The 115,343-nt window shown below is 34.3% G+C and carries 101 protein-coding genes and 2 tRNA genes (2 of these 103 cut by a window edge); 63 read left to right on the plus strand and 40 right to left on the minus strand.

Features of this window, described 5'->3' with window-relative positions; all coding sequences use genetic code 11:
• Window positions 1–221 carry the 3' end of a T9SS type A sorting domain-containing protein gene (locus O6P34_RS05630; RefSeq protein WP_269686349.1) on the plus strand. It extends 3,220 nt beyond the left edge of the window, so the window shows 221 of its 3,441 coding nt (coding positions 3,221–3,441); the start codon falls outside the window, past its left edge; its stop codon occupies window positions 219–221.
• Window positions 222–300: 79 nt separating this feature from the next.
• Here the strand turns inward: O6P34_RS05630 and O6P34_RS05635 are convergent, their stop codons facing one another.
• Window positions 301–741 (minus strand): retropepsin-like aspartic protease, encoded by a 441-nt coding sequence (locus tag O6P34_RS05635; RefSeq protein ID WP_269686350.1) that lies wholly within the window; start codon window positions 739–741, stop codon window positions 301–303.
• Between the two features lie 130 nt (window positions 742–871).
• Between O6P34_RS05635 and O6P34_RS05640 the strand changes: the two genes are divergently transcribed.
• The 9 genes from O6P34_RS05640 to O6P34_RS05680 all read left to right on the plus strand — a co-directional run bounded on the left by O6P34_RS05640 (window position 872) and on the right by O6P34_RS05680 (window position 8,620).
• A complete protein-coding gene (locus O6P34_RS05640; RefSeq protein ID WP_269686351.1) occupies window positions 872–1,651 on the plus strand; it encodes a TatD family hydrolase in 780 nt (259 codons plus the stop codon).
• A gap of 65 nt (window positions 1,652–1,716) precedes the next feature.
• Window positions 1,717–2,853 (plus strand): 1-acyl-sn-glycerol-3-phosphate acyltransferase, encoded by a 1,137-nt coding sequence (locus O6P34_RS05645; RefSeq protein ID WP_269686352.1) that lies wholly within the window; start codon window positions 1,717–1,719, stop codon window positions 2,851–2,853.
• Window positions 2,843–3,871: an asparaginase gene (locus tag O6P34_RS05650; RefSeq protein ID WP_269686353.1), complete on the plus strand. Its 1,029-nt coding sequence runs from the start codon at window positions 2,843–2,845 to the stop codon at window positions 3,869–3,871. The genes O6P34_RS05645 and O6P34_RS05650 overlap by 11 nt, the downstream gene beginning before the upstream one ends.
• A gap of 56 nt (window positions 3,872–3,927) precedes the next feature.
• Window positions 3,928–4,012, plus strand: a tRNA-Ser gene (locus O6P34_RS05655).
• 250 nt (window positions 4,013–4,262) lie between these two features.
• Window positions 4,263–5,507 (plus strand): site-specific integrase, encoded by a 1,245-nt coding sequence (locus tag O6P34_RS05660; RefSeq protein WP_269686354.1) that lies wholly within the window; start codon window positions 4,263–4,265, stop codon window positions 5,505–5,507.
• A gap of 103 nt (window positions 5,508–5,610) precedes the next feature.
• Window positions 5,611–6,447, plus strand: a complete 837-nt coding sequence (locus O6P34_RS05665; RefSeq protein WP_269686355.1) for an RteC domain-containing protein — start codon at window positions 5,611–5,613, stop codon at window positions 6,445–6,447.
• Between the two features lie 281 nt (window positions 6,448–6,728).
• Complete coding sequence (locus O6P34_RS05670; RefSeq protein ID WP_269686356.1) at window positions 6,729–7,031, plus strand: helix-turn-helix domain-containing protein; 303 nt, start codon at window positions 6,729–6,731, stop codon at window positions 7,029–7,031.
• Window positions 7,032–7,125: 94 nt separating this feature from the next.
• Entirely contained in the window at window positions 7,126–7,977 is an 852-nt protein-coding gene (locus tag O6P34_RS05675; RefSeq protein ID WP_269686357.1) for a transcriptional regulator, read from the plus strand.
• Window positions 7,961–8,620, plus strand: a complete 660-nt coding sequence (locus O6P34_RS05680) for a P-loop NTPase family protein (RefSeq protein ID WP_269686358.1) — start codon at window positions 7,961–7,963, stop codon at window positions 8,618–8,620. Before O6P34_RS05675 ends, O6P34_RS05680 begins: the two co-directional genes overlap by 17 nt.
• A 196-nt stretch (window positions 8,621–8,816) precedes the next feature.
• On the opposite strand, the gene O6P34_RS05685 is transcribed toward O6P34_RS05680, so the two are convergent.
• Window positions 8,817–9,503, minus strand: coding sequence for a hypothetical protein (locus O6P34_RS05685; protein ID WP_269686359.1), 687 nt, complete (start codon window positions 9,501–9,503; stop codon window positions 8,817–8,819).
• A 309-nt stretch (window positions 9,504–9,812) separates the two neighbouring features.
• Between O6P34_RS05685 and O6P34_RS05690 the strand changes: the two genes are divergently transcribed.
• From O6P34_RS05690 to O6P34_RS05780, 19 genes are all read left to right on the plus strand, one after another.
• Window positions 9,813–12,731, plus strand: a complete 2,919-nt coding sequence (locus tag O6P34_RS05690; RefSeq protein WP_269686360.1) for a TonB-dependent receptor — start codon at window positions 9,813–9,815, stop codon at window positions 12,729–12,731.
• Between the two features lie 21 nt (window positions 12,732–12,752).
• Window positions 12,753–13,979 carry a glycoside hydrolase family 1 protein gene (locus tag O6P34_RS05695; RefSeq protein WP_269686361.1) on the plus strand — a complete coding sequence of 409 codons (1,227 nt, stop codon included), beginning with the start codon at window positions 12,753–12,755 and terminating at the stop codon, window positions 13,977–13,979.
• Window positions 13,980–14,567: 588 nt separating this feature from the next.
• Window positions 14,568–19,511, plus strand: a complete 4,944-nt coding sequence (locus tag O6P34_RS05700; protein WP_269686362.1) for a T9SS type A sorting domain-containing protein — start codon at window positions 14,568–14,570, stop codon at window positions 19,509–19,511.
• Window positions 19,512–19,970: 459 nt separating this feature from the next.
• Entirely contained in the window at window positions 19,971–21,221 is a 1,251-nt protein-coding gene (locus O6P34_RS05705; protein ID WP_269686363.1) for a DegT/DnrJ/EryC1/StrS family aminotransferase, read from the plus strand.
• Between the two features lie 160 nt (window positions 21,222–21,381).
• Window positions 21,382–22,836 (plus strand): lipopolysaccharide biosynthesis protein, encoded by a 1,455-nt coding sequence (locus O6P34_RS05710; protein ID WP_269686364.1) that lies wholly within the window; start codon window positions 21,382–21,384, stop codon window positions 22,834–22,836.
• Window positions 22,826–24,037: a glycosyltransferase gene (locus tag O6P34_RS05715; protein WP_269686365.1), complete on the plus strand. Its 1,212-nt coding sequence runs from the start codon at window positions 22,826–22,828 to the stop codon at window positions 24,035–24,037. The genes O6P34_RS05710 and O6P34_RS05715 overlap by 11 nt, the downstream gene beginning before the upstream one ends.
• On the plus strand, window positions 24,034–24,681 hold the full coding sequence (locus tag O6P34_RS05720; RefSeq protein WP_269686366.1) for an acyltransferase: 648 nt from the start codon (window positions 24,034–24,036) through the stop codon (window positions 24,679–24,681). Before O6P34_RS05715 ends, O6P34_RS05720 begins: the two co-directional genes overlap by 4 nt.
• 20 nt (window positions 24,682–24,701) lie before the next feature.
• Entirely contained in the window at window positions 24,702–25,643 is a 942-nt protein-coding gene (locus tag O6P34_RS05725; RefSeq protein WP_269686367.1) for a glycosyltransferase family 2 protein, read from the plus strand.
• A 1-nt stretch (window position 25,644) separates the two neighbouring features.
• The gene (locus O6P34_RS05730) at window positions 25,645–26,703 is read left to right on the plus strand and encodes a glycosyltransferase family 4 protein (RefSeq protein WP_269686368.1); all 1,059 of its coding nucleotides are present in this window, start codon (window positions 25,645–25,647) and stop codon (window positions 26,701–26,703) included.
• Window positions 26,704–26,705: 2 nt separating this feature from the next.
• Window positions 26,706–27,839, plus strand: coding sequence for a glycosyltransferase (locus O6P34_RS05735; protein ID WP_269686369.1), 1,134 nt, complete (start codon window positions 26,706–26,708; stop codon window positions 27,837–27,839).
• 8 nt (window positions 27,840–27,847) lie between these two features.
• On the plus strand, window positions 27,848–28,957 hold the full coding sequence (locus O6P34_RS05740; RefSeq protein ID WP_269686370.1) for an acyltransferase family protein: 1,110 nt from the start codon (window positions 27,848–27,850) through the stop codon (window positions 28,955–28,957).
• Entirely contained in the window at window positions 28,957–30,063 is a 1,107-nt protein-coding gene (locus O6P34_RS05745) for an acyltransferase family protein (RefSeq protein WP_269686371.1), read from the plus strand. Before O6P34_RS05740 ends, O6P34_RS05745 begins: the two co-directional genes overlap by 1 nt.
• Window positions 30,060–31,250, plus strand: a complete 1,191-nt coding sequence (locus tag O6P34_RS05750; RefSeq protein WP_269686372.1) for a glycosyltransferase family protein — start codon at window positions 30,060–30,062, stop codon at window positions 31,248–31,250. Before O6P34_RS05745 ends, O6P34_RS05750 begins: the two co-directional genes overlap by 4 nt.
• Window positions 31,247–32,302: a glycosyltransferase family 4 protein gene (locus O6P34_RS05755; protein WP_269686373.1), complete on the plus strand. Its 1,056-nt coding sequence runs from the start codon at window positions 31,247–31,249 to the stop codon at window positions 32,300–32,302. Before O6P34_RS05750 ends, O6P34_RS05755 begins: the two co-directional genes overlap by 4 nt.
• The gene (locus O6P34_RS05760; RefSeq protein WP_269686374.1) at window positions 32,295–33,341 is read left to right on the plus strand and encodes an acyltransferase family protein; all 1,047 of its coding nucleotides are present in this window, start codon (window positions 32,295–32,297) and stop codon (window positions 33,339–33,341) included. Before O6P34_RS05755 ends, O6P34_RS05760 begins: the two co-directional genes overlap by 8 nt.
• A 2-nt stretch (window positions 33,342–33,343) precedes the next feature.
• Window positions 33,344–34,489 (plus strand): hypothetical protein, encoded by a 1,146-nt coding sequence (locus O6P34_RS05765; protein WP_269686375.1) that lies wholly within the window; start codon window positions 33,344–33,346, stop codon window positions 34,487–34,489.
• Between the two features lie 184 nt (window positions 34,490–34,673).
• Window positions 34,674–35,861, plus strand: a complete 1,188-nt coding sequence (locus O6P34_RS05770) for a glycosyltransferase family 4 protein (RefSeq protein ID WP_269686376.1) — start codon at window positions 34,674–34,676, stop codon at window positions 35,859–35,861.
• Window positions 35,854–36,456, plus strand: coding sequence for a sugar transferase (locus tag O6P34_RS05775; RefSeq protein WP_269686377.1), 603 nt, complete (start codon window positions 35,854–35,856; stop codon window positions 36,454–36,456). The genes O6P34_RS05770 and O6P34_RS05775 overlap by 8 nt, the downstream gene beginning before the upstream one ends.
• Window positions 36,446–37,129 (plus strand): acetyltransferase, encoded by a 684-nt coding sequence (locus O6P34_RS05780; protein WP_269686378.1) that lies wholly within the window; start codon window positions 36,446–36,448, stop codon window positions 37,127–37,129. The genes O6P34_RS05775 and O6P34_RS05780 overlap by 11 nt, the downstream gene beginning before the upstream one ends.
• Before the next feature lie 93 nt (window positions 37,130–37,222).
• On the opposite strand, the gene O6P34_RS05785 is transcribed toward O6P34_RS05780, so the two are convergent.
• The 4 genes from O6P34_RS05785 to O6P34_RS05800 all read right to left on the minus strand — a co-directional run bounded on the left by O6P34_RS05785 (window position 37,223) and on the right by O6P34_RS05800 (window position 43,948).
• Window positions 37,223–39,598 (minus strand): GumC family protein, encoded by a 2,376-nt coding sequence (locus O6P34_RS05785; RefSeq protein ID WP_269686379.1) that lies wholly within the window; start codon window positions 39,596–39,598, stop codon window positions 37,223–37,225.
• A gap of 13 nt (window positions 39,599–39,611) precedes the next feature.
• A complete protein-coding gene (locus O6P34_RS05790; RefSeq protein ID WP_269686380.1) occupies window positions 39,612–40,361 on the minus strand; it encodes a polysaccharide biosynthesis/export family protein in 750 nt (249 codons plus the stop codon).
• 210 nt (window positions 40,362–40,571) lie between these two features.
• Complete coding sequence (locus tag O6P34_RS05795) at window positions 40,572–41,018, minus strand: DUF547 domain-containing protein (RefSeq protein WP_269686381.1); 447 nt, start codon at window positions 41,016–41,018, stop codon at window positions 40,572–40,574.
• Window positions 41,019–41,374: 356 nt separating this feature from the next.
• A complete protein-coding gene (locus O6P34_RS05800; RefSeq protein ID WP_269686382.1) occupies window positions 41,375–43,948 on the minus strand; it encodes a DUF7619 domain-containing protein in 2,574 nt (857 codons plus the stop codon).
• A gap of 624 nt (window positions 43,949–44,572) precedes the next feature.
• Between O6P34_RS05800 and O6P34_RS05805 the strand changes: the two genes are divergently transcribed.
• The 4 genes from O6P34_RS05805 (at window position 44,573) to O6P34_RS05820 (ending at window position 48,328) form a co-directional block, all read left to right on the plus strand.
• Complete coding sequence (locus O6P34_RS05805) at window positions 44,573–45,325, plus strand: DUF6577 family protein (protein ID WP_269686383.1); 753 nt, start codon at window positions 44,573–44,575, stop codon at window positions 45,323–45,325.
• Window positions 45,322–46,434 carry a nucleotidyl transferase AbiEii/AbiGii toxin family protein gene (locus tag O6P34_RS05810; protein WP_269686384.1) on the plus strand — a complete coding sequence of 371 codons (1,113 nt, stop codon included), beginning with the start codon at window positions 45,322–45,324 and terminating at the stop codon, window positions 46,432–46,434. The genes O6P34_RS05805 and O6P34_RS05810 overlap by 4 nt, the downstream gene beginning before the upstream one ends.
• Before the next feature lie 170 nt (window positions 46,435–46,604).
• A complete protein-coding gene (locus O6P34_RS05815; protein WP_269686385.1) occupies window positions 46,605–46,907 on the plus strand; it encodes a hypothetical protein in 303 nt (100 codons plus the stop codon).
• 998 nt (window positions 46,908–47,905) lie between these two features.
• Window positions 47,906–48,328 (plus strand): DUF6943 family protein, encoded by a 423-nt coding sequence (locus O6P34_RS05820; RefSeq protein ID WP_269686386.1) that lies wholly within the window; start codon window positions 47,906–47,908, stop codon window positions 48,326–48,328.
• Window positions 48,329–48,434: 106 nt separating this feature from the next.
• Here the strand turns inward: O6P34_RS05820 and O6P34_RS05825 are convergent, their stop codons facing one another.
• From O6P34_RS05825 to O6P34_RS05840, 4 genes are read right to left on the minus strand one after another with little or no spacing between them, the layout of a single operon-like run.
• Complete coding sequence (locus O6P34_RS05825; RefSeq protein WP_269686387.1) at window positions 48,435–48,611, minus strand: hypothetical protein; 177 nt, start codon at window positions 48,609–48,611, stop codon at window positions 48,435–48,437.
• On the minus strand, window positions 48,598–48,876 hold the full coding sequence (locus tag O6P34_RS05830) for a hypothetical protein (RefSeq protein WP_269686388.1): 279 nt from the start codon (window positions 48,874–48,876) through the stop codon (window positions 48,598–48,600). The genes O6P34_RS05825 and O6P34_RS05830 overlap by 14 nt, the downstream gene beginning before the upstream one ends.
• 15 nt (window positions 48,877–48,891) lie before the next feature.
• Window positions 48,892–49,320 (minus strand): DUF5675 family protein, encoded by a 429-nt coding sequence (locus O6P34_RS05835; RefSeq protein WP_269686389.1) that lies wholly within the window; start codon window positions 49,318–49,320, stop codon window positions 48,892–48,894.
• Window position 49,321: 1 nt separating this feature from the next.
• Complete coding sequence (locus O6P34_RS05840; RefSeq protein WP_269686390.1) at window positions 49,322–50,077, minus strand: hypothetical protein; 756 nt, start codon at window positions 50,075–50,077, stop codon at window positions 49,322–49,324.
• A gap of 270 nt (window positions 50,078–50,347) precedes the next feature.
• Between O6P34_RS05840 and O6P34_RS05845 the strand changes: the two genes are divergently transcribed.
• Window positions 50,348–50,551: a hypothetical protein gene (locus tag O6P34_RS05845; protein ID WP_269686391.1), complete on the plus strand. Its 204-nt coding sequence runs from the start codon at window positions 50,348–50,350 to the stop codon at window positions 50,549–50,551.
• A gap of 620 nt (window positions 50,552–51,171) precedes the next feature.
• A complete protein-coding gene (locus O6P34_RS05850; protein WP_269686392.1) occupies window positions 51,172–55,980 on the plus strand; it encodes a glycosyl hydrolase in 4,809 nt (1,602 codons plus the stop codon).
• 191 nt (window positions 55,981–56,171) lie between these two features.
• Here the strand turns inward: O6P34_RS05850 and O6P34_RS05855 are convergent, their stop codons facing one another.
• From O6P34_RS05855 to O6P34_RS05895, 9 genes are all read right to left on the minus strand, one after another.
• Window positions 56,172–56,456, minus strand: coding sequence for a hypothetical protein (locus O6P34_RS05855; protein WP_269686393.1), 285 nt, complete (start codon window positions 56,454–56,456; stop codon window positions 56,172–56,174).
• A gap of 179 nt (window positions 56,457–56,635) precedes the next feature.
• Window positions 56,636–57,310: a hypothetical protein gene (locus O6P34_RS05860; RefSeq protein WP_236364599.1), complete on the minus strand. Its 675-nt coding sequence runs from the start codon at window positions 57,308–57,310 to the stop codon at window positions 56,636–56,638.
• A 148-nt stretch (window positions 57,311–57,458) separates the two neighbouring features.
• On the minus strand, window positions 57,459–58,052 hold the full coding sequence (locus O6P34_RS05865; RefSeq protein WP_269686395.1) for a hypothetical protein: 594 nt from the start codon (window positions 58,050–58,052) through the stop codon (window positions 57,459–57,461).
• 107 nt (window positions 58,053–58,159) lie between these two features.
• Window positions 58,160–59,731 carry an Eco57I restriction-modification methylase domain-containing protein gene (locus tag O6P34_RS05870; RefSeq protein WP_269686396.1) on the minus strand — a complete coding sequence of 524 codons (1,572 nt, stop codon included), beginning with the start codon at window positions 59,729–59,731 and terminating at the stop codon, window positions 58,160–58,162.
• A gap of 5 nt (window positions 59,732–59,736) precedes the next feature.
• Complete coding sequence (locus tag O6P34_RS05875; RefSeq protein WP_269686397.1) at window positions 59,737–60,456, minus strand: PaeR7I family type II restriction endonuclease; 720 nt, start codon at window positions 60,454–60,456, stop codon at window positions 59,737–59,739.
• Between the two features lie 206 nt (window positions 60,457–60,662).
• Complete coding sequence (locus O6P34_RS05880) at window positions 60,663–62,042, minus strand: hypothetical protein (RefSeq protein WP_269686398.1); 1,380 nt, start codon at window positions 62,040–62,042, stop codon at window positions 60,663–60,665.
• A gap of 161 nt (window positions 62,043–62,203) precedes the next feature.
• The gene (locus tag O6P34_RS05885; protein ID WP_269686399.1) at window positions 62,204–62,725 is read right to left on the minus strand and encodes a GNAT family N-acetyltransferase; all 522 of its coding nucleotides are present in this window, start codon (window positions 62,723–62,725) and stop codon (window positions 62,204–62,206) included.
• Between the two features lie 11 nt (window positions 62,726–62,736).
• The gene (locus O6P34_RS05890) at window positions 62,737–63,204 is read right to left on the minus strand and encodes a GNAT family N-acetyltransferase (protein ID WP_269686400.1); all 468 of its coding nucleotides are present in this window, start codon (window positions 63,202–63,204) and stop codon (window positions 62,737–62,739) included.
• Between the two features lie 71 nt (window positions 63,205–63,275).
• On the minus strand, window positions 63,276–63,839 hold the full coding sequence (locus O6P34_RS05895; protein ID WP_269686401.1) for a Crp/Fnr family transcriptional regulator: 564 nt from the start codon (window positions 63,837–63,839) through the stop codon (window positions 63,276–63,278).
• Window positions 63,840–64,038: 199 nt separating this feature from the next.
• On the opposite strand from O6P34_RS05895, the gene O6P34_RS05900 reads away from it, so the two are divergent.
• Window positions 64,039–64,272, plus strand: coding sequence for a hypothetical protein (locus O6P34_RS05900; protein ID WP_269686402.1), 234 nt, complete (start codon window positions 64,039–64,041; stop codon window positions 64,270–64,272).
• Between the two features lie 189 nt (window positions 64,273–64,461).
• Window positions 64,462–64,818, plus strand: a complete 357-nt coding sequence (locus O6P34_RS05905) for a hypothetical protein (protein WP_281324532.1) — start codon at window positions 64,462–64,464, stop codon at window positions 64,816–64,818.
• On the opposite strand, the gene O6P34_RS05910 is transcribed toward O6P34_RS05905, so the two are convergent.
• From O6P34_RS05910 to gnd, 3 genes are all read right to left on the minus strand, one after another.
• Entirely contained in the window at window positions 64,788–66,212 is a 1,425-nt protein-coding gene (locus O6P34_RS05910; RefSeq protein ID WP_269686404.1) for a gluconokinase, read from the minus strand. The two genes, O6P34_RS05905 and O6P34_RS05910, sit on opposite strands and share 31 nt — an antisense overlap.
• A gap of 3 nt (window positions 66,213–66,215) precedes the next feature.
• Window positions 66,216–67,535 (minus strand): gluconate:H+ symporter, encoded by a 1,320-nt coding sequence (locus O6P34_RS05915; RefSeq protein WP_269686405.1) that lies wholly within the window; start codon window positions 67,533–67,535, stop codon window positions 66,216–66,218.
• A gap of 91 nt (window positions 67,536–67,626) precedes the next feature.
• Entirely contained in the window at window positions 67,627–68,526 is a 900-nt protein-coding gene (gene gnd / locus O6P34_RS05920; RefSeq protein WP_269686406.1) for a phosphogluconate dehydrogenase (NAD(+)-dependent, decarboxylating), read from the minus strand.
• 304 nt (window positions 68,527–68,830) lie between these two features.
• Here gnd and O6P34_RS05925 point away from each other — a divergent pair, with 304 nt between their 5' ends.
• On the plus strand, window positions 68,831–69,538 hold the full coding sequence (locus tag O6P34_RS05925) for a porin family protein (protein WP_269686407.1): 708 nt from the start codon (window positions 68,831–68,833) through the stop codon (window positions 69,536–69,538).
• On the opposite strand, the gene O6P34_RS05930 is transcribed toward O6P34_RS05925, so the two are convergent.
• Entirely contained in the window at window positions 69,533–70,138 is a 606-nt protein-coding gene (locus O6P34_RS05930) for a hypothetical protein (RefSeq protein ID WP_269686408.1), read from the minus strand. The two genes, O6P34_RS05925 and O6P34_RS05930, sit on opposite strands and share 6 nt — an antisense overlap.
• A gap of 219 nt (window positions 70,139–70,357) precedes the next feature.
• Here O6P34_RS05930 and O6P34_RS05935 point away from each other — a divergent pair, with 219 nt between their 5' ends.
• From O6P34_RS05935 to O6P34_RS05985, 11 genes are all read left to right on the plus strand, one after another.
• Entirely contained in the window at window positions 70,358–72,799 is a 2,442-nt protein-coding gene (locus O6P34_RS05935) for a bifunctional UDP-N-acetylmuramoyl-tripeptide:D-alanyl-D-alanine ligase/alanine racemase (protein WP_269686734.1), read from the plus strand.
• A 76-nt stretch (window positions 72,800–72,875) separates the two neighbouring features.
• Window positions 72,876–73,298 carry a large conductance mechanosensitive channel protein MscL gene (gene mscL / locus O6P34_RS05940; RefSeq protein WP_269686409.1) on the plus strand — a complete coding sequence of 141 codons (423 nt, stop codon included), beginning with the start codon at window positions 72,876–72,878 and terminating at the stop codon, window positions 73,296–73,298.
• A gap of 214 nt (window positions 73,299–73,512) precedes the next feature.
• Window positions 73,513–74,502: an aspartate-semialdehyde dehydrogenase gene (locus O6P34_RS05945; protein ID WP_269686410.1), complete on the plus strand. Its 990-nt coding sequence runs from the start codon at window positions 73,513–73,515 to the stop codon at window positions 74,500–74,502.
• A gap of 207 nt (window positions 74,503–74,709) precedes the next feature.
• Complete coding sequence (locus O6P34_RS05950) at window positions 74,710–75,063, plus strand: hypothetical protein (RefSeq protein WP_281324533.1); 354 nt, start codon at window positions 74,710–74,712, stop codon at window positions 75,061–75,063.
• Between the two features lie 106 nt (window positions 75,064–75,169).
• The gene (locus tag O6P34_RS05955) at window positions 75,170–77,377 is read left to right on the plus strand and encodes a TonB-dependent receptor (RefSeq protein ID WP_269686412.1); all 2,208 of its coding nucleotides are present in this window, start codon (window positions 75,170–75,172) and stop codon (window positions 77,375–77,377) included.
• 289 nt (window positions 77,378–77,666) lie between these two features.
• The gene (locus O6P34_RS05960; RefSeq protein WP_269686413.1) at window positions 77,667–78,464 is read left to right on the plus strand and encodes a threonine/serine exporter family protein; all 798 of its coding nucleotides are present in this window, start codon (window positions 77,667–77,669) and stop codon (window positions 78,462–78,464) included.
• Window positions 78,465–78,467: 3 nt separating this feature from the next.
• Window positions 78,468–78,974: a threonine/serine exporter family protein gene (locus O6P34_RS05965; protein ID WP_269686414.1), complete on the plus strand. Its 507-nt coding sequence runs from the start codon at window positions 78,468–78,470 to the stop codon at window positions 78,972–78,974.
• A gap of 166 nt (window positions 78,975–79,140) precedes the next feature.
• Window positions 79,141–79,362 (plus strand): helix-turn-helix domain-containing protein, encoded by a 222-nt coding sequence (locus tag O6P34_RS05970; protein ID WP_269686415.1) that lies wholly within the window; start codon window positions 79,141–79,143, stop codon window positions 79,360–79,362.
• Window positions 79,363–79,364: 2 nt separating this feature from the next.
• The gene (locus tag O6P34_RS05975; protein ID WP_269686416.1) at window positions 79,365–80,633 is read left to right on the plus strand and encodes a DNA cytosine methyltransferase; all 1,269 of its coding nucleotides are present in this window, start codon (window positions 79,365–79,367) and stop codon (window positions 80,631–80,633) included.
• Window positions 80,620–81,774 carry an HpaII family restriction endonuclease gene (locus tag O6P34_RS05980; protein ID WP_269686417.1) on the plus strand — a complete coding sequence of 385 codons (1,155 nt, stop codon included), beginning with the start codon at window positions 80,620–80,622 and terminating at the stop codon, window positions 81,772–81,774. The genes O6P34_RS05975 and O6P34_RS05980 overlap by 14 nt, the downstream gene beginning before the upstream one ends.
• A gap of 8 nt (window positions 81,775–81,782) precedes the next feature.
• Window positions 81,783–82,211 carry a very short patch repair endonuclease gene (locus O6P34_RS05985; protein ID WP_269686418.1) on the plus strand — a complete coding sequence of 143 codons (429 nt, stop codon included), beginning with the start codon at window positions 81,783–81,785 and terminating at the stop codon, window positions 82,209–82,211.
• Here the strand turns inward: O6P34_RS05985 and O6P34_RS05990 are convergent, their stop codons facing one another.
• Window positions 82,212–83,813, minus strand: a complete 1,602-nt coding sequence (locus tag O6P34_RS05990; RefSeq protein ID WP_269686419.1) for a L,D-transpeptidase family protein — start codon at window positions 83,811–83,813, stop codon at window positions 82,212–82,214.
• Between the two features lie 195 nt (window positions 83,814–84,008).
• On the opposite strand from O6P34_RS05990, the gene O6P34_RS05995 reads away from it, so the two are divergent.
• Window positions 84,009–84,512, plus strand: coding sequence for a nuclear transport factor 2 family protein (locus O6P34_RS05995; RefSeq protein ID WP_269686420.1), 504 nt, complete (start codon window positions 84,009–84,011; stop codon window positions 84,510–84,512).
• Window positions 84,513–84,517: 5 nt separating this feature from the next.
• Here the strand turns inward: O6P34_RS05995 and O6P34_RS06000 are convergent, their stop codons facing one another.
• Window positions 84,518–86,134 carry a L,D-transpeptidase family protein gene (locus tag O6P34_RS06000; protein ID WP_269686421.1) on the minus strand — a complete coding sequence of 539 codons (1,617 nt, stop codon included), beginning with the start codon at window positions 86,132–86,134 and terminating at the stop codon, window positions 84,518–84,520.
• 155 nt (window positions 86,135–86,289) lie between these two features.
• Here O6P34_RS06000 and trmB point away from each other — a divergent pair, with 155 nt between their 5' ends.
• The 7 genes from trmB (at window position 86,290) to O6P34_RS06035 (ending at window position 90,764) form a co-directional block, all read left to right on the plus strand.
• The gene (gene trmB / locus O6P34_RS06005; RefSeq protein WP_269686735.1) at window positions 86,290–86,967 is read left to right on the plus strand and encodes a tRNA (guanosine(46)-N7)-methyltransferase TrmB; all 678 of its coding nucleotides are present in this window, start codon (window positions 86,290–86,292) and stop codon (window positions 86,965–86,967) included.
• Window positions 86,968–87,024: 57 nt separating this feature from the next.
• On the plus strand, window positions 87,025–87,660 hold the full coding sequence (locus O6P34_RS06010; protein ID WP_269686422.1) for a LysE family transporter: 636 nt from the start codon (window positions 87,025–87,027) through the stop codon (window positions 87,658–87,660).
• A 32-nt stretch (window positions 87,661–87,692) separates the two neighbouring features.
• Window positions 87,693–88,022: an MGMT family protein gene (locus O6P34_RS06015; protein ID WP_269686423.1), complete on the plus strand. Its 330-nt coding sequence runs from the start codon at window positions 87,693–87,695 to the stop codon at window positions 88,020–88,022.
• Between the two features lie 184 nt (window positions 88,023–88,206).
• Window positions 88,207–89,334 carry an Mrp/NBP35 family ATP-binding protein gene (locus tag O6P34_RS06020; RefSeq protein ID WP_269686424.1) on the plus strand — a complete coding sequence of 376 codons (1,128 nt, stop codon included), beginning with the start codon at window positions 88,207–88,209 and terminating at the stop codon, window positions 89,332–89,334.
• A 67-nt stretch (window positions 89,335–89,401) separates the two neighbouring features.
• Window positions 89,402–89,641, plus strand: a complete 240-nt coding sequence (locus O6P34_RS06025) for a NifU family protein (RefSeq protein WP_269686425.1) — start codon at window positions 89,402–89,404, stop codon at window positions 89,639–89,641.
• A gap of 202 nt (window positions 89,642–89,843) precedes the next feature.
• A complete protein-coding gene (locus O6P34_RS06030) occupies window positions 89,844–90,161 on the plus strand; it encodes a 2Fe-2S iron-sulfur cluster-binding protein (RefSeq protein WP_269686426.1) in 318 nt (105 codons plus the stop codon).
• Between the two features lie 270 nt (window positions 90,162–90,431).
• Window positions 90,432–90,764 (plus strand): 2Fe-2S iron-sulfur cluster-binding family protein, encoded by a 333-nt coding sequence (locus O6P34_RS06035; protein WP_269686427.1) that lies wholly within the window; start codon window positions 90,432–90,434, stop codon window positions 90,762–90,764.
• Between the two features lie 61 nt (window positions 90,765–90,825).
• Here O6P34_RS06035 and O6P34_RS06040 read toward each other — a convergent pair whose 3' ends face one another.
• The 5 genes from O6P34_RS06040 to O6P34_RS06060 form a co-directional block, all read right to left on the minus strand.
• Window positions 90,826–91,608: a DUF3050 domain-containing protein gene (locus O6P34_RS06040; RefSeq protein ID WP_269686428.1), complete on the minus strand. Its 783-nt coding sequence runs from the start codon at window positions 91,606–91,608 to the stop codon at window positions 90,826–90,828.
• Window positions 91,609–91,698: 90 nt separating this feature from the next.
• Entirely contained in the window at window positions 91,699–92,877 is a 1,179-nt protein-coding gene (locus O6P34_RS06045) for an acyl-CoA dehydrogenase family protein (RefSeq protein ID WP_269686429.1), read from the minus strand.
• 239 nt (window positions 92,878–93,116) lie between these two features.
• The gene (locus O6P34_RS06050) at window positions 93,117–93,830 is read right to left on the minus strand and encodes a tRNA1(Val) (adenine(37)-N6)-methyltransferase (protein ID WP_269686430.1); all 714 of its coding nucleotides are present in this window, start codon (window positions 93,828–93,830) and stop codon (window positions 93,117–93,119) included.
• A gap of 54 nt (window positions 93,831–93,884) precedes the next feature.
• On the minus strand, window positions 93,885–94,409 hold the full coding sequence (rimM, locus tag O6P34_RS06055) for a ribosome maturation factor RimM (RefSeq protein WP_269686431.1): 525 nt from the start codon (window positions 94,407–94,409) through the stop codon (window positions 93,885–93,887).
• 14 nt (window positions 94,410–94,423) lie between these two features.
• Window positions 94,424–94,987, minus strand: a complete 564-nt coding sequence (locus O6P34_RS06060) for a 30S ribosomal protein S16 (RefSeq protein ID WP_269686432.1) — start codon at window positions 94,985–94,987, stop codon at window positions 94,424–94,426.
• Window positions 94,988–95,187: 200 nt separating this feature from the next.
• Between O6P34_RS06060 and O6P34_RS06065 the strand changes: the two genes are divergently transcribed.
• A complete protein-coding gene (locus tag O6P34_RS06065) occupies window positions 95,188–95,661 on the plus strand; it encodes a DUF6252 domain-containing protein (protein ID WP_269686433.1) in 474 nt (157 codons plus the stop codon).
• A 162-nt stretch (window positions 95,662–95,823) separates the two neighbouring features.
• Window positions 95,824–96,186 (plus strand): RNA-binding regulator, encoded by a 363-nt coding sequence (rbp, locus tag O6P34_RS06070; protein ID WP_099713722.1) that lies wholly within the window; start codon window positions 95,824–95,826, stop codon window positions 96,184–96,186.
• A 107-nt stretch (window positions 96,187–96,293) separates the two neighbouring features.
• Here the strand turns inward: rbp and leuB are convergent, their stop codons facing one another.
• From leuB to O6P34_RS06100, 6 genes are all read right to left on the minus strand, one after another.
• On the minus strand, window positions 96,294–97,355 hold the full coding sequence (gene leuB / locus O6P34_RS06075; RefSeq protein WP_269686434.1) for a 3-isopropylmalate dehydrogenase: 1,062 nt from the start codon (window positions 97,353–97,355) through the stop codon (window positions 96,294–96,296).
• 34 nt (window positions 97,356–97,389) lie between these two features.
• The gene (locus O6P34_RS06080; protein ID WP_269686435.1) at window positions 97,390–98,913 is read right to left on the minus strand and encodes an alpha-isopropylmalate synthase regulatory domain-containing protein; all 1,524 of its coding nucleotides are present in this window, start codon (window positions 98,911–98,913) and stop codon (window positions 97,390–97,392) included.
• A gap of 135 nt (window positions 98,914–99,048) precedes the next feature.
• Window positions 99,049–99,645 carry a 3-isopropylmalate dehydratase small subunit gene (gene leuD / locus O6P34_RS06085; RefSeq protein ID WP_269686436.1) on the minus strand — a complete coding sequence of 199 codons (597 nt, stop codon included), beginning with the start codon at window positions 99,643–99,645 and terminating at the stop codon, window positions 99,049–99,051.
• Between the two features lie 109 nt (window positions 99,646–99,754).
• A complete protein-coding gene (leuC, locus tag O6P34_RS06090) occupies window positions 99,755–101,149 on the minus strand; it encodes a 3-isopropylmalate dehydratase large subunit (protein ID WP_269686437.1) in 1,395 nt (464 codons plus the stop codon).
• A gap of 565 nt (window positions 101,150–101,714) precedes the next feature.
• Window positions 101,715–104,336, minus strand: coding sequence for a peptidase associated/transthyretin-like domain-containing protein (locus tag O6P34_RS06095; RefSeq protein WP_269686438.1), 2,622 nt, complete (start codon window positions 104,334–104,336; stop codon window positions 101,715–101,717).
• Entirely contained in the window at window positions 104,337–105,119 is a 783-nt protein-coding gene (locus O6P34_RS06100) for a GLPGLI family protein (RefSeq protein WP_269686439.1), read from the minus strand.
• Window positions 105,120–105,707: 588 nt separating this feature from the next.
• On the opposite strand from O6P34_RS06100, the gene dnaE reads away from it, so the two are divergent.
• The 4 genes from dnaE (at window position 105,708) to O6P34_RS06120 (ending at window position 112,052) form a co-directional block, all read left to right on the plus strand.
• Window positions 105,708–110,252 (plus strand): DNA polymerase III subunit alpha, encoded by a 4,545-nt coding sequence (gene dnaE, locus O6P34_RS06105; protein WP_269686440.1) that lies wholly within the window; start codon window positions 105,708–105,710, stop codon window positions 110,250–110,252.
• Window positions 110,253–110,483: 231 nt separating this feature from the next.
• Window positions 110,484–110,801 carry a thioredoxin gene (trxA, locus tag O6P34_RS06110; protein ID WP_269686441.1) on the plus strand — a complete coding sequence of 106 codons (318 nt, stop codon included), beginning with the start codon at window positions 110,484–110,486 and terminating at the stop codon, window positions 110,799–110,801.
• A 152-nt stretch (window positions 110,802–110,953) separates the two neighbouring features.
• A complete protein-coding gene (locus O6P34_RS06115) occupies window positions 110,954–111,892 on the plus strand; it encodes a DUF58 domain-containing protein (protein ID WP_269686442.1) in 939 nt (312 codons plus the stop codon).
• Window positions 111,893–111,978: 86 nt separating this feature from the next.
• Window positions 111,979–112,052 (plus strand) — tRNA-Asp (locus tag O6P34_RS06120).
• Window positions 112,053–112,582: 530 nt separating this feature from the next.
• Here the strand turns inward: O6P34_RS06120 and O6P34_RS06125 are convergent.
• The 4 genes in view from O6P34_RS06125 to O6P34_RS06140 are tightly spaced (at most 41 nt apart) and all read right to left on the minus strand, a layout consistent with a single transcriptional unit that may run on beyond the window.
• Window positions 112,583–113,419, minus strand: a complete 837-nt coding sequence (locus O6P34_RS06125; RefSeq protein ID WP_269686443.1) for a phage tail-like protein — start codon at window positions 113,417–113,419, stop codon at window positions 112,583–112,585.
• A gap of 41 nt (window positions 113,420–113,460) precedes the next feature.
• Window positions 113,461–114,351: a phage tail-like protein gene (locus O6P34_RS06130; protein WP_269686444.1), complete on the minus strand. Its 891-nt coding sequence runs from the start codon at window positions 114,349–114,351 to the stop codon at window positions 113,461–113,463.
• Between the two features lie 24 nt (window positions 114,352–114,375).
• Window positions 114,376–114,582, minus strand: coding sequence for a hypothetical protein (locus O6P34_RS06135; RefSeq protein ID WP_269686445.1), 207 nt, complete (start codon window positions 114,580–114,582; stop codon window positions 114,376–114,378).
• A 2-nt stretch (window positions 114,583–114,584) separates the two neighbouring features.
• Window positions 114,585–115,343, minus strand: partial view of a T9SS type A sorting domain-containing protein gene (locus O6P34_RS06140; RefSeq protein ID WP_269686446.1) — the 3' end only. Its footprint extends 1,185 nt past the window's final position; 759 of the gene's 1,944 nt are visible here — the last part of the coding sequence; its start codon lies off the right edge, out of view; the stop codon is at window positions 114,585–114,587.

A 115,343-nucleotide genomic window follows, 5' to 3' on the forward strand; every position in this document is an offset into this window, starting at 1 on the left:
TTAAGATGTATCCAAATCCAGTTAAAAGCACATTGACAATTGATGCTAACAGCACTATTGAAAAAGTAGCAGTTTATAATCTTTTAGGTCAGGAAGTTTTAGTAAGAAATCCAAAAAGCAATTCTACAACGTTACAAACGGGTGAACTTCAAAAAGGAGTGTATATCGTTAGAACAAATGTTGACGGAAATGTGACGACTTCTAAAATTATTAAGGATTAAATTTGTTTAAGTTAGTGTAGTGTAAAAAGAGCTTCGGATATTTCGAAGCTCTTTTTTTATAGGCTGTTGCCAAAAGGGTTTATTTCAGTAAATACAAATAGTGGTTGTAATAATCTACAATGGCTTTCCCTTTCATCAAGATATCAGCGCCTATTATTCCGTGAACCGGTTTTGCTTTATGTTGTGTCAATGCTTCATTTACATGTGATAAGTCGAAAATAACGAGCTCAAAATCAGAATCTTTCCAAGAGCCTAATTGCAATTGATTTTTGAAAGCAATTTGGGTAAACATACCATTGGCGCCAGCACCGGAAGCTTTAGTTTTAGATTTTTTAGCTTCCAATAAAAAGAAATCGACACTTTCAAAACCCACACAACTGCTGGAAGCTCCTGTATCTAAAATAAAATTTCCTGTGACACCGTTGATTTTTGCTTTTATCAAAAGATGTTGCGTTTTGGTAATCTTAAATTTTATTTTCTTGTATTTTTCTTTTTTAAGAATATCTTGAAGGTCTTTCATGTTTAATTTGGCAAAGATTCACACTATTTTTTTACAAAGATAGTCGAAGGATTTCGGGTATATTAAACTTTATGAAACCATTTTTTTGACAAGTTTTATTCCAGTAAATTTGTACGCTTAAACTTTAGACTTGGAAACAAAAACAATAATCACAGATACCCACACGCATTTATATTCAGAAGAATTTGATCAGGACCGAAACGAAATGATTCAACGTGCAATTGATGCCGGTGTTTCGCGGTTTTTTATTCCGGCGATCGATTCCAGTTGTACAGCATCTATGTATGATTTAGAACGCAATCATCCCGAAAATGTATTCTTAATGATGGGTTTGCATCCAACGTATGTGAAGGATAATTATCTCGAAGAATTGCAACATGTGGAACAGGAATTAGCCAAAAGAAAATTCTATGCGGTAGGTGAAATTGGAATCGATTTGTATTGGGATAAAACCCATTTAAAAGAACAACAAATCGCTTTCAAAAGACAAATACAATTAGCCAAACACTACAAATTGCCTATTGTGATTCATTGCCGGGAAGCTTTTGATGAAATTTTTGAAATTTTAGAAGAAGAAAAATCACCGGAATTATTTGGTATTTTTCATTGTTTCTCAGGAACATATGAGCAGGCTTTACAAGCAATTTCGTATAACATGAAACTGGGAATAGGGGGAGTTGTTACGTTCAAAAACGGAAAAATTGATCAGTTTTTGAGCCAAATCAATTTGAAACATATTGTTCTTGAAACCGATTCGCCATATTTAGCGCCAATTCCTTTTAGAGGCAAAAGAAATGAAAGCAGTTATTTAGTAAATGTTGTTGCCAAGCTGTCACAAATTTATAGTGTTTCCGAAAACGAAATTGCAGCAATAACAACCGAAAATTCGAAAGATATATTCGGGATTTAAAGCAGAATTCACGGTATTTTAATATTTTTTTTGTTCTTTTGTCGTTACTAAAATTGAAAACCAAAATGCAGAAATTTGACGCTATTCGTCCATTTTACGATTCAGAAGTAAACGAGGCACTTCAAAACGTGATCCATCATCCTATGATGAAGGCATTGATGAATTTTTCTTTCCCTGAGGTTGAAGATGAGGTTTGGAAAGAACAACTCAAAAAAACGCACTCTATCCGCGATTTTCAATGTAATTTTATTTACCAATCCGTTCAAAAAATACTTGAAAAAAGTTCTGAAGGCTTGACGACTTCCGGCTTTGAACATTTAGAAAAAAACACCTCTTATTTGTTTATTTCAAATCACAGAGATATTCTTTTGGATACCACATTATTAAATGCAGCTTTGTTTGAGCATGGATTTGTAATGACAGCTTCGGCGATTGGCGATAATTTAGTCAAAAAAACGTTTTTGAGCATATTGGCTAAATTAAACCGAAACTTTTTGGTATTAAGAGGCTTGACGCCAAGGGAGATGTTGCAAAGTTCTAAATTATTATCCGAGTATATTAGGCAGTTATTGTTGCACGAAAACCGCTCTGTTTGGATCGCACAACGAGAAGGAAGAACTAAAGACGGGAACGACGCGACAAATCCTGGGGTTTTAAAAATGCTTGGAATGGCATCGGATGAAACCAATCTGATGAATTATTTTAAGAAAATTAAAATTGTACCCGTTTCCATTTCATACGAATACGATCCGACGGATGTTTTGAAAATGCCTCAATTGATGGCAGAAGCCAATAATGAAATTTACATCAAAGAAAAAAATGAAGATTTCATGACTATTCTGAGTGGAGTGATGGGGCAAAAGAAACGAATTCACATTCATGTAGGTAAAGTTTTAGATTCGGAAATTGATACCATTGCAGCAGAAAATGATAATGGAAATAAGCAAATACAAGCTTTGGCACAAGTTATAGATGATGCAATATTGACTAATTACAAGCTTTGGCCAACGAATTATATTGCTTACGATATTGTAAACAAGACTAACGCCTATTCTCATTTATATACTGAAAACGAAAAATCACTTTTTGAACGCAGATTAGAGATGCGAATTGATCACGACAATCCAATTGCTTTAGAAGGATTTTTGGCGATGTATGCCAATCCTGTCGTGAATAAATTAAAATATACTCATGCCAATTAAGGCAAAAATCCTTTTGATTTATACCGGTGGAACCATTGGTATGAAAAAAGATTTTGAAACCGGTGCGCTTAAGGCTTTCAATTTTAGTAAATTATTGCAAAGAATTCCGGAGTTAAAACTCTTGGATTGCGAAATTGAAACAATTTCTTTTGAAAAGCCAATCGATTCATCGAACATGAATCCCGAAAAATGGGCGGATATTGCGACTATCATCGAGGATAATTATAATTCTTATGATGGATTTGTGGTGCTTCATGGTTCGGATACCATGTCTTATTCAGCATCAGCATTGAGTTTTATGCTCGAAAATTTATCGAAACCGGTAATATTCACCGGCTCTCAATTGCCTATTGGCGATTTGCGGACAGATGCCAAAGAAAATTTAATTACTGCGATTCAAATTGCTTCTTTGCGAGAAAACGGGAATCCGGTTATCAGTGAAGTCTGTCTCTATTTTGAATATAAATTGTATAGAGGCAATAGAACTACAAAGACAAATGCAGAGCATTTCAGAGCCTTTATTTCTCCGAATTATCCACATTTAATTGAGTCCGGCGTACATTTAAAAATGAACAAAGACTTATTCCTGCCTTTAAAAAAGGATTTGAAACTCAAAGTACATAAAACCTTAGATACCAATGTTGTTATTGTTAAAATGTTTCCCGGAATGAGCGAAACCGTTTTGGCGGCCATACTCAATATTTCTAATCTGAAAGGAATAGTTTTAGAAACTTACGGAGCAGGAAATGCGCCTACTGAGGACTGGTTTATTCGTCTTTTGACCCAAGCAATTCAAAACGGAATTCAAGTCGTAAATGTCACGCAATGTTCCGCAGGAAGTGTGAACATGGGACAATATGAAACGAGTTCGGCAATGAAAAAAATTGGAGTGATTTCGGGAAAAGATATTACGACTGAAGCAGCAATTACAAAATTGATGTATTTGTTAGGGCATACTATTGTTCAAAACGACTTCAAAACAGTATTTGAAACTCCTTTGCGTGGAGAAATAGGATAATAATTGGATTTTACTTTTCTAACTCGTTTTTTTTTAAGTTATTTGCAAACCAAAATAGAGAGGTGGCCGAGTGGCTGAAGGCGCACGCTTGGAAAGCGTGTATATGGCAACATATCGAGGGTTCGAATCCCTTCCTCTCTGCTGAATCTCATTCAAAACACTTCAAAACCCCTAAACGCGTATGTTTTTAGGGGTTTTTTAATAAATACTCCTTCAGAACATTCATTAATTCGCAACCCTTAGGGGTACAATTCGGGGCACATTATTTAAGTTGATATTTGTGCCCCGAATAGTATGGAAACCCTAGTAAAATAAGGCAGTTCAGGAAATGAACATCTTGTTGTACTTTGATATTTTAATTAAATTATACTATCAAAAAGGTTACCACAAAATGAAAACAACAATCTCAATTCTCTTTTACTTAAAGAGAGCCAAAGTAAATCCAAAAGGGTTAGTTCCCATTTTTCAAAGAATCACTGTTAATGGGAAACGAATTGACAAAAGTACAGGTAAATATATTGATCCACTTAAATGGTCAGTTGAGGGAGCTAAAATGAAAGGGACTTCGGAAGAAGCAAGAACAGTAAATAGTCACCTAGATATTTTAAAAGCTAAAGTTTTAGATGCTGAAAAGGAATTGCAGCGATATGGTGAAAATGTAGTTGCAGAAAATATCAAAAACAAAATCAATGGTATTGAAGAAAGAGAAAGAATGTTGCTTCAAATATTTCAAGAGCATAATGATAAAATGGAAGTTTTAGTTGGTCAGGAATATGCTGCAGGAACATTAGAACGCTACAAGACCTCATTAAGTCATACTAAGGATTTTATCAAATGGAAATATAGTCTTCAGGATATTAATATTCTTAAAATTGACCATGTATTTGTTACCGAATATGATTTTTATTTAAGAAGTGTTCGTAAATGTGCTAACAATACGACAGTAAAGTATATTAAAAATTTCATGAAAGTTATTAGGATATGTTTGTCCAATGGGTGGATTGATAAAGACCCGTTTATCAACTACAAAGCAAAGACTAAGGAAGTAGATCGATTTTTCCTAACAGAAGAACAGATTCACGCTATCGAAAATAAAGAACTGCACACAACAAGATTGAATCAAGTGAGAGATATTTTCTTGTTTAGTTGTTACACGGGATTGGCTTATGTCGATGTAAAGAATCTGACTAATGAAAATATCAGTTTAGGGATTGATGGTGTAAAATGGATATTTACCAACAGGCAAAAAACAAAAATCCAGTCGAATATTCCGTTGTTACCATTAGCAGAAGAAATGATAAAAAAATATGCAAATAATCCTAAATGTATCAATGAAGGGAAATTAATGCCAGTGTTAAGTAATCAGAGAATGAACAGTTATTTAAAGGAAATAGCCGATTTATGTGGTATCGAGAAAGAACTCACGTTTCATATCGCCAGACATACTTTTGCAACTACCATTTTATTGAGTAATGGCGTCGCCATGGAGAGTGTAAGCAAAATGCTTGGCCATACTAACATAAAAACAACGCAGCACTATGCAAAGATTTTGAACAAGAAAGTGAGTGAGGATATGATGTCTTTAAGAACCAAATTAAGCCAAAAGGAGGCTGAAAAAAACCGTGAAATCTCATAATCCCTCTATTTGAGAATAAAGTAGCTTTTTTTGTATTAAAAATAGAGTTTAAAATCATAATATTTATATTTTTGTAGGAAATAACCAAATATATAGCCCCCGAATGATTTCATTTCAAAACTTATTTCAGGAAGAGTTCTTACAAAAAGCCAACCAATTGCATAATCACAGAAAAGACAGAATCAACAATTCTAAAGAATTTATATTATGGGCAGAACCAAAAATTAAAGAATTGCATTTATGGTTAAAGATGCATGACTTTAAAGATGATCAGGAAGAAATATGTTTTTTTAAAGAGATTAAACCGGATATATTTTCAAAATTAATTTTCCAAAAAGAGGTTTTACGAATTGAAACCAATACTCCAACCGGAAAGCAGCATAGTCGAAAATTTTATGAAGAGGAGTTAAAAAAACTTTCCCAATATCCTCAAAAAGACATTAAATTTTACCACTACTACCGTTCGAATTCCAAAGAATTTGACCGTTTATATTTCACCAGGAAAACTAAAAAAAACATATTAGAAACAGAATGTTTTCAAATCAATTCTGATACAAGACTCTCTACATGTTACGATTACAAGGTCGCCAAAATTATAGCAAATGATAATTTGGTTACATACATAGAAAGCCAAATAAACAGGTTAAAAATGAAAAATAAAGAATCCCAAGAGCCTTATATATCAAAGTTACAATGGTCAGGAACTAAAACAGATTTGGCTGAATTAGTTTATGTCCTACATGCAGGAAAAATAATTGATAATGGCAAAACGGATATAAAAGAAATTGCTACACAATTAGGCAGAACTTTCAATATAGATCTCAACGAAACCATTTACAGAAGTTATATTGATATTAAAAACAGAAAGAATTCCAAAACAAAATTCATTGATACGCTATCCGAAAATTTCAACAAAAAGATTTTTGAGGAAGAATATTAAAAACGCGTAATTCCAATTACAAACAAATGCCACCCGTTTTTTAACAAAAAACACAAAATTCCCAGCTGGGAACGTATTGGTAAAACGCCAATTTCGGACCAAAAAAGGACAAATCCTTGGAATGCAAAAAATGGGTTTTTTACAAAACCATTTTTTTTTGCCCAAAAACAAAGGGTTTACACGGTTTTGATAGAAAAATAATTCCCAGCTGGGAACACCTTGGAAGTTTATTCCAATCATTTGATATTATTTTGTCCATGTAATCAAAACAAAATAAAACAATGAAAGTAAATCCCAAAAAACTGTTTCCGGAAGTAGATAATATTGAACTACTCAGCCACCAACCCATCACCAAAAGAGACCTGCTTAACTTTAGTAATTTGATCCTGGATGAAATCAAAGAAATGGTAGGCGCACAAGACAAACCGGCACAATGGCTCAAATCTTCCGAAGTACGAAAACTACTCAAAATCTCCCCAGGCACATTGCAAAATCTACGCATCAATGGCACCCTAAACTTCACCCGTATTGGCAGCATCATTTACTACAAATACGAAGACATTCTAAAAGTACTCACCCCCTAAATCAAATAATGTCATCTCTAGCGCAGCCGAGAGATACCATTAACATTTCACAACTCACGCTTCACCATTCACGACTCACTTTTCACTAAAAAAAATGAACTACATCAAACACCTTACTGGTTTTTTCGAAAAAGTCTCAACTGATTTTGAACTAAACCCAACACACATAAGTCTGTACATGGCAATTTTTCAGTTCTGGAACCTCAACCGTTTTCAGAATCCAATAAGCATTACCCGGGATGAAGTCATGCGAATCAGTAAAATTTGTTCTAAGGCAACATATCACAAATGCATGAGAGAAATGCACAACAAAGGATACTTAAAATATGAGCCTTCATACAACCCTTTTCGGGGAAGTATGGTGCATTTAATTAACTATTCAGAAGACTTAAAACCACCTCAAAAAAAAGACCGAAAAAAGACAATAAACAAACAAGTTATTGAACAAGTAGGCATGCAGGCTAATAATCAGGCTAATGAACAAGCGGTAAACAAGCATCAAACTAGTAATGGGACAGGCACTGAACAAGCGCTGGTATCTTCTATAAACAATATAAACATTACAAACAAATCAAACATTTTAAACTTGGAGCAAGCACAAAATTTAAAAACTAAAAATGAAGAATTTTTCGAAGAAAAAGAAAAAAAGAAAAAAAAGTTGCGCGAAAAAAAAGAACCTTTTTTGAAGGAAAAAATCCCTCCCGAATGGCAAGAAGTCACAACATTTTTCAAAGAGAAAAATGCAACCGAAATCGAAGCCGAAAAATTCTTCAACCATTTTCAAAGTAACGGTTGGCTCGTGGGAGGAAAATCCAAAATGAAAGACTGGAAAGCAGCAGCAAGAAACTGGATCATGAACCAGAACAAATTCCAGCCAAAATCAAACCTACCCCAGCCGAACCATTTACAAATTTCAAATAATAAAAATTATGCCGAACCATTGTAAATTAATCACCGATACTTTCGAAATTCAAAACAATCAGAAAATCTATGATTTCAACAAATGCCTAGAATTTATCGAATACCAGGGAACAGCACATTATGGATCATCCTTTCAAATAAATATCCTGGACATCCCAATAATTTATAAATTGATAATCTACATGATCAAAGACAATAAAGCGGCTTTAAAAGAACAAATTGACCTCAGCAAAGGTATTTTGTTATCAGGCCCAATTGGATGCGGAAAAACCTCTATAATGAGCCTTATTAAGCCTTTTACAAGTCCTTTGTCAGAGTATAAAATAAAAACCTGTCGAGAACTATCGTTTGAATTTGCTAAAAAGGGGTTTGAAACCATCAACTATTATACGCTAAAGCAAGCAAATCAATCCAAATTAACGGGCTATTGCTTTGATGATTTAGGTGCCGAACAACAAATCAAACACTTCGGTAACGATTGTAATGTAATGGCTGAGGTATTGTTGGGTCGGTACGAGCAGTTTGTAGAAAATAAATGTATCACGCACATCACCTCTAATCTTTCAGCCTCCGAAATCGAAAGGATTTACGGTAACCGGATTCGTTCTAGGATGAGGTCAATGTTCAATCTTGTTGCCTTTGATAAGGAGGCAAAGGATAAACGTTAAAAGCAATTTTTCTAATTGTACACCCATTAAATAAAGGACCAAAGTTTAGCTTTAATCACTATGCAGTCAAACTATAGTTTAACAAAAAAACTAATATTCTACTATTTTATATCGAAGAAGCAAAAAAATAAAAAAAACAGAATGAAATTTTTTAACAAGTACTTAAATCTGTCCACTTACTTTATGCCGAGATTTACTATTTACTTTTGTCCAAAGCAAAAGACAAACCAAAAATACCACAAACCATATGACCGTTTGAGTTATTACTCACTGCTGAGTGCTTACCGTTCCAAGTTAAATTTTGTCCATAGTTACTAAATGAGCTAAAGTCGAAAAACAAAGATGTTTTTTTTGAAATCATTATCATTGGCGTGATACCTAGAACAATTCCACCATAATTATCTCCGTTACTAACTTTTGGATTGTAATTTGAAGAGATTGGTTGCAAAATAGCAAGATGTAAGCCAGCATGAAACAGTAAGTTAAATCTAGAAAAATCTTTTTTCGATTTAATAAGACCATTGACGTTAAATACTCCTTGTACAGAAGTCCTAAATTGAGCTACTTCAAAAGGATTACTGCGATCGACTTTGTTATTTGAGAATCGGTCAAAGGCAAGATCCATCTTTAGACCCATAATTTTAGAAAAATCATACCTAGCTCCAACAGTATAAGCATTTAATTTAAAATCATTAAACAATTGATTATTAGTATTAGTAAAATAACCATCTGTATAAGGTCGGGTACCATAGCTAATTCCTGTTCCTATTTCAATTGACCATTTATTTGTGTGGGCTTTTACGAGTGTTGAATCTATTTTGTCTTGAGAAAAAACAGTATTTAGTACAAATAATAATAAGATAATAAGTTTGTTATTTTTCATAAAAAAAAGATATCGATTGAAACTATTTCGCAAATGTATTTAATTAATTTCTTAATAAAAAAAGTACACCGTACATATAACAATTTCAAAACATTCTGAAAAATTTCGGTTAGTTTTTTACGTTTTTTCAAGAATTTTAAATTAATAATAAGCTTTTTTTTAAATTTAAATATCTTTAAATCAATTAGTTATTGTGTTTTTTCGTTGGTCTGATTACTATGAAATTATAAATCATAAATTGTTAATTTTTAGTTAACCTTCATTCTGGGTTTTTGCATTTATTTTGCGATTATAATTAAAAATTCAAACATGAAGTTTTTTTACACCCTAATTATTTCAATGATTTCCTATTGTTTTTTTGGACAGAATGGTACTATAAGTGGATCGGTTTTAGATGATTCTAATGGAAGAACTTTACCGGGAGTGAGTGTTGTTATCAAAGATTTAAAATTAAGTGCTTCTACAGACTCTGAAGGAAAATTTATTTTTAGAAATGTTACTCCTGGAAATTATGATGTTGAACTTTCTTATATAGGATATAAGTTAAAAATTATTTCGGAGGTAATTATTTCGGCGAATGAAATTACTTATTTAAATACAACTATTACAGAAAGTAAAAACGAACTTAACGAGGTTGTTATTACTAAAACAAGAGCTAAAACAGAATCCGTAAAATCACTATTGGTGATGCAGAAAAATAGTGTTAGTGTATCAGATGGTATTTCTGCAGAAACTATTAAAAGAACACCAGACAAAACTACTTCGGATGTTTTGAAGAGGATAAGTGGAGCCAGTATACAAGATAACAAATTTGTTATTATTAGAGGTCTTAATGATAGATATAATGCGGCATTCTTGAACGGTGCTCCTTTACCAAGTTCAGAACCAGACAGAAAAGCATTTTCTTTTGATGTATTTCCTTCTAATATGTTGGATAATTTAATTATTACTAAAACGGCATCTCCAGATTTGCCGGGAGATTTTGCTGGTGGAGTTATTCAAATTAATACAAAAGCAGTACCTGATAAAAATTTTCAAAGTCTTTCTATAGGAACGGGTTACAATACTATAACTACTTTTAAAGATAAAAAAAATTATGAAGGCGGTAAAACAGATTGGTTAGGAATTGATGACGGTACAAGAGCTATGGCATCAACGATTCCTAGTATGGAGGATTTTAATGCTTTAACTCCCCAAGAAAAAGCAAGAGTAGCTCAAACTTTTGAGACAGATTGGAAGATTAATGATGAAAAGTTTTTGCCTAATTTGAATTTTCAATACACGATAGGGCATCATTTTGATTTTGATGAAAAAGTATTAGGAATGTTATTTTCGATTTCTAATAATCAAACCTTTAATTATACGCAAACCACTAGGAATGATTGGGATAATCCAGACCCAAATGTTCCTTCTGTATTGACTGCAAAATTTTCTGATGAAAATTACTCTCAGCAAATGTTAACATCAACATTAGCAAATTTTTCATTTAAGTTTAATGATAATCATGCTGTAACTTTTAAAAATATTTTTAGTATCAATTCAACCGATTTGGTTGTAGATAGATATGGACAAAAAGATGTCAATGATACAAGGTACTTAAGTGCTAACGTTAGGTGGTTCACTAGCAATAAAATTTATTCAGGACAATTAAATGGAGAGCATTATTTTTCTAAACCTAAAATTAAATTGAATTGGACTGGATTTTATAGCAATATAAATAGATCTATTCCAAACTTAAGAAGAAATATTTACTCTATTACAGACCCAAGCAGTTCTGTTTCTAGTGAAACAATTCCTGTTGCGGAGATTGCTAATGGTAATGGAGGTGCGGATTATGGTGGAGGAATGTTTTTTTCTGAAAATAAAGAATCTATTTCTGGAAGTAAATTTGATCTAGCAAAGAAATTTAATATTGGGGAAGAATTGATAAATGAAATAAAAATAGGAGGTTTTTATCAAAGGAGAGATAGAGATTTTTTTGCTCGTCAATTGCAATATAATACCTATACATTAGGAGGTAATTTTAATTATTCTTTATTAGAACTTCCTGATGCCACTATTTTTAATCAAGCTAACATGGGCGTTATTTCTCCGTCCGGAGTAACACCTGTCGTAAACGGATTTACATTATATGATGCTTCAAAGTATACAGATGCTTATCAAGCTGGTTCCGATTTGAGTGCCGCATATTTGATGCTAGATAATAGATATAAGAGTTTTCGATTGGTCTGGGGAGTTAGGGTAGAGGATTATAATCAGACTCTATATTTTAAAGATAACAATGGTAATGCTACTAATGCAAATAACAAGCAAAAAGATTTTTTACCTTCTGCTAATTTGATTTACTCTATTGATAAAAAACAAAATCTTAGATTAAGCTATTCTAAAACATTGAACCGACCAGAATTTAGGGAATTGGCTCCGTTTGGTTTTTATGATTTTACGAGTCAATTTTTTACTCAGGGTGATTCTTTGAGAATTGCAAAAATACAAAATATAGATTTTAGATATGAACTGTATCCGGGAAAAGGACAAGTACTTTCATTCTCCTACTTCAATAAAAAATTTAAAAATCCAATAGAAATTATTCAAGGTGTAAACAATAAAACTATTACGTATAAAAATGCATCAAGTGCTAAAAATAGCGGAATAGAGCTTGAATTTAGGTTTTTATTGAGTTCAATTTTTAAATCTGAAAACACAACTGTTTTCGATGATATTACTATGTTCTCGAATGTTGCAATCATAAAATCAGAAGCAGATGTTTCTAATATTGCTTCTGGAAACACAGAAAAATCAAGACCCTTACAAGGACAATCGCCCTACATTTTTAATGCGGGACTACAATATTTAAATGTAGAAAATGGCTGGGCTTTATCTACAAATATCAATAGAGCGGGAAATAGGATTGCTTATGCATCCAGTGAAATAAAACCAGCAATATGGGAAAAAGGAAGAACATTTTTAGACGTTCAAATTGCAAAATCGTTTTTGAAAAACAAATTAGAATTAAAGTTTAACATACAAAATATATTAGCTCAGGATTTGATTTTTTATCAAAATAATTATAGAAACAGTGTTGATTATGGTTCGCTCGAAACATTAGCTAATCAAGTCTTTACAGGAGATTATCATTATGAGGATGGTTATAATGCTGCAGATGATGATGTTATTTGGAAAACTATATTTGGAAGAAGTTTTTCATTATCGGCTACTTACAATTTTTAATTGTTCATGAATTAAATGATTTTGAATAATTTAAATAAGGATGCATTACTTCGTACCTATGATTTTGGCGACAATTTTCTTTGGGGTATGTCATCCAGTGAACATTTATCACCTAAAAGTAGAGATGAAACTTTTTTTTTAAATTCGAAACATCAATTTTCAACCATTGATGTTTCTTTTTTTAAGACGGAATTAGATAAATACAAACAAGATATTGATTTAATAAAACAATTAGGTATTCCTAATTTTAAGTTTTCTCTATCTTGGTCCAAAATACTTCCCGATGGAACAGGTAAAATAAGTACTGAGGCTATTAATTTTTATCATGATGTACTCGATATTTGTATAGAGAATAAAATAGAACCTTTTGTAACGCTGTATGATTCTTGTTTACCCTCAGTATTAGAGGAAAAAGGTGGATGGTCTAATCGTGAAATCTTATCTTGGTTTGAGAACTATGTTGCTATTTGTGTTAATTCGTTCAAAGAAAAAGTTTCCTATTGGATTGTTTTAAACGATCCATCCTTTTTTACCGGAGCTGGTCATTTTTTAGGAATTGATTCTTTAGGAAAGAAAGGGGCTAATAAATTTTTACCCGCTTTACATCATGCCGTACTTTGTCAATCTATTGGTTTTAGGATAATAAAACAAATAAAAATCAATGCTCAAGTGGGGACTTTTTTTTCATGTCATTATATTATTTCAAATACATATAATGATAAAGACATAAAAGCTACTGAGCGAATAGATGCATTGTTGAATAGAACTTTTATTGAGCCTTTATTAGGGTTAGGATATCCAACACAAGTCTTACCTTTTTTGAAAAATGTTTCTAAATATAGTAGCATTGGTGATGATGATTTGATTAAAGTAGATTTTGATTTTATAGGGTTGCAAAATTGTACAAGAGAAATAGCATCCCACGATTCATTAGTTCCTTATTTGAATGCTAAACTTATAAAAAATGATAAAATTAGAGTTAAAAAAACACATTTAAATTATCATATTTACCATGAGCTAATTTACCTTATTATTAAAAAATATAGTAAATATGAGTGTGTAAAAAAAATATTTATAGTTGAAAATATTGCGCACCCCCTAGAAGAAATTGATTTTGATATTACTATTGGTTTACAAAAAGCAAATGGGATACAGTCTTTTTTAAGTCAAATGTTAAATGCAAAACAAAGTGGAGGCAAAGTCAACGGTTATTTTGTTTCAATGCTAAAAGAATTTAAACCTGATTAGCATAAGTCCATTTATTCTTTTAGAAGCGATTGATTATATTTCGTTCCTTAAATCGCCTATGGGTTAATTACTACTTGATTTGCATTGAATTGCGAAATAAAACTTCCAATAACCTAAACTTTTACGGCAAAGAACCTAAAATTTTACGCTACTGTACTTAAAATATTAGGTCTTTGTTGTATTTTTTTACGTATTTGTACTTATTTAAAAATTTAAAATAATAAAAATTGTTGGTTGAGCATTACTATTTTAAATCTTTGATGCGCCAATAAGTATTAGGTTAAAATTTTAAAAAAAGGGATACAGGTCATATCGTGTTGAAAATTTGAAATTAAGCGTATTGATGTTGTCAAGCAAAATAATAGTTGTGTCTCGTTTTTAGTAGTTTAGCGTGTGGACTAGTATTCTATTTTACGATTTTTTAGATAAATATATAGAGATTTAATTTTGGTTTTAAATAAGTTCTTAACGATTTGTTAAATTTAGTAACAATCAATTTGCTTAAATGTTTTATTTATTTAATTTTTAGTTGGCATTCAGTTTTGTACTTAAATATAGATTTGTCCTGTTTAACAAAAAACAGAAAAAATGAAAAAAAACTATTTAATCGCAATTTTGTTCCTTATCGTGAATATGGTAAGTGCTCAAATTGAACAAACTTCGTACAGAGGTGCTTTTGCTCCAGCCCCCACAGCAATGTGGACAGATAGTTGGACAAATTATGATCCGCAGAATACCGTTTATGGGGCTGCAACAGTAACTGTTAGTGCTGATATAACGGCTAACACCACATGGACCACTGGTAAAGTCTATTCTTTGTCAGGTCTTATTAATGTTAGAAACAATGCTGTTTTAACGATTCAACCAGGTGTTATCGTTAGAGGTGCCGGTGCGGGTGCTGCTTTAGTTATTACTAAGGGAGCTAAAATTAATGCTGTTGGTACTGCTGCTAGTCCGATTGTATTTACTTCAAATAATGCACCTGGCTCTAGAAGTAAAGGGGATTGGGGAGGAATTATCCTTTTAGGTAAAGGGGCTTTCAACTTAAATAACGGTGTAAATAATATCGAAGGTCTTACGGCTTCTGTTTATACAGAATACGGTGGAGGTTTGACTCCGGATAATGCGGATAGTTCGGGTACTTTAAAATATGTTCGTATCGAATTTGGTGGATATGTGTATGCTCCAAACAGTGAAATCAATGGTTTGACTATGGGTGCTGTTGGTAGTGGTACTACCATAGACTACGTTCAAGTGTCTTTTGCTAACGATGATGCTTTTGAGTGGTTTGGTGGATCAGTAAATTGTAAACACTTGGTTTCTTACAGAAACTTGGATGACGATTTTGATACTGATAATGGATATAGTGGATCAGTTCAATATGCTTTGGCTATTAGAGATCCACAGATTGCTGATGCTCCTGCAGTTTCAACTTCAGAAGGTTTTGAATCTGATAACAATGCTGCTGGTTCTACTGTGACTCCTGCTACAAGTGCTATTTTTACTAACTGTACTTTAATAGGGCCATCCTACCGTGTTACTTTAACTAATGGTGGAACTTTAGCTTCTGGTTACAAGAAAACTGCTCGTATCAGAAGAGCTTCTCAATTGAAAATTTTCAACTCTTTGTTTATGGACTTTCAAGAAGGTCTTCACATTGATGGTGTAGCTGCTGAAAATAATGCAGTTGCTGGAACATTGAAATTCAAAAACAACATTCAAGCCGGGATATTGACTAAATCTATACAAGTAACATCTCCGGGTACAATTACAGCAGGTGTTAATCCTGCGTTTAACATGACTAACTGGTATACTGCTAATGGTAATTCAACTGTTGCTTCAAACTCAGGTTTGTTGACAGCTGCTTATGATTCTGACGCTACTACTTATACAGGACTAGATTATAGACCAGCATCAGGATCAATTGTTGAGACAGGTTCTGATTTTACTGATAGTGCTTTTGCAGGAAAATTAGTAGCTACTCCGGTATTAGCAGAAGCTATTGAATTTACTTCTTACAGAGGTGCTTTTGCTCCAGCTCCTACAGCAATGTGGACAAACAACTGGACAAACTATGATCCACAAAATACGGTTTACTCTTCAACAGGAATTACTGTAAGTGGAGATATCACTGCAAACACTACTTGGACTACAGGTAACACTTACCTTTTACAAGGTTTAACTTATGTTAAAAACGGTGCTACTTTAACAATTCAACCAGGGGTTACTATTAGAGGTGCTGGTGCTGGTTCAGCTTTAATCATCACTAAAGGATCTAAAATCAATGCTGTTGGTACTGCTACAAGTCCAATTGTATTTACTTCAAACAACGCAGCAGGTTCAAGACAAAAAGGAGACTGGGGAGGAATTATCCTTTTGGGTAAAGGTTCTTTTAACTTGAATAATGGTATAAATAATGTTGAAGGGATTACTGCTTCTGCAGATACAGAATATGGTGGAGGTTTAACTCCAGATGATACTGACAACTCAGGAACATTGAAATATGTTAGAATTGAATTTGGTGGATATGTTTATGCTCCAAACAGTGAAATCAATGGTTTGACTATGGGTGCTGTAGGTAGTGGAACTACTATCGATTATGTTCAAGTATCTTTCGCTAACGATGATGCTTTCGAATGGTTTGGTGGTGCAGTAAACTGTAAACACTTAGTTTCTTACAGAAACTTAGATGACGATTTTGATACAGACAACGGATATAGCGGTAAAGTTCAATATGCTTTAGCTATTAGAGATCCACAAATTTCAGATAACCCAACTGTTTCTACTTCAGAAGGTTTTGAGTCTGATAACAATGCTACAGGTACTGCTGCTACTCCATATACAAGTGCTATTTTTACCAACTGTACTTTGATAGGACCATCTTACAGAGTTTCTTTACCTAATGGTGGAACTTTAGCTACTGGTTTCAAAAGAGGTGCTAGAATTAGAAGAGCTTCTAAATTGAGTATCTATAACTCAATCTTTATGGATTTCCAAGAAGGTCTTCATATTGATGGTTTGGCTACTGAGACTAATGCTTTGAATGATGAATTGAAATTCAAAAACAACATTTTAGCTGGTATTGTTACTACTGCAAAAACTTTACAAGTAAATGCTTCTGGTAATAACGCTTCATTTAATATCGCAACTTGGTATGCTGCTAATGGAAACACTACTCAAGCTGCAAGCGCAGGTTTGTTGACATTGCCTTACAATACTTCTGATGCTACTGTTTACACAGGATTAGATTATAGACCAGCAACTGGTTCTCCAGCACTTTCAAATTCAAACTTTACTGGTTTGGTTGCTAAAGTAGCTCCAATTGTTGTGACTCCACTTAACATCTGTAAAGGAACTACTGCTACTGCTTTAACTGCTACTTTAAATGGTGGTGTGTCTTTGAAATGGTATTCTACTGCAACTATTGCTACAGTTTTAACTGCTGCTCCAGTACCTGCTACTACAACAGCACCTTCTACAAAATCTTATTTTGTATCACAAGTGTATGCTGATGGAACAGAAGGACCAAGAGCTGAAATTGTTGTTAATATAAATCCTATATTGGCTACTCCAGGTACAATCACTGGTATTGCTGCTCAAGGAGCTTTAGTAGGAACTACAACTACTGCAACTTATTCTATCTCAGAAGTTGTTGATGCTGTTTCTTATCTTTGGACTGCACCATTAGGAGTTAATATCGTTTCTGGTCAAGGTTCTAATACTATTACAGTTAATTTTAAAAATGTTCCTGCTGGTGCTGGTGCTATTGGTAACCTTGCTGTAGCTGCTGTAAATGCTGCAGGTTGTAATAGTCTTGCTAAAACTTTAGCACTTACAAAAGTTTTACCTGCTGCACCTACTACTGTAAAAATGACTGATGCTTTATTGCCGTTGCCTATTACAGGAATACCTAATGCAGTAACTTCATTTGCTAAATACATGGGTACATCTACTGTGTTGACACTAACAGCGGCTCCAGTTGCTACTGCAACTTCTTATGTTTGGGAATTGCCTACAGGTGTTACTCTTTTATCGGGAGCTACTACAACATCAGGAGTTACCTCTGGTACTTCAAATGTAATCACTATTGATTTCGCTGGTGTAACTAAGGAAAATACTTTTAATTATTCTACAACAGCTACTGTTCCAGTATCAACCAATGTATTACGAATTGGTGTAAAAGCTAAAAATGGAACAGGTTCTTCTGTAACTGCTAATGCAACTGCTGTTAACCCTACTACCACATCTACAGCTAAATTGTTAACATTAACAGCTGTTTTACCTGCTGCTCCTGCTGCAATAAAAGTAACTAATGATGCAGTTAGTACTACTACAGCGGTAACTGTTATCAGTAAATTTATTGGTACAAATACGGTATTCACATTGACAGCTACTCCTTCTGTATTAGCTACTTCTTACGCATGGGAATTGCCAACAGGCGTTACTCAATTATCTGGCGGTACTTCAAATGTAATTACTGTTAATTTTGCGGATGTTGCTGCTGGTACAACTTCTTTATACTTAGGTGTAAAAGCGGTAAATGGTATTGGATCTTCTGTAATAAGTACAAATGGTACATTAGTTCCTTCAACTTCATCTACAGCTAAATTGTTGAAATTAACTGCAACTGTTCCTGCCGCTGTAGCTACAGTTGTGGGACAAATTGCTGGTGTATGTGGTAGCAGTTCTTATGATTACACAATTACTCCTTCTCTTTTAGCTAATTCTTATGTTATTACTGCCCCAACAGGTTCAGTAGTTACTTCAGCTAACAATGCATCTAATACTTCTAATGTATTAGCAACTTCTGACTTGACATTTACAGTTACTTACCCTTCTGGGTTTACCGTAACAACTGCTACTGTTACTGCTCAAAAATCTATTGTTATTGCAGCTGTAAACGGAGTAGGTACTAGTCTTACAAATAAAACAGTTGCTTTAACTACGGCTATGCCTGCAATAGGGGTTGCTACAGGATCTGCTGGTATTACATCATTTACTAGATGTGCTACTCAAACATTCTCAGTTCCTGCGGTTGTCGGAGCTACAGATTATGTTTGGACTGTTGTTGATGGTGCGGTAATTGTTTCTGGTCAAGGAACAAACTCTGTTGAAATTGATTTCGCTGCAGTTTCTGCCTTGAAAACGACTAACAAATTAACAGTTGTTGCTAAAAACACTTGTGGTATTTCTAGTGCTGTTAAATCAATTACTTTATCTAGTACTGCTTGTCCTGCTCCTGCAAGATTAGCTGCTCCTGAAGTTGTTGCAGTAAGTGCTACAGAGGTTTATCCAAATCCTACATCAGGAAATTTCAATATTGATATAACAGCTTCAAAAGTTGGTGTTGTTGAAATGGCCATATATTCATTTGAAGGTCAAATGGTAGTAAGCCCTAAAACAGTACAATTGCAAGAAGGACTAAATACAATTAACGAAGATATTTCTTCTTTGAAAAATGGTATTTATTTTGTTCAAATTGCAAATTCTACTACTAATGAAGTGATCGTTAAAAAAGTGATCAAACAATAATTCTAGGTTTTATTTTAAGGCCGTCATTTATGGCGGCCTTTTTATTTTATTTTTCGCAATTGTAATTGTGATTCTTTTTAAATTTAAAAGGGTTTAAATACAATATGAAGAATGAATAGCAGTATTCTAAATACATATATTGCTCTTGATGTAAAAGCATCTTACGCAAATAGGAAAAGTAGAGATTATATGTTTCTATTTGCTTGAGAAATTTTTATTAATTATGTAAATCAGGTTTGGAACACTAAGTTAATTCATTTTTAATTATAAGAAGAAGTGTTCATTTGAATTCTTTTTTTAACAGTTATAAAGTATAAAATAAAAAAATCTGTCTTGCAAAAGTTGGAAATAAATTAACTCTAAATGAATGAATAGAATTCAAAAAACCGAGCACAAACGAATTGTAGATTTTATTCACTCTAGTAACATGAAAATTTTTTTAAATACCATAATTTTTACATGTTGAAAAACAATACTAAAATATATTTGTCTTCACCTCATATGCGGGGCACTGAAAAGAAGTATGTTAATGAAGCTTTTGATTCAAATTGGATAGCTCCTTTGGGTAAAAACGTAGATTATTTTGAAAGTGATCTTAAAACATACTTGAATAGAAATGTTTTTGTTACTGCCTTATCTTCCGGAACTGCAGCAATTCATTTGGGCTTAATACTCTTAGGTGTCAAAGCAGATGATGAAGTCATCTGTCAATCATTAACATTTACCGCCTCAGCTAATCCAATTTTATATTTGCAAGCTACTCCTATATTCGTAGATAGCGAACTAGATACATGGAATCTCTGTCCAATCGCTTTAGAAGCTGCAATAATTGACAGGATTAAATTAGGCAAAAAACCCAAAGCTATAATAACGGTGCATTTGTATGGGAATCCTTATAAAATTGATGCTGTTCGAGCAATTGCAGACCGTTTTCAAATACCCATTCTTGAAGATGCTGCCGAAGCTTTAGGAAGTACTTTTAAAGGGCAAAAATGCGGAACTTTTGGTGATTTAAGTGTTTTATCCTTCAATGGAAATAAAATTATTACCACATCTGGCGGTGGAGCACTTGTTAGTTATTCTGAAAATATTAAGGCAAAAGCAATTTTTTTAGCAACACAATCTAAAGATAATGCTATTCATTATGAACACTCCGAAATTGGATACAATTACAGATTGAGTAATATATGTGCTTCTATTGGTCGCGGCCAAATGGAAGTTCTAGATGAGCATGTATCCTTGCGGAGAGGAATGCATCAATTTTACAAAAAACTATTTCACAATGTTCCAGGTGTTAGTGTTTTTGATGTGCCAAATAGAGATTATTTTTCAAATCATTGGTTGACTGTAATAACAATTGATCCAGAAGAAAGTTCTGGGGTAGATTGTACTATATTGCGTTTAGCATTTGAAGCAGAGAATATTGAGTCGAGATTGATTTGGAAACCATTGCATCTTCAACCATTATATGAAAAATTTCCATATTATGGAACTACTATTGCCGAAGGTTTATTTGGCAAAGGACTTTGTCTGCCGTCAGGGTCAAACTTAACTCAAAGTGAAAAAATGAGAATCCAAAATGTGATTCAACGTACTTTTAAAATAAAAAAAGCCTTACCTATTGAAGTTGCAGTTTCACGAAAAAACAGACTGCTAAATTATAATTTGGTAATGAAATTTTTTCTTGAAAATATTTTTAAAACAACATAATTAACTGTAAATTAATTATGTGTTAGTTCATAAAATGGGACTGGCATCAGCGAAGCTTTATATAAAGATTGATGAAAAATTATTTAAAAAGTAATACTAATCTTTTCAAAAGCACTAAACAGGGGCTTAATTTTTTGCACCACTTTATAAATTAAAATTAATGTCTTTAAAACAACAAATAATTTCTGGATTTTTCTGGACCTATTTGCAACAATTTAGTTCTCAAATTATTAACTTTTCGATTTCGTTAGTTTTAGCTCGACTTTTACTTCCTGAAGATTTCGGAACTATGGGGTTGATTTATATTTTTATAACTATTGGTCATGTTTTAATCGATGGAGGGCTAAGTCTTTCTCTGATTAGAAATTTAGATACAGATGATGAAGATTTCTCAACAGTATTCTATGCTAATATTGGGGTGAGTGTTTTGGTGTATTCCTTAGTTTTTATTGCAGCGCCATTTATTGCAGATTTTTATAAATTAGAGATTCTAACAAATATCATCAGGGTTTTTGCAGTAACCTTTATTATTTCTGCATTTTCATCTGTACAAAGTGCATTTCTTTCCAAAAATATGCAGTTCAAAACTCAGATGATGATTGCAATTCCATCGATTATTGCAAGTGGTATTGTGGGAATAACATTGGCCTTTTTTAATTTTGGAGTATGGAGTTTGGTTTGGGCAAGTATCACTCAAAACGGAATTGGAACACTTCAATTATGGTTTTATAATAATTGGAGACCCAAAAGAGTTTTTAACAAAATTAAGTTTTTGAAACACTTACATTTTGGATACAAATTAATTATTACTGGAATTTTTGATGCTGTTTTTGTAAATATATACCCGATTTTTATTGGAAAAACATTTAGCATCAAACAAGTAGGTTTTTATACTCAAGCCGAGGGATTAAAACAATTGCCTGTTTCTAATGTTGGAGGTGCTTTGTCAAAAGTAACTTTGCCCTTGTTTTCAAAAATACAAAACGATTCACAAAAACTAAAAGAGGCGTATGATAGAATTACACAGCTTGTACTTTTTGTTATTACACCAATTTTGATATTTATGTCTGTTTTAGCAAACCCATTGTTGTTATTTCTGTATTCTGCTAAATGGGTCGCTGCTGCACCATATTTAAAAATATTGTGTTTTGCAGGGATTCTACCAACTATAAATGGGTATAACATTAACATATTAAACGCTAAAGGGAAAAGTAATTACATCCTTAAAATCGAGATTTTGAATAAAATATTTTTAGTCCTAATGATTTTGTTTTTTTATCGCTACGGAATTTACGCATTGGTTTGGACTAAATTATTAAGTAGTATCTTCTCATATTTGTTAAATTCTTATTATTGCGGCAAAGAATTAAATTATAGTCTTTTTGATCAGATAATGAATATAACTCCTGTTTTGTTACTCTCCTTTTTATCTGGTTTTGTTGTTCAAACTATTTATGTTACTTTAAATAGTTCTCAAATTCCTTTGCTTTTAAAGTTGCTAATTCCATGTTTTATTGGAATTATATTCTATTGTAGTTTAATTTTTATTTTTAAACGAAAATTAATCGAAGAGTTAAAATGGATTCTTAATACTAAATTCCAACATGGAAAATAATACTAAAATAAAAATATTAGTCTTTGTAAATAACTATTCAAAAGTGATGGAGACTTTTGTTTATAATCATCTGTCAATGGTAGCGGCAGATGCTCGATTTGAGGTTACGGTTTTGTGTCAAAATCATCCCGATAGCTGTTTTTCAATTGATGGAATTGATGTGGTATTAGAGACTGGTATTTCTTCTGTTTTGAATCGAGTTAAGCATGTTTTTTTATTGTTTTATAAAAATCCAGTCTTGTTTTTTAAACTGTTTAAATATGGTAGAAATACCCTTAATATGAGTTTGTTTGTCTTAGCAAATCAATTGAAAAATACCAATTTTGATATTATTCACGCTCATTTTGGGCAGAATGGAAAATTAATTGCGGAACTAATGGATGCTGGTGTAGTTCAAGGGAAATTAGTGTCACAATTCTATGGGCTGGATATTACTAGTAAAAAATGTGCAAAAAAGGGATATTATGCAACCCTCATAAAAAAGATAGATGTCATTTTAACTCACACCCAATATTCCTTAAATATATTGGTGAAATTAGGATTTCCGAAAGAAGAAATTATCGCAATTCCGGTGGGTACAGATGGAAGCCTTTTTACCAGAAAACAACCTGTTAAAGAAACTGGAATTATAAAAATAGTTTTTATAGGTCGATTAATCGAGTTAAAAGGACCTCAGTTTATTCCTGATATTACAGAAAAAATGCTTGAATTGGGATTTTCAAATTTTGAATTTTGGATCATCGGAGAAGGAAATTTAAAAAGTGAGATTATCAAAAAATCAAAAGGCCTTGAAGATAAAATAAAAATAGTAGGTTATAAATCCCCCGAGCAGGTTCGAAATATAGTTGAAGATTGTCATCTATTAATTTATCCTGGAATTGCTGATAATGAAGGTAGAGAAGAAACGCAAGGATTAATTATTCAAGAAGCAATGTTTATGCAACTACCTGTAATTGTTAGTAAAATAGGAGGTGTTCCTGAAGCTGTTATAGATGGAGAAACGGGATTTGTTTGTCAACCAGGAGATATTATCGAGTTTGCAAATAAAACTGTTTTACTTTGTAAAAATGCTGATGTAAGAAAGGCAATGGGAGAAAAAGGATATTTTTTGGCACAAAAGAATTATGAAATTTCAAATTCGAATGAGAAAATAAAAACTATTTATTTGGATTTATTTCATCAAAACCAAACGGTAAAATGATTTTAAAACTTCAAAAAATATATGTGGCAAATATTCATTTATTTAAGTTTAAAACACTTTGGATAAATGTTAGAACCAAAGGAATTCGGAACAATATGAGCCGTATTTTACTATTTGGTAACTGTGGTTTTTCGATTCATAAAAAGGCAAAAATTAATTTGAATAATGGACATTTGGCACTCAACAGATATATTACCAAGAAGGACCCCTTTGTGGGTAATATTGAATTGTACGAATATGCTGAAGTGACGGTACAAAATACCTTTTTCTTTCATAGTGGTTGCGATATTATGGTTTTTAAAAATGCAAAACTCAATTTAGGAAGTGGTTATATCAACCGATATGCTAAAATAAGATGTTATAGCACCATTACGATTGGTCATGATGTGGCAATTTCCGAAAACGTTACCATTTGGGATAGTGATACACACGCCATTGTTGGTAAAGAAGACCAAATGACACAACCGGTTACAATAGGAAATCAAGTTTGGATAGGTGCCAATGTCACCATTCTTAAAGGGGTAACTATTGGAGACGGAGCTGTTATAGCTGCTGGAACGGTAGTTACAAAATCGATTCCGGCTCATTGTTTAGCAGCGGGAATTCCGGCAAAAGTGATTAAAGAAAATGTGAATTGGAAATAAATTGAAATAAATAAAAATAGATGTTTTCAGTAGTTATTCCTTATTACAACAAATCAAAATACATCCAGCGTTGTTTGGATAGTGTTTTGAATCAAACTTTTCAAGAATTTGAAATTATTTTAGTCAATGATGGCTCAACCGATGATGGTTTAGGCTTTATTTCGGGCAATTATTCGAATAAAATAACAGTAATCAATCAAGATAACAATGGGGTTTCTGTAGCTAGAAATACAGGAATTAAAAACGCAAAATATCCTTTTGTAGCTTTCTTAGATGCCGATGATTGCTGGCATAATCAGTTCCTACAAAAAGTAAAAGAAGTAATAGATTCCGAAAAAGACATCAAAATAATTGGCGCACATTACTCTAGAAATAAAGAGTTTCTAGTTACAGATTCTGGTGCTTTGAATTATTTTAAATTTGAAAATTATTTTAAATCGGCACTCAAAAACACCTATTTCTCATCCTCTTCTACTATTATTACCGCCGACTTTTTTACAAAAAATGAAGGGTTTAATAGCAATTTAAAAAAAGGAGAAGATATTGATGTTTGGCTGCGAGCAGTTCAGAGTGGAGGCAATGCTTTTTATATCAGAAATACTTTGGTTTATTATTCGGATGAAGATGTTAATCAGGCGACAAATACCAAAGGAAGTATCCAAAATACTTTGGTAGGAACTATAAATGATAAGTATCAAAATATATTACAAACTAGCCATGACAAAAACTTTAACCGCTTTGTGAGTGTTTATGTTTACTTTAATTTAGATCCCTATTATTATGATTCTGAGTCGCATTTTCTAGCTAAAGCAGTGCTTAAAAAGAATGAATATTATTTTTTTTTATTGCATTTGGTATATTGGTTTCCCTTTGGAATTGGACAAAAAATGATGTGTTCTATTAGTTGTCGTAAATGGATTCGATTGTATATGAAATTTATAATTCGATATATACTGAAATAATATGAAAATAATACGATTGACAACTTTGTTGGATTTTGGCGGGCAGGAGCGACAATATATTTCATTTGCTGAAACTGATTTTCAATTACTAAAAAACGAATATATTTTTGCAGCCATTGGACATGGAGGTTATGCAGAACAAAGGATCCGCGAAAAAGGATTTGAAGTCATGATTTTTAATCAAAATCCTAAAATTTCTAATTTAAAAAATGTTTGGATGCTCTATAAATGGTTTAAAAAAATGAAACCGGATGTAGTTCATACCGCAGCAGCCGAAGCCAATTTTCATGGTATTCTGGCTGCAAAATTAGCAGGTGTTAAAATAATAATTGGAGAAGAGATTGGTTTTCCTAATCATTCCCTTAAAGCTAAATTGATTTTTAAAATTGTTTATAAATTCACGTATAAAGTTATTTGTGTTTCAAAAGCAGTCAAAAATTTTCTGATGACAACTACTGAAATTACATCCGAAAAAGGAGTTGTGATTTATAATCCGGTGAGTCATGTAATACCAATAATTAAAAAAATACCTAAGGAATTTACAATTGTTACCGTGGGACGTTTTGAAAAAATAAAAAATCAAGGACTTTTGATTAAAGCATTTTCGCAACTAGAAAACAGAACTACTAAATTAATTTTGGTCGGTGAAGGATCGCAAAGGAAATATTTAGAGCGCTTAATAACTATTTTAAACCTTCAAGGCAGAGTAACTCTTACGGGCTTTGTGCCAAATCCAGAAAAGTATCTGTCGCAATCACATCTTTTTGTGCTTCCATCACTTTCAGAAGGATTTGGTATTGCAGTAGTGGAAGCAATGCAACAAGAAATGGCATGTTTATGTTCAAATGTTGGTGGAATACCTGAATTTATAACTCATAATGAAACCGGTTGGTTGTTTGATCCATATAATGAAAAGGAATTAATAGATCAACTGAATGCTATTATTGCAACTCCTTACATTGAAATTCAAAAGATTGCACAACATGCCAAAAAGGCTGTTGAAAATCGTTTTACGATAAAGAAATACGTTGAAAATTTAGAAAATATTTATCAAATGTAATCATGATTAGAATTATAAACATAATCGATACAATGAGTTCAGGAGGGGTTGAACGCAGGCGCTTGTCAATGGCTAAATTATTAGACAAATCTAAATTTGAATTAAAGATCATCTGTACAAATGCAGTTGGACCTTTTCCTGAAGAAATCCGAAAACACGGTGTTGAAGTTATCGCTATTGGAGATTTGAATTCTTTTTTAGATTATAAGCAACATCAAAAAGTCTTGAAAATCATTGAAGAATTTAAACCGCATATTATGCATGGTGCCGTTTTTGAAGGAGTTACCATGGCAGCAATAAATGGTTTTTTGAAGCGTGTTCCTATAATTATTCTCGAAGAGACTTCTGATCCCCAAAATCGAAGGTGGAAAGGTAATTTATTACTAAAAATTTTATGTTTTACAGCCGATAAAGTGATTGGCGTGTCCCCTGCTTCTACGGATTATCTTAAAAATAAATTACAGCTGCCTCATCATAAAATTCTTTTGATTACCAATGGTGTCTTGGTTCCGCAAATGGTTCCGCAAATGATCAAACAAAAATTAAAACAAAAATACAAGATTAGTGCTGATGAAATTGTAATCGGTTCTGTCGGACGAATGTCTTCGGATGCACACAAAAGATTCTCAGATTTGATAAGAGCTTTTGCTATTCTTGTTAAAAAACAACACAAGATAAAGTTACTTTTAGTAGGTGATGGCCGACAAATTGTTAACTATAAACAATTAGTTGTAGAACTTCAAATTCAGGACAATGTAATTTTTGCAGGTTATCAAAATGAAATATCCGATTATTATGCCGTTTTTGATGTTTTTTGTCTGGTTTCTGCTTATGAAGCTTTTGGTTTAGTTTTAGCAGAAGCCATGTTTCATAAATTGCCTGTTGTAGCTACTAGAGTAGGCGGAATGCAACATATTGTTGATGATAATCATACGGGTTTTTTAGTTGATAAATTTGATGTAAAAGCTATTTCAGAAAAATTACAAATCTTATGTGAGGATGTTAACCTTAGAACATTATTTGGAAATAATGGTTTTGAGAAAGCGATGATCAATTACACCGAAGAGCGATATGTAAACGATGTGGAGAACTTGTATCTAGAATTGGTCCGGAAAAAGAAAATTAATTTAAAATAATTTAGATTTTGGTTCAAGATAGAATTTATTTGCCAGGATTAAATAGGTTGAGAGCTATTGCTGCATTATGTGTGATTCTAGCACATTTATCAGAGCAATTAGTGGAAAAAGGCTTGTTTAAAAGAAATTATTTTGGTCATTTTGGAGGATATTCAGTTACCATTTTCTTTACGTTAAGTGGGTTTTTAATTACCTATTTACTCCTAAAGGAGATTGAGTTTCAATCCAAAATTGATGTCAAAAAGTTTTACATCAGAAGAATTTTAAGGATTTGGCCTCTCTATTTTTTATTTATTTTTTTGATTGCAATAGTCATGAATTTTAAGATGCCAAACACTATTTGGTATTATATTTTTATTTTGCCAAACATTCCTTTTGCAATTCATTTGTCAGGAAAAGCATTAACCACCATTCCGTTGTTAATACATTATTGGTCCTTGGGTGTTGAAGAACAGTTTTATGCATTTTGGCCTTGGTTGATAAAATTTTCTTCAAAAATTAAAAGAACAATAATCATTTTTTGTGTAGCTTATTTTGGTTTGAAAATTTGTTTGTCCATACTTCATGCACCAATTGTTTGGCAGTCCATATTACTTCACACTCGATTTTGTTGTTTGGGAATAGGGGGTGTAGGTGCATGTGTTTATTTTGAAAACAATTCAATATTAGCCTTTATAAAAAATCGAATCGTTGAGTTTTCTGCTTGGCTTTTGGTGATACTTTTTTTAATGAATCAAATTAGAGTTTTCTCAATTGTGAATAATGAAATTATTTCGATTCTTGTGGTAATCCTCATTATCAATCAAATATACAATCCAAAGACAATAATTTATTTAGAAAACAGGTGTTTTGATTATTTAGGGAAAATTTCTTATGGTCTTTATATATATAATCCATTGATCATATATTTTCTTAATTTTTATTTATTTGATGTTAACTGTAAGAATGTATATATAAAATCGATGCTTATTATTGTTACGACCTTTAGTCTTGTAATTCTGGTGTCGCACATTTCATATTTTTATTTTGAAAAACATTTTTTAAAAATTAAACACAGATTTGCAACTGTTGAAAGTTGTTCTAGTAAACTAAATCCACTTGAAATACAAAGAGCATAATGAAGGAACGAATTTATTTGCCAGGATTGAATGGGTTGAGAGTCATTGCCGCTATGGCAGTTGTAATTACCCATATCAATAACAGGTTGGATTATTTTGGATTGCCTAAAGCACCATTACTTGATTTAGCAAGCTATGGGGTAACTGTTTTTTTTACACTCAGCGGGTTTTTGATTACGTATTTATTGCTGAAGGAATTTGAGTTAACGGGCACAATAAACATGAAAAAATTCTATATGAGAAGGATTTTGCGTATTTGGCCTCTATATTATTTGTATCTGTTTATTGTGATTTTGTTGAATGGTATTGCCAACATCCAATGGCCCATTTTGTTTTATGTTTTGATAGTTCCGAATTTCAAAAATTCATTTGTAGGGCTAATAAATACTAGTGTTGGCAATAAAATAATGACTTTTATGATTGGCCATTATTGGTCATTGGGCGTAGAAGAACAATTTTATGCTTTTTGGCCTTGGATAGTTAAAAAGAGTAACAAAATATTCCAGTTTTTAATTTTATTTCCAATTGCGTTCGTTCTACTGAAATTGATTCTCCGGATTTTTCACGCGCCGTATAATATCCTTGTTTTTGTAAATTACACTCGTTTTGGATGCCTTGTAATAGGAGGATTGGGAGCATATCTGTATTTTAAAAACAGTCAAAAACTGAAAATCATAAATAACCGTTGGATTGAGTTTTTAGCTTGGGTGTTTTTTGTCATTGTAGCCACCAACAAATTTCACATTACTTCCATAATTGATCACGAGATAATTGCTTTTTTTACTTTAATCATCATTTTTAATCAAATCAATAATCCAGATAAATTAATTTCTTTAGAAAATAAAGTATTTGATTATTTAGGGAAAATTTCGTTTGGATTATATGTTTACAACCCTTTGGTAATCTATTTAATGGCACTTATTTTTAATTATTTTGTAATTGAAAATCAAATAATAAAACTATTGTTAATTTATCTTTTGGTTATTCCAGCCATCATTTTGGTGGCTCATTTATCCTATCATTATTTTGAAAAGCGATTTTTAAAATTAAAAAGCAACTATACCACTATTCAAAGTGCAGCCAGTAAATCCGAAAATCTTTTATGAAAAATGTACTCTTCATAACGTGGGATGGACCGCAAACCAATTATATGGAAGGATTGTTCATGCCCATTTTAAGCCAAGTCCAATCACAATCCCAATATGTTTTTCATGTCGTGCAATTTACGTGGGGAACTTCTGAAAGAATGGCAATTACGCAAAAAGCGGCCCAAGAAATGCAATTGGTTTACACACCAAGAACCATTGTTAGAAAACCCATGACTATTTTAGGCAACCTGCTTACACTTTACAAAGGCATCCTTTTTTTAAAAAAATACATTAAAAAAAATAATATTGCCATTGTAATGCCGAGAAGTACGATGCCGGCCATAATGGTCAATAGAATAGCAAAACAAAATTTCAAAGTGGTATTTGATGCTGATGGATTGCCAATAGAAGAGCGGGTTGATTTTTCAGGTTTGTCACGAAATAGCCAACAGTATTTGTTTTTTAAGAAAGAGGAAAACGAAATGCTGAAACGAGCTAATGTCGTTTTGACACGCTCGCACGAAGCTGTAAAGATTCATTCCCAAACAATTGGAAATGCTGATTTAGGAAAATTTTCGGTAGTACTTAACGGAAGAAACATCAATTTTTTTAAACCCAATGTCTCCACAAGAGAAAAAATAAGAAAAGAGTTGTATATATCAAGTCAAACTAAAGTTTTGGTGTATTGTGGTTCACTAGGCCCTCAGTATGGCTGGAACGAAATGATGGCTATTTTCAGCAACTATCAAGAAAAAAATCCGAATTCCCTATTTTTGATTCTAACCGGAAACATGACTTTTGCCCAAGAAAGAATTCCAAACGAAATGAAACAATCCATTATTGTGAAGAACGTTCCTTTTGCCGAAGTTCCCAGTTATCTTTCAGTTGCCGATGTGGCCTTTGCGATTAGGAAACCCAAATTGAGTATGTTGGGGGTTGCTCCAATCAAGCTTGGGGAATACCTGTTGATGGGCATACCGACTATTGCATCAGTAGGAATTGGCGATACTGAGCAAATTTTGAATAATATTCCGAATTGTTTTTTATATCAGCATCTAAATCCCAATCGTGTTGAAGATGCGGTTGTGTTTATCGAAAATTTAGGAGATACTAATTTTGAAGAAAGACGAAAGTATGCCATTCCTTTTTGTTCGATAGAAAAAAGTGCGAATAGTTATTGCAACGCTTTAGATAAATTAAAATGAAAGTACTTTATTTAACAAAATACAGCCGAAATGGTGCTAGCAGTAGGTTGCGGAGTTACCAATATTTCCCTTTTTTGGAAGCCAAAGGAATACAGGTTACAGTTAGCCCTTTTTTTGATGAAGAGTATTTAACTAATCTATATTCCGGAAAACGAATAGCAAAACGAAAGCTTTTTAAATACTATCTAAACCGATTTTTCAAGCTGTTTTCTATTTATAAATACGATAGAATTGTTATCGAAAAAGAACTTTTTCCTTATTTTTTTAGTTGGTTTGAGAAAATTTTAGGACTATTGAACATAAAATACATTGTTGATTATGACGATGCCATCTTTCATAATTATGATTTAAGCACCAACAAATTAATCTTGTTTTTATTGAAAAACAAGATTAATAATGTTATGAAACACAGCGGTTGTGTGGTAGCAGGAAATAGTTATTTGGCAGAAAGAGCTAAAGATTCAGGGGCTAAAAAAATTCTATTACTTCCAACAGTAATAGATGTCGATTTGTATAGAGCCAAAACCAATTATGCAAGCTCCAAGATAGTTATTGGTTGGATTGGTTCTCCATCCACTTTCAAATATGTCAAAAGCTGCAAAGCCGTTTTTTCGAAATTATTCCCAAAACATCATATTGAACTGCACATCATAGGTGCCACGGAAGATCTTGGATTAGGCACAAATATAAAATACTTGAAATGGACAGAAGAATGCGAAGTTGATTTGATTTCACAATTTGACATAGGAATCATGCCACTCGAAAATACGCCTTGGGAATTAGGAAAGTGTGCCTATAAATTAATTCAATATATGGGCTGCGGGCTTCCTGTAGTTGCCTCGGCAGTGGGGATGAACAAGTTAGTTGTTGATGACGGAATGAATGGTTTTTTGGTACAGGTTGAAGAACAATGGATAGACAAGTTAACTCAATTAATTGAAGACGCTGCATTAAGAGAACAGTTCGGGAAAAGAGGTAGAGCAAAAGTAGAAGCTCAATTTAGTGTTCAAAAAAATAGTACTGTTTTACTATCTTTTTTAATTGATGAGTAGGCGTTCAAAAAGTAATTACCTAGATATTTTACAAATATTTAGAGGTTTAGCTGCGGCTATGGTAGTATTGCATCATAGTATTGGTTCATTAAAATATTATCATAAAATAGATTATTCGACACTCAATTATGTTGGTTCTATAGGGAAATACGGGGTTGATTTCTTTTTTGTATTGTCCGGATTTATAATAACTTATTCCGCTTATTATAAGTATAATGAGCCAAATTCCTTTAGTAATTATATCAAGAATAGACTCATACGAATATATGTTCCCTATCTTCCAATAGGTATTTTTATGTTGGTTATTTATACTTTGTTGCCAAGCTTTTCCAATGGCAATAGAGACATTAGCCTACTTACTTCATTGACCTTAATTCCTCAAGGAAATCCAGCTTTATCAGTAGCTTGGACACTTTCTTTTGAACTTTGTTTTTATCTTTTGTTTAGTATTTCATTTTATTCCAAAAAGGCTTGGAATTGGTTTGTTTTGGTGTGGTTTTTAGCCATAATTATATTTACGCATTCGTCATTATTTTCCTTGCCTTTTTTGGAAAATCCTTATTTTAGAATCCTTTTTTCACCCTATAATATTGAATTTATTTTGGGTTTTGTTCTCGCATTGTCGGTGATCCGAAAAATAAGAATAAATATAATACTTTTATTTTTGTTGCTTCTTTTGGCTCTTATATCTTTCTTCTATTGTACATTTAACAATTTAAAACTATTTCCTTTTGTCGTGAATCTATTGTTTGCCATAGTTGCATTTTTAAGTATTTTTATGGCAACCAGTTTTGGCAATTTCAAAATTAACAAAACATCTGTGATTATGATGGTGGGCAATGCGACGTATTCTATTTATTTAATTCACAATCCTTTGCAGATGATTTTGATTCGTTTGTATCCAAAAATCACGTCTATAACTAGTTTGATGGTTGCTTTGGTGTTGGTATTGATTCTTTCCTGTGTTGTTGGGTATGCATATTATTTTATTTTTGAAAAAAAAGCAATGAACAGCATTAAATCTAAATTAATAAAGTAAACATGAATTTTTTTATTACCATTTTAATTTTTGTACTAGGGTATTTATTTATTCAAAGTTTTGCCGAAAAACTTTCTGAGGAGAATTTGAATACGTTAAAAAAACTATTTCTGTTTCATATTGTATTTGGAGCTTATTTTTGTTTTTTTGTTCAAGGTGATGCAGTAGGATATTGGAAGCAAGCTAAATTGATGACTTACACGGATTTTATCTATTCGTTAACCCAGGATCAAGGAACATATTTTATACTGGCACTAAATTATTACCCCTCAAATATTTTAGATTTATCTTATTTTACTGGGACTATGATATATAGTTTGATTGGTTTTATTGGCTTAACGTATTTTTATGTAATCGCTGTAGAGTTGATTCCTAATAACCCAAAATTCAAAGGATATTATTTATTTCCGTTACTCTTTTTTCTTCCTAATTTACATTTTTGGAGTTGTGCAGTAGGTAAGGACACCTTATTGTTTTTTTGTATTGCTATTTTTACTTATGGATTAATGCAACCTTTCAAGCGGATGCCTATGATCATTTTTGGACTGCTATTAGCTTATTTTATTCGACCACATATGACATTATTTATGCTTTTGGGATTTGGGATGGCTTATTTTTCCGGGCAAAATATTTCAGTGTTACGTCGTATTCTATTTTTTGGTTTAATGATAGGAATTGCAATTGCAATATTGCCTATGGTAATGCAATTTGCTCGTATTGAAGAAGCTTCTTTAGAAAGTTTTGATAAATTTTCAGAGACCAAAGTTGCTTTATTGAGTAAAGCGAGTGCGGGTTCAGCGGTTGATATTTCTTCCTATCCGTTCCCTTTGAAAGTTTTTACCTTTTTGTTTAGGCCTTTATTTTTTGATATCAATGGGATTCCTTCAGTTTTAGCCTCTTTTGAAAATTTACTTTTATTAGTATTATCTTATACAGTTCTTAGAAACAAACCAGTACAAACTTTTAAGAATGCACCATTTGTCATTCAAGGTATGATTTACTTTTTGATAATCGGAACTTTAGCATTTTCTCAATCTTTAGGGAATGTAGGGATAATGATTCGTATGCGAAATATGTTTTTACCAGGCCTGCTTATATTTATTTTTTGGCATTTCTCTTATTGGCATTCGCAAGAATCCGAGCACTGATTCCTATTTATTTCTTAACAATTTATACTGTTTTTATAGCTTAAGTTTCCTTTAATTTAAATTATTGTAAAGGTTTTTACGAGATCTGATTTACTTCAAATTTTGATGTTATTTTTATCAAAATTGATAGAAATCATGATTTTATAAAATCAAAATAAAGGAACAAAAGAGGATTTAAATTGGTATGAAAACTGACAAAAAATTAATCCGTATTGCCACAGTACCACTTTCGTTGGATAAATTGTTGTCGGGCCAATTATATTATATGAATACTTTTTATGAAGTAACGGCTGTTGCTTCAGAAAAAGAGTATTTAAAAAAAATTGGAGTAAAAGAAAGTGTAAAGACCTTTTCTATTGAAATGTCTCGGAAAATTACCCCAATTCGTGATTTGATTGCAGTGGTACAATTGTTTTTATTTCTCAAAAAAGAAAGACCATTAATCGTTCATTCTCATACACCAAAAGCGGGAATACTGGCAATGGTAGCATCAAAATGTGCTCGAGTTCCTATACGATTGCATACAGTTGCTGGATTGCCTTTAATGGAACAAATAGGATTTAAGCGTAATATTTTAGAAAAAGTAGAGAAACTGACATATTCATGCGCCACTATGGTGTATCCAAATTCAAAAGGGTTATATGATTTTATAGTAGCAAATAAATTTACAGAACAAAGAAAATTAAAAATGATTGGCAATGGTAGTTCAAACGGAATCGATACAATTCATTTTTCACCTGGACAGGTTACTCAATTACAAAAGGAAGCTTTAAAGATTAAGTTAGGAATCAAGGCAAATGATTTTGTTTTTGTTTTTGTTGGAAGATTAGTCGGTGATAAAGGAATTAATGAAGTTGTCGTTGCTTTTAAAAAAATAACACAACTTAATCTGAATGTAAAATTACTTTTGGTTGGGATGCAAGAAAAGGATTTGGATCCATTGCATAATACTACTGAACAAGAAATTTACACTAATAAAAATATAATCTTTGTAGGCTATCGAGATGATATCAGACCTTATTTAGCTATTAGTAATGCCTTAGTTTTTGCTAGTTATCGGGAAGGATTTCCCAATGTTGTTCTACAAGCAGGAGCTATGGGGTTACCCTCAATTGTAACCGATATTAATGGCTGTAACGAAATTATAATCGATGGAAAAAATGGAATTATTATTCCTGTAAAAAATAGTTTAGCACTAGAAAAAGCTCTTTTTAAAATGGTTATTGATACCGATTTTTTTATTTTCCTACAGTCTAATGCCAGACAAATGATAACGTCCCGATATGAACAAAAAAACGTTTGGGAAGCTATTTTGGAGGAATACAACAGAGTAGAGCATGTAGTTGTAAAATCTAAAATGGAGTATGTATAAAAATAGTATAAAACCCTTTCTAGATTTTAGCTTAGCTACTTTAACTTTTTTAGTGTTAAGTCCAGTATTTTGTATCGTTGTCTTGATTTTGTTTTTTGTTAATAACGGAACTGTTTTTTTCTTGCAGAAACGTCCTGGAATTGGTGGTGAATTATTTACCATAATCAAGTTCAAAACAATGAGTGATAAAAGAAGCGACTCTGGAGATATACTACCAGATGCCGAAAGGCTTACAATAATTGGCAAATGGATTCGTAAGACCTCTTTAGATGAACTTCCGCAATTGATAAATGTAATAAAAGGAGACATGAGCATAGTTGGTCCAAGGCCTTTATTACCTGAATATTTGAATTTATATTCGGATTACCAAAAAAGAAGACATGAGGTGAAACCAGGTATAACAGGTTGGGCTCAAATTAATGGCAGAAACACAATAGATTGGGTAACTAAATTCAAATATGATGTTTGGTATGTCGAACATCAATCTTTAACTTTAGATCTTAAAATTATTTATAGTACACTGTTAAAAGTATTGAAATCTGAAGGAGTTAATGCTTTAAACTGCGCAACAATAGAACCGTTCAATGGAAAATAGAAAACTATATATTTTTGGTGCAAGTGGGCATGGTAAAGTAGTTGCTGAATTGGTAGCAAGTACGAATTGTAAAATTGAAGCGATGATTGATGACGCACCAAAAAGTGTTGCTTTCGGGTTGATACCAATTGTTAATTCTTTACCTATTTTTCAACCTATCTCAAATACAGCTCTGATTATTGCCATTGGAGATAATTTAATAAGAAAGAAGATTAGTTTGAGACTTAGTAATTATAATTTTTTTAGTAGTATACATCAAAAGGCATTTGTTTCTCCGTCGGCATCTGTGGGATCAGGAACAGTTGTAATGGTTCATGCCGTTATAAATTCGGATGCAATAATTGGAAAACATGTTATAATTAATACGGCAGCAATAATAGAGCATGATTGTATTATTGCCGATTTTGTTCATATTTCGCCAAAAGTAACCTTGTCAGGAAATGTAAGTGTAGGTTTAGGAACTCACATAGGTTCTGGTGTAATCGTAATTCCAGGTGTTAAAATTGGAAAATGGTGTACAATTGGGGCAGGGGCAGTTATTATAAACGATATCCCTGATGGATCGACCGTTATTGGTAATCCTGGTAAAATTATTAAATATACTGATGTTAGTGAAAAAGTAGAACCTATAGAATCGATTTCAAAAAAGCAGCGAATAAAAATCAAAATATAAAGGCTAATATTACTATCTAATTGAATTAAAATAGTTATGTCCTTAAAATAAAAAAGCAAATATTATTATAATATTTGCTTTTTTATGTATTTATCAATGTGTTTTTTTTACCCAATTATTAAATCCTCTTTTTATTTTATAATGAAATGGTTTATTTTTTATAGATTCATTATCGTATCCGTATCCGTATCCGTAATTGTAGGAGTAGCTATATCCATAACCTTTGCTTTGCCCTACATTGTTTAAAATGAGCCCGATATTTTTAATAGAATTTAAAGTTTTCAAATTAGAAATAAATTTGAGCAGTTTTTTTTCTGTAAAATTTGCTCTGGTAACATAAAGTACAGTATCAGCTAGATGTGTAATTAGAGTTGTATCTGCAACTAATAGGGTGGGTGCGGTATCAACAATTATATAGTCGTAATCGTTTTTTATTTCATTCAATAACATTTCAAATCGACCATTTGATAATAATTCGGCGGGATTTGGAGGAATTGTACCTGAGAAAATGATGTCAAAGTTCAGATTGGTCTCCGTTAAATGTTCTACTTTTATATCCTTAATTTTTACACTTGTATCATATAAATAATTAGTTACTCCTTTTATATTAGGTCTTTCTAGTTCTAATTTTCGGTGTAATTGTGGGTTTCTCAAATCAGCACCTATCAAAATTACTTTTTTGCCAAGTGTAGAAAGAGTTATAGCTAAATTCAAAGAAACAAATGTCTTTCCTTCTCCTTTTATGGTTGAAGTAACAAATAAAATAGAGCCTCTACTTTTTACAGGATTAATATAATTGATGTTATTGCGAAGAATTCTAAAAGATTCTGATAATATTGAGCGGTCTAAAAATTGAATAGTCTTGTTTTCTGTCTCAATAAAAGGTATTTCTGCAATTACTGGAATCTCTGGTAATAATGATTCTAAATCTTCTTTACTATTTATTTTATTGTCAAACAAATAATAAAAATAAAGGGTCCCAATAGGAAGTAAAATGCCAAAAAGTAGCGCAGTAATAAAAACTGTATTTCGTTCCGGTGCTATTGGAGTAGCCGAAAAAATAGCGTAATCTACAACTTTTATTGAAGGATTTGTTATCGCTAAATTAATAGCAGCTTCTTCTCTTTTTTGTAACAATAAAACATATAGTGATTCTTTTATTGATTGTTGTCTCTCTATCGATCGTACTCCCTTCTCATTGAATGGAACTTTGCTATATTTTGACTTGTCTGAACTGCTAATTCTGCTAAATTCATTTCGGTTAAACTCTAATACTTTCATATATCCAATGATAGATGCTTTTATATTATTTTTTATTTGTAAAGCTAGTGTTCCAGTTTCTCTAATCATCGGATTTGATTCTCCACCTCCGGATAGTATTAACTTATTGCGTTTTAGAATTTGTTCATTATAAGAAGCAACTAATCCGTTTACTTCGACATTTTCAATACCAATATTCGAAGGCAATAATTCAAGTCCTTTACTTGAGTTTATGGTGTTTTTCATGAGCTCAGCTAATGCGATTTGAGTATTAGCAGTTTCTAATTTTGATTTAGATTCATAATTGTTTTGCATTAAAACGGAAGCATCGGCTTCGACATAACTCAGTTCTTTTTCTTTTTTAAAATTTGCTTTTGAAATTTCAATAGAATCTAATTCATTAAAAATAAATTTAAACCGATCGTCAACAAACTCAATAGTTTTCTTGGAAACAAGTTGCCTGTCTTGAATACCATCTTGGTTAAAAACTTCAATCAATGTATTAATAATATCATTAATTTTCTCTTGATTAAAACCATTTAATGTAAGACTTAAAATATCACTTTGCTTGACAACATAATCAATAGTAATACTATTTGCTATAGATTGTACGACATTTTTTCTTGTTTTTAAAATGATTTTATAGGCATTGCCATTTGCTTTAATAAGAAAGTCTTTGTTTCTAAGAATTAATTTGCATGGAATCGATGTGTTGAAATTTGTTTCGCCAAATTTATATTCTTTAGAATCTCCTTTAATTTTATATCCTTTTTTGGTTAATATAATCTGAATTGCAGTCTGCTGGGAGGCTAAAGAATCTTTTTCTTTTGCCCAAAGAACTATAAAAGGTGAATTTTTCCATAACTCAACTGATTTTATTCTTCCTACCCCATATATCTCAGTTGTCAGATTCAAACTATCGACAACTTTTTCAATAATTCGCGAAGATTTCATAATTACTATTTCATTTCCCTTGCTAATTTCATTGTTTCCAAAAATAGAAACATTATCAGTTGGCAATTTGAAGGCCGTATTTGTGTTATCTAGAATTTTAATTTTGGCACTAGTTTGATAAATGTCACTGGCATATCGCAAATAAAAAAACGAAACGGACATGGTTAAAACCACTGACAAAACAATCCATTTCCAGTAGGATAGGTATTTTGAAATTTCCTGTTTAATATTGAAATTGTTTTTTTTGCTTTCCAATGGTATGTATAGGTTATTTTGTTAATATTAAAATGGTAGATAATGCAATTGAAATCACTGCCAATAAGTTACCAAAACTACTGACATAACCGGATGACGTTACTTTTGCACCATTCGGATTTACATAAATTACATCGTTTGGTTTTATATAGTAGTAAGGAGAATCAAACCATTTCTTTGAAGTTAAATCAATAGTCATGTATGTTTTTTTATTATTTTCTTCTCTGATTATTAATACATTCTGTCTTTTACCATGAATGGTTAAATCACCAGCATATCCTAGTGCTTGAAGAATACTGATGTTTTGTTCATTAAAAGTATAAGTACCAGGCATTTTTACTTCCCCAAGAACAGTAAATTTTGCATTTCTTAACCGTACAGTTACTGTGGGGTTTGATAGATGATTTCCATCTATTAATTTCTTAATTAAGAGATTTTCTAATTCTTGAATAGTTAATTCTTGAACTTTTATTTTTCCTAAAATAGGTAGTGTAATTGTGCCGTCTATTGTAACTAAATAGCCTGTTAAGGATGAATCAGCTTGATTTGTATTGTACATTGAAGCTAAATCGGGAGAGCTTGAAGAAATAACAATGCTTAAAATATCATTTCTTTGAATTTTCCCTTCAGAAAAAACAGTGTTGTCTTGTTCTTTTATATTTATATCATTGAAATAAATCAAATCTTTTTTAGTAGAGCAAGAACTTAAAAATATAAGAACTCCGATAATAAGTAAAAAGAAATTAGTTGTTTTTTTAATCATTTTGACATTTTTTTAATAGTATTAAACCAACTCTAAAGAATTATTTTTTAGATTATAGAATCTTACCAGTAATGTAAAGAATTGTTTTCTACTATCTTTGTATTTGAAAAGTATTATTTGATAATTGAATAGATTGTTAATCTGAAATAATTTGTTTTTAAATTTTTATTGGATTAACTGTCGTGAAAATATTTTTAATGAAGTCTTTACTTATGAATAATCTTTTTCAAATTTTGTTTTCTTATTCAATGGCATTTTATTTAAAGATTGATTCAAATGTTTGTCTGTTTTTTCGACAGCCAATCTTTTGATGAAATTCGGATAAAAAGGATTATTGATGTAATATATGCCGATTTTATATTTATGTGCTTTCAAAATACCATATTTAATATCCTCTAACGACAAAAGGTAGTGTGAGAATTTAATTCTTTTACGTTTTAGGAAATTTTTTGAATCTTTAGATTCGGAAATCATAATTAGTGTATAAGCTTCATAAATATTCAGCCAAAATGTCTTTTTTAAATTGTCAGTATTCAATTTTGAAACTAAATTGCTAGCTCTGGTAAAATACAATTCCTTTCTCAAAGAACTCGAATCTTCACCAAGTCTTGCTTTTTCAAGTATACGCTCAGATAAATTGATATAATATTTTGGCATTGTAAATATTCTAATCTTTAGCTTTTATAATCAATTAAAAAAAATAACACAACTTCTATATGATTGTAAATTTTAAGTATAATTATTTCCAGCAAATATTCAATCTTTATTTGTTTTAAATTAGAGTGCATTGTTAATTTTTAATTCTTAAAATTAAATTTACGTTAACTTAATAAGGTTCGTTTTTTGCTAAAAAATTAAAAGCTAAAAAATGCAAAAAACTTTTAAAACATTTGATTTGATAAGGTTGGATGGAATAAATTGAATCTGAAATAGTTTACTTGATTTTATTTCTAATTTGTATATACTATTAGATTTAGACTCAAAATGATAATTTATTTGCTTTTCTTTTAAAATTATTCCTTTATAAATTTTGAAGTTGTAATCCTTTTGCCGGCATTTATTTTGATAGAATAAATACCCGCTTTAAGTTGCGAAACATCTATAGCTATCGCATTGTTATCTGTTTTTATAAAAGTTTGAACTAATTGACCAAGTGTGTTGTAAATAGTTATTGCGTTAATTTCATCTTGTTTTTTATCCACGATATTCAAAATATTTTTTACAGGGTTAGGATGAATTGTAAAAAAATCTGAAAAAACATAGTTTGGTATTTCTAATGTTTGTATACTTATTGATGCTATGTTTGTTGAAAGGGGATGGGAATAATCGAAATAAATACTTGCTGAGTTTGTTATTTCATCTCCATTTACAAGAATAGGTATTGTTTTGATTTTGAATGCAACATAGCCTCTATTGTTGTCTGTTTCAAAAGGCAAATTGATATTTTCGAAAATGAATTCCACGGATGTATTAGCTGTAATTTTTGTTGTGAATGGATGGCTTCCGTTTATAGGAACAAGTGTTGTAATATCAAATTTTGAGGTGTTAATAATATCTTTCAAAATTATATTTTTGGCTATTGTTGAACCGGAATTTTCAAAACGAATCATATAATGCAAATAGTCTCCCACTTTTATTGGTGAAATGGTTCTGCCTTCTAAACATATTTTATCATTTGAATTTGAATCGGTCACTACAGTTTGAATCAAATCTGCACTATTATCATTAGGTGTTTCGTCTAAGGTATTTGTTATGAGTGATTTATAGCTTAATAGATGTCCGTCATTTACAGAAGGCTTGACTGTAAAAGTTACTATAATAGTTCGAGTTTCTTGTGGTTGTAAATTTGTAAAATTCCAATTCAAATTACTGTTGCTTTGAGAGGAAAAGCTTGGATTGGTAGTTACTAAATTTAAAGCATTAGCATCAAAAGTTAGATTTATTATTCCGGATTGTGTTACAGTTCCTTTGTTTTTGTAGATAGCTTTATACGTGCAGTCATGATTGCTTGTAGCATTGTTTAAGGGCAAAAGTGTAATCTCTAAATCAGTATGGCTGCCATTTGGTAGGATACAAAAAGAAGCAGAAAAAGGACTTACAACATCAGGAAAAGTAGCTGACTGGCTGGCTGGAGAGATAGTGTAATAAGTTGGATTTTCTAGTACAGGTGATATGGTGTAAGTACCTTCTTTTACTCCATGAGAATAAGTGCCTGTCAAATCCGGAACAATTCCTATTGTTGTCACGTCATCAGTAATGGCTAATTTAAGATTTGGAAAGTTACCATCCAAAGCATCACAACCATTAGTGTTGTAGTCTAGTTTGTTTTTACCTTCAATAGTATAATAATTTCCTCCTGGAACAAAGGAACAATAATTATTTACAAAACAATTGGTGTAGCCATTATTCGAAATTTCATCCTGAACATACTCTATCTCTGATTCATCGGCACAGATATAACTTAGATTTGTATTTCCTGAAATAAGCAGGGAACCTTCAGTGCTACCATTTTTTATAAAAAGACTTTCCAGTTGATTGTTAGCAACAAATAAAAATTGCAATCCGGTTTGGTTAGTTGCATCTAAGGAAACAAGTTCATTATTGTTACAATACAAATAAGTAAGATTGGTCAATCCGTTGATGTTTAAAGTTGTAATTTTATTATTTGTAAAATCCAAAACTTTTAGGTTCATCAGGCTTTGAACGAGTAATGATTCTAAATTATTGGTAGTACAGTACAAATAAGAAATAGCTGTTAAACTGGTTGTGTTTAATGCTGTTAGTTGATTATTATTGCAATTTAAATTAGAAAGGTTTACTAATCCATCAATTGTTAGGAATGTTAATTGATTATTAGCACAGTTTAAGTTGGTAAGATCTTTTAGTGTACTTACATCTAAAGAAGAGAGTTGATTAAAATTACAATTTAAACTTGTGATATTTGTTAACTTTTTTAATTCTAGTGATTTAAGAGTATTTCTGCTGCATTCAAGTGTAAGCAGACTAATCAAATCATCTAGATATAATGATGATATGGTATTGCTATTGCAAGTTAAAGATTGAAGATTATTCAGATTGTTCAAATTTAATGACACCAATTTATTGTCGCTGCAATCTACAGTTAGTAGGTTGCTTAAATCATTAGCATTTAGTGTAGTCAGTTCATTTGATTGACAGTATATATTTTGTAGATTGTTTGCGCCTTGAATTAGAAGTGTGTTTAATATATTATTGTCGCAATTCAAATCAGTTAGTATTGTTAATTTACTAATGTCTAAATTGCTAATTTGATTGTTACTGCATTTTAAAGAAACAAGATTTGTGAAGTTTTCAATACCTATTAATGAGCTAATAGAAGAGTTTTCTAAGTCTAAATAGCCTACTTGTAAGGCCTCAGTAATTTCAATTTCCCCATTTTTATTACTATCAATTGCAATGTAATCTCCGGATAAATTTTGCGCAATTGTAGAACTAGCATTTGATTCCAATAATTTTACTTTAAAAATAGCATCAGGAAAAGTTATTGTTTGTGCTGTTAAAGTATTGCTGGCAAAGGCAATAATTAATATAAAAAATTGTTTTTTCATTTCCTAAAATTTCTAATTTACAAAATTAAAAATTCATTTATGGATTCCATTTTTTGGATGTTATATAAAAGTTATGTTTTTTATGTAAAAGAGAGGATATACAAATAAAAACTACACATTAAGTTAAGTTTTTTTGTAATTAATTTGATTGTTGAATTCTACAAAAGCACATAATTTAAAGCTGAATGTCAAGATATACAAGGAATTAACTTTTGTAGTTTGAATATTTTTACCATAGTATTTGTTCTTTTTTATTAATACTGAAAAGACAAAAATGTAACCCTTGAAGATAAATAGTTTCAAAATTCTTTTCGGTACAACTATTCTATTCAGTAATCTTACTTTTTTTGGTTTTATAGTAGAGAGAAGCCTAATTACCTTTCTCAGCAAGATAAACCTCAATTTTTAGGGTCTATCTTTAAACTTTTAGTAATTATTTGACGTATTGTATTTGTTGATATTTTGAGATTGTGTTTTTATTGCTTTTTTTAAATAGTTTTTTTAATATTTGCCACTAAACCCATATAACTGTCTAAAATTAGTTATCAAACATTAGACACTAAACTAAATATTTTGTCTAGTATTAGTTTTTAATTACATTTGCATATCTCTAAAATAAAAGTATTGGACAAATCATTTAAAATAAAAGAACTAAACTTATTTTTCAAGGACTATGAAACGTTCTCGAGAGGGGAATTGTACACCTTTTATTTGCAATTCGATAAAGAGTTAAAAGAAACTACTTTCCGTTGGAGAATATACAATTTAAAACAGTTAAAAGTAATCAATACTGTAGCAAGAAGTGTATATACGCTTTCGAGTAAATCGGAATTTTATCCTGCTATTTCTGCAAAAGAAGAAAAAATATTTAATGCTATTTCCAGACAGTTTCCAATGCTAAAAGGCTGTATTTGGAACACGAATATAGTAAATGAATTGATGCTGCACATTCCAAATAAAGCATTAATAATCATTGAAGTGGAGAATGAAGCAATAGAATTAGTTTTTAATTTCTTAAAAAATGAGGGACATAAGAATCTTTTCTTTCTACCAAGTGAAAAAGAAATACAGCATTATATAGCGCCTTTAGAAAATGCAATAATTGTGCAATCATTAGTTACAAAATCGCCTACACAGTTGATTTCAAAAACAACAACGACAACTTTAGAAAAACTTTTGGTCGATATTTATTCCAATAAAAATCTATTCAGCACCTATCAAGGAACCGAATTAGTTCACATTTTTAATAAAGCACACATAAAATACATTTTAGATTTTTCTAAAATGTTAAGTTATGCCTCCAGAAGAAATAAAAAAAAGGAACTAATGGAGTTTTTAGAAACCAAAACAGATATTAAAAACACGTTTACTAAATGATAGATAAAAAATCACTCTCAAAGGATTGGATCGAACAAAAAAGAATGTTGGTTTCAAAAAAAGACCCAAGCATAATGGAAAGTATGATTTATGCTTTGTATTTGCTCGAACAGCTTAAATTATCGAAACTTGATTTTATTTTCAAAGGGGGAACGAGTTTAATATTGCTTTTAGAAAATCCAAGTCGTTTTTCAGTTGATATAGATATCATTGTAAATCCAGGAATAACAAAAGAGGAAATCGAAAAGTATCTTTCAATAATTCTAAAAGAGGAAACCTTTTTGAGTTGTACTTTAGATGAAAAACGAAGTTACAATGAAGGTATTCCAAAAGCACATTATAGCTTCAAATACAAATCGGCTGTACCTACATTATCAAAAGAAAATGAAAAAGTAAACAATCCGGAAAGAGAGATACTTTTGGATATTTTGTTTTCAGAAAATCATTATCCGAAATTAATTGAAGTTCCAATAAAAACAGATTGGCTCCTACACATAAACGAAGAAATAACCGTTTTAGTTCCTGATATTAATGCCATAGCTGGAGATAAATTAACGGCTTATGCACCCAACACAACAGGTATTTTGTACGGTAAAGACAAAGAAAAAGAGATTATCAAACAACTCTTTGATATAGGATGTTTATTTGATTACATAGATGATTTTGAAGTGTTTGAAACTTCCTTTATGGCAATAGCGCTGAAAGAAATAGAATATAGAAAAAAACAAAAAATTAATTCAATCGAAACTATTTTGAACGACATTATTGAAACCAGTTTATTAATAGCAAAGAGAGAAAATCAGCTTAATGAAAAGGATAAAAATAATTATGCAGAATTAATAAGAGGTATCAATCAATTCAATCATTTTGTTTACAGTGGAGCGTTTAGGATAGAGGATGCACAATTAGCAAGTGCAAAAGCCGCTTTTCTTGCAGCAAATGTTTTATCTAAATCAAAAAGTAAGATCATCCGCTTTAACGATAAAAATTCAGAACATCTAACATTAATTCAACATCCTGATTATAACTTTCTAAACAAAAAATTAAAGTTTGTTGCAAAAGGAGAAGCGCTTTTCTATTGGAAAAAAACCATTGAATTAATTTCTTAATTTTAACTGGCGTCTCGCATGAAAATTACATAAATTCAAAATCATTTAATATCAAGCTAGACATAAAAAGGTACAAGCCGAAAATGACATATGAAATCTAGTCCTATTTCATTTACTTATAAATGTACCTCTTCATTTCGTTAATAACAATCTTTAAATATAAAATACAAATGAAACAAATTTTAGGACTTGATTTAGGAACAGATTCTATTGGTTGGGCTGTCTATGACAAAACTAATAGTAATATTACAAAATGTGGTGTTGGAGTTTTTCGAAAAAAGAATAGGATGGAGCGAATCAATAAAATCAAAAATAATAAAAAATATCTAACGGCCTTTATAGCGTTAATCACATTTACAATTATTGCATTAATAATCACTTTTTTCGATAAAACCAATTGGCAATTTTGGCTAAATATTTCATTAACAAGCTTTATTACTTCCATTACATTTTTACAGCAAAATAAAAAATAACACTATATTCTAAACAATATTCTCGTTACTAGCAACACGGGCAATCAAGCGGTCTCACTTCGGTCGTTCTCTTTGTTCCGTTCGGCAGCTCCAGTCAGTCGTCGGCAAAAAAGCCTCCTCCCTCCGTTCCGCAGACACGATGCAGCCACAAAAAAAACAGCAGCTTGAAAATAAGCAACTGTTTTTTTGCGCTACCTCGTTCCTCATCTTCACACGTTCTCTACCCTGCGTTCGTCGGGGCTAGTGCATCCATAATACCGCTTCATTTCGGTACAGTCATTCGTTTGCTTAACGCTCCATTGCATTCCGCTGAAAGCGCTCTCTTTCCTTTCTCTACATTCCAGCAGTATTAGGTCTGCCGCCCCTTGTTTTTTCAGCGGTTGCTAACTCGCACAGCCATCGGGTTTGGCTCCGTTAGCACTTTGCCCTAAATCAAGGAACGCCAAAGGCTAAGTTTCATTTTTTAACCCGCCGTTTCACGCTCGCAGTACTACACTCCTCTTCGTAAACTTCGCTCCGTTCCCGTCCTGCGGTGGCTGTTCGATTGCCGCAACCCCGCCACGGCGCTCCTCATTCATTCCGCTATAATTCCGCTAACGCTACATTTTAGCTCCATTCCTTGTGGTGCTTGGGGGTGTTTATTGCCTCCAGTAATCCAGAAAATCCCCTGAAAAAGATTACCAAACAGCTCCCTGCTCCGAAAAAAAATAAATAAAAAGAAAGTAAAGTTAAGTTCCGGTTTTTAAAAAATGCAAGTTCAAGCCCTCCGGGTTTTTGAAAAAATCTCCACCCTTTAACCTGTATTCATTTCAAGTTCTTTTTTTTAACCAATCTCCGATTATCAACACCTTTTCGATGATAAGCCGGGTAGTATTTTTTCAAAAAAACTTGATTTTTTAAAACCTCCACTGTAGAGGCGACTTTCTTTTTTTTCTTTTTTTCTTTTAAAAATTATGCGGTGCCGAGCAAAGCGAGGCACCTAATTTAAAGCCGAAGCCATGCCCGATTTTATCATTAAAACCCACCGAAAAGACGCTGTTTATAAAGGGAATAGCATCTACATCCTAAACAAAGGATTAAACAGCGGAAAGCCTCAAAAAGAGCCTTTTACTAACAGTTTTGTAATCCTGTTTCAAAACGAAGAAGATACCGAAACGGTGTACTGGCTGGCGTATAGCCTTTGGAAAGCCAACTTCTGGCACCAATCGCTAATTGGGTCCGTGATTCCATTTTTACGGATTCACGAATTCAAAAAAGAGTTTAATTCAAAAGTAAAATGGATGCTGCAGGAACATGAAGAGCATCTTAAACAAGTCCAGGCGTTGAGGTTACTGGAACGGCAAGAAAATCAATTCCAAAAAAATATATTTTTGATCAATGAAATGAGAAAAGTGATTTTGAGTCGGTATTGCAAAAAATGAAATGTTAGGGAAGATTATTATTCAAATGTATTGAACAAAAAAAGCCTGATTCAAACGAACCAGGCTTCTTTAATTAATCCGGAAAAGGTTACCAATCATAACCGGACTATTTATGTTTCGATTTTGTCAACCATTTTAAAAGGAGTGAAACACTAAAACTGATGATCGCTCCAACGACTGCTAAGATAATGGTTTTTACAATATCTTCAGAAACAATATTGGGTACAATACTCAATAAAGTTCCGGAGGCGGTTCCAAATTGGATCGTGTTATTTGATTCCATCACGCGGTAAATTTTGATTGTCTTTTTCCATCCGATTCACAATTGCCTGTTCTCGGTTGGCCTCATCATCTACCGTTATTTGGCTAATGGCCGAAATGACTCCTCCGGCTACTGCAGCATAACCCGCAACACTAACCACGGCCACCGGTAAAGCCACTGGAGCAGCAATCAAACTACCACTGATGGCCAACAAAGCCAATCCGATACTTCTCAAAACCCGAAAAAACTTTGGGGTGGGTGCTTGTATTCTTTGAACGATATTCATAATGTAACTAGTTGTTTAAACCTTGTCTTCCTGATGGGAGTCGGAGGATTTAGATTGGATTCTTATTTTTACTTCTTCATGGCGTTCTATTGCAGCATAAACTAGTGTTTTCAATTTGGTTAATGCTTTTCGGGAACAACTGCCTTTTCCTATACAGGTGTGTTGGGTTACTGGAGCAATACAGCCCAAAAGTTCTTTTTTGGCATCATTGGCAGGATGGATTAATATTAAATCGCGTCCTGGAATATCTTGTAGATGCAAGTGCCATTGAAACTTTGGACTAAACCGCTTTTGCAAAATATATTCGCCTTCGGGAACACAGGAAATACGCCTTTGGTTATCCAACCAGGGCAATTCGATGGTATAACAAACTAGGTTGCCGTTCCATTCTAATATCCCTTGCGTTCCCTCGGGAAAATACATTCTGTTCAAGACCAGGACCATATTACAATCCGCTCACCTGAACCAATGACAATGGATTGTAAGAGCCGTTTTTCAACGGATACATTCTGCCATTTACTTCTTGGTAAAATTCAACTCCAAGAGCCAAAAACAAGGGACTAACACTGTTTGGTGTTACGGGATTACTATGACTTATTGCCACAGTTGGATTGGAATCCCATGGAAGAATATCCGTTTCGGAACTTGAAACTACAAAAGTTTCAGCTTCAAAATCAATTTCCGTTCCTGCTGAAATGATTTTGAAATGCGTGGTTCCTGATGGTGCTGCAATCATATTCGCTGGAATGAACTCAACAAGGTCAACAGTAATAGTTCCTAAAACACGATCGATTGCCACCTCAAAAGGGGCAAACAATGTGGTTCCAAGCTTACCGCCAATGTTGAACTCAAAACCGGCAAGCAATTCTGCTTCCCCATCAATTACATTACGCAATCCTCTTTCGTTGGTCATATCAGCTTGGATCACTTTAACCATAGCCTGGGTTAAACGGCTCACCATTCTGCTGTCTGCAGAATTCAAAAGCAAAGTTCGGAGCGCGGTTCGCAACGTTTTCCCAGCCTTACCGGCTCGGCCAAATTCAGAACCGTTTTCACGGGTTCTTTGAAACGCGGGATCGCTAGCAATTCGGCTCGCATCAATGCCGCCCTTTTCTCTGGCCAAATGGCCGTCTTTCGTTTTGTAAAAAGTAATATCTCCGATAGTACCTTTCAATTTAATTATGCCTTTCTGTCTTGCCATAATTCCTAAAAATTTAGATTAATAAATACTCTAAATCACCTTCGTGTTGCAACAGCTTTAGATTGATTCTGAGGCAAATTTTCAAGTTTAGGTCCTGATATCAAAACGTCTAGGTACAAAGAGGTACTAAAAGGGCTATTTTAGTCAATAATAGTACAACCCGCTTTGAATAACTTTGTTATTATTGTAATTTAGAGCAGCATAGATTCCAATAGCAACTATATAGCAACAGTATACCAAAGCTATGGATAGTGTATTAAAAAGCATAAAATGAAACAAAAACAAGTCAGAGCATGTGTGTATCCAAAAGATGTACAAAACATCACAGGAAAGACATATCGACAAGGAAGATTGTATTTAAATAAAATCAAAAAGGATCTTAACAAAGAACCCCATCAATTGATTTCAATTGAGGAGTTCTGCAAGTATTCAGGTCTTCAAATGGAGCATATTTTGAGATGCATTGTAGGATAGCAAAATCAATCAACGATTAGCCTAATCCGGTATAACTACAAGTAACCAGTTCAATAAATAGTACGATTATCTTTAATTAAGTCTTTCAAATCAAAGTAGAATTTTGTATCTTAGCTATATCAAAAGGGTATAAAACGAATTAAACTGATAGGGGTACAATTCGGGGCACTTTGATTGAGAGCAATATAAGAAGTCAATAAAAATAAGAGGGTGCGGAGCAGTTACAAATCCCTTCCTCTCTGCTGATGTACACTTTAAAACCTCGAAAACACAATGATTTTCGAGGTTTTTTGTTTTTAAATCCTTCAAAATACAAGAGGCTAAACCGAGACCCCAAACAATCTCACTACATCTCTACATAATTATTTATGGCATACGCTGCATTCCATTCGTTAAAAAACAGCCATTTTGATTATTACTACGGTTAAAACGAAACGAAATCGTAGTAGTTGCCCCTACATTACCACAACAAATGCATTTAATAAGGATAAAAAACCAATTTACCTTCCTGTTTTTTACTCCACAAAAGCAATTTTATAAGGAACTGTTGAACGAATAATGAAGGCGTATAGTTTTTGTATGATTTTCAATTAAAAGCGTACCAAGCTAAAATATTAAATTTGATTCCAACCAAATCTAATATTTATATGATCAATAGTTACATGAAAAAACCAAGAAGCAGAAACAGCAAGCTTACAGTCATATTATTTTTAATAACCGTTTTATTTGCCGTTAGCACTAATGCACAGTTTGTTTCGGTGGGGAGTGGCGGATATACCAAAACATTTCCGGGGACAGACAGCGCAGGACGAAATGGATTCCCTTCCGGTTCTCCTAATTTGAGTGGAGCAGCAGTCGGAAAACCTATTCCTACCAATGATTGGTGGTCAAAATTAGTCAAAGAAACCCAAGCCAGTAACCTTTTTACCTATCCTTATACTTTAAAAACGGCCACAAACGGATTGGTGGTGAGTTACATTCCAAGTGGTGTTATTGATGACATGCTGCCCGTGACCATGAGCGTGAAAGGAATGAATGCCTCCAAAACTACGGTTTCAGATTATTCGGATTGGACCGTAACGATGGATTGGAATGACGGAACACATAATTTTCAGGCAACCGCAGGAATCGCAATGCCCTTTTTATATTTTACCAAAAAAACGACCGACGAAGCACAAGTAACGGTAACTTCGGGTACAGTCACAATAGACAACGAACTGTTGATAATTACAAATGCTAAAAACGGAGCAGACTTTGCAGTTTACGCCCCAGTGGGAAGTACTTGGACACAAAACGGAGGAGTTTATACATCAACATTAAACGGAAAAAATTATTGGTCGATGGCATTTCTTCCGCTTACGGCGCCAAACGTAACTACGGTTGCCAATGAATACAAGAAATATGCTTACGTTTTTCCAACGACTACAACGTCAAGCTTTACGTATAATGAAAACACAGCGGTGGTGATAACCGATTTCAATGTAACAACCGATGTAAAAGAAGGAACCGAAACCAATATGTTACTAGGATTATTACCGCACCAATGGGCTAATCTGGCAACAAATTCTCCAGCACCGGACAAATACAATTATGCGACTGTTCGGGGTGAAATGAAGACATTGGCGGGAAACAGTTTCAGTGTCGAAAATAAATTTCACGGAATTCTGCCTACATTGCCTTATGTCGATAATTACAGCACCGGATTTACACCTACAGCTTTAAAAGAAAAAATTACGGCTATCGAAAATGATGCTTTAGAAACTTGGACGGATTCGTATAACGAAGGTCAAGTGATGAACCGTCTGATTCAAACTGCCCGAATTGCCGATGAAATGGGGAATACAGTTGCCCGTGATAAAATGCTGGCGACCATCAAGGAACGACTCGAAGACTGGTTGAAAGCCGATAGCGGAGAAGTGGCATTCTTGTTTTACTACAACACCACTTGGTCTGCTTTATTGGGATATCCTGCCGGACACGGACAAGACAGCAATATAAACGACCACCATTTTCATTGGGGATATTTCATACATGCCGCTTCTTTTTTAGAACAATACCAACCGGGATGGGCTGCCCAATGGGGTGATATGATTAATTTACTGGTGCGCGATGCCGCTACAACCGATAGAAACGATACCTTGTTTCCGTACCTGCGAAACTTCAGTCCGTATGCAGGACATTGTTGGGCAAATGGTTTCGCTACTTTTCCACAGGGGAACGATCAGGAATCAACTTCAGAGAGCATGCAGTTCAACTCTTCATTGATTCATTGGGGGGAAGTGACCGGTAATAAAGCCATTCGGGATTTAGGAATTTACCTCTACACCACAGAGCAAACCGCGATTGATGAATATTGGTTAGACACCAAAGACCGTAATTTTCCGGTGAATCAACAATACAGTTTAGTTTCTCGTGTTTGGGGAAACAGCATCGATAACGGTACTTTCTGGACCAGTGATATTGCAGCTTCTTACGGAATTGAAATGTATCCTATTCACGGGGGATCTTTTTATTTAGGACAGGATACGGCTTATGTTACTAAACTTTGGAACGAAATAAAAGCCAATACCGGAATTACCAGCAATCAGGTAAATCCAAATTTATGGCACGATATCATGTGGGAATACCTCGCGTTTATCGATCCTGCAAAAGCGATTGAAATGTACAATTCAAATCCAAACCGAGAATTAAAATTCGGTGTTTCGGATGCCCAAACCTATCATTGGTTACACGCCATGAATGCGTTAGGACGAGTAGATGCTACTATTACGGCAGACAATCCAATAGCCGCGGCGTTTACACAAAATGGAATAACGACCTATGTGGCCCACAATTATTCGGATACGCCGCTGACCGTAACTTTTTCTACAGGCTATCAATTAGAAGTTCCTGCACACAAAATGGTTACCAGCAAAGACATCAAAATAAAAGGAGTTTTAACCGCTTCTTTCCAGCAGGCGTATGTCAATGGCAGTGTGAATCTTGATGTTGTGGCTTCAGATGGGACACCAACCAAAGTAGAATTCATGGACGGAACCGTTGTTCTGGGAAGCGATACAACAGCACCTTTTACATGGAATGCTGCAAATCTAACCTTAGGAATGCATTCTTTTTATGCCAAAGTATACGAAGGCGAAGCATTCAATACCACCAATAGTGTCGAAGTACAAGTTGGAAACCAAATGCCATACGGCGGAACTCCTTCGGCTATTCCGGGAACCATCGAAGCAGGAAAATATGATATTTTTGAAGGCGGAAAAGGACAAAATATTGCCTATCTCGATGTAACTGCGAGCAATTCCGGTGATTTCAGAATGGACGAATCCGTTGATGCAACCAGTAATGCAACCGAAGGCGCTATAGTGGGCTTTATCGCTAAGAGCGAATGGTTAGAATATACCGTGAATGTAACACAGGCGGGAACCTATTCCTTTGCTTTTAGATATGCCTCCGGAAACGCAGCAGGTGGCGGACCGTTTCAGTTAGAACTAGACGGAAAAAGTATTTCGTCAGCCATAACAGTGCCATCTACTTCTACCACTTCTTGGGATGTTTGGGCGACCAAAACAGTACCTAATATCCAGCTTACACCAGGAGAACACATCCTGCGAATCGCCTTTTCAAGTGGTGAATTTAATTTTGGCAAAATGACATTTTCCCGCACAGGAGACATAAGCAATAGTTACCCAACCGCCGTTTCAGGCAGCAAATTAAAAGTGCTTCTGCCTACAACAACAGCAACATTAGACGGTTCAGCAAGTACCGAATCAGCAGGGAAAACATTGACCTATCAGTGGACACAAAATTACGGACCTACTAAGGTGCTGTTTTCTGATGCAGCGAGCGCGCAACCTGTGATTAGCGGATTAGTGGAAGGAACCTACAGCTTAAAATTGACCGTTACCAATACTGATTTGCGCACAGATGAAGCCGAATTATTAGTACTAGTAACCAGTACAGCCAATGCATCTCCAACAGTTTCCCTGATTACACCGGCGGATGGAGCAACATTTACAGAGGGAAAACCAATTACCATTACGGCAAACGCTAGTGATTTTGACGGAACGATTCAAAAAGTGGATTTCTATGAAAACACAACCTTAATCAGTTCAGATACGACCGAACCCTATACGGCAACATGGAATCCTTCGGCAGCAACCTATGCCTTGACGGCAAAAGCCACAGATGATGGTGGCGCTCAAAGCACATCCCAAACGGTAAATGTGACTATTGCGCCCTTAATGTCGTGTACCGAAACGTCAACTACAGCAACACAAGGTTCGTTTTCTGTGGGTTATAAAGCGACTTTCGAAACCGTAGGCACCGAGGTCAATATCACTTTTGAAATGCTCGATGAGAAATCTGGCGTGATTGCTTATCTATGGAAAGAAACCCCTTTTGGTGAAACCGCCATGACAAACGTATCAGGACGCATATTCACCGCAAAACTCAACGGACAAACTCCCGGAACCACACTAAGTTACGCCTGTAAGTTTGCCTATGCCGGCGGATTATCAGTAACAAAATACATGAAATATGTAGTGGGAACCAATTGCAGCGGAACGACCAATGATACCCAGGCGCCTGTTAATTTCACGGCCACTATTGGTGCTGTGACCGCCTCTTCGGTAGAGTTACTGTTGAATGCAACCGATAATTCCGGAACAGTAGTCTACAATGTGGGCTATGGTGCAAATACAACGTCAACATCAACCGCTTCCGGAGTGCAAAAATCGCTTATCATTACCGCTTTGGCGCCAAGTACAAGCTACACATTTACCATTTCAGCAACTGATTTGGCCAATAACGCTTACGCCAATAATCCAATTACACGCACCGCCACTACATCGGCAAACACCAATACCGAATGCGCCGGAACGGCCAGCGATGCGTCACAAGGTTCCTTTGCTGTAGGGTACAAATACGCGTTTGTAACCACGGGAACCGATGTTAAAATTAATTTTGAATTGCTTGATGCCAAAGACGGAGTGGTCGCTTACCTCTGGAAACAATCGCCATTTACTGAAACCCAAATGACAAATGTTTCCGGCAAAGAATTTACCAAAACCATCAACAGTCAAATCTCAGGGACTACCATTAGCTACGCCTGTAAATTTGCGTATGCCGGCGGATTATCCGTGACAAAATATTTTTCATATGTAGTAGGAAATAGTTGTTCATTGGGGATTGACACCCAAACAAAACCCAAACAATTCTTCTTCCCAAACCCGGTGCAGAATGTATTACACATAGAATTATTAGACGCCCAAAACAAGATTAGTGTTACCGATATTCTAGGACGTACCCTTGTTCAGGATACCGTTCCGGCCTCTCATAATATAGACATGAGTGCGTTCAAAACTGGGATGTATTTCCTGAGAGTAGAAAACACTTTCGGTACCCAAAACCTAAAAATCATAAAGAATTAGAACCATTAACATAAAATACAAACAGCGCAGTACTGCAAAGTACTGCGCTGTTTTTTTTAGTTTGGGTTGGGGATATATTAAAATGTCAACTTTCCATTAAGCCAATTACCCAAATCCGTTGTAGTAGCGGTTAGCCGTTCGGTTTTTTATTTATTATCAATTGCTTCAATTTCAAAGTTTTATTATTTTTTCTAAACGATGTTTTTTCTTCCGCTGATAAAATAATATGTTCCAACAAAAAAACTAAAGCTTATAAATCCGATTGTCCACATTACTTTTTCATTACTTTTTATTCTTGTTGAATTATTCACTTCGTAAATCCCAATAATAATGTAGATTAAAGTTGAAATTATTGCAATAATTAGAAAAACAGATGAGTTTTCTGTGTGATTAATTTTTAAAAACGCTCCAATTATTGAGAAAAAAAAAGCAAAAGTAAATGCTTTTTTAAATAAATGCTTTTTTTCGATTTCCATATTTTTTTTGATTTAAGTATCTTTTACGCGTTACGCCAATGGCACATAACGTTCCGGCGCTTGGCGAGGTTGCGAACTTCGGAACCGATTATTTTCTATCAAAGATAAAATTTCTTGCGAAATTTAAACGTGAATTTACTACAAAATTCGCAATCTTGCCAAACGCCTGTTGGCAGTAGTTATTTTAATAATTTACCAATTTCAAATATTTCAGCATATCTAGATGACAATCCAAAAACCAAGACACTTTTCTCGTCAATTATTGCTTCAATGTTAAAAAGCATTTCTTTGTATTTAGAATTAATCAGGTTTTTTTCTCCTCGATAAGCCTCAAATTTTTTAATATCACTCAAGTAAAATGCAGGAACAACATCTACTACAATTGTTGTATCAACTTTTTTCCCATTATAATAAACATCGCCATGTAAGTTTGGTGATAAAGTTATATTTGATATGGTATCATTTCTATGTCCAATATATATTTCAAATTCCATTGGTATTACACTTTCCCAACCTCCAGTTATTTGTCCTGTAATTTGAAATTTTCGTGTTTTTTTATCTAAAAATATTTCTTTGGTTATTATTTCTAATCCGTTTCTTTCGGGTTTAGTTGATTTATAAATTATTGAATCACTTTTCGAATCAATGAGTTGCATTTCTGCATCGTTTTTTGTGTAATCTCTAAAACAAGGAATACCACTAAAAACATTTTTCAGCCAACCAAATTCAAATCTATTTTCATCGACTTTGTATTTTAATAGATTATTGTAATCAACAATTTGCATATTATCTTGGGCAAGAGTAAATCCTGTCCAGAATAAAAAAAATATTATATTTAAGTAGGGTTTTCTCATAATTACTGCCAACGTTCTGGCGCTTGGCGAGGTTGGGGAATAAAGATGCGGGATTTTTCGGTTAAACACAAATTTTGCTGACACAAAACCATCTTTAAATTCAGCCTAAAACCCCAATCTAGCCAAACGGCTGTTAGTAGTGGTGCCGTTACAATTTTCTAGATTTCAATTCTTTTTGTTCTTCTGTTGAGTTTATACAAAGATTATCGATTAACTGTAAATAACTAATTTTTCCTAGTTTATAATATTCCATAAACTCTTCCTTTAATTCTGATAGTTCGCAGCCTTCATTTTTTTGAAATCTAACTTTTATGACTGAACTTTCAGTGTTAATTATAATCCAGTTTTTAGTTCCGTTCGATAATTTGTTTTCAAACGAGAATGTCTGATAACCTTCGTATAAACCTAACCAATCGACGCCTTCAAATTCTATTTTTTTGATTTTAGTAATTTCAATTACTTTTTGTCCAATAGTTATTTCTTCTTTTGTGAAATTTATGTAACCTATGATTTTGCCATATAGAGGTTTAGTTTTTCCCATTCCAAAAAATGAAATCAGTAATCCAAATATAAATACTCCACCAGCTAAATAGATTAAAGTTTGAAAAATAATATTTTCATGTGTGCCGTATATTTTCTGAGTAATTATTGCAGAAGCGAATAGAACTATAATAATAGAGTACAATATCAAAGTACGACTTGGATAAAGCGGATTTGGTTCGTAAATTGAAAATTTCTTCATATTCGTTTTTTGGCATCCCTACTAACGTTTTTGGGCTTGGCGAAGGTGGGGTGTAGAAAGCACTAAAGTTCAAATTTAGTACAAATGCTAATAGAAAGTACAAAAGTTCAGCCTAGCACTAAAGCCCCACTTTTGCCAAACCCATGTTGGGTGCAGTATTTCTTTATTATCCGATTTGTGTTGTCTAAATTTTGGTTGTCGTATGCCGTTATTAATTCGGCTTTGTCACTTGGACTTAACTGTCTGATGTTAGGTATTTTTAGTTGTTTTAATACCTGCGATTGAAATCTTGGAAGTCCACCATTCATTCTAATTCCGATTTGTGACATTTGGTATTTGATAAAGTCGGACATTAAAATACTTCCCAATATTTTTAGGGATGAAATGTTTTCTGCTGTTATGTAATAGATGTTGTGGTGAGGATAATAATTTCCTTCATCTATAAATAGGAATTTGTTTCCTGTCAAATCAGGCAACAAGAGTTTTGGTTTTGCAAGTAATTCAGGTTTTATTCTGTCAATAGTTTTATACCATTTATTAGGTGTTTTTTTTGCGGTGTGTCTTTTTAGTAAAGTGTCTTTGTTGTCATTAAAATAAGTTTGTAAATGAGGGTATAATTCCAAATCACAAAGCCCATCTTTGTCATATGGATTTATTAAATAATTTTCATTCCAACTGAATGTGTTATTTTTTAAATCTGATGATTTAACTAATGGCAATATTCTACTCTTTTCTATTCCGTTAAGCTCTTTCCCTTTCTTTATAAATATTTTGTCGGCACCAGTTGCAACACCAATACCTATTTCAAAACCTTGTTCTTCAACTCCAACTAATGCAATATCATTTATATTATAATGCAAGAATAAGTTTTGCCAAGAATAAGTTTTTGGATTTTCTACTTGTGTAAATTGAATATTACTAAAATCAATTGTTTTTGAATTGTCTTCACAGAAAAGAACCTTTTCGGATTTTGTATTGTTTTGAATGGTTGTAATACAAGGATATGCCGTAACTGTTTCATCAAATGGGGATGATTTTTCAATATTTAAAATCTTTTTGAGATTGTAATTAGTTGAAATCTGTTCTCTTAAAATTTTACCATATTGATTGTATAACCATCTGTTTGAGCAAATAAAAGACAGTAACCCATTTGGCTTTAATAACCGAAGTGAATTTTCATAGAATGGTATGTATAAATCTGCCCTGTATTTAAATGTGTTGAATTTTTGTCTGTAAATTTCTTTCTCAAATTCGGGTATTATTTCGTGACGTATGTATGGAGGATTTCCAACTACACAATCGTATTTTAAATTAAAATCGTGAGTTAAAAAATTTGTGTTTACACAAATTTTAGAACTCACATTATTTTTTTGATTAGTTAATTGAAAAATCAATTCATCAATATCATTGCATAAATTTGAAAAGGCTTTTTTGTCTAACTCTACAAATGTCAAATTACGGACAAGACAATCTATAAATGAAAAATTATATGTAGAAGATGATTTGAATAAACGGTTGATTATTTCGGTAGCAAATGCTCCTTTACCTGAAGCAGGTTCTAAAATTGTTATATTCCTTAAATCAATCTGCGATAAATAACCTACTTCGTCCAAAATAAATTGAACGACATTTTTATTTGTAAAAATTTCTCCGTGATTTCTCCCGTTTCTTCTTTCCATAGTCATTATTGGTTAAACTCGTGAAGTTGTCCAGCTAATTGCCCTATGAAAGAGTGTAGAAATGCTTCTATTGAAATACTTTCTTCAACATTACCATATTCAAAGTTATCCTTTGACCATAATAAACAGCATTGAGAATAGTGTCTTTCAAGCATCAATTTTTGACAAAATAATCGATACCTGTCAATGTAAGATGTATTATGAAATTCTTCAAATACCTTAAAATAAGGTTCAGAAATTCGAACTGGTGAAGTTGATTTTTGAGATTTCTCAACAATCATCAAATAGCCTAACCAAGGTGCAGATTGATTTGGATATGCTTTTTCACGAAAAGCAGTCCATAAGTCAATTGCACTTCCTAATGCTTCTTCTGTTCGGTTATTAAAGTTGTTACCAAACGAACCAACTTGAGATTTAAGTTCAATAACTGCAATAAGTTTTTTTGTTGGAGTTATGATAAGCATATCCCAATCTTTTGTCGGTCTAAAATAACCTGGTAATTGGTTTCCTTTGGTATATATGCAAGTTTCAGGTATTCCAATGTCAAATGCAACCTTGTATAGTAATTCGATAAAACCATTCAATTGTTTGCCACCAGTTACAGCACTTCTATTGCCTGTATCGTTTACTTCTCTGTCACCTTGTTCTGTTTTCTGTTTGTTTCTTGTTTCCCAGAAATACTGTATGGCTGATTGAATTAGTCCGTTATATTTTTCTATGTCCATTTATTCGTTTTATTGTCTATGCAAAGTTACAAATTTTAGTCGCAAATTTGTCGGTTATGCGGTCTCTTAATATTGCACCCAACGTTCCCTTGCTACAAGAGGTTTGGGGTTAAATTAAGCCTTATCTTCGGATTTGCCTAAACTTCCCAAATACAAGATCCTTTTTAAATTAAGCCAAATGCCCAAATCTCTTGTAGCAAGTGTTATCAGCTGGGCTTTTCGCCGTTATCTTTTTCAAAATTTATATTTTTAATAGTATTCTGATATTTCATTAACATAGTTGAAGGTAATATATTATCAAAAAGTATTTTTGAAAAGAAGCCTTGTCCTAAAAATGCTTCTCTACCATCAATTTCGATTTTAATTCCTTTGTTTTTAAAGGAAAATATTTCCTTTGGATTGTATTTTGAATTGTCTAAATATTTATGTAATTCTTTGGAACTTGACCACGATGCTTTTACTCCAAGTTCGTTAGAGAATTCAATAAGTTTATCATAATCAATTCCAATATAAATTTTTATCCTCCCTAAAACTAAATCAATTATATTTTCGTCAATTATCGGTTTTAAGAAAATAGGCTCACAAATTGTAACTCCTCTACCAGTCATTAAATCATAGAAAGGAAAAGCTTTGCATAATGATTTCATAGTAAATTGTCCGTGCATTCTCCAGTCATTTTTATAGACTCCAAGATGAACAATTCCCTCAATGCAATCATAAGCCCAATCTTTTTCATCTAATTTTTTAATTAAATTTGTGATTATAGAAAGATAAGTTTCTATTTCAAAATCATTTTCAACAATATGAACTGTTGTGTCATTATATTTTGGGTCTTTACCTTTATTATCTTTAATTATTTTTGATGCTCTTTCCGTTTTTGCATTTTGATTAAGCATCCGTTTTAATTGCTTAATAAATTTTTCATCAAACTCTTCTACTAATTCTTCTTCCTTAAAGTTTTCCTCTTTTAATTCTTTTTCTTTGATGACATCAAGTGCCTTAAAATTAGTTTCACCAGATTTTATTTCTGATATTTTTATTCCATCTTTATCCGTGATTAAGCAGTCACCTAATTGGATATTATTCGTAATGTCACAAATTAAACAAAAGGCATCTGGATTAGAATTTATTTCGTCAGCAAATTGAATTACAAATTCAAAAGATTTATCAAGTAAGTCTTTATTGCCTGTTTCATATGTGTAAAGTCTTCTGTATAAATAATGTTGACCATTTAACATCTGCCAAGCGATTGTATCAGCTAAATTTCTATAAATATCAGATTGATAATCTAAAATAGTTGTCTGTTTTGTTAGATTATTTTCAGCTTCTTTATTACGTTCTCTTTTTGCTTGTTTTATTTCTTCAAAGTAATTTTTGGATTTTACTTGCAATAATTTGAGTTCTTCAATTATTTTGATTTGGGCAATTTTAAAACCTTCAAAACAAAGTCTATTAAGTTCTTTTGGATCAAATTCTACAGATGGAGTTTTTCCTTTGAACATTGTATAAACACCATATCTTGATGAATAAAAAAAGATTTCTTTTATCTTATCTTCAAATACTTTTTGGTCTTCTTCAATGTCCATATTTTTGGTTTTAGCCTTGCTGATAACGTTCTGCTACTACAGCGGGTTTGGGACTAAATTAAGCCCTATTTTCGGATTTGCAAAATCATGCCAAATACAAAACCATCTTTCCATTAAACCAATTGCCCAAATCCGTTGTAGTAGCTGTTAGCTGTAGCCTTTTAATTTAGTTTCAGTTTCATCATTATGTCTGTTTGTTCATCGTCTCCCAATTTAAAAATGTGTTTGTCAAATGCAACAAAACCATTTTTTTCATAAAACCGGATTGCTCTTGGATTTTCTTCCCAAACACCCAACCAAGCATATTCAGAACCTTTATGTTTAGCAACTTCGATTGCTTTACTATAAAGTAATTGACCAATGCTTTTTCCATGAAATTCTTTTGAAACATAGATTCTCTCAATTTCAAGTGCTTTATTGTCTTTCAATTCGGTTTGCGATTCTCCAAAATTGACTTTTAAATAGCCTATTACTTCATTATCAATCTTCGCAAAGTAAAACTCGGAATTTTCATTGTTTAGTTCTGTGGTTAATTTTTCAACTGAGAAACCTTCTTTGAGATAGGATTTCATGTTTTCCTCGGAATTTGAATCTGCAAATGTTTCCTTAAAAGTTTGCAACCCAATTTTTTGTAATTCGTTAATATCACTTATTGTTACTTTTATAATTGTTATGGGTTTCATTTTAAATTTTTTTAGGCGTTATGTTTTAAATTCCATTCATAATTAAGCCAATCGTTGTTTTCTTTGGCTCCCAATTTTTCATAAAATTTTTTGCCTCCTTCGTTCCAGGGTGCAACAGTCCATTTTATTTGTTCGCAATTATTTTTTATTGCTTCTTCTTTTAGCGCTAACATTAATTTTTCGCCAATTTTATGACCTCTATAATTTTCATCAACATATAGTTCTTTCATATAAATTGCTGGTCGGTTTTGTGCTGTATAAGGTAGAAAATAATAAACGAGAATTCCCGTAATTTGCTCGTTGTATTCAGCAACAATACAATAGAAGTCTGGTGAATCCTTTCGAAAGCCACTCTCTTTTACTATTTCAGGAGTTATAGCAAAACTGTCAATGTATTTTTCAAAAACAGCCAATTCTTTCATTATGTTCCAAATTTTTTCACTGTCTTTTTCTACAGATTTTCTTATTGTTATATTCATTTTTTCTAAATTTTGGACAAAGTTCTGAATATGGTCTGAGGAAAAATTATACAAATGATAAAAAATGAATCTTATTTTATATTTGTTCTAATACGGCTTAAACTTACTTGTGTTATGCCTAAATATGAAGCGATGTACCCTAGTTGAACTCTTTGAATCAAGTCTGGATAGTTTTTTAAAAGTTCAATATATCGTTCAGTAGCAGTTCCGAGTTGTCGGGAAATAAGTCTTTCTTCTGCTTTTATGAGTTCATTTTCTGCGAACTTTCTACCCCAATTTGCAATTTCAATATTCTCATTAAATAGATTTTTAAGGTTTTCCGTGTTAAGTTTATAAAGAACACAATCTTCTAATAGCTCGATGCTTTCATATCCTTTTTGATTGGCTATATAGCTTTTCAAAGAAGCTATTGTATCACCTTCTTTTCCAAAAGAAAAGGTAATTTCGTCATCGTCTATAATAGAAAATGTCCGAGCTATTCCTATTTTGATAAAATAGATATTTTTTTCAATCTTGTCAGCTCGTATGATAATGCTATGTTTGGGAAAATTTACTTCTTCAACATTTTTTTTGAGCATAAGTTTAGCTGACGAAGAAAGTGGATGTATTTTGTCTATTATTTGGTCAATATCCATTTTTATCAGATTCTGTTATAAGGTTACAGCTAACTAGTTTATAGGTCTGACAAAGTCAGACATATCACCCCTTATTTGGGTAGATAGGTCTGATAGACATCAGACTTTATTGATTTTCAAATATATTCATTTTTTCCTACAAATCATCTAATAGGCTTTAATTCTTCGAGAACTTTTCGTACATACGAGCGTTAGTTCATTGGGTACACTAACCCACAACCACGATTCTTGTGCCTGCAGTTGCGATTCTCCTACCTGTCATCACGATTCTTGTGCCTGCAGTTGCGATACTCCTGCCTGCAGTCACGATTCTCCTGCCTGTCATCACGATTCTCGAGCCTGCAGTTGCGATTCTCCTACCTGTCATCACGATTCTTGTGCCTGCAGTTGCGATACTCCTGCCTGTACTTACGATTCTCGAGCCTTTAGTTAAGATTCTCGTATGCATTTCACGATTCTCGCATGCATTTCACGATACTCGTATGCATTTCACGATTCTCGCATGCAATTCACGATTCTCGTATGCATTTCACGATATTCGTATGCAATTCACGATTCTCGTATGCATTTCGCGATACTCGTATGCATTTCACGATTCTCGCATGCATTTCGCGATTCTCGTATGCAATTCACGATATTCGCATGCATTTCACGATTCTCGTATGCACATTTAGGATATTGCCATGCGCATTTAGGATATTGCCATGCACATTTACGATTCTCCTATGCACATTCACGATATTGCCATGCGCATTTGCGATTCTCCTATGCACATTTAGGATATTGCCATGCACATTTACGATTCTCCTATGCGCATTCACGATATTGCCATGCGCATTTGCGATTCTCCTATGCACATTTAGGATATTGCCATGCGCATTCACGATATTGCCATGCACATTATGATACGCACAAAGACAGAACCGTTGGCACCGCTTTTACGATACATTATAAGGATAAGGTTTTCAACAAAGGATAAACCCGTTTGAATTTTTCAAATTGGTGCTCATACACCAATCGATGATTTTCATTGGGGAAGAAGAATTTTTCGGGCGTATCTGCTGTCGCATGTTCAATACCGAGGGCTTTAAATCCAATCAATACTGCTCCCCAAGCCGAGGCTTCAACTGTTTCGGCTACCGCAACTTTCATCTGGAAAATATCAGCCACCATTTGCAACCAAAGGTCACTTTTTCCAAATCCGCCACTCGCCATAATCGTAATTGGGCTTCTGCTCTCAACATCAGGAAGAAGAATTTCCGTGACACTAAACAACCCCAATACAATACCTTCTAAAGTAGCCCGAATCAAATGCGCTTGAGTATGATTAATCTGAATCCCCAACAAACTACCTTGCGCCGAAGCATCCCAAATGGGAGCTCTTTCGCCCAATAAATAAGGAACAAATAATAAACCATCCGAACCGGCAGGAACAGTTTGGGCTTGTTCAAAAAGAGTTTCAAACGATGCGTCTGTTTTCAAAATAGATTCTTTCAACCATTGCAACACAATAGCGCCATTGTTAACCGCGCCCAATTTTAGATAGTGTTGGTCTAATACATGATAACATTGCGTCCGCATTTCCAAATCGATATAAGGTGCAGAAACCGGCAAACGCACTGCGCCACTGGTCCCAATCGATAATGCCATTCGCCCTTCTGCCATAGCGCCCGTGCCTAGATTGGCCAAAGCACCGTCACCGCCCCCAATGATATAACGAAAACCATCTGCAAGTCCTTGGCTTTGGTGCGTTGGTGAAACAATAACTGAAAGGTGTTGCTGTTCCAGTTCCAAATAATTTAAAATCGTACGGTCCCAGGCTAAGGTATGAATGTTCATCAATCCAGTCCCCGATGCCATCGAAGAATCAATCACATATTCTCCCGTCAGATGATGCCAAATATATTCTTTGATACTAATGAATTTAAAAGTCTTTGCCCACAGCACCGCATCGTTCTTTTTGAACCAATCCATTTTAGTCATCGGTGAAAAAGGATGAATAGGAATCCCGGTCTTTTGATAAAACGAACGACCTGCTGCTGAATTCTTCAGGGTTTCAGCTAAAGCACAAGCGCGATTATCAGCCCATAAAACAGCATCAGTGAGCGGGTTTCCGGTAGCGTCAATCGCCATAATGCTTTGCATCGCCGAACTAAAACTGATGAATTCCGGTTGAATACCGCTCGTAATTTCCGCAATACAATCTAAAACTGCCGATAAAATTTCTCCCGGTTTCTGCACACTCCAGTTGGGTTCCGGATGATACATAGGATAATTTTTCGTCAATTGGCGCAGGACTTTTCCGCCGCTGTCAAAACAAACCGCCTTTGTTGCCGTAGTGCCAATGTCAATCCCGATGTAGCTCTTTTTCATCTTTTATCCAATAAATACATTCAATACCAAAACGCCAATTAATCCCATAACACCAATAATAGTTTCCATCACAGTCCACGTTTTAAAAGTGTCTTTCAGGCTGATGCCAAAGTATTCTTTAAACATCCAAAAACCGGTATCATTCACATGAGAACACATTAAACTTCCTGCCCCAATAGAAAGCACCATCAATTCAGGACTGATTCCGGAGCTGACCACCAGCGGTTGTACGATTCCAGCAGCCGTTAATCCCGCAACAGTCGCAGACCCCAAAGCAATCCGAATAATAGTGGCAATAAGCCAACCCAATACGAGTGGAGAAAGGGTAGAGGCTTCAAAAAAAACAGCCAAATCACTCCCGATTCCGCTGTCAATAAGGACTTGTTTGAAGGCACCGCCAGCGGCAATAATCAGCACAATCATAGTAACCGAACCCAGAGCAGTTCCCGATTGATCCATAAGGGTCTGCATTTTTTGACCCCGCTTAATTCCTAAAAAAACAAGGGCAAACAAAACGGCGATAAGCATAGAAGTGGTCGGGTTTCCTATAAACCCAAGCATCTGCCGCAAGGAGGAAGTTTCCGCTAATGTCAATTCACTGAGTGTGGCTAATGCCATCAGCAAAACAGGAATCAAAGCGGTTAGAAAACTGATACCAAAGGAAGGCATTTCGTCTTCGGCAAATGTTTTACTTTCAAATAACCCTTTGGGTGGATTGGCATTTATTTTCTTGATGAATTCCGGAAAAACAATCCCCGAAACCACTAAAGCCGGAATGGCAATCAAAAATCCGTAGAGTAAGGTTTTGCCAATATCAGCTTTAAAAATCACAGCAATAGCAGTAGGTCCGGGATGGGGTGGCAAAAAACCATGCGTAATCGATAGGGCAGAAGCCATCGCAATTCCCAGATAAATAATGGGTTGTTTCGTGCTTTTGGCAACCGCAAAAACCATTGGAATCAAGATAATAAATCCCGCATTATAAAACATCGATATCCCTACGGCAAAGCCTGTAATGACCATCGCCCATTTAATATTTTTAATACCAAAAGACCGAATCATTACTGAACTGATGCGTTGTGCCGCCCCACTATCTGAAAGAAGATTGCCGAGTATAACTCCAAAAGCAACAATCAATAGCAAGGAACCCAGCGTGCTCCCAATTCCCTGTTGTAGTGAATTGATGAGGTAAGGAAAAAGCATTCCTTTGGCAAGGCCAACAAAAAAAGAAGCAATGATTAACGAAATAAAAGCATTGAGTTTTGCTCCGGCTATTAAAACAAGTAACAAAAGAATGCTCGCAATTAAAATCAATAGAGACATCAGCAGGAATGGGATAAATTAAAAATCAGATAATGGTGTCAAATCGAGCGCAGTCGAGATTATTTAAACGCTTCACAGCAGTGAAAAACTACTATTCATTTTTCTCTACGGCATGTCCGCCAAACTCATTCCGAAGCGCCGCTACTACTTTTCCGGAAAAAGTATCCTGCATTTGAGAGCGGTAACGCATCATAATCGAAAGGGCAATTACAGGAGTGGGTACGCCTAAATCCAAAGCGGTTTCAAGAGTCCATTTCCCTTCCCCGGACGAGTGCATAATGCCTTTGATGCTGTCTAAATGAGGATCTTTGGAAAAAGCATTTTCGGTTAATTCCATCAGCCAACTGCGAACCACAGAACCGTGATTGAACAATTTAGCTGTTTTTTCAAAATCAATATCAAACTCAGAATGTTCAAACACTTCAAATCCTTCAGCGATAGATTGCATCATGCCATATTCAATTCCGTTGTGAACCATTTTAGTAAAATGTCCGCTTCCGGCTGCTCCGGTATAAAGATGTCCGTTTTCAACAGAAATCGCTTTAAAAACTGCTGCCACATATTCAAAAACATCGGGATCTCCGCCAATCATCGTACAAGCGCCATGCAAAGCCCCCGAAGTGCCACCCGAAGTGCCGCAATCTAAAAAGTCAATATCAAGTTCTTTGAGTTGGGCATATCGGCGTTTGGATTCTTTGTAATTAGAGTTTCCGCCATCAATAATAATATCTTTTTTGGTTAAAAAAGGAAGTAAAGATGTGATTACGGCATCTACAATTTCTCCGGCAGGAACCATCAACCAAATCACTTTTCGACCATTTAGTTTTTGACATAATTCGGCTGCAGTATTCGCGGTAGTAATACCTTCCTCACTCATTTTTTTGACGAAGTCGGTATTCACATCTTGTGCGACTACTTCATAATGGTTTCGTTTTAAATTCAGGGCAAGGTTAAAGCCCATTTTTCCTAATCCTATAATTCCAATTTGCATTTTATGTCGGTTTTTAAAAGAGTGTTTGTATGTATTTTGATGCTTTATCAAAGTAAAAATATTATTTTTAATTTCTTAAACCCCAATTTTCAACAAAATAATTAAAGACATAAGAATCAATAGATTGATTTTAGACAAAAGGAAACGCAATTAAAGTCTTTTTATAAGCGTTATCGTATTAGTATTATTTGTTTTCAATGTGCATCCAAAACGTTCAAAATGGTATATTTGTAGACCATAAAGCATAATAGTAGTACCAATTACAGTTAAAATCAAATCGGTTTACGCGCTAAAAAAACAAAAAATGAAAATACGAATAGTTCTGACATGCTTTCTTCTTGTATCCGCTTGGAATGTTTTTTCACAACAAAATACAACCACCGAAACGCCTGCAATAGTAAAAGTAGATTCCTTATATCGAGAAGATCAGTTTTATTTTGCCTTTACTTATAATATGTTGCGCGACACGCCGGTGGGTTTCTCGAAGAGTAAATTCTCTACGGGCTTTTCAGCAGGTTTTTTAAGAGATATGCCCATCAACAAAAAAAGAACCTTCGCCATCGCCCCCGGAATCGGACTGACCTACAACAATTACAACCAGAATATTGCGGTTACCCTGCAAGACAACACGCCGGTATATACTATTTTAAACAGTACGGCAGTGTACAGCAAAAACAAGTTTTCCCAACTGCAAATAGAGGTCCCAATCGAATTCAGATGGCGAACATCAACATTCGAAAGTCATAAATTTTTACGCATTTACGGAGGATTTAAATTCAGTTATTCCGTGTATGACAAATCCGTTTTCACCGATAACGAAGGCAAAGTGGTCCTTACAGGCAACAAAGATTTCAATAAATTAACTTACGGAGCATACATTTCCTCAGGATACAATACGCTCAATGTTTATGCGTATTATGGTTTGAATTCTCTTTTTAAATCAGGAAAAGTGGGAGACGAAGCGCTTCAAATGAAAGCCCTCAATGTAGGAGTGATTTTTTATATTTTATAACCACAAAATCAACAAAAGCAACTGCGGAATACTGCCCAACAAAAAACCAATCACAAGTTCTTTTGGCGTATGCGCATTCAGTTCTAAACGCGAAGAAGCGACAAAGCCATTCATCAGCACCAAAAAAGCAATAGTAACAAGACTCCCCGTTTGATGGTAAATGCTCAACCCAATAGCAAATACAGTCAGCGAACTCATGGCGAGCAGGTGCAAGCTGGCTTTTACTTTGACAAACACCAATATAAGCGCCAATAAAGTACTCATAAGTGCTCCCAAAAAGAAAAAATGCAGCTCAAAATACCGGTCAATTGTAATGTTTTTTCGAACTAAAATAATAATCAAAAAACATTGCAGTATCAGCGGAATCTTGCGTTGCGAAACCTCAAAAGCCATCAAAGAATCTAATTTTTTTAAAGAGCGCAATAGAAATAAAAACAAAACCGGAAGGCAGACAGTCACAATAGTTATTTGCAACAGCACAAATAATTGCTCCTTAGTCGAAAAGAATTCCCCGTTAAAAAAAAAGTAAAGCAAAGCCGCATACACCGAAATGAATATCGGATGAAAGAGATACGAAAAGAGTGGCAGAATTTTTTTCAAGTGTTTTTAATGTCAATTACCTTCAACAAATATATAGAATTAAGCCAAAAGGGTAGGCTAAATTCGAGGGAGTTTTTACTAAAGTTTTCTTTTTTTAAATGCGTTTCTAACAATAAATTGTGTGTTCATAAAGACCTCCTTTTGAAAAGAAGTGTTATTTTTGATGAGGTTTTTCTCCAACGGGATAATCCTTACCTTACGCCAAACGGAAGCTATAAAATGAAATTAAACATATACACCATTTCGAATCAGATTCAAGCGGAACTTTCAGGAACTGCTGCTCAGGATATCGAAACTATTTCTATCGACAGTCGTTCGTTACAAAATGGTCCACAAACCTTGTTTTTTGCTTTGGTCGGACCCAATAACGACGCCCATTTGTACCTTGAAGATTTAATAGCAAAAGGCGTACAGCATTTTGTAGTCACCCACATTCCGGAAAACTGCGCCGGTAAAGCTACTTTTCTGGTAGTCAAAAACACCACGACAGCCTTACAACAATTGGCGGCGTATTACCGCAGTCTTTTTGATTTTCCAATTATAGGATTAACGGGAAGTAACGGCAAAACGATAGTAAAAGAATGGCTTAACTTTTTGTTGAGTCCGGATTATAACATCATCCGAAGTCCCAAAAGTTATAACTCACAAGTGGGTGTTCCCTTGTCGGTGCTGGCCATCAATGAGCAACATAATCTGGGTATTTTTGAAGCGGGAATTTCAACTTTTTCAGAGATGGAAAATTTAGAGCGAATCATTAAACCAACGATTGGAATTCTGACAAATATTGGGACGGCTCATGATGAAGGATTTCCAAATATTGGAGAAAAAATAAAAGAAAAATTACTGCTTTTTCAAGAAGCTGAAATCCTCATTTACCACAAAAACAAAACGATTGACGCTTTCCTGAATCCAAAATTAAAAACGTTTTCCTGGAGTTGTAAAGACGAAGCGGCAGATGTGTTGATTACCAAAAAAGCAGTTCTGGACAAAACAGTTTTAGGCATTCGATATAAAGCTGATAATTTTGAAATTAAAATCCCTTTTCAAGACGATGCTTCCATAGAAAATGCGATTCATTGTATGATGTTGTTGCTGTATTTTGGCTACGACCAACAAACCATTGAACACCGAATGGAATTGTTATACCCGGTTGAAATGCGCTTGAAAGTCAAAAACGGAATCAACAATTGCAGTTTAATTGACGACAGTTACAGTTCCGATTTCCAATCGCTGAAAATTGCATTGGATTTTTTAGAAAGTCAAAAGCAATACCCAAAGAAAACAGTGATTCTTTCGGATATTTTTCAGAGTGGATTGTCTAATGAAGAGTTGTATTCAAAAGTGTCGCAGCTTATCACGTCTAATAAAATCAACCGTGTTATTGGGATTGGAGCGACTATTTCTGAATTCAAAAATAAATTTATCAATTGCGTAACCTTTCCGGATACCGATGCTTTTTTGGCAGCGATTGACAGTTTGAATTTTGGAAACGAAACGATTTTAATCAAAGGGGCCAGAACGTTTCAATTTGAACAAATCGTCGCCGCTTTAGCCGAAAAAACACATGAAACCGTTTTAGAAATTAATCTGAATGCGATTAGTCATAATTTTAATTTCTTTAAATCGAAATTGAAACCCACAACCAAAATGATGGTGATGGTAAAGGCTTTTGGCTATGGAAACGGTGGGTTTGAAATCGCCAAATTATTAGAACATCACAAAGTCGATTATTTAGGAGTGGCTTTCGCCGATGAAGGAATTTCGTTGAAAAATGCCGGAATCAAGTTGCCAATTATGGTTTTGAATCCGGAAACGACAAGTTTCGCAGCGATTATTCAAAATCAGTTAGAACCCGAAATTTATAGTTTAAAAGGACTGCACGCTTTTTTAAAAATAGCGGAACAAAAGAATTTAAAACACTTTCCCATTCATATAAAACTAGATACAGGCATGCACCGTTTGGGTTTTGAAGCCAATACGCTCGATGATTTAATAGCCGTTTTAAAAGGCAATCAAACCGTTGCCGTGAAAAGTGTTTTGTCGCACATGGCTACCAGTGATGATCCTGCGCACCTGGAATTTGCTTTGTCACAGCTTGATTTGTTCGAAAAATTATCTTCAAAATTAATTCAGGAATTGCAAATACAACCCATTCGTCATATTTTGAATACATCGGGAATCAGTAATTTTACAGAGGCGCAATACGATATGGTTCGTTTAGGAATAGGACTTTACGGTGTTTCTAATGACGCCGAAGAACAAAAACAATTAGAGAATGTTGGGACACTCAAATCGGTGATTTCGCAAATCAGAACCATTTCTGCAGGAGAAAGTGTGGGCTACGGCCGACGATTTGTAGCCGAAAGAACAACCAAAATTGCAACAATTCCAATAGGATATGCCGATGGAATTTCGAGACATTGGGGAAATGGAGTAGGTTTTGTCATGGTCAACAATCAAAAAGCAACCATTGTAGGCAGTGTCTGCATGGATATGTTAATGGTTGATGTTACCGAAATTCCATGTAAAGAAGGCGATCAGGTAATCATTTTTGGCAAAAATCCAACCGTAAATGATTTGGCGAAAGCCTTACATACCATTCCGTATGAAATCCTGACCAGTATATCGCAACGCGTAAAAAGAGTGTTTTACAGAGAATGATTTTTACTGATAAATTAAAAAATTTGACTGTTTTTTTATAAATTCGTTTTAGTATTAATTAAAAACATAAAAAATTATGGGGTTTTTCAGTGATTTTAAAGCATCTTTAATGAAAGGTGACGTATTAAGTTTAGCGACTGCCGTAGTTATTGGCGGTGCATTTGGTAAAATTGTCGGTTCTGCCGTTGATGATGTTATTATGCCAATAGTTGGGTTAATAACCGGAGGAATCGATTTTACACAGAAATTCATCACACTTGACGGAAACAGTTACGACAATTTAGCTGCTGCCAAAACGGCTGGTGCTGCCGTAATCACGTATGGAAATTTGGTGCAAGCCATCATTAATTTTGTTATTATTTCATTCTTCATTTTTATTGTTTTAAGAGCTGCCGAAAAAGCAAGAAAAAAACAAGAAGTTGTTGCGGCACCTGCGCCACCGGCTGGACCTACGCAAGAAGAATTGCTTACTCAAATTAGAGATTTGTTGAAAAAATAATACCGCTACATTTATATATTCTAATTTAACCTGAATTAATTTCAGGACTTAACCGCTTCTTAAATGAGGCGGTTTTTCTTTGCTGTTTTTCTAATTTTATAATCAAATGTTATAAATATAACATTTTGTTATTTTTTGTGAACACACTTGTTTTAATTTGAATATTACTTACTTTTGTACTTCAAAATTGAAAGTCAATAATAAAAAATATACGATGAGAATAGCAGTAGTAGGCGCTACCGGAATGGTTGGCGAAATAATGTTGAAAGTATTAGCAGAAAGAAATTTTCCGGTAACCGAATTGATTCCGGTTGCTTCTGAAAAATCAGTTGGAAAAGAAATAGAATTCAATGGAAAAAAATATAAAGTAGTCGGTATGCAAACTGCTGTAGATATGAAAGCGGATATTGCTTTGTTTTCTGCAGGTGGTGGAACTTCATTAGAATGGGCGCCAAAATTTGCAGCTGCAGGCACAACCGTTATTGATAATTCCTCAGCTTGGAGAATGGATCCTACTAAAAAATTAGTAGTTCCTGAAATCAATGCAGGCGAATTGACAGCAGCAGATAAAATCATTGCAAATCCAAACTGTTCTACGATTCAAATGGTATTGGCTTTGGCACCTTTGCATAAAAAATACAACATCAAACGTGTGATCGTTTCGACTTACCAATCCATCACTGGAACTGGAGTAAAAGCAGTACAACAATTCGAAAATGAATGTGCCGGTATTGAAGGTGAAATGGTTTATAAATATAAAATCAACAGAAACTGTATTCCACAATGTGACAGTTTTGAAGAGAATGGGTACACCAAAGAAGAAATGAAATTGGTGAACGAAACCAAAAAAATATTAAGCGATGACAGTATTGCCGTAACAGCAACTGCGGTTCGTGTACCTGTTGTAGGTGGACATAGTGAAGCGGTTAATATTGAATTCACTAATGATTTTGACGTAAATGAAGTAAGAAACATTTTGCATCATACTGACGGAATCGTGGTTCAAGACAATTTAGACACATTTACTTACCCAATGCCAAGATATGCTGAAGGTAAAAATGATGTTTTTGTAGGTAGAATTCGTCGTGACGAAAGCCAGGCAAATACATTGAATATGTGGATTGTAGCTGATAACTTGAGAAAAGGAGCAGCAACAAATACCATCCAAATTGCGGAATATCTTATCGCTGCAAAATTGGTGTAAGACTTAATTTTTAGTTCAAATCTAAAAACACCTGTTTTGACAAATTATAATTTGTCAGAACAGGTGTTTTTTCTTTTTGAATCCCATAGAGAATATATGTTTTTTTGAAAGTAATACGTTTGAATAAGATTTTACAACAACTATAATTTCTTATAGGTTTAAAAATTTTTTCAATCGAAACACAATGTTTTGCTACCTTTGCAACTCATGAAAAAGAAACAGCTCATTCTAAATCTTTTCTTTGCGACTGCACTTTTGTTCTCCATAGTGTTTCAGTCCTTTCATGGCTATGAGCATCTGGAAAAGAAAATTTCCGAAAAGGTTTGTTACCACAAACATAATTCCAACAGAGCTGAATTAACGCACCAACACAAAGGTTTCGATCACTGTTTACTATGCGAATTTACAGCCGGCGTTTACGTTTCTCCCAAAGATTTCTCCTATCAATTATATGCGGTACACCAAGAAATTCCTTATTTCTTCAAGGCCACGGAAGCGGTTCTTTCGTTTTCCGGAAGCTTATATTCCCATCGCGGACCACCTGTAAATAGTGTAAGCTGAATTTATTTCAGCATTTTTCATTTCTACTTTATTTACTAAATAATTCTGGTCTCGGCTCGCTTTCTTTTGGAGAGTGTTGAGCTCAGAAACCATACTATCATTTTCAATGAAAAAATTTATTATAGCCTTATTTTTAGGTTTTTCGGCCATGCTTCAAGCGCAAAATACCATTTCTGGAACCGTAACCGATCTGAAAAATCAGCCCATCAAAGGCGTTTCGGTTTACGCATCTGAACTTCATAAAGGGACGACAACAGACGAAAAAGGAAAGTTCACCTTGTCTAATTTGCCCAATGGCAGTTTAAAAATATCCTTTGTTTTTCCCGGATTTACAACGCAGTACAAAACCATAAATCCGTTTCAAAAAGAGAATAATATAACTGTAATCCTCGAAGAAACGATTTTCGAAATGGATGAAGTTATTGTTTCTACCGCTTTCAACAAACTGCAATCGCAAAACGTGATGAAAGTCGAACACGAAAGCATCAAAAACTTACAGCGAAAAGGAACGGCCACTTTAATCGAAGGATTGGCAACCATTCCGGGAGTTTCCCAGGTTTCTACGGGAACTTCTATTGGGAAACCGGTAATTCGCGGATTGAGCGGTAATCGTGTTTTAGTTTATTCGCAAGGAATCCGAATGGAAAATCAGCAGTTTGGCGACGAACACGGATTGGGGTTGAACGATGCCGGAATAGAAAGCGTTGAGGTCATCAAGGGACCGGCTTCGTTATTGTACGGCTCAGATGCGTTGGGTGGCGTTTTGTATTTTAACCCCGAAAAATTTGCCGATGCCAATACGTTTAAAGCCAATTTTAGTCAAAAATACTTCGCTAATACGCAAGGCAGTAACACGTCTTTGGGATTAAAAACAGCTACAGATAACTGGAAATTCTTAGCCCGAGGAAGCTACAACACTCATTCTGATTATAGAATTGCTTCTGGCGACCGAGTGACCAATACCCGTTACAATGAAACCGATTTCAAATCAGGGATTGGGTACAGCAATGCTGCATTTTCGAGTGTGTTGCGCTACAATTACAACAAATTAGACTTGGGAATTCCGGAGGAAGGTATTGCAGCACAAACGGCAAGCAAAGAAACGATGTATCCAAAACAAGGCGTTTTCAATCATTTGTTAAGTCTTAACACCGTTTTCTTTTTTGAAAAATCAAAACTGGATGTCGATTTGGGCTACATTGCCAATGACCGAAGCGAGTTTGAAGACAGTCCAACAGCTATTTTGCACATGAAACTGAAAACGTTCAATTACGACGCAAAATACTATTTGCCAAAAATGGGAAAACTCGAATCTATTTTTGGGATTCAAGGCATGCGCCAAACCAATACTAATTCTGGAGAAGAATATTTAATTCCGGATGCGGTTACCAATGATTTTGGCGTTTTTGGAACGGCAAATTACGAGTGGAAGTCAAATGTGTTGCAAGCTGGTTTGCGTTTTGACAATCGAAAAATAACTACCGAAGCCCAAGGAATTGCAGGCGAAGAAGGCTCTTTTGAAGCCATCGATACATCTTTTGACAGTTTCAACGCGTCTTTGGGTTACAAAACCAATCTGGCTAACGATTTGACATTGCGACTCAATCTCGCGTCCGGTTTTAGAGCGCCCAATCTTGCCGAATTGACTTCAAACGGTGTTCATGAAGGAACCAACCGATATGAAGTGGGAAACAGCAACCTCAAAACCGAGCAAAACGTACAAACCGACTTAAATCTGGAATACAAAACCAGTCATTTAGAGTTTTTTGCCAATGGTTTTTACAACCACATCAACCATTATATTTACACCTCGCCAACGGGGGAAATAATAGATGCCAACGCAGTTTTCAATTACATTCAGGACAATGCCAAGTTGTACGGCGGTGAAATAGGACTGCATTTTCACCCGCATCCTTTAGATTGGTTGCATTACGAAACCAGTTTTGAAACCGTAACCGGCAAGAAACAAAATGGCGATTACCTGCCTTTGATTCCCGCAAATAACTGGAACAACACCATTCGAACTGAATTTAATATCAAAAACTGGCTTCAAGATGGCTTTGCCACGCTGAGTGTTTCCTCGACTTTCAACCAAAATAACGTAAGTGGTTTCGAAACCCAATCGAATGGTTATACCTTGGTGAATCTTGGTTTTGGAGGCAAATTGACCGTAGGCAAAACCGCTTTCGATATCAATTTGAACGGGAATAATCTATTCGACAAGAACTACACCGCACACCTTTCCCGCCTCAAAACCGATGGCATTCCAAACATGGGAAGAAACATTGTTTTAGGAGTAAATTTAAATTTATAGGAGCTGTTTCCTGCTGTACACTGTATCTTTTGTGCTGAACTCCAGCACAAAAGGATGCCGTTTCCATCAGGGCTAGGGCGTTTCAATACTAAAGACGCTAATCGAAAGATTGGCGTTTTTTTTATTCCAACAAAAACAGGACTTGAAGCGTTTTCGGGAATAGAAAATACGAGTTTAAAAGTGTAAAAGGAAAGGGATCAAAAAGCCTCAAAAATTACATCGATTGAGTTAGTAACATTCCAAAACTACCCTTTTTATAATTCAAAAATGTAGGTAGAAATGGTTAAATTTGAGCGATAAATTTTACACCTTTTATATGGAAGTAAGTAATAAACCCAATAAGTACGAACTGGGAGAAATGCTCCTTGAAATTGGCTCGCTCCTCATGGTTTCAGGCGCCAATACCGAACGGATTAAAGTAACCATAAGCAGGATTGCAGGCGCTTTCGGATGCGATTCGGATTTGCTGATTACCAATCACGCGCTGATGATTACGCTAACCTATCAGCATAAAAACAAAGTCTTTACCAGTGTAAAGTGGGTGCCCAATATGCACCTGAATTTCAATTTGATTTCGGATATCAGTATTATGAGTTGGCAAATTGTCCTCGAAAAATGGACCGTGGAGCGCATCAATCAGGAATTAGCGGTATTGAATAAAAAACCGTTGTATCCAAGGTATTTAGTATTATTACTCGTGGCTTTAGCAGGCGCTTCTTTTTGCAGGCTTTTTGGCGGAGGCGCCATAGAAGTGGCAGTAGCTTTTGTAGCCTCCTTCTGCGGGTTATTCGTGAGACAGGAAGCCATGAAATTAAAATTTAATTTCTACTTGTCTATCTTTTTTGCCTCGGCTACCGCATCATTGGTGGCAGGATTCTATTTTTATTTAAACCCAACAGAAACTTATATTCATGCTTTTTCTACTTCGGTTTTGTTTTTAATTCCCGGCGTTCCTATGATTAATGCCTTTTCGGATTTAATCGACGGAAATACGTTAAACGGAATCACGCGTGGAGTCAATGTCTTAATTATGGCTTTTGCCATTGCCTTAGGACTTATTGTATCCTTATTAATTTATAAATTCTAACTCATGGAAACGCTGTTATTTTTAGAAAAAGGAATTTGGTTGGGATTTGCCGCCATCGGATTTGCGGTGCTTTTTAATGTGCCCAAAAGAGCTTTGGGAACTATTTTTGTCATTGGCGCCTTGGGCGGATTAGTAAAATTCTTCATGATTGCGCAGGAAATAGGAATTGTTTTAGCTGCTTTTTGTGGCGCTTCACTCATTGGTGTTATCAGTGTTTTGGCGGCCCATAATAGGAAAGCACCTCCAATGATTTTTGCCATTCCCGCTGTAATTCCTATGATTCCCGGTTTTTTTGCATACAAAGCCATGGTAGGAATTATAGAACTGACTGCCGAAAAAGACTCAGAGGTCTATACTAAACTTTTTTTCGAAACGGTAAACAATGGCTTATCGGCTTTGTTTGTCTTGTTGGCATTATCTGCCGGTGTGGCCATCCCATTATTAATCACCCGAAAACAAACCATCAAACGCATTCAACCCGATGACAATCTCGAAGTTGAAATAGAATAAACAGGACGCCTGCAGTGTTCTTAAACAATAAAAAAACAGAAACGCTATTCGTGAGAATGGCGTTTTTTTTTGTTTCAAAATTCGAGAAAATTAAGTTGAAAACTAAATGAGAATGCGGTCAATTGTAGGCGGGTCAATTGTAGGCGTAAAACTATTTTTATAAGCTATGGAGATTAAAGAAAAATTCGGTCAAAAGGTAAAAGAATTAAGAGAGCAAAAAAGTTTCTCAATTGAACAGTTAGCAAATATTTCGAATGTTGACAGAAATTATATTTCTGACATCGAAAAAGGGAAAAGAAATGTCTCCATTGAAATTATGGAAAAAATAATTTGTGCTTTAGAAACCGATTTTACAACATTTTTCAACGATAATAATTTTAAGAAATAATAATGAAAGAGAATATATCAATTAGTGAATTTGACGGGAAAAAATTTAAAATTCGCTTTGTTGAAGAAGACGATAATAGAAAAGCAGTATTGACTCATTATTTACACAATTATAAAAATGATGCAAAATCTCATTTTGAAAAAGAAGCGAAAGAATATTTAAAAGAAATAATTCAATATAAAAATGAAGAAGAAAAATTAAACATTGTTTCTGAGGAAGCTTTGCAACAATTATTATTTGAAGTTGAAACAGTTCCATTTCCAACACCCAAAAATCATACGTTTAAATTTATTGATTTGTTCGCAGGGATTGGAGGATTCAGAATGGCAATGCAAAATCTTGGAGGTAAATGTGTGTTTACATCTGAATGGGATGAAAATGCAAAGAAAACTTATAGAGCTAATTATGGAGAAACACCATTTGGTGATATTACAAAAGAAAGAACTAAGAATTATATACCAGACGATTTTGATGTTTTATGTGCAGGATTTCCTTGTCAGGCTTTTTCAATTGCAGGTAAAAGAGGAGGTTTTGAAGATACAAGAGGAACACTTTTTTTTGATGTTGCAGAAATAATAAAAACCAGAAAGCCAAAAGCAATTTTCTTAGAAAATGTAAAAGGTTTAAGAAATCATAATGGTGGAAAAACATTGGCGACAATCCTGAATGTTTTGCGGAATGACTTGAATTACTTCGTGCCAGAACCTCAAATAATTAATGCTAAAAATCATGGAGTTCCTCAGAATCGCGAACGAATATATATTGTTGGTTTTAGAAATGATTTAAATATTGATTCATTTTCATATCCTGAACCTTTAGAAGAAAAAGTCTTTTTCGGAAAAGTAAAAGAAGAAAACGTAGTTCCTACGAAATATTATTTATCAACTCAATATTTGCAAACCCTAGTTAGTCATAAAGAAAGGCACGCAAGTAAAGGAAATGGATTTGGCTTTGAAATTATTAAAGATGATGAAGTTTCAAATGCAATTGTTGTTGGTGGGATGGGAAGAGAGAGAAATTTAGTTATTGATAATCGAATAACAGATTATACTCCAACAACTCATATCAAAGGAGAAGTCAATCGTGAAGGAATTAGAAAAATGACTCCACGAGAATGGGCGAGATTACAAGGCTTCCCCGATAATTTTATAATTCCTGTTGCAGATGCATCTGCTTACAAACAGTTTGGAAATTCTGTTGCAGTTCCTGCAATTCAGGCAACTGCTGAAAAAATTATTGAACTAATTATGGATAGACATGCTAAAAGGTAATAAAGGTGATTGGAGTGAACTATATGTTTTTACAAAACTATTGGCCGAGGGTAAATTATATCAGTCAGATATTAATTTGAATAGAGATGAAGATAATTATTATGAAATAACAAAAGCTTATAGAGAGGAGTCAAATTCTATATTAGAATTTGAAAGAAACTCTGAAATTTCTATTTATCGCATTGAAAAAAGTAATAGAGTATTTTTAGGACACTTAAGTGTCGATTATTTTTTAGGGAAATCAAACGATATTCTAAATGGTATAATTAATGGTAAAGGAAAAAGTTTTGAAATAGAAAGTGTTAATGATTTTATAGATGAAACTAAAATTCAAAAACTTACTGCTTTAGTAACAAGTAAGTCAGATATAAAATTAAGAATTTATGACCATCGTTTATCTAAAGAAACGGATTTAGGATTCAGCATAAAATCACTACTAGGACAAGACTCAACTTTATTTAATACCGGCCCAGGGAATAACTTTATTTTCGAAATTGAAAATGATTTAAAAACGTCTATAGATGAATTCAATAGAGAGACTTATAAGCCTTTAGGTGGAATGTCAAAAATTACTGCACGTCTACACAAAATTAATAGTGAATTAGGTCTGAAAATTAAATTCAAAGAAGTTCAATCAAAGCAGCTTTGGAGAAACTTAAAAATGATTGATGGGGATTTACCTGAAGTGCTTGCATATGCTTTGTTATACAGATGGCTATATAGGGAAGCATCTTTATTGAAAATTTCGAAAATATTAGAAGAAAAAGATCCACTCAATTTTTACAATGGCGATAAATCCGATCAGAAGCTTTATGAATATAAATTGAAAAGATTTTTAGCGGAATGTGCTATGGGAATGACGTCAGAAACACCTTGGCACGGGATTTATGATGCCACTGGAGGTGTAATAATTGCAAAAAAGGATGGGGATATTGTGTGTTTTCATATTTATGACTTTAATCTTTTTAGAGAATATTTGATAAATAATACAATGTTCGAGCAGCCATCAACTGGAGAAGACGAGGATAATCCAGGATATCTTAGAACAACAAAAGGAACAAAAAAATATTATTATGGTTGGTTATATGAAGAAAACGATAAATTGTATTTCAAGATAAATTTGCAAATTAGATTTAAATGATCTGATAAATGGATCGTATCACTCCATCCCAACGCTCTAGAAACATGCGAGCCATTCGCAGTACAAACACTAAAGCCGAAATCCGCTTGGCAAAATCCTTATGGAATCTTGGTTATCGCTACCGCAAGAACAACAGAACTGTTTTCGGTACGCCGGATTTAACGTTCAAAAAGCTCAAAATTGCCATTTTTGTGGACAGCGAATTCTTCCATGGCAAAGATTGGGAAACTCAAAAAGACCGCGTAAAAACCAATGCCGAGTTTTGGCAAAAGAAAATAGAGCGCAACATCCAGAGAGACATTGAAGTCAACAATTATCTCGAATCACAAAACTGGAAAGTACTCCGTTTCTGGAGTACGGAAATAGAAAAAAATCTGGAGGATTGCGTGGCTATAATCCAATCCGAAATTATTTCGAGACAAAACCAAGTCTGCTAACTACTCCTCCAGCAACATCGCCGCCAATCGGTCATCGCGTTGGTACACATCGTCATAAAAATGAACGGTTCCTTCGGTGTCTACCCAAGCCGTGAAATACCCAATGTACACGGGAATTTTGTTTTTGAGCGTGTACCAGGATTCTTCGCCTTTGTTCATAGCTGCTTCAATTTTTGCGGGTGTCCAGTTTTTGTCGTCTTTCAGGATAAGATTGGCCAGTTCTTTGGGTTTCGCAATTCGAATGCAACCGTGGCTGAACGCTCTTTTTTCTTCATTAAATAAACTTTTGGATGGCGTATCGTGCAAGTAAATCGAATTCGAATTGGGGAATAGGAATTTCACCAATCCAAGGGAGTTTTTCGGTCCCGGTTTTTGTCGGATGTTGCCGTTGTTCCATTCCATATTGTGTTTGGCGAGGTAGTTTGGGTTTTTGGCCATAGCCGGTTCAATTTCTTTTTTGATGATACTTCGCGGTACATTCCAATACGGACTGAACACAATATATTTCATGTCGGCACTAAAAACAACGGTTTTATTCAGGGTTTTTCCCACGACAACTTTCGAAATTAATTCGGGTTTTCCCTCTTTAAAATACGTCAGTTGAAAGGAAGGAATGTTGATGACGATGAGTTCTTTGGCTTTAGACATATCTGCCGAAATCCATCGGCAACGCTCCATGTTCACAATGATGGTTTTGATGCGTGCTGCAACGGGTATGTTGAGGGTTGCGATGTGTTTGGGCGTAATAACGGCATCGGGCGTAAAACCATTTCTTTTTTTGTATTTCAGGATGCCTTCCTTTAATTCATCATCATAAATGGCACTTTTAGAATCGGATGCAATATCGCCTGTGGCAAACAAACGTTGTCTGATTTGGGCAATCGTTTTGGAGCTGTCTTTGGGTTTCAGTGATGGGAACTCCGGGTCTAAGTCAATGGTGTTCCAACCGCCTTTTTGCTCTATTTCACGGTATTGTTGCAACACTTCTCTCAGGCGGTAATATTGGCCCAAGACTTCTTTTTCGTCTTTATTAATCAGTGATGGATTAAGGATAATGGTGTCTAAATAAGAAACGTAGGATTGTTTTTTTCGGGGCAGGTACCAACCCATTTCTACTGATTTTTTGGGGTCTAATCCTTTGAATACTTTATCAGCATAAAAAAAGTACAATGCCGAAATCAACAATTCAGTTTCTACATTGGGTTTTTGTTCTTCATTCGAAAGCAGAAAAAGATCGTCCAGTTTTTCTTTATACGGGATTTTGGCTTGAACACCTTCGGATTCCAAATTTGAGATTTTATTATACAATAAATTCCCAGGCTCATTGATTCCCGAGTCGTCATACCAGATATAATGGTATTGGTATTTGCGATACAAAACTGTTATTTCGGATTTGAAACGGCTCAGTTCCGGGTATTTTTCAAAAAAAGGAGCGACCAAGGTGCTGTCAAACGGTACTTTAATCAGGTTTTGAAAATCGGAGGAATCAACGGCAGTCCCTAAGGCAAAAACAGGTTTATTGGCTTCTTTGTTTTTGCAGGATACAGAGAGCGACAAGAGACCAAAAACTATTATGACGGTCAATAAGATGGTTTTTCTCATGTTGGGCGCGAAGTTTAGGATACTATAAATTTACAAAAATAAACGCATAGAAATGAGGTAAAAATCAATTGCAGGTTTTGGATTCCCTTTTTTGAAGGATGAACAATTATTGCTTTATATTTGACAAAAGAATATCTTATATCCGCAATTATTTGCTTGGTGGTTTATGAATCCGAAAAAATAAAAATAGAAGTTATGAAAAAACAAATGTTACTCTTGTTGAGTCTTGTAGTCTTGGGTTGCAAAAGCACCATGTCCGATCAAACGACCGCTAAAGCGGAGCTGAATACCACACTCGATGCCTGGCATAAAGCCGCTGCCGAAGCTGATGCTAGCACTTATTTTGGAATGATGACCGATGATGCAATTTATATAGGAACTGACGCGACCGAAAATTGGGATAAAAAAGCCTTTGAAGCTTTTGCAAAACCCTATTTTGACACAGGAAAAGCGTGGAGTTTTACGGCTTTGGAACGTCATATTTATTTTGATGCCAGCGGAAAATTAGCTTGGTTTGATGAGTTGCTGAATACCCAGATGAAGCTTTGCAGAGGCTCTGGAGTAGCAGTAAAAATAGGGAAAGAATGGAAAATAAAACACTACGTATTATCTATGACGATTCCCAATGATAACAACAATGAAGTAGTGAAAATCAAAGCGCCGATTGAGGATGTTTTGATAAAAAAACACCAACAATAGTCTGGTTATTTCTTTTTGGAATCTTCGGCAAATACCAATTCGGCTAATCGGTCGTCTCTGTCGTAAACATCCGTATAAAAATTGATTTCGCCGGCATCATTTACCCAAGCCGTAAAATAGCCAATGTGAACGGGAATTTTTCTTTTGAGTTCACAAGTCGTTTCCTTAACACCTTTCATCGCTTCGTTGATGCGGGAAAAAGGCCAGTCCGGATCGTCTTTTAAGAGTAAAAAAGCCAATTCTTTGGCCTTGCTGACATTGATGCAACCGTGACTGAAAGCTCGGGTTTCGTATTCAAACAGACTTTTGACAGGCGTGTCGTGTAAATAAATATCATTAGAATTGGGGAAAACAAACTTAACGAGTCCCAGCGAATTTTTAGGTCCGGGTTTTTGTCTGACATTCCCATTATTCCATTCCATGTTATGGGATTCCAGATAGTTTTTGTCTTCTTTTATGTTGAGTTTTAGCTCGTAGTCTATGATGCTTCGGGGCAAATTCCAATACGGACTAAATACAATTTGAGTCATATTAGCACTAAAAATGACGGTTTCGGTCATAATTTTACCCACGAAGACTTTTGATTCTAATTCGGTTTTTCCATTTTTTTTATACAACAAGGTAAAGGACGGAATGTTGATAATGATGTATTCATCGGTTTTTGTCAATTCGGGCGGAATCCATCGGCAACGCTCCATGTTAACGATAATGGTTTTGATGCGGGTTGCAATGGGCACATTCATTTGTCGCAACAGCGGATGTGTGATGTTATAATTTAGTTTTAGACCGTTCCTTTTTTTATAATTTAATACGGCATTCATTAATTCCTGGTCGAACACATTGCTTTTGGAATCGTTTTTTAAATCTCCCGTAACGGCTAAACGCTGTCTGATTTGCACAATGGTTTTGGATTTGTTCAATGGTTTCAGCACTTTTACGGAAGTGTCCATTTCGATAAAATTCCAAGCACCTTTTTTTTCGATTTGGCGGTATTTTTTTAAAGCTTCCCGCAGTTTGTAATATTGTTTAAATAACTGTTTTTCGTTTTTATTTAATAACTTGGGATTATCGATTAAAGAATCTAAAAGAGTAGAATAAGAGAGCGTTTTTCGAGGCAAAAACCATCCAATTTCTCTAATTTTTTGGGTGTCAATGCCGTTAAATACTTTTTGAACATAAAACAGATACATTGAGGAAAGCAATAGCTCAGCATCTGTTTGCGATACCTTTACTTCGGTATTTGAATCGAAAATTTCGTCGATTTTATCTTGATAAGCAATGTTGGCATTCAGTCCTTCTTCTTCGATTGTATTGACTTTGGTATACAATAAACGGGCAAAAGCAAGGAGTCCTTTTTCGTCATACCAAACGGGGGCGTAATTTCTTTTTTTGTATAAAACAGATACGCTGGTTTGCTGTGTTTTTAAGTCAGGATATTTCTTAAAAAAATTGGCAATAACAGCTTCGTTAAGGACAATTTCTGCTCGGTTGATACTGGGTTTTTGACGGGCTTGGACAATAGAAAAGAAATCGGCGGTTTGATTTTCTGTTCCGATGCTGTGAACGGAGGACATTGAAAAGCCGAAAAGTATAATTACTACAGATAAAACAATGTTTTTCATGACATAATTATTTACATAAAGGTAAAAAAAAAACAGATGCTTGTCGCAAAAGTGAATTACAATCTGGTTTGCCGGAAGCGATTTTTCTCATTTTTTTAACAGTAGTTGATTCGGTCTTATATATTTCCTTAATTTTGCCGAAATATTCTGAAAAAGTGGGAAGCAAAAATAAATTAAAAAGGTTCAAGGAAAACGAAACATTCAATAACGTTTTTCAACCGACAAGAGAAGAAGTGGTAGGCGATTTATTCCCTTTGAAAGGAAAATGGAATTCGGAATTCTTCAAAAATGACCATCCGTTGGTATTGGAATTAGGCTGTGGAAAAGGAGAATATTCGGTTGGATTAGCAGAACGATATCCCAATAAAAACTTTGTAGGAATCGACATCAAAGGCGCTCGTTTCTGGCGTGGTGCAAAAACGGCTGTGGAAACCGGATTGCACAATGTGGCTTTTATCAGAACTCAAATCGAATTGATTAATCATATTTTTGCGGAAAACGAAGTAGATGAAATCTGGATTACGTTTCCGGATCCGCAAATCAAGTACAAACGCACCAAACACAGAATGACCAATTCGGAATTTCTGCAATTGTATAAAAAAATCCTCAAAAAAGACGGTGTCGTAAACTTAAAAACTGACAGCGAATTCATGCACGGATACACCCTGGGATTGTTGCATGGTGAAGGGCACGAGGTTTTATATGCCAACCATAATGTGTATGTAAACGAAGGAAGTCCGGAGGAAGTGACTGCTTTTCAGACCTTTTACGAAAAACAATATTTGGAAATTAACAAAGCAATTACGTATATTCGATTCCGAATTAAGGAATAGTTTTACGAATGTGCAAAATAGTTACGCTTTATTTTTGAATAGTTGTCTTTATAAAATATGAATTTAGCCATCTCTTTACTTTTAGGTTTTTTTACTGCAGTCATTGGGATTCTTCCGCCGGGATTAATCAATATGACCGCTGTAAAAGTCAATCTGAAAGAAGGGAAAAAGAGTGCGCTGTGGTTTGTTTTGGGCGCAGTAACCGTGATTTTTTGTCAAGCATATTTAGCTATTTTATTCGCTCAGTTTATAGATAATCGTCCAGAAGTTGTTGTTTTATTACGGGAAGTTGGATTTGGTATATTTGCAATCTTAACGATTTACTTTTTGTGGATTGCCAAAGCACCCAAAATTAAAAAAGGAAAGATTAAAAAAAAGAGTACAACCACCCGTTTTTTTCTGGGAATGTTACTTTCGGTACTTAACTTTTTTCCAATTCCGTATTATGTTTTTGTGAGTATTACTTTGGCTTCGTATCGCTTGTTTTCTTTCGATACGACTTCTATTTTGGTTTTTGTGAGCGGTGTGGTCTTGGGTTCTTTTTTGGTTTTTTATTGTTACATCACGTTCTTTAAAAAAATAGAAGACAAAACCGCCTACCTCATGGCAAACATGAATACCATCATTGGCTGCATTACAGGATTGATTTCTGTTATCACTCTTTTTAATATTATAAAATATTATTTGGGTTAGGGTTTTTCTGTTTTTTCATTAAACGCATCAGCATGTCAAACGATAATTTTTTCGAAAGGGTTTACGCCATTGCCAGACAAATTCCTTACGGAAGAGTAACGTCATACGGCGCTATTGCAAAAGCTTTGGGAGCGGCTCGTTCTGCACGAATGGTGGGTTGGGCAATGAATGCTTCTCATAATTTAGAAGATGTTCCGGCGCATCGTGTAGTGAACCGAAAAGGATTACTTACCGGGAAACTTCATTTTGACGGAACAAATCTCATGCAGCAGTTACTCGAAAACGAAGGAATTGAAGTGATAGATAATCAGATTGTGAATTTCGAGAACCATTTTTGGGAACCGGAAGTCAGAAGGGATTGATTTTAACATAAACCGACTTTTTTCTCGGTGATTTCAATAATCAAGACCAATTTTTCCATCAATAAATCCGATGCAAATCCTTTAAAATAAGAACTTAATCGTTTATCTTTGTAATCTAAAATCAGTTTAAATAAACATAGTCTTTTTTGCTGAACACTGAGACGGAACACTGCAAACTTAAAAAATGAAATTAGATAGAAAAGAAGTTCTTAAAGCTTTAGAAACGATAACTATAGCTGGAGAGGGAAAAAATATGGTAGAAAGTGGTGCTATTTCAAACGTAATCACTTTTGGGGATGAGGTAGTAGTAGATTTAGTATTGCACACGCCAGCCATGCACATCAAAAAACGCGCAGAAGATGATATCAAGAAAACCATTCTTGAATTAGTATCTCCGGAAGCCAAAATCAAAATTAATACGAAAGTTGAAGTTCCGGACAAACCAGAGGTGAAAGGAAAAGCAATTCCCGGAATAAAAAATATTATAGCAGTAGCTTCCGGAAAAGGAGGCGTAGGAAAATCTACCGTAACAGCAAACTTAGCCGTAACATTAGCTAAAATGGGATTTTCAGTAGGGATTTTGGATGCCGATATTTACGGACCATCCATGCCAATCATGTTTGATGTAGAAACCGAAAAACCAATTTCAATTTTGGTAGACGGAAAATCAAAAATGAAACCTATCGAAAGCTACGAAGTAAAAATCTTATCAATAGGATTTTTTACCTCACCAAGCCAAGCCGTAATCTGGAGAGGACCCATGGCTTCTAAAGCATTAAACCAAATGATTTTTGATGCTGATTGGGGAGAATTAGACTTCATGCTAATTGATTTACCTCCAGGAACAGGCGATATTCACCTTTCGATCATGCAATCATTGCCAATCACCGGAGCAGTTGTTGTGAGCACGCCACAAGCCGTAGCGCTTGCCGATGCTAAAAAAGGAGTTTCAATGTTCTTGTCTGAAGCAATTAACGTTCCTGTTCTCGGAATCATCGAAAACATGGCTTATTTTACACCCGAAGAATTACCCGAAAATAAATATTACATCTTTGGGAAAGAAGGCGCCCGTAATCTTGCAGAAGATTTAGGAGTTCCTTTCCTTGGTGAAGTGCCAATCGTACAGTCCATTCGTGAAGCAGGCGATTACGGTCGTCCGGCAGCATTACAAACCGGTTCGGTAATCGAAACAGTTTTTGAAGAAATTACCAGAAATGTGGTTCAGGAAACCGTAAACAGAAACGAAAGTTTACCGGCAACCGAAGCCATCAAAATAACAACAATGGCAGGCTGTTCTGCAGTAAAAAAATAAAAATTAGAAGCTGTTGAAATAATTTTATCATTTCAATTTCTAATCTTTCAATCTTTAAATAAAGAAAATGACCACAGAAGAATTAACAAGCAACGTTCTAAGAGCACTCGACGAAATCAGACCTTTTCTGAATTCAGATGGCGGTGACATCACACTCATCTCCATCGAGGAAGGCAAACACGTCAAAGTACGTCTCGAAGGCGCTTGCACCAGTTGTAGCGTAAACCAAATGACGCTAAGAGCCGGAGTCGAAACAACGATCAAAAAATTTGCACCCCAAATCGAAACTGTTGTTAATATTCTATAATCAGCATGGCGTGACCACTTGAGAAAAAAAGGCTGTTCAACAAACCGGAGAGTCGCCTTTTTTCCTCAAGAGGTCGGGCTATTCGCGCTACTTCGGTAGCTGGCGGCTATCCCTCACGCAAACACACTCATACAATCAATAGCCAATAAATAACAAAAAGTCAAAGCCAATAGCCAAACGCTAAACGCTCAAAACCAAAATTATGGATGTATTAATAAAAATTAAAGACAGAGAAGGAATCGTTCATGAATTACAAGCGCCAACAGATATGGCCATGAACATCATGGAATTATGTAAAGCCTATGAACTTCCCGTAGAAGGAACTTGCGGCGGAATGGCCATGTGTGCTTCTTGTCAATGTTACGTGCTAAACGATGTGCCGTTACCAGAAATGGGCGAAGACGAAGAAGCCATGTTATCCGAAGCATTCTATGTAAAATCCAACAGTCGTTTGGGCTGTCAAATCCCAATCACCGAAAGCCTGGAAGGATTAGAACTGGAGTTAGCTCCAGAAAATTAATAAAAAAAAGCGTTTGCCAAGGCAAACGCTTTTTTGTTTTTAGCCATACCAAAAAACAATACAAATAGTTTGTTAAATACGGTATTAACTGATAAATATCATGCAAAAAGTCTTTCGCTTGAAAGACCTTTACGGCCGCAAAAAGCAGCATCTTTGGAGCCGTTTTAAAATAGTAATTGTACAGTTTTAATCCCTGACGGTTTAATTTTTCAAAGTCTTTTTTATGCTTTTTTATGCTGTTCAAAAAAATGAAAACAAGTCAGAAGTATTATGCAACAAGATATTTTAATTAAAATCACCAATAGAGAAGGAATTACGCATCAAGTTCAAGCACCTACAGATATGAACTTAAGTATTATGGAGTTAATTCGGTCTTTCGAGTTAGCACCTTTTGGAACTGTTGGACATTGTGGTGGCAGAGCCATGTGTACATCCTGTCAATGTCGTATTCTTAATGATGTGCCGCTTAAAAAAAGAAATGAAAAAGAAGAAGCTTTATTGTTGGAAACAATTTCTTTAGAATCCAATATTCGTTTAGGATGTCAAATCCCAATCACCGAAAATTTAGAAGGACTAGAAATAGAGTTAGTTCCTTTGTCATAGTAAATAAAAAAACGCGAGATTAGTTCTCGCGTTTTTAGTATATACTCTTGTTGTTTAGGTTTTATGCCATTTCAACTTTCATCAGAATGCTTTCTTCAATCGCATCCCAAAGTCCAACGCGTTTTTCTAAGGCCAAAATCGAAACTTCTTCAACTTCTGCCCATTTTTGTTCGCTATCGCCACAAAGTTCGGTAATCATTTTCATTGCCATCGGGCCGTGTTCATCAGCGTCTAATTCGATATGTCTTTCAAAATAGTAAATGAGTTTACTCAAATCAGTTTTTGGGAAATTTTCCTGAAAGTTTTTAAGGATTTCGGTAAACATACTTGGAATCAAATCTTCTCTGCCAAAAGTAAATGCTGCGGCAATTTTATGCGCTTTCCCTTCTTCGATTACTTTAAAAGTAAAGTCTAAAAAGTTTTTTATATTGGGATGAAGCGTACTTTTTTTGATAGCAACAAATATGTTTTGCAAGGAATCCACTTCGGATAAAAAATGTTCGATTCCTGTTGTATTTGCGCCACAAGATTGCATGGCTTCAATGTACATTTCATAATGACTTAAACGGCGACCGTCAATAGATAAGTCACTTTCTTCGGCCAATACAATTTCGTTGATTAAATATCTGGTTTCCGGATTTTTAGTGGCAAACCATGGCGTGGTGGTGCAGGTTAATTTAGCTTGTAAAGCTTTTAGCAGCGACATGAAATCCCAAACCGCATATACATGATTTTCTAAAAAAGACTGTAAATCTTCAATTGTTTGTACTTTTTTATATAAAGGATGGTGTAACAACAGCTCTTTTTGAGGTTCAATTTTAGCGTTGATTGTTTCAATAGTCATGATAAATTTTTTTATGTAAATATAAAAAAGCTTCCCGTTTCCAAGAAGCTTTTACTATCGATTTTATAAATACTTTAATAGTTGTTTATTTTACTTAAAAGCAGGAATTCCAGTGATATCCATACCGGTAATCAGCAGGTGAATGTCGTGTGTTCCTTCATAAGTAATCACAGATTCTAAATTCATCATATGACGCATGATGGAGTATTCTCCCGTAATTCCCATTCCGCCTAACATTTGTCTGGCTTCGCGGGCTATATGAATCGCCATATCAACATTGTTTCTTTTTGCCATTGAGATTTGAGCAGTTGTAGCTCTTCCTTCGTTTCTTAAAACGCCTAATCTCCAAGTTAGCAATTGCGCTTTGGTGATTTCGGTAATCATTTCAGCTAATTTTTTCTGTTGTAATTGAGTTCCGGCAATGGGTTTGTCAAATTGAATTCTTTCTTTGGCATAACGTAAAGCCGTGTCATAACAATCCATTGCTGCGCCAATGGCACCCCAGGCAATTCCGTAACGAGCGGAGTCAAGACAGCCAAGTGGCGCTCCTAATCCGGATTTGTTGGGTAATAAATTCTCTTTAGGAACTTTCACGTTATCAAAAATCAATTCTCCTGTTGATGAAGCGCGAAGCGACCATTTGTTATGGGTTTCTGGTGTAGAAAAGCCTTCCATGCCGCGTTCTACTATTAATCCGTGAATTCTTCCTTCTTCATTTTTTGCCCAAACAATAGCAATATCTGCAAATGGAGCATTTGAAATCCACATTTTGGCGCCATTCAATAGGTAATGATCGCCCATATCTTTAAAGTTGGTAATCATACTTCCTGGATCAGAACCGTAATTGGGTTCGGTCAAGCCAAAGCAACCCATAAATTCACCAGTGGCTAATTTTGGTAAGTATTTCATGCGTTGTTCTTCGGTTCCGTATTTCCAGATGGGATACATTACCAATGAAGATTGAACGGATGAGGTAGAACGAACGCCGGAATCTCCGCGCTCAATTTCTTGCATGATTAAACCATATGAAATCTGATCTAAACCGGCACCACCGTATTCTTCGGGGATATATGGGCCGAAACCGCCAATTTCACCTAAACCTTTTATGATTTGTTTTGGAAATTCTGCTTTTTGAGCATATTCTTCAATAATAGGTGACACTTCGCGTTTTACCCAAGCGCGAGCAGAATCACGTACTAATTTGTGTTCTTCGGTCAATAGATCGTCAAGATTGTAGTAATCTGGAGCCTGAAATAAATCTGGTTTCATATTTTATGAATTTTAATGCGACAAATTTAAATAAAGAAATATAACAAAACTATTAACAAATGTTATATTTTTTCAAATATACTTAAAAAGTACCTAACTTTTCTAATAAAGTCTTGCTAAATCTAAGGCTATTTTTGACACACTTAGATTTATTCTGAAGAAATTGTGTTATTTAGAAGGAATTCTGCTTTTAGCAATGGATTAAAAAGAAGGGATTGTAAATGAAAATACGTTTTAATTTACATCTTCAAATAAAAATCCTTGGTCAATTCGATGTATTCTGAGGTGTAAATATGGCGTGCAGTTTCGATAATTAATTCGTCGATTTCTGTTTTTGCATTTTCATTTCGGCTAAAAGCCAATAAACTGCGTTTGATTTCGGTGGTCGGTGTTCCTTTTACGCGAGTGATTTTTACAGGATACAATTCACATTGGTTGGCCAAAGCAATAAAGTTTTCTTCTTCTTTGAATGGAATAATTACGGAGAAAATACCGTTTTCAGAAAGTAATAAAGCGGCTGCTTCAATCAAATCTTCAAAAGGCATGGCGTCAGTAAAACGGGCTAAATCGCGCTGTTCGTTTTCGGATTTATAGTCTTCGGTATAAAAAGGAGGATTGGAAACAATGAGATCATATTCGTCTTCGGGCTCTTCTACAAACTCCTCTAATCCGGCATGAAAACAAAATAAACGGTTGTTCCAAGGAGAATTTTCAAAATTATCGGTTGCTTGTTCGTAAGCTTCGTCGTCAATTTCTAAAGCGTCAATTTGTTCTGCAGCACTTCTTTGCGAAAGCATCAAGGCGATGATTCCGGTTCCGGTTCCAATGTCTAAAATACTGAAAGGGTTATTTTGTATGGGTGTCCAAGCGCCAAGTAAAACACCATCGGTTCCAATTTTCATGGCACAACGATCTTGCTCAAGAGCGAATTGTTTGAATTGGAATTTAGACATAAGAATTCAGATTTTTTCGATTAATCGAATAAACAAATAACCGATTAAGTCTTTTTACAAATACATTTCGATTAAGCCTTCAGGTAAATCCATGATGACTTTTTTATTTTCTCGGTCAATCTTTACTAAGAAATGATCAATCATCGGAATGAGGATTTCAATGCCATCTTTTAAGACTTCAAAAAGAGGTTGTGCGGTAGAATCGTTGATAGATTGAATTTCTCCAACAATACCAAGTCGTTTGTCCTCTACTTCAAAACCAATAACTTCATGAAAATAGAATTTGTTGCCGGTAAGTTTTGGCAACATTTTAAGCGGAAGATATAAGTCGTTGCCTAATAAGGCATCCGCTTCTTCTTCGGTATTTATATCTTCAAAACGAATTCGGAGGAAATCGTTTTTGTGCAGGGAACTGCTTTCAATAAAAAAAGGAACCAAGTGTTTGTTGCATTCAACAAACACTGATTCCAAGTTTTCGTATAACTCAGGTTCATCCGTGTCTAAATAGGCAAGAACTTCCCCTTTGAAACTAAATTTTTTAGCGATTTTACCTAAATAGAAACAATCTTCTTTACGCATCTTCGCTTTTAAAATTATGCTTCAGTTGTTTCGTTATTTTCTTCTGCAGCAGGAGCTTCTTCAGCTTCAACTTCAGCAACAACTTCTTCTTCTACAGCAGGAGTTGCAGCAGCAATAGCATCAGCTTCAGCTTGTGCAGCAGCAGCTAAACGTTTTGCGTTAACATCTTGTTCTGCTTTGAAAGCTTTAGCTTTAGCATCAGCTTGCGCTTTTGTTAAACCGTCTTTTTTAGCATCAACTTTTCCAGCTTTAGCTTCTAACCAAGCAGCTAATTTAGCATCAGCTTGTTCTTGAGTCAAAGCTCCTTTACGAATACCTCCATCAAGGTGGTGTTTCAATAAAGCTCCTTTGTAAGAAAGAATTGCTTTTGCAGTATCAGTAGGTTGTGCACCATTGTGCAACCATTTTACAGCGCTATCAAGGTTCAAGTCGATAGTTGCAGGATTTGTGTTTGGATTGTAAGTACCGATTTTCTCTAAGTATTTACCATCTCTTTTTGAGCGAGCATCTGCCGCTACAACCCAGTAAAAAGGTTTTCCTTTTTTACCGTGTCTTTGTAATCTAATTTTTACTGACATAATCGTATGATTAAATTTTGAGGTACTCGACCTCGATTAATTAAGGGTGCAAAGATACATTTTTTATTTATAAATACGAACGGTATAAGTATTTTAATGAATAGTAAATAGTTACGATTGTTTTGAATGGTATTTTTAGGGTTTTATCTCGTTTTTTTAGACAGAAAAATATACTTTTGTGTGACAAAATACTACATTTCATGAAAAAATTATCATTATTCCTTATTGTACTACTGGCATTTATTTCTTGTGAAGATAACGTAAAGTTCAATAATCCTTCTGTTCAAGGATTGAAAGACAACGTTTTTTGGAGAGCAGTTGATTCTAAAGCGACTCTAGTTAATGGCGCTCTTACAATTGTGGCGGTAACCGGTAATGAAACACTTACGTTTAAAACAACCTCTACAACAAAACAAACGTATCCATTAGGAACCAGTGTTTCTAAAACAGCTACTTATGTACTAAAGAATACTGATGGTACTAAGACTACGTTTACAACAGGCATTGGTATTGGAGAGGGACAAATTGTGATTACAGATTATGATGCTGAAAATAATACCGTTTCAGGTACGTTTAAATTTAACGCAGAAAAAACTGATGATAATTCTGATCCGGCCATTATTCTGAATTTCCAACAAGGAGTTTTTTATAAAGTGCCTGTAAGTTCACTCTAGCAATAAACGAACACTTTTTTGATAGTGTTTATTTATAACGATTTACATCTTATTTGTTTGATTCTAAATTTTAAAACAAAAATAAAATTTACAAATAAGCTTATTTGTAGTTGATTAGAATAAAATAAGACTACATTTGTTCTATTATTTAAATAAGTACATATGAATATTTTTGTTGGAAGCCTTCCATTCAGTATTGAGGAAGCAGATTTAAGAGAGTCTTTCGAGGCTTACGGAGCAGTTGATTCAGTTAAAATTATTACTGATAAATTTACTGGAAGAAGTAAAGGATTTGGTTTTGTTGAGATGCCAAATGATGACGAAGCTCAAAAAGCAATTGATGAGTTGAACGGTGCAACTGTTCAAGGTCGTGCAATTGTAGTAAACAAATCTGAGCCAAAACCAGAAGGCGAAAGAAGAAGTTTTAACAATAACAGTCGTGGTGGAGATTCTCGCGGTGGTTATGGTGGTGGAAACAGCCGTGGTGGAGATAACCGTGGTGGTGGAAACAGAGGAGGATATTAATATTTTTTTCTAGCTATAAAAAAAGGTGTCAATGTAAATTGACACCTTTTTTGTTGATACACTTTCCGTCCTCTCGAAAGAGAGGAACTCGAAAGTGGATTTTATTTTTATAGATTAGCAACTAACCAATCTCCAACTTCACTTGTTGAATACGCTTTTGCTCCTTTTGAAGCTAAATCTTCAGTTACAATTCCTTGTTCTAATGATTTGTTTACTACAGCTCTGATTGCTTCAGCTTCTTCTTTTAATCCGAAAGCATCTTCAAACATCATTGCTGCTGATAAAACAGTTGCTAATGGATTTGCGATATTTAATCCTGTAGCTTGTGGGTAAGAACCGTGAATTGGTTCGTATAATGAAGTGTGCTCTCCTACAGATGCGGATGGCATTAATCCCATAGAACCTGATATTACAGAAGCTTCGTCGGTCAAAATATCTCCAAATAAATTTTCCGTAATTAATACGTCATAAGAGTTTGGCCATTGTACCAAACGCATCGCAACTGCATCAACAAATTCATAACTTACGGTTACTTCAGGATACTCTTTCTCCATAGCTTGTACCGTTTCTCTCCACAAACGAGAAGTTTCTAATACATTGGCTTTATCTACACAACATAATCTTTTGCTACGGGTCATGGCTAATTCAAAACCTTTTTTAGCTAAACGTTGCACTTCGGCTCTGGTGTAAACACAGTTGTCAAAGGCAGTTTCTCCACCATCTTTTCTTCCTTTTTCACCAAAATAAATTCCACCGGTTAATTCTCTTAAGAAAATTAAATCAGTTCCTTCAATACGTTCTCTTTTTAAAGGAGAATTGTCAATCAAAGATGGGAAAGTAAATGTTGGACGTACATTGGCAAACAACCCTAATTTTTTACGCATCAATAATAATCCTTGTTCTGGTCTTACAGGAGCACTTGGATCATTATCGTATTTTGGATGTCCGATAGCACCAAATAGCACTGCATCGGCAGCCATACAAATTTCGTGTGTTTCATCTGGGTAAGGAACTCCAACAGCATCAATGGCGCAAGCACCAGTAAGTGCTGGTGTCCAATTGATTTCGTGATTAAACTTTTTTGCGATAGCATCAGAAACTTTAACGGCTTCGTTTACTACTTCTGGTCCAATTCCGTCTCCGGCTAAAAGGGCGATATTAAATTTCATTACGTATGGTTTATATTAGTTTATTTTTCTTTTTTTAGTTCGTTATGACATTTAGCATTTTTTGAGTAGCTACAATGGCTGCAACGGTTTGATCAGAATCCAATCCTCTTGTTTTAAATTCTTTTCCGTCTAAAGTCCAAGTGATGATAGTTTCACACAATGCATCGGAACTACTTCCCGGAGGAATTCGTACCGCATAGTCTATTAATTTGGGTAAAGACATTTTTTTGCTTTTGTATATTTTTCCTAAAGCATTCATAAAAGCATCAAATTGTCCGTCACCTTGTGCGTTTTCTTCAATGATTTCGCCATCTATTTTCAAGCAAAGAGTGGTAGAAGGACGCATTCCTTTGGCGTGAACCAATACATAAGATTCGACTACAATTTTTTCTTCGTACGTTTGGCTGTCCAAAACATCCGAAATAATGTATGGCAAATCTTCTTTGGTAACGGTTTCTTTTTTGTCTCCTAATTCGATAATTCTTTGGGTAACTAATTTTAAATCTTCCTGATTGAGTTTCAAACCCAACTCCTGAAGGTTTTTTTCAATATTAGCTTTTCCTGAAGTTTTTCCTAAAGCATATTTTCGTTTTCTTCCAAAACGTTCCGGAAGTAAATCATTAAAATATAAATTATTCTTGTTGTCACCATCTGCGTGAATTCCTGCAGTTTGTGTAAAAACGTTGTCACCAACGATAGGTTTGTTAGCAGGGATTCTATAACCGGTAAAAGTTTCTACCAATTTACTCACCGAGTATAAAGAAGATTCTTTTACGTTTATTTTTATTTGGGGTAAAAAGTCATTGATTACAGCAACGGTGCTTTCTAAAGGTGCATTTCCTGCGCGTTCGCCCATTCCGTTTACGGTAACGTGTAATCCTTGAATGCCTGCTTTTACGGCTTCCATGACATTGGCAATGCTTAAATCGTAATCGTTATGTGCATGAAAATCGAAATGCGTTTTAGGATATCTGGCTGTAATTTTCGAAATAAATTCAAAAGTTTCAGACGGAATAAGAACGCCTAACGTATCTGGAAGTAAAACTCTTTTGATTGGTTGTTGCGTCAAAAAATCTAAATATTGAAAAACATATTCAGGGGAATTTCGCATTCCGTTACTCCAATCTTCCAAATATACATTGGTCTCAATATTATTTTCCTGAGCTAATGCAATGGCTTGAGCTATTTCGTTGAAATGTTGTTCGGGTGTTTTCTTGAGTTGATGCGTCAAATGATTGAGTGATCCTTTGGTCAATAGATTTTGAACTTTGGCTCCGGATTTTTTCATCCAATCTATTGAAAGTCCTCCGTCTACAAAAGTCAAAACTTCTATTTTATTGGTGTATCCTTTTTCTTTGGCCCAAGCCATAATACCTTTTACACCTTCAAATTCTCCTTCACTTACACGAGCCGAAGCAATTTCGATACGATCAACATTTAATTCTTCCAGCAATAATTGCGCAATGGTTAGTTTTTCTGCAGCAGAAAAGGATACTCCTGAGGTTTGTTCACCATCACGAAGTGTCGTGTCCATTATTTCAATTTTTCTTTTTCCCATTATAAATTTGATGCTAAAACAATTTTGATTTCAATATTTTGAAATCGGGTTATTATATTTTATAAAACGGTAAAAGCAGTTACCCAGCAAACAATAAAGTTTAGCTTGTGGTAACTGCATTTTTATTGTTTGTTCTTAGTAAGGAAGTTGGTTGGCAAACCCAACAATTTCTTCTTTAATGTTTTGTAAGTAATCAATATCGTCAAAACCGTTTAACATATTATTCTTTTTGTATCCGTTGATAGCAAAAGATTCTTGTTGTCCGGTAGCTAACAAAGTAATGGTTTGCGCCTCTAAGTTGATTTCCAATTGTGTGTTTGGATCTGCTTCGATTGCACTAAAGATAGTGTCTGCGAATTCAGGACTTACTTGCACAGGTAAAACACCAATATTCAAGCAATTTCCTTTGAAGATATCGGCAAAGAAACTAGAAACAACAGCACGGAATCCGTAATCGTAAACCGCCCAAGCTGCATGCTCTCTAGAAGAACCTGAACCAAAGTTTTTTCCTCCAACTAATATTTTTCCGCTATAAGTTGCATCATTCAATACGAAATCAGCTTTTGGAGTATCATCTCCATTGTATCTCCAGTCTCTGAAAAGGTTGTCGCCAAAACCTTCACGTTTCGTAGCTTTCAAGAAACGAGCCGGGATGATTTGATCGGTATCCACATTTTCTATTGGTAGTGGCACTGCACTACTCGTAAGGATGTTAAATTTATCGTATGCCATTTTTTTAGGTTTCAGGTTTTAGGTTTTAGATTTCTTGTTTTGAAAACAGAATCGTAAAAACTAAAACATTTTATTAATTTTTGATAGTGTTATTGCAATCTACTTTCAACTAAAATAAATCTCTTGGATCTGTTAGTTTTCCGGTAACTGCTGCTGCAGCGGCCATAATTGGACTTGCCAATAAAGTTCTGGAACCAGGACCTTGACGACCTTCAAAGTTTCTGTTTGAAGTACTTACTGCATATTTTCCGGCAGGTACTTTATCATCATTCATCGCTAAACAAGCTGAACAACCCGGTTGACGCAATACAAAACCAGCTTCAGTAAGAATGTCTAAAAGACCTTCTTCTTTAATCTGCGCTTCTACAACGTGAGAACCCGGAACCAACCAAGCGGTAACATTATCAGCTTTTTTACGGCCTTTTACAATTTCAGTAAAAGCTCTAAAATCTTCAATACGACCATTAGTACAACTTCCTAAGAAAACGTAATCGATTTGTTTTCCAATCATCACATCGTCTTCATTGAAGCCCATGTAAGCCAAAGATTTTTTATAAGTTTCCTCGCCACCTTCTACTTGGTTAGCGTTTGGAATATTTTTTGAGATACCAATTCCCATTCCAGGATTTGTACCATAAGTAATCATTGGTTCAATATCTGCTGCATCGATATTCAATTCAGCATCAAAAACAGCATCAGCATCGGTTTTTAATGTTTTCCAGTATGCAACTGCTTTTGTCCAAGCTTCCCCTTTTGGAGCGTGTAATCTTCCTTCTAAGAAATCGAATGTTTTTTGATCCGGAGCAATCATACCACCACGAGCACCCATTTCGATACTTAAATTACATACCGTCATACGGCCTTCCATAGACATGTTTTCAAAAACATCTCCTGCATATTCAACAAAATATCCAGTTCCTCCAGAAGTAGTTAATTGAGCAATAATATAAAGTGCAACATCTTTTGGACCAACACCTTTACTCAATGCGCCATTTACGTTGATACGCATTTTCTTTGGTTTTGGTTGCATGATACATTGTGTAGCCATAACCATTTCTACCTCCGAAGTTCCGATACCAAAAGCAATAGCTCCAAAAGCACCATGTGTAGAAGTGTGTGAATCACCACAAACGATAGTTGCACCCGGTAACGTAATTCCGTTTTCAGGTCCTACTACGTGTACAATTCCATTTTTTTTGTGACCTAGTCCCCAGTGAGAAATACCATATTCTGCAGCGTTATCTTCTAATGCTTTCAATTGATTAGCAGATAAAGCATCTGCAACCGGTAAATGTTGATTTATTGTTGGGGTATTGTGATCGGCAGTTGCAAAAGTACGTTCTGGGTATAAAACCGAGATGCCTCTTGTTTTTAAACCTAAAAAAGCAACAGGACTAGTCACTTCATGAATGAAATGACGGTCAATAAAAAACACGTCTGGTCCATCCTCAATTTTACGCACTACATGCGAATCCCATACTTTGTCAAATAATGTCTTACTCATTTTTAATGTTTTTAAGTGTATTTCTTTTTTACAACAATAGCAATTGGCCATAAGTTGTAACAACGGCAACAAATTTAGCAAAAGAAATAAAAATGTCAATTATACTATTCCAATATATACGATGCCCAAACTGTTTTCCCGACACATTAGGGCTGGACTTGGGCATAAGCCGTTAGATTAGACTCTTTTTAAATTGACTTTAAATTTCTTTTTAAAGTTGTTTTTTTAAGAAATGATACGATTTTAATAAATTGCAAATTTATTACTATTTTGACCTAAATTGGTCGTTTTCAAGCAAAAAAATCTAACAAAAGCCAATTAAATAGTAATATTTGATACTATTATGGCTTTGTTTTGTTTTATTTAAAGCGACTTTTATTTCTTCTTTCAGTAAGTAATATAAATTATTTTAAGACTTAAAAGAGCACTTTGATTTGGTAAAATATTACGACAACCAACAAATAGTTTTTTCGTTGATTCTTGTTTTTAAGAAGTTTTAGAGATATTTTTTAATTTCTATTCAAAGAGAGGAATTTAAGAAAAAGTATGAAATATTTATTAAAATTTAAAACCGATACTTTAGAGTTAATAATAAATATCTTGGCACTAATTTAATTGTAGATTTATATGAAGTATAATTATCTAAAGAAATTAAAGTAAATTCATTTTCATTTGTTAAATTGTTTAAAATCAATCGATATGAAAATTTACTTTCCTCAGGATTGTAATTTATAATGGTATTTATAAAAGAATAATTTTTAGAATTCATTTGATAAAAAGTGCTATTTATTTCAGTTAACCAAGTTTTTGATATTTTATAATTGCAGTTTATAAAAGCATCTTTGATTCTGTTTTTTGTTAGAATTGTATTAAAATCAGTCTTGTAATAATTGTAGTTAAATCCAAAATCAAAATTTATAGGAAGATTAAAATAAGTAGTTGCTGAAAATTTATAAAAACTTGAATGGATTTTTATATCAACAAAAGCAGTGCTGTTTACTTGTGTAGGAGTTTCATTCCAATTTTGGATTGTCTCTATTTTGGTAGCTGTTTTTAGTATTCTAAAATAATTGATTACACTAAAACTTCCATTAAGATTGGTATTCCCTGAGGAAAGTAAGTATTTTTCAAATGATAAATTATCTGTAATTAGGCTTTCTTTACTGTAAGCATTTATTGATTTATTGTAAAATAGAGAAGTTTCAATTGAAAATCTCTTTTCATCATTAAATAAGTGATGAGAAAAAAAGATAGTTTTGTTCTTGAAAATTCCTTCATATTTTGTTCCCTTTTGAAATGTTTTATAATTAGATAATAGAAATTTCGTATTTAAATAATTAATTTCTGGAGGTTTATTGTTTTCTGAATAGGATAGTGTAAAGTTTCCTATTTTGGTCTTTTTTAAATTAATTGAAAGCAAAGGGTTCGAAATTAATATATTAGTAGTGATGTTATTTAATAAAAATTGATTTTTAATTAAATTTAAACTTGCTGTTACATCGAATTTTCGAGTAATATTATATCGAAAATTGTTTTCCAAAAAAAACTGATTTTGTTTTAAAACAGTATTGTTTTCATAAGTTGTATTATTAATTTCATTTTCAAAAAAAGTGTTGTTTATAATTTCTTTACTGTTTTCAAATTGAAGTCCTAGCGTGTGTTCTAATTTTTTGAACCTTGAAATCATTTTGCTTTTTAAACCAAAATAGGAGTTTGAATTGTCTGTATTTTCTGTAACTATAGATTCGGAATTGATTTTTAAAAAGCTGTTCAAAAAAGGAGATTCAATTCTACTATTTTGGTTAATATTATCTCTTCCAAAATAGAAATAATTATGTAAAATTTTGTTGTTTGAAAGCCTATATGTATGATTGAAATGATTATATAACGTTTGGTTCTTTTCGCTAGAGGATTGACCTATACTGACTTTGTTATAGAGTAAGTCTGAATTTATACTATTCGGATTGTTCTTGTAAATAAAAATGTTAGTTAGATAATTGTCTTCATTTACAAAATATTTTAGTTCTAATTCTCCAGATGAAAGCCTTTTTTTACTAGTATAATTATTGTTTTCGGTATAAGTAATAGGGTTGTTTTCTATGTTATACTGTGTTTGTGAGAACGAGTTTTGCAATTGATTATCATTAGAAAAATATCCCACACCGCGCAAAGAAATATTGGGGGTTATCTTTTTTGTAAAGCTCAAAGAGTTGAAAAAAGCATTGTTAAAAACACTCTGCGATTTGCTAAAAGAACTGTTTTCTTTACTATTTATGCTAAATAAAGGTTTAGCAGTTTTTTCCAATCTATCTTCGCCAAATAAATTATTTTCTGTAATAGTTTTGCTTACTTGATCGGTTGCTTTTTCTCCTGAATTGTTATAATCGGCTAAATAAAAAAGTTTTATTTTCTTTTTAAGTAATCCTAAATTAATTCCTTCCTTCCAGCGATTTTCTGAAACTATTCCGGTTCCAAATATGATGTCTCCAAACCAGATATTTCGTTTGTCTTTTTTTAGTTTTAAATTCAGTGCAACTTTATCTGAATTATTCATTTTTTTTAAAATAGGATTATCTTCAAAAGCATCAATAATTTGTACAGCATCAAGCACTTTGGCATCAAGATTTTTGGTCAATAGCTTATAATTCTTGTCAAATAAGTCATCGCCTTCAATAAGTAATTTATCAATTGTTTTGCCGTGTGCTTTTATAGAACCATCGGATTGTACTTCTATTCCAGGAAGTTTTTTTAGAATGTCTTCTATGGTTTGTTCAGTTTTGTTTGTAAATGAAGCTACTTTTATAGTGGTAGTGTCTCTGTCTATTTTTATTTTTTGATTAGCTTCAATTAAAACTTCCTTCAATGATTCTATTTTTTCTTCTAAAATAAAAGATTGTAATAAAGTTGTTTTTGAAGAACAATCAATTTTGGTTTCTTTTTTTGAATAGCCTAAGCTAGCCAATTCAACGATTATAATGCCATTTTTGGGTTTGTTGAAAAGTAGATTGTAATTACCGTTCTCGTCACTATAGCCGTAAGTCAATGTGTTTTCTATGTCGTCCAAAATGACAACAGAAGCACTTTCGATGCCTCTGTTTTGCTTGTCTTTTATGATTCCAGAAATTTTTATTTCTTGGGAAAAAATTAAAATTGGCAATAGTAATATTACTAGAAGTTTTTTTTGCATTTATTCAAATTCGAGAAACATTTGTGATAAAGTAGGAGGTACAAATATTATATCTGGAAATTCTTTTTGTATAATAATCGCTTTTTCTTTCGCTTTTATTTGTTCGTTTTTTCTGAAGTTCTTAAATCCTTCATTTGTAATGTATGTGTTTTCTCTAGAAGTTTTTATGTATTTTATGTTTTCTTTATTTTTTGAAGGATATTCAATACTTTTAAAATACCAATAAACAAATTTATTGGTGTCATAGGCTTCCATAATCAATCCCGGAAGACCGTTTAGTTTCCAAGGGCCAAAACGAACAGCTATATCGGGACAGTACCATGCTGTATAGTGTCGACCACCAAAAACTGCCGTTGCTTTTTTACAAATATAAGTTCCAATCTTTTTGGTGTCTTTTTCTATTTTCCAATTAATTTTGGGTATTGACTCCTTAACATAAACTTGTTTTAGATATAAAAAATTAGACCACATCGTATTTTTTTTTGTATGTGATACCACTTGATCTCCTTGTGAACTTGATTTCATACCGTTATGAATACTACCGCCACCGCCATCGTTTAAGTATGTTTTTTGCTCATTTATTTTTTCTGCTTTTTCCAAGCTGTCTTTTGCTGTTACGTAATACGATTGTTCTTTGTTGAATACCATGTAGGCGTTATAATCTGGTCCTTTTGAATTACCATTTGCTAATGCTTCAATATAACCATAATAGACTAAGCCTTTTGGCTGTGCTAGTAAGTTATTTGATATGAAAAACCATAATAGTAAAATTTTTATTTTCATCGGTTTATTTTTTTAAAATTGCTTTATGCTGTTTTTTTATGGGTTGATATTATTTATTGACCTGAGCAGATTCTTTTCGCGATAATTAGCGCACTTTCTTGCGTACAGCCACTGCACCAAAATCCGCCAGATGGAACCCCTCCGCAAGTCACGCTCCAGTATAACATTATGACTGGTTTTGTTGTAAAATTATCTTTCTTTCCGAAAGAACTTAAAGTCATAATTCCAATTACTGATTACATAATTAATTTTTTCATAATTTTTGTTTTTGAAAGGTTTAAAGTTAAAATATTGTAATTCAGCATAAAGCTTTGTAAAGCAAACAATAAAAAACTACTATGCAAAATATTTAATAGTAATATTCTTAATTTATAATTAGTATGAATAAGGAAAATTATTGTTAAAATTATTTTTTGTTTTTGTAGAGCTTGCTAATTGTTAATAACTTACTATTTTCAATCCCTGTAAAAAAACTAAATTTGACCATCTTCCATTTTGTGCTTGTATACTTTTTATAGTCCATAAAATCAATATTTAAGGTAATACAAAACTAGTGGTTAGGACTTTAATTTTTTGCTTTTAGAAACTATGTACTTAATATTCGATACCGAAACCACAGGATTACCAAAGCGTTGGGATGCGCCTATAACCGATACAAACAACTGGCCGCGTTGTATTCAAATCGCCTGGCAGTTGCACGATGATATGGGAAAACTCATCGAGCATCAGGATTATTTAGTCAAACCCGAAGGATTTAATATTCCGTATGATGCCGAGCGAATTCACGGTATTTCGACTGAATTGGCGGAAGCCGAAGGGATTTCTTTAGCCGAAGTTTTAGAGAAATTTAATGTGGCACTAGGCAAAGCCAAATTTATTGTGGGTCAGAATTTAGGTTTTGACGTCAATATTATGGGTTGTGAATTTCACCGTTTGGGTGTTGCTTCTCCCATGGCTTCGATACCGGTTTTAGATACTTGTACCGAAGTTACGGCTTCGTTATTGAAACTTCCCGGTGGTCGAGGCGGACGATTTAAGTTGCCCACTTTAACGGAATTACATAGTTATCTTTTTAATAAACCTTTTGCGGAAGCACACAACGCCACTGCCGATGTCGAGGCTACTACACGTTGTTTCTTGGAGTTAATTCGTCGTGATGTTTTTACAAAAGAAGAACTCGATGTTCCGGCCAGTTATTTTCAGGATTTTCAAAATAAGAATCCAAGAGAAATTCAACTTATTGGATTAAAACATATTAATCTCAAAGAAGCTTCGGATAGTATTCGTCAGCAATTTGGCGAAAAACAAGCTGCTTTTGTTTCAAAAGAAGCACTTTCGGAGAATAAAAAAGTGCTGATTGATGCTGATTTTGTGCATTTGCATAATCATACACAGTTTTCGGTTTTGCAATCGACCATCAGTATTGCCGCTTTGGTGAAAGCAGCAGCGCAACAAAAAATGCCTGCCGTGGCCATGACCGATCATGCCAATTTGATGGGGGCTTTTCATTTTGTCCGCGATATTTTATACCATAATAAAGCGGCTGACGCCAAAAATAAAGCCGCTATTGCAAATGGAGAAGAACCTACAGAAGTTCCGATGAAACCCATTGTAGGTTGTGAATTTTTTGTTTGCGAAGACCACAAAGACAGATCCCGAAAAGACAATGGATACCAAATCGTTCTTTTGGCGAAGACCAAAAAAGGCTATCATAATTTAGCCAAAATGTCTTCGATTGCTTATACCGAAGGATTTTATTATGTGCCCAGAATCGACCGAAAAGTGATTCAGGAATACAAAGAAGACATCATTGTTTTGTCCGGAAATCTCTATGGGGAAATTCCAAATAAAGTATTGAATTTAGGAGAGAATCAAGCAGAAGAAGCATTGATTTGGTGGAAAAATGAATTCAAAGATGATTTTTATATGGAGCTGATGCGCCACAATCAAGAAGATGAAAATCGGGTGAATACCTCGTTGATTGCATTGGCCAGAAAGCATGATGTCAAAATTATTGCGACAAATAATACCTTTTATATTGATAAAATCAATTCGAATGCACATGATATTTTGCTCTGTGTGCGCGATGGCGAAAAGCAGACAACGCCAATAGGACGTGGTCGTGGCTATCGTTTTGGATTGCCTAATCAGGAATATTACTTCAAGTCGGGAGACGAAATGAAGCAGCTTTTTGCGGATTTACCGGAAGCCATTTCGAACATTTCGGAGATTGTCGATAAAATAGAAATTTTCGATTTGGCGCGAGAAGTATTGCTGCCTAAATTTGAGATTCCAGTCGAATTTAATGATCCGGAAGATGAAAAAGACGGTGGAGTACGCGGAGAAAATGCCTATTTGAGACATCTTACTTTTGAAGGCGCCAATCGCAGGTACAAGGAAATTACGCCTGAAATTCAGGAACGATTGGATTTTGAATTATTGACTATTTCAAATTCAGGATATCCGGGTTATTTTTTGATTGTACAGGATTTAATTGCCGAAGCCAGAAGCATGGGCGTTTCGGTTGGTCCCGGTCGGGGTTCTGCAGCCGGTTCCGTGGTGGCGTATTGTTTGAAAATTACCAATATTGACCCGTTAATGTATAACCTGCTTTTTGAGCGTTTCCTGAATCCGGATCGTGTGTCACTACCCGATATTGATATCGATTTTGATGATGAAGGACGCAGTAGCGTTATGGATTATGTAATCCGAAAATATGGCTCAAAACAAGTGGCGCAAATTATCACTTATGGTAAAATGGCTACGAAATCAGCCATTCGTGATACGGCTCGTGTACTGGATTTACCGTTGTTTGAAGCGGATAAAATTGCCAAATTAATTCCCGGAATGATGCCGTCTAAATGGAATTTAGCGCGTTTTTTGAGTGAAAAAGAGGATATAATTAAAAAAGCAGTTCGCCCTGAGGAATACGATAAAATCAAAGAATTAATTGGGCTGGCCAATGAAGATGATTTAGGAGGAGAAACCATTCAGCAGGCCAAAGTTTTAGAAGGAAATCTAAGAAACACGGGTATTCACGCTTGTGGTGTCATTATTACGCCAAGTGATATTACAAATTTTGTTCCTGTGGCTACAGCCAAAGATTCGGATTTGTTTGTCACGCAGTTTGATAACTCGGTGGTTGAAAGTGCCGGTTTGTTAAAGATGGATTTCTTGGGTTTGAAAACCCTGACTTTGATAAAAGATACCGTTAAATTAGTAAAATATAGAAGCAATATTGATCTCGATCCAGACTCATTTCCTATTGATGATTTAAAAACCTATGAACTTTTTCAGCGCGGAGAAACAGTAGGGATTTTTCAATATGAGAGTGCGGGAATGCAGAAATACATGAAGGAATTGAAACCTACGGTTTTTCCTGATTTGATTGCCATGAACGCCTTATATCGTCCCGGTCCGATTGCTTATATTCCCAGTTTTATTAAACGAAAAAATGGGGAAGAGCCTATCGAATATGATTTGGATGATTGCGAAGAATTATTAAAAGATACTTACGGAATTACCGTTTACCAAGAACAAGTAATGCTTTTGTCTCAAAAATTGGCGGATTTCTCCAAAGGTGATGCCGACGTTTTGCGTAAAGCGATGGGAAAAAAGATGATTGATGTCTTGGCCAAAATGGAGCCTAAATTCATTTCGCAAGCCATGGCGAAAGGACATGCCAAAGAGAAGTTGGAGAAAATTTGGAATGACTGGAAAGCCTTTGCGGAATATGCGTTTAATAAATCGCACTCGACTTGTTATGCTTGGATTGCTTACCAAACAGCGTATTTGAAAGCCAATTATCCTGCCGAATATATGGCGGCAGTTTTGTCTAATAATATGAGTGATATCAAACAAGTTTCGTTCTTTATGGAAGAATGTAAACGCATGGGGTTGCAGGTTTTGGGTCCGGATGTAAATGAGTCCTTTTATAAATTTACGGTAAATGATGATTATGCAGTACGTTTTGGAATGGGGGCTATAAAAGGAGTGGGTTCCGGAGCGGTGGCAACTATTGTTGAAAAAAGAAAAGACGGAAAGTATAAATCGATTTTTGATTTGACCAAACGTATTGATTTGCGTGCGGCGAATAAAAAAGCGCTGGAAAATCTCGCTTTGGCTGGAGGATTTGATTCGTTTACCGGAACAACCAGAGCGCAATATTTTCATGATGATGGCGATGGAATTACATTTTATGAAAAAGCGATTCGGTATGGTTCTAAATTTCAGGAGAATGAAAATTCGTCTCAAGTCAGTTTATTTGGCGAAAGCAGCGATGTTCAAATAGCAGAGCCTGTTGTGCCGCCTTGCGAGGATTGGAGCACAATGGAAAAATTGGCCAAAGAAAAAGAGGTTGTCGGGATTTATATTTCGGGACATCCGCTGGATGATTTTAGATTTGAAATGAAATATTTTTGCAACGCCAAATTAGAAGCATTGAAAAACATGGAGCTTCATGTGGGTAAAACCCTCAGTTTTGGTGGAATTATAAACAATGTGCAACACCGAGTAGCCAAAAACGGAAAAGGTTGGGGCATGTTCACCCTTGAAGGATATGATGAAAGTTATGAGTTTCGAATTTTTGGGGAAGAGTATTTGAAATTTCGTCATTTCCTGATTCAAAATAATTTTACGTTCCTGAAAGTGATTGTGAAAGAAGGCTGGGCAGATAGAGATACTGGTAAAAAAGGAGAGCCAAGATTGCAGTTTTCTGAGCTCAAACAGTTGCAGGATGTACTGACTACATTTGCTAAAAAATTAATTTTGCTGTTGAATATTAAGGATTTAGAAGCTGAATTTATTCATAAACTAAGCCATCTTTTTCAAGAAAATAAAGGCGATAATACAGTGGCTTTTGAAATTATGGAAATTGAAAAAAGCAAACGTCTTATAGAAGTTGCGCCAGTTGTCCTGGAAAATGAAGAGGAAGCTTTTGTGGATGAAAGTGATGATGCCGAAAATGGACTTTTAGAAATTCCGGAGATAAGTGCTGCTGCAAAAGTGGAAGAAGTAGAGGAAATTACGGTGGTTACAAAATTGAGTATGCCAAGTCGAAAATTGAAAGTTAAAATCTCAAGTGAGTTGTTGGTGGAACTGGAGAAAATGCAAATTAATTTTAAGTTGAATTAGAACTGGGATTCCCTAGCCCTGATGGAAACGGCATCCTTTCCTGGCCTTCTTTAGGCAAGGAAAGATAGAGTGTACAGCAGGAATAGCTCCTGAAATTCAGCAGTATGTCGCTGAATAACAATTGACAATGCACTTATAATCAAAACTAATTTGTGAATAGTGTTTGATTCCTTTTTAATTTCTAAATTTGTACTCAGATTTAAAATCGTAAACATTTAAATATAAAAATATATGGCATTAGCAATAACAGATGCTACTTTTGAAGAAGTAGTTTTGAAATCGGACAAACCGGTAATGGTAGATTTTTGGGCAGCATGGTGTGGACCTTGTAGAATGGTTGGACCAATCATTGACGAAATCAGCAACGAATATGAAGGAAAAGTAGTTGTTGGAAAAGTTGATGTAGATGCAAACCAAGAATTTGCTGCAAAATATGGTGTGAGAAATATTCCAACAGTATTGGTTTTTCATAACGGAGAAGTAGTAGGAAAACAAGTAGGAGTTGCTCCGAAACAGACTTATGCGGATAGTTTAGACGCTTTGTTGTAATCCGTAGATTATGATTTATATAAAAGGTTTGGCGAAAGTCAAGCCTTTTTTTGTTGTATTTTAAAGCCATTAAGAAGTTACGATTAGTAACGGATGGAGTGATATTAATTTTATACGCCTTTAATTTTATAATCTTTTAATATATTTGGTAGATGAAGATTGAATCGCAAATAGAGAAAATTTCTAGTTTCCAGCATTTAGAATTACTGGCTAATCAAGTGGTGGAAGGCTTTATCTCGGGTATGCATAAAAGTCCGTTTCATGGATTTTCGGCTGAATTTTCGGAACATAAAGTGTATAATGTTGGCGAAAGCACCAAACACATCGATTGGAAGTTATTTGCTAAAACGGATCGATTGTATACCAAGCGTTTTGAAGAGGAAACGAATTTGCGTTGCCATATTATTATTGATAATTCTTCGTCGATGCATTATCCTGAGTTGAAAACCAATCAATCTTTTTATGAGAATAAAATTGGATTTTCGGTTTTGGCCTCTGCGGTTTTAATGAATCTGTTGAAGAAACAACGCGATGCGGTAGGGCTAAGTGTGTTTTCGGATACTTATGAGTACTACGCGCCCGAAAAAGGCAGTGATCGCCATCACAGAATGATTTTAAACGCGCTCGAAGGGTTGTTGGAAAAACAGCCGGTTAGGAAAAGTACGGATACCATTACGTTTTTACATCAGATAGCCGAGAAAATGCATCGTCGTTCGATGATTATTCTTTTTACGGATATGTTTCAATCCGGTTCTGATGATTCGGGTGAAGAAGCGCTGTTTAATGCATTGCAACATTTGAAATATAATAAGCATAAAGTGGTTTTATTTCATGTTGTTGACAATAAAACAGAGTTGAATTTTGATTTTGATACTGCGCCAAGGAAGTTTATTGACGTGGAAACGGGCGAAGAAGTAGCGATTTTTGCAGACAATGTAAAGCAGGAATACGAAAAACAGGTAGAAAGTTACTTTAAGAAATTGGCTTTGACCTGTGCTCAAAACCGAATAAAGTACATTCCGGTAAGTGTTGGTGAAAATTTTGAAAAAATCATGACTGCCTATTTGATTGAAAAACAAAACTTTGGGTAAAAAGGTAAAATTTTATTGAATATTTTTCATAAAAACACTTGCGTAAACAGAAATCTATTGTATCTTTGCCACCGCAATAAAGCAGAGGTTTGGTAGTTCAGTTGGTTAGAATACATGCCTGTCACGCATGGGGTCGCGGGTTCGAGTCCCGTCCAGACCGCTAATATTGGGAGAAGCCTTTCGTAACAGAAAGGCTTTTTTTGCCCATAAAAGTATCTAAAGCTAGTTGTGTTGTTTGGTCGGCCTTGTAAGCTGACCGGGTTTAGTAGTTAGACCAATGAAAAGCTTTCCAATGCTTCTGAATTTATTCGGAATCTACGGATGGCTTTTTTGATTTTAGGGCTGTTTCTAAACAGTCATATTTTCTCCATCTTAAGAGGAAAAAGGCACACAATTAGGTGTGTCACTTTTTTTAAATTCAAAAACTTTAGAATAATAAACAAATTATGGTTTCAACATTGTTTTTGTTGTTGAATCTAGAAGGAGAAACAGTTGACGGAAAGAATTAGCTTTTACAGGTCTGTTTTGTGCGTTTTAAACGGTTATAAACCTTTAGTCGGACCAAATTTACTTGATTGTTTTGTAGTATTGTTATAATAAAAAAACGACTAAATTTCTTTAGTCGTTTTTTTATTATAACATTATGCTTTGTTAATCCTTAGCAATAGTAGTATTTAGTTTGTGTTGAATCTATTTGATTTCAACGGCATAAAATCTATTTCCTTTCCAGGAAGTTCCTCCTAAATTTTTATACATTGGTTCTTGTCCATTTATATTTTCTAAATCAGTGTCGGCACCTTCGTGAAAAAACAAATAATATGTTTTGTTTTCAGCAGTTGTATTATGAATAAAAAAGGAACCTTTATGTACGGTACCTATTCCGCCAACACCTGCTGTTTGTGTGAATAAACCACCTCCAGGAAATAGCACATCTGCAGTTATATCAATAGGTGTTACTGGATACGAGTAAGTCACAGGTGTTCCGCCCATATTATCTGATAGCCAATAAGCGGTTTCCACTCCTAAAACTTGATAACCAGAATTAAATTGAGCTATATTAAAATATAAATTGAGATTCACTTCCCATTTTCCTGGAGGTAATGTTATGGATGCTCCAAAATTTTTACTTGATCCAGAAAATGGTGCAATAGCTTCTTCTCCACCGTAAATTGGGCCACCTAAATTTCCTTCTACTATTGTAGTGGTTGGAGTTGTAGCAGTAGTGCTTTGTTGATTGGCTACTCTTTGCCAAGCAGTACCATTATTGTAATAAACACCTGGAGTTACAGCTGTGTCACCAGACCCTGCGGTTGCGGTGTTGTAAACCATTAATCCAGTTGCTGGATTACTAATGGTATTGTCAGCATTATTAGTGCTATTTAGCGCAACTCTGGGTTGCAGGAATCCTTTGTCTGTAGCGCTTACTTCTAATTTTGCCGAAGCATCAGGAGTTGTTGTTCCTATGCCTACTTGGGCAAAAAATAAGGTAGGGAATAATAATGCTATTAATAATAATTTATTTTTCATGAGTATTTGTGTTTATTTGAATTTGTTTGTTGATTTTGAGGTTAATTCATAGGATAAGCTACTATTGAGTTTTCGCCCCATACATTTCTTGCTAAACTTTGAAATGTAGCGGTTTCGTAATCACAATTAAATAGCCAGTAGTAATAAGTCACATCACCTCCGCTAGTGTTATTGATAATGATTGTTCCAGTTAGCATAGTATATTTATTATTATCTCTAATTAATCCACTTACTAATGATTGACCTACTATAGCACTACCGCTAGCCATTTGATTAGCCGAACTACTAGTAGAAAAACCGGTACGCATCCAAATTACATCATCATTTGCAATATCAGTTTGTGTATTAGCTAACATGGTGACTTGTACGGACCATTTTCCGTTGGGTAAGGTAATGTAGGCACCAGTCCAGCTATTTTGAGATGAGGTAGAAGAGCCAACACCCATAACCCCCATTACAGCTGGTGTTACTGCTACATTGGTTGTCCAAGTTGCCTTTCCGTCAGCATCAGAGCTTAACACTTTGTTTGCTCCTTGCGATCCATCCACTAATCTAAAACCAGTACCAGGAGAACTTGCACGAATATCCAATTTTGTTGTTGGTGTCGTAGTACCAATTCCTAAATTTCCATCAGCTTGTTGGTTAATGATGCGTTGCCATTGGCTACCCCCATAATAATAAAATCCTGGCGTTACATCGTTCGGTGCAGTACCTGCTGTGGCGGTATTATATATAAATAATCCTATTGCTGGTGTAGTAATAGTAGCTGCGTCTGAAGTGCTGGTAAGTGCCACACGGGGAGGCAAAAAACCTTTGTCAGTAGCATTTATTTCTAATTTTGCAGAAGCATTAGGTGTAGTGGTTCCTATTCCTACTTGAGCGAAAAACAGGGTTGGGAATAGTAATATCGGTAGCAATAATTTAATTTTCATAAGTATTGATTTTAATATTCAAATTTATTTTGCTGCGATTGTTTTTTTATTCAACATAACGTATCCAAATCCAATAACTAACAGGATCATATAGGGTATCCAATTGTCGATTGGGGCTGTAGGTACATCTTCTACGTCATCACTAAAATCTGTTGCTTCTTGTGCCAAAAGGGTTAATGAATTCAAACAGAATATAAATAGTAGAACACCGGTTAGTTTACACTTTTTCATAATTATTCTTTTATCCATTTTTTAATGATTTTTGAGTTGTCTTTAGTAATAACAACCTGATATAGTCCTGCAGGAAGAGATGTTGCCGTCTCACAATTTATTGTATTGGAGTTTGTTTCATTTAATTTTACAGCAATCTCTTGACCAAGCATGTTGTAAATTTTTATGCTTACATTATCTGCTTCTAATGGCAATTCTAGATTAAATCCATTATTTGTAGAAGGATTTGGATATAACGAAACCGATTCAGTAGTAAAATCAGCAATGCTCAAAGAAGAACCTGTTTTGTACACTACTTCAAAACGATTATTTGCTGATGAAAACGAATTGTTCTGATCAACCGAAAAAGGGTAATTGATTGTCGAATTTACTTCGGTATACGTTTGTGAAAATTTATCGTGAATGTAAGGGATTAGTCCATTGTAGTTGTCCAGCTTTGCAACCAAAGTGTAATTGGCATAGCGATATTGGTCAATAATTATTGGGAATACAGTACTTTCTTGAGGATATTGAAAACTTCCGATGCTCAGTTTTGTATTGTCTATCAAAACGGACATGGTTTCATCAAGATTTGACATTTTGTTGGCATCATTTGGATCAACGCTGTTTGAATAGTTGTCGTTAAATAATAAAAGGGCGCCGTCAGTAGGCGTTTGCAACTTATCGAAAGCCTCTTTTTCAAACAAAGTCAATCGTAATGAAGTGGTGGTGGTATTGATTTTAGCACCTTGAGTTTTATATATATTCTCATTTGTGGCTGC

This window comes from Flavobacterium lacustre (assembly GCF_027474525.2).
Classification (GTDB): Bacteria; Bacteroidota; Bacteroidia; order Flavobacteriales; family Flavobacteriaceae; genus Flavobacterium; species Flavobacterium lacustre.

Coding starts and splice junctions, on each gene's coding strand:
- O6P34_RS05635 (WP_269686350.1), bottom strand. CDS start 741: ATGAAAGACCTTCAAGATATTCTTAAAAAAGAAAAATACAAGAAAATA.
- O6P34_RS05645 (WP_269686352.1), top strand. CDS start 1,717: ATGCAGAAATTTGACGCTATTCGTCCATTTTACGATTCAGAAGTAAAC.
- O6P34_RS05650 (WP_269686353.1), top strand. CDS start 2,843: ATGCCAATTAAGGCAAAAATCCTTTTGATTTATACCGGTGGAACCATT.
- O6P34_RS05660 (WP_269686354.1), top strand. CDS start 4,263: ATGAAAACAACAATCTCAATTCTCTTTTACTTAAAGAGAGCCAAAGTA.
- O6P34_RS05665 (WP_269686355.1), top strand. CDS start 5,611: ATGATTTCATTTCAAAACTTATTTCAGGAAGAGTTCTTACAAAAAGCC.
- O6P34_RS05670 (WP_269686356.1), top strand. CDS start 6,729: ATGAAAGTAAATCCCAAAAAACTGTTTCCGGAAGTAGATAATATTGAA.
- O6P34_RS05675 (WP_269686357.1), top strand. CDS start 7,126: ATGAACTACATCAAACACCTTACTGGTTTTTTCGAAAAAGTCTCAACT.
- O6P34_RS05680 (WP_269686358.1), top strand. CDS start 7,961: ATGCCGAACCATTGTAAATTAATCACCGATACTTTCGAAATTCAAAAC.
- O6P34_RS05685 (WP_269686359.1), bottom strand. CDS start 9,503: ATGAAAAATAACAAACTTATTATCTTATTATTATTTGTACTAAATACT.
- O6P34_RS05690 (WP_269686360.1), top strand. CDS start 9,813: ATGAAGTTTTTTTACACCCTAATTATTTCAATGATTTCCTATTGTTTT.
- O6P34_RS05700 (WP_269686362.1), top strand. CDS start 14,568: ATGAAAAAAAACTATTTAATCGCAATTTTGTTCCTTATCGTGAATATG.
- O6P34_RS05705 (WP_269686363.1), top strand. CDS start 19,971: ATGTTGAAAAACAATACTAAAATATATTTGTCTTCACCTCATATGCGG.
- O6P34_RS05710 (WP_269686364.1), top strand. CDS start 21,382: ATGTCTTTAAAACAACAAATAATTTCTGGATTTTTCTGGACCTATTTG.
- O6P34_RS05715 (WP_269686365.1), top strand. CDS start 22,826: ATGGAAAATAATACTAAAATAAAAATATTAGTCTTTGTAAATAACTAT.
- O6P34_RS05720 (WP_269686366.1), top strand. CDS start 24,034: ATGATTTTAAAACTTCAAAAAATATATGTGGCAAATATTCATTTATTT.
- O6P34_RS05725 (WP_269686367.1), top strand. CDS start 24,702: ATGTTTTCAGTAGTTATTCCTTATTACAACAAATCAAAATACATCCAG.
- O6P34_RS05730 (WP_269686368.1), top strand. CDS start 25,645: ATGAAAATAATACGATTGACAACTTTGTTGGATTTTGGCGGGCAGGAG.
- O6P34_RS05735 (WP_269686369.1), top strand. CDS start 26,706: ATGATTAGAATTATAAACATAATCGATACAATGAGTTCAGGAGGGGTT.
- O6P34_RS05745 (WP_269686371.1), top strand. CDS start 28,957: ATGAAGGAACGAATTTATTTGCCAGGATTGAATGGGTTGAGAGTCATT.
- O6P34_RS05750 (WP_269686372.1), top strand. CDS start 30,060: ATGAAAAATGTACTCTTCATAACGTGGGATGGACCGCAAACCAATTAT.
- O6P34_RS05755 (WP_269686373.1), top strand. CDS start 31,247: ATGAAAGTACTTTATTTAACAAAATACAGCCGAAATGGTGCTAGCAGT.
- O6P34_RS05760 (WP_269686374.1), top strand. CDS start 32,295: ATGAGTAGGCGTTCAAAAAGTAATTACCTAGATATTTTACAAATATTT.
- O6P34_RS05765 (WP_269686375.1), top strand. CDS start 33,344: ATGAATTTTTTTATTACCATTTTAATTTTTGTACTAGGGTATTTATTT.
- O6P34_RS05770 (WP_269686376.1), top strand. CDS start 34,674: ATGAAAACTGACAAAAAATTAATCCGTATTGCCACAGTACCACTTTCG.
- O6P34_RS05775 (WP_269686377.1), top strand. CDS start 35,854: ATGTATAAAAATAGTATAAAACCCTTTCTAGATTTTAGCTTAGCTACT.
- O6P34_RS05780 (WP_269686378.1), top strand. CDS start 36,446: ATGGAAAATAGAAAACTATATATTTTTGGTGCAAGTGGGCATGGTAAA.
- O6P34_RS05790 (WP_269686380.1), bottom strand. CDS start 40,361: ATGATTAAAAAAACAACTAATTTCTTTTTACTTATTATCGGAGTTCTT.
- O6P34_RS05795 (WP_269686381.1), bottom strand. CDS start 41,018: ATGCCAAAATATTATATCAATTTATCTGAGCGTATACTTGAAAAAGCA.
- O6P34_RS05800 (WP_269686382.1), bottom strand. CDS start 43,948: ATGAAAAAACAATTTTTTATATTAATTATTGCCTTTGCCAGCAATACT.
- O6P34_RS05810 (WP_269686384.1), top strand. CDS start 45,322: ATGATAGATAAAAAATCACTCTCAAAGGATTGGATCGAACAAAAAAGA.
- O6P34_RS05815 (WP_269686385.1), top strand. CDS start 46,605: ATGAAACAAATTTTAGGACTTGATTTAGGAACAGATTCTATTGGTTGG.
- O6P34_RS05820 (WP_269686386.1), top strand. CDS start 47,906: ATGCCCGATTTTATCATTAAAACCCACCGAAAAGACGCTGTTTATAAA.
- O6P34_RS05825 (WP_269686387.1), bottom strand. CDS start 48,611: ATGGAATCAAATAACACGATCCAATTTGGAACCGCCTCCGGAACTTTA.
- O6P34_RS05830 (WP_269686388.1), bottom strand. CDS start 48,876: ATGAATATCGTTCAAAGAATACAAGCACCCACCCCAAAGTTTTTTCGG.
- O6P34_RS05835 (WP_269686389.1), bottom strand. CDS start 49,320: ATGGTCCTGGTCTTGAACAGAATGTATTTTCCCGAGGGAACGCAAGGG.
- O6P34_RS05840 (WP_269686390.1), bottom strand. CDS start 50,077: ATGGCAAGACAGAAAGGCATAATTAAATTGAAAGGTACTATCGGAGAT.
- O6P34_RS05845 (WP_269686391.1), top strand. CDS start 50,348: ATGAAACAAAAACAAGTCAGAGCATGTGTGTATCCAAAAGATGTACAA.
- O6P34_RS05855 (WP_269686393.1), bottom strand. CDS start 56,456: ATGGAAATCGAAAAAAAGCATTTATTTAAAAAAGCATTTACTTTTGCT.
- O6P34_RS05860 (WP_236364599.1), bottom strand. CDS start 57,310: ATGAGAAAACCCTACTTAAATATAATATTTTTTTTATTCTGGACAGGA.
- O6P34_RS05865 (WP_269686395.1), bottom strand. CDS start 58,052: ATGAAGAAATTTTCAATTTACGAACCAAATCCGCTTTATCCAAGTCGT.
- O6P34_RS05870 (WP_269686396.1), bottom strand. CDS start 59,731: ATGGAAAGAAGAAACGGGAGAAATCACGGAGAAATTTTTACAAATAAA.
- O6P34_RS05875 (WP_269686397.1), bottom strand. CDS start 60,456: ATGGACATAGAAAAATATAACGGACTAATTCAATCAGCCATACAGTAT.
- O6P34_RS05880 (WP_269686398.1), bottom strand. CDS start 62,042: ATGGACATTGAAGAAGACCAAAAAGTATTTGAAGATAAGATAAAAGAA.
- O6P34_RS05885 (WP_269686399.1), bottom strand. CDS start 62,725: ATGAAACCCATAACAATTATAAAAGTAACAATAAGTGATATTAACGAA.
- O6P34_RS05890 (WP_269686400.1), bottom strand. CDS start 63,204: ATGAATATAACAATAAGAAAATCTGTAGAAAAAGACAGTGAAAAAATT.
- O6P34_RS05895 (WP_269686401.1), bottom strand. CDS start 63,839: ATGGATATTGACCAAATAATAGACAAAATACATCCACTTTCTTCGTCA.
- O6P34_RS05905 (WP_281324532.1), top strand. CDS start 64,462: ATGCAATTCACGATATTCGCATGCATTTCACGATTCTCGTATGCACAT.
- O6P34_RS05910 (WP_269686404.1), bottom strand. CDS start 66,212: ATGAAAAAGAGCTACATCGGGATTGACATTGGCACTACGGCAACAAAG.
- O6P34_RS05915 (WP_269686405.1), bottom strand. CDS start 67,535: ATGTCTCTATTGATTTTAATTGCGAGCATTCTTTTGTTACTTGTTTTA.
- gnd (WP_269686406.1), bottom strand. CDS start 68,526: ATGCAAATTGGAATTATAGGATTAGGAAAAATGGGCTTTAACCTTGCC.
- O6P34_RS05925 (WP_269686407.1), top strand. CDS start 68,831: ATGAAAATACGAATAGTTCTGACATGCTTTCTTCTTGTATCCGCTTGG.
- O6P34_RS05935 (WP_269686734.1), top strand. CDS start 70,358: ATGAAATTAAACATATACACCATTTCGAATCAGATTCAAGCGGAACTT.
- mscL (WP_269686409.1), top strand. CDS start 72,876: ATGGGGTTTTTCAGTGATTTTAAAGCATCTTTAATGAAAGGTGACGTA.
- O6P34_RS05945 (WP_269686410.1), top strand. CDS start 73,513: ATGAGAATAGCAGTAGTAGGCGCTACCGGAATGGTTGGCGAAATAATG.
- O6P34_RS05950 (WP_281324533.1), top strand. CDS start 74,710: ATGAAAAAGAAACAGCTCATTCTAAATCTTTTCTTTGCGACTGCACTT.
- O6P34_RS05955 (WP_269686412.1), top strand. CDS start 75,170: ATGAAAAAATTTATTATAGCCTTATTTTTAGGTTTTTCGGCCATGCTT.
- O6P34_RS05965 (WP_269686414.1), top strand. CDS start 78,468: ATGGAAACGCTGTTATTTTTAGAAAAAGGAATTTGGTTGGGATTTGCC.
- O6P34_RS05970 (WP_269686415.1), top strand. CDS start 79,141: ATGGAGATTAAAGAAAAATTCGGTCAAAAGGTAAAAGAATTAAGAGAG.
- O6P34_RS05975 (WP_269686416.1), top strand. CDS start 79,365: ATGAAAGAGAATATATCAATTAGTGAATTTGACGGGAAAAAATTTAAA.
- O6P34_RS05980 (WP_269686417.1), top strand. CDS start 80,620: ATGCTAAAAGGTAATAAAGGTGATTGGAGTGAACTATATGTTTTTACA.
- O6P34_RS05985 (WP_269686418.1), top strand. CDS start 81,783: ATGGATCGTATCACTCCATCCCAACGCTCTAGAAACATGCGAGCCATT.
- O6P34_RS05990 (WP_269686419.1), bottom strand. CDS start 83,813: ATGAGAAAAACCATCTTATTGACCGTCATAATAGTTTTTGGTCTCTTG.
- O6P34_RS05995 (WP_269686420.1), top strand. CDS start 84,009: ATGAAAAAACAAATGTTACTCTTGTTGAGTCTTGTAGTCTTGGGTTGC.
- O6P34_RS06000 (WP_269686421.1), bottom strand. CDS start 86,134: ATGAAAAACATTGTTTTATCTGTAGTAATTATACTTTTCGGCTTTTCA.
- O6P34_RS06010 (WP_269686422.1), top strand. CDS start 87,025: ATGAATTTAGCCATCTCTTTACTTTTAGGTTTTTTTACTGCAGTCATT.
- O6P34_RS06015 (WP_269686423.1), top strand. CDS start 87,693: ATGTCAAACGATAATTTTTTCGAAAGGGTTTACGCCATTGCCAGACAA.
- O6P34_RS06020 (WP_269686424.1), top strand. CDS start 88,207: ATGAAATTAGATAGAAAAGAAGTTCTTAAAGCTTTAGAAACGATAACT.
- O6P34_RS06025 (WP_269686425.1), top strand. CDS start 89,402: ATGACCACAGAAGAATTAACAAGCAACGTTCTAAGAGCACTCGACGAA.
- O6P34_RS06030 (WP_269686426.1), top strand. CDS start 89,844: ATGGATGTATTAATAAAAATTAAAGACAGAGAAGGAATCGTTCATGAA.
- O6P34_RS06035 (WP_269686427.1), top strand. CDS start 90,432: ATGCAACAAGATATTTTAATTAAAATCACCAATAGAGAAGGAATTACG.
- O6P34_RS06040 (WP_269686428.1), bottom strand. CDS start 91,608: ATGACTATTGAAACAATCAACGCTAAAATTGAACCTCAAAAAGAGCTG.
- O6P34_RS06045 (WP_269686429.1), bottom strand. CDS start 92,877: ATGAAACCAGATTTATTTCAGGCTCCAGATTACTACAATCTTGACGAT.
- O6P34_RS06050 (WP_269686430.1), bottom strand. CDS start 93,830: ATGTCTAAATTCCAATTCAAACAATTCGCTCTTGAGCAAGATCGTTGT.
- rimM (WP_269686431.1), bottom strand. CDS start 94,409: ATGCGTAAAGAAGATTGTTTCTATTTAGGTAAAATCGCTAAAAAATTT.
- O6P34_RS06060 (WP_269686432.1), bottom strand. CDS start 94,987: ATGTCAGTAAAAATTAGATTACAAAGACACGGTAAAAAAGGAAAACCT.
- O6P34_RS06065 (WP_269686433.1), top strand. CDS start 95,188: ATGAAAAAATTATCATTATTCCTTATTGTACTACTGGCATTTATTTCT.
- rbp (WP_099713722.1), top strand. CDS start 95,824: ATGAATATTTTTGTTGGAAGCCTTCCATTCAGTATTGAGGAAGCAGAT.
- leuB (WP_269686434.1), bottom strand. CDS start 97,355: ATGAAATTTAATATCGCCCTTTTAGCCGGAGACGGAATTGGACCAGAA.
- O6P34_RS06080 (WP_269686435.1), bottom strand. CDS start 98,913: ATGGGAAAAAGAAAAATTGAAATAATGGACACGACACTTCGTGATGGT.
- leuD (WP_269686436.1), bottom strand. CDS start 99,645: ATGGCATACGATAAATTTAACATCCTTACGAGTAGTGCAGTGCCACTA.
- leuC (WP_269686437.1), bottom strand. CDS start 101,149: ATGAGTAAGACATTATTTGACAAAGTATGGGATTCGCATGTAGTGCGT.
- O6P34_RS06095 (WP_269686438.1), bottom strand. CDS start 104,336: ATGCAAAAAAAACTTCTAGTAATATTACTATTGCCAATTTTAATTTTT.
- O6P34_RS06100 (WP_269686439.1), bottom strand. CDS start 105,119: ATGAAAATAAAAATTTTACTATTATGGTTTTTCATATCAAATAACTTA.
- dnaE (WP_269686440.1), top strand. CDS start 105,708: ATGTACTTAATATTCGATACCGAAACCACAGGATTACCAAAGCGTTGG.
- trxA (WP_269686441.1), top strand. CDS start 110,484: ATGGCATTAGCAATAACAGATGCTACTTTTGAAGAAGTAGTTTTGAAA.
- O6P34_RS06115 (WP_269686442.1), top strand. CDS start 110,954: ATGAAGATTGAATCGCAAATAGAGAAAATTTCTAGTTTCCAGCATTTA.
- O6P34_RS06125 (WP_269686443.1), bottom strand. CDS start 113,419: ATGAAAAATAAATTATTATTAATAGCATTATTATTCCCTACCTTATTT.
- O6P34_RS06130 (WP_269686444.1), bottom strand. CDS start 114,351: ATGAAAATTAAATTATTGCTACCGATATTACTATTCCCAACCCTGTTT.
- O6P34_RS06135 (WP_269686445.1), bottom strand. CDS start 114,582: ATGAAAAAGTGTAAACTAACCGGTGTTCTACTATTTATATTCTGTTTG.